At 71.1% G+C, this 108090-nt stretch carries 105 protein-coding genes and 3 pseudogenes; 52 read left to right on the top strand and 56 right to left on the bottom strand.

From position 1 onward, the window contains the following. Position 1: 1 nt before the first annotated feature. Entirely contained in the window at positions 2–1276 is a 1275-nt protein-coding gene (locus HCJ93_RS21580; RefSeq protein WP_167997430.1) for an MDR family MFS transporter, read from the bottom strand. 198 nt (positions 1277–1474) lie between these two features. On the opposite strand from HCJ93_RS21580, the gene HCJ93_RS21585 reads away from it, so the two are divergent. After that, the gene (locus tag HCJ93_RS21585) at positions 1475–2236 is read left to right on the top strand and encodes a phosphoglyceromutase (RefSeq protein WP_167997431.1); all 762 of its coding nucleotides are present in this window, start codon (positions 1475–1477) and stop codon (positions 2234–2236) included. Between the two features lie 80 nt (positions 2237–2316). Here the strand turns inward: HCJ93_RS21585 and HCJ93_RS21590 are convergent, their stop codons facing one another. The 10 genes from HCJ93_RS21590 to HCJ93_RS21635 all read right to left on the bottom strand — a co-directional run bounded on the left by HCJ93_RS21590 (position 2317) and on the right by HCJ93_RS21635 (position 9354). Then, complete coding sequence (locus HCJ93_RS21590) at positions 2317–3564, bottom strand: tyrosine-type recombinase/integrase (protein ID WP_167997432.1); 1248 nt, start codon at positions 3562–3564, stop codon at positions 2317–2319. Next, positions 3564–3803, bottom strand: coding sequence for a helix-turn-helix transcriptional regulator (locus HCJ93_RS21595; protein ID WP_093845636.1), 240 nt, complete (start codon positions 3801–3803; stop codon positions 3564–3566). The genes HCJ93_RS21590 and HCJ93_RS21595 overlap by 1 nt, the downstream gene beginning before the upstream one ends. Continuing rightward, positions 3796–5091 (bottom strand): replication initiator, encoded by a 1296-nt coding sequence (locus HCJ93_RS21600; RefSeq protein WP_167997433.1) that lies wholly within the window; start codon positions 5089–5091, stop codon positions 3796–3798. The genes HCJ93_RS21595 and HCJ93_RS21600 overlap by 8 nt, the downstream gene beginning before the upstream one ends. A 153-nt stretch (positions 5092–5244) precedes the next feature. Beyond that, the gene (locus HCJ93_RS21605; protein ID WP_129839395.1) at positions 5245–5490 is read right to left on the bottom strand and encodes a SpdD protein; all 246 of its coding nucleotides are present in this window, start codon (positions 5488–5490) and stop codon (positions 5245–5247) included. Positions 5491–5515: 25 nt separating this feature from the next. After that, entirely contained in the window at positions 5516–5710 is a 195-nt protein-coding gene (locus HCJ93_RS21610) for a hypothetical protein (RefSeq protein WP_055690856.1), read from the bottom strand. A 15-nt stretch (positions 5711–5725) separates the two neighbouring features. Further along, positions 5726–5917: a mobile element transfer protein gene (locus tag HCJ93_RS21615; protein WP_167997434.1), complete on the bottom strand. Its 192-nt coding sequence runs from the start codon at positions 5915–5917 to the stop codon at positions 5726–5728. 12 nt (positions 5918–5929) lie between these two features. Then, positions 5930–6589 (bottom strand): DUF2637 domain-containing protein, encoded by a 660-nt coding sequence (locus tag HCJ93_RS21620; protein WP_167997435.1) that lies wholly within the window; start codon positions 6587–6589, stop codon positions 5930–5932. An 88-nt stretch (positions 6590–6677) separates the two neighbouring features. After that, complete coding sequence (locus HCJ93_RS21625) at positions 6678–8057, bottom strand: FtsK/SpoIIIE domain-containing protein (RefSeq protein ID WP_167997436.1); 1380 nt, start codon at positions 8055–8057, stop codon at positions 6678–6680. Next, positions 8057–8413: an SCO3933 family regulatory protein gene (locus HCJ93_RS21630; protein WP_167997437.1), complete on the bottom strand. Its 357-nt coding sequence runs from the start codon at positions 8411–8413 to the stop codon at positions 8057–8059. Before HCJ93_RS21630 ends, HCJ93_RS21625 begins: the two co-directional genes overlap by 1 nt. 155 nt (positions 8414–8568) lie before the next feature. Continuing rightward, the gene (locus tag HCJ93_RS21635; RefSeq protein WP_093845629.1) at positions 8569–9354 is read right to left on the bottom strand and encodes a GntR family transcriptional regulator; all 786 of its coding nucleotides are present in this window, start codon (positions 9352–9354) and stop codon (positions 8569–8571) included. 107 nt (positions 9355–9461) lie between these two features. Between HCJ93_RS21635 and HCJ93_RS21640 the strand changes: the two genes are divergently transcribed. The 9 genes and pseudogenes from HCJ93_RS21640 to HCJ93_RS21670 all read left to right on the top strand — a co-directional run bounded on the left by HCJ93_RS21640 (position 9462) and on the right by HCJ93_RS21670 (position 16275). Further along, positions 9462–9869, top strand: a complete 408-nt coding sequence (locus HCJ93_RS21640; protein WP_093769033.1) for an NUDIX hydrolase — start codon at positions 9462–9464, stop codon at positions 9867–9869. Between the two features lie 46 nt (positions 9870–9915). Next, the gene (locus HCJ93_RS21645; protein WP_167997520.1) at positions 9916–10350 is read left to right on the top strand and encodes an ATP-binding protein; all 435 of its coding nucleotides are present in this window, start codon (positions 9916–9918) and stop codon (positions 10348–10350) included. Continuing rightward, positions 10344–10691 (top strand): hypothetical protein, encoded by a 348-nt coding sequence (locus tag HCJ93_RS21650; protein ID WP_167997438.1) that lies wholly within the window; start codon positions 10344–10346, stop codon positions 10689–10691. Before HCJ93_RS21645 ends, HCJ93_RS21650 begins: the two co-directional genes overlap by 7 nt. After that, positions 10688–11020, top strand: a pseudogene (locus HCJ93_RS29620) (hypothetical protein); the annotation flags it as partial. The gene HCJ93_RS21650 and the pseudogene HCJ93_RS29620, both read left to right, overlap by 4 nt. Before the next feature lie 202 nt (positions 11021–11222). Next, positions 11223–11972, top strand: coding sequence for a hypothetical protein (locus HCJ93_RS21655; protein WP_167997439.1), 750 nt, complete (start codon positions 11223–11225; stop codon positions 11970–11972). Beyond that, positions 11929–12177: pseudogene (locus HCJ93_RS30225) on the top strand (helix-turn-helix domain-containing protein); the annotation flags it as partial. The gene HCJ93_RS21655 and the pseudogene HCJ93_RS30225, both read left to right, overlap by 44 nt. A gap of 75 nt (positions 12178–12252) precedes the next feature. Next, entirely contained in the window at positions 12253–13104 is an 852-nt protein-coding gene (locus tag HCJ93_RS21660) for an ImmA/IrrE family metallo-endopeptidase (RefSeq protein WP_240967745.1), read from the top strand. Positions 13105–14470: 1366 nt separating this feature from the next. Then, a complete protein-coding gene (locus tag HCJ93_RS21665) occupies positions 14471–15451 on the top strand; it encodes a hypothetical protein (RefSeq protein WP_167997441.1) in 981 nt (326 codons plus the stop codon). Between the two features lie 311 nt (positions 15452–15762). Beyond that, positions 15763–16275 (top strand): hypothetical protein, encoded by a 513-nt coding sequence (locus HCJ93_RS21670; protein WP_167997442.1) that lies wholly within the window; start codon positions 15763–15765, stop codon positions 16273–16275. A gap of 70 nt (positions 16276–16345) precedes the next feature. Here HCJ93_RS21670 and HCJ93_RS21675 read toward each other — a convergent pair whose 3' ends face one another. Continuing rightward, positions 16346–16762 (bottom strand): DUF2000 domain-containing protein, encoded by a 417-nt coding sequence (locus HCJ93_RS21675; protein ID WP_167997443.1) that lies wholly within the window; start codon positions 16760–16762, stop codon positions 16346–16348. A gap of 50 nt (positions 16763–16812) precedes the next feature. On the opposite strand from HCJ93_RS21675, the gene HCJ93_RS21680 reads away from it, so the two are divergent. Beyond that, the gene (locus HCJ93_RS21680; RefSeq protein WP_167997444.1) at positions 16813–17715 is read left to right on the top strand and encodes a helix-turn-helix domain-containing protein; all 903 of its coding nucleotides are present in this window, start codon (positions 16813–16815) and stop codon (positions 17713–17715) included. A gap of 62 nt (positions 17716–17777) precedes the next feature. On the opposite strand, the gene HCJ93_RS21685 is transcribed toward HCJ93_RS21680, so the two are convergent. Both HCJ93_RS21685 and mshA read right to left on the bottom strand, forming a co-directional pair. Then, on the bottom strand, positions 17778–18344 hold the full coding sequence (locus HCJ93_RS21685; RefSeq protein ID WP_167997445.1) for a type III secretion system chaperone family protein: 567 nt from the start codon (positions 18342–18344) through the stop codon (positions 17778–17780). Beyond that, entirely contained in the window at positions 18337–19674 is a 1338-nt protein-coding gene (mshA, locus tag HCJ93_RS21690; RefSeq protein WP_167997446.1) for a D-inositol-3-phosphate glycosyltransferase, read from the bottom strand. The genes HCJ93_RS21685 and mshA overlap by 8 nt, the downstream gene beginning before the upstream one ends. 290 nt (positions 19675–19964) lie before the next feature. Between mshA and HCJ93_RS21695 the strand changes: the two genes are divergently transcribed. The 3 genes from HCJ93_RS21695 (at position 19965) to HCJ93_RS21705 (ending at position 24093) form a co-directional block, all read left to right on the top strand. Further along, positions 19965–20756, top strand: coding sequence for a class I SAM-dependent methyltransferase (locus HCJ93_RS21695; protein ID WP_309141471.1), 792 nt, complete (start codon positions 19965–19967; stop codon positions 20754–20756). Positions 20757–21163: 407 nt separating this feature from the next. Then, a complete protein-coding gene (locus tag HCJ93_RS21700) occupies positions 21164–22261 on the top strand; it encodes a C40 family peptidase (protein ID WP_167997447.1) in 1098 nt (365 codons plus the stop codon). A 422-nt stretch (positions 22262–22683) separates the two neighbouring features. Beyond that, entirely contained in the window at positions 22684–24093 is a 1410-nt protein-coding gene (locus HCJ93_RS21705; protein ID WP_167997448.1) for a PP2C family protein-serine/threonine phosphatase, read from the top strand. Positions 24094–24169: 76 nt separating this feature from the next. Here HCJ93_RS21705 and HCJ93_RS21710 read toward each other — a convergent pair whose 3' ends face one another. The 3 genes from HCJ93_RS21710 to HCJ93_RS21720 all read right to left on the bottom strand — a co-directional run bounded on the left by HCJ93_RS21710 (position 24170) and on the right by HCJ93_RS21720 (position 25874). Then, complete coding sequence (locus tag HCJ93_RS21710; RefSeq protein WP_206317782.1) at positions 24170–24499, bottom strand: DUF2516 family protein; 330 nt, start codon at positions 24497–24499, stop codon at positions 24170–24172. 186 nt (positions 24500–24685) lie between these two features. Beyond that, on the bottom strand, positions 24686–25303 hold the full coding sequence (locus tag HCJ93_RS21715; RefSeq protein WP_167997449.1) for a hypothetical protein: 618 nt from the start codon (positions 25301–25303) through the stop codon (positions 24686–24688). Positions 25304–25382: 79 nt separating this feature from the next. After that, entirely contained in the window at positions 25383–25874 is a 492-nt protein-coding gene (locus HCJ93_RS21720; protein ID WP_167997450.1) for a helix-turn-helix domain-containing protein, read from the bottom strand. 578 nt (positions 25875–26452) lie between these two features. On the opposite strand from HCJ93_RS21720, the gene HCJ93_RS21730 reads away from it, so the two are divergent. The 3 genes from HCJ93_RS21730 (at position 26453) to HCJ93_RS21740 (ending at position 28395) form a co-directional block, all read left to right on the top strand. Next, positions 26453–26863: a VOC family protein gene (locus tag HCJ93_RS21730; protein WP_167997451.1), complete on the top strand. Its 411-nt coding sequence runs from the start codon at positions 26453–26455 to the stop codon at positions 26861–26863. 366 nt (positions 26864–27229) lie between these two features. After that, the gene (locus HCJ93_RS21735) at positions 27230–27886 is read left to right on the top strand and encodes a VOC family protein (RefSeq protein WP_167997452.1); all 657 of its coding nucleotides are present in this window, start codon (positions 27230–27232) and stop codon (positions 27884–27886) included. Further along, positions 27883–28395, top strand: a complete 513-nt coding sequence (locus HCJ93_RS21740) for a pyridoxamine 5'-phosphate oxidase family protein (protein ID WP_167997453.1) — start codon at positions 27883–27885, stop codon at positions 28393–28395. The genes HCJ93_RS21735 and HCJ93_RS21740 overlap by 4 nt, the downstream gene beginning before the upstream one ends. Positions 28396–28431: 36 nt before the next feature. Here HCJ93_RS21740 and HCJ93_RS21745 read toward each other — a convergent pair. The 4 genes and pseudogenes from HCJ93_RS21745 to HCJ93_RS21760 all read right to left on the bottom strand — a co-directional run. After that, positions 28432–29169, bottom strand: a pseudogene (locus HCJ93_RS21745) (AAA family ATPase); the annotation flags it as partial. A gap of 82 nt (positions 29170–29251) precedes the next feature. Continuing rightward, complete coding sequence (locus HCJ93_RS21750) at positions 29252–31447, bottom strand: aminoglycoside phosphotransferase family protein (protein ID WP_167997454.1); 2196 nt, start codon at positions 31445–31447, stop codon at positions 29252–29254. 420 nt (positions 31448–31867) lie between these two features. Beyond that, positions 31868–32587: an HAD family hydrolase gene (locus HCJ93_RS21755; protein ID WP_373563598.1), complete on the bottom strand. Its 720-nt coding sequence runs from the start codon at positions 32585–32587 to the stop codon at positions 31868–31870. Between the two features lie 29 nt (positions 32588–32616). Beyond that, positions 32617–33522 (bottom strand): winged helix-turn-helix domain-containing protein, encoded by a 906-nt coding sequence (locus HCJ93_RS21760; RefSeq protein ID WP_167997456.1) that lies wholly within the window; start codon positions 33520–33522, stop codon positions 32617–32619. 194 nt (positions 33523–33716) lie between these two features. Here HCJ93_RS21760 and HCJ93_RS21765 point away from each other — a divergent pair, with 194 nt between their 5' ends. Then, positions 33717–33905 carry a hypothetical protein gene (locus HCJ93_RS21765; RefSeq protein WP_167997457.1) on the top strand — a complete coding sequence of 63 codons (189 nt, stop codon included), beginning with the start codon at positions 33717–33719 and terminating at the stop codon, positions 33903–33905. Between the two features lie 37 nt (positions 33906–33942). Here the strand turns inward: HCJ93_RS21765 and HCJ93_RS21770 are convergent, their stop codons facing one another. Continuing rightward, entirely contained in the window at positions 33943–34860 is a 918-nt protein-coding gene (locus tag HCJ93_RS21770) for a winged helix-turn-helix domain-containing protein (protein ID WP_167997458.1), read from the bottom strand. Positions 34861–35034: 174 nt separating this feature from the next. On the opposite strand from HCJ93_RS21770, the gene HCJ93_RS21775 reads away from it, so the two are divergent. Next, the gene (locus HCJ93_RS21775) at positions 35035–35220 is read left to right on the top strand and encodes a hypothetical protein (RefSeq protein WP_167997459.1); all 186 of its coding nucleotides are present in this window, start codon (positions 35035–35037) and stop codon (positions 35218–35220) included. 237 nt (positions 35221–35457) lie between these two features. Here the strand turns inward: HCJ93_RS21775 and HCJ93_RS21780 are convergent, their stop codons facing one another. The 3 genes from HCJ93_RS21780 to HCJ93_RS21790 all read right to left on the bottom strand — a co-directional run bounded on the left by HCJ93_RS21780 (position 35458) and on the right by HCJ93_RS21790 (position 38655). Further along, a complete protein-coding gene (locus tag HCJ93_RS21780; RefSeq protein ID WP_167997460.1) occupies positions 35458–36714 on the bottom strand; it encodes a GNAT family N-acetyltransferase in 1257 nt (418 codons plus the stop codon). A gap of 150 nt (positions 36715–36864) precedes the next feature. Next, positions 36865–37821, bottom strand: a complete 957-nt coding sequence (locus tag HCJ93_RS21785; protein WP_167997461.1) for an asparaginase — start codon at positions 37819–37821, stop codon at positions 36865–36867. Between the two features lie 201 nt (positions 37822–38022). Beyond that, the gene (locus tag HCJ93_RS21790) at positions 38023–38655 is read right to left on the bottom strand and encodes an RsiG family protein (RefSeq protein WP_167997462.1); all 633 of its coding nucleotides are present in this window, start codon (positions 38653–38655) and stop codon (positions 38023–38025) included. A gap of 178 nt (positions 38656–38833) precedes the next feature. On the opposite strand from HCJ93_RS21790, the gene dtd reads away from it, so the two are divergent. After that, complete coding sequence (gene dtd / locus HCJ93_RS21795) at positions 38834–39259, top strand: D-aminoacyl-tRNA deacylase (RefSeq protein ID WP_167997463.1); 426 nt, start codon at positions 38834–38836, stop codon at positions 39257–39259. 30 nt (positions 39260–39289) lie between these two features. Here dtd and ygfZ read toward each other — a convergent pair whose 3' ends face one another. The 3 genes from ygfZ to HCJ93_RS21810 form a co-directional block, all read right to left on the bottom strand. Then, positions 39290–40255, bottom strand: a complete 966-nt coding sequence (gene ygfZ / locus HCJ93_RS21800; protein WP_167997464.1) for a CAF17-like 4Fe-4S cluster assembly/insertion protein YgfZ — start codon at positions 40253–40255, stop codon at positions 39290–39292. A gap of 10 nt (positions 40256–40265) precedes the next feature. Continuing rightward, positions 40266–40703 carry a Fur family transcriptional regulator gene (locus HCJ93_RS21805; protein WP_167997465.1) on the bottom strand — a complete coding sequence of 146 codons (438 nt, stop codon included), beginning with the start codon at positions 40701–40703 and terminating at the stop codon, positions 40266–40268. 131 nt (positions 40704–40834) lie between these two features. Beyond that, complete coding sequence (locus tag HCJ93_RS21810; RefSeq protein WP_167997466.1) at positions 40835–41410, bottom strand: heme-binding beta-barrel domain-containing protein; 576 nt, start codon at positions 41408–41410, stop codon at positions 40835–40837. Between the two features lie 252 nt (positions 41411–41662). Between HCJ93_RS21810 and HCJ93_RS21815 the strand changes: the two genes are divergently transcribed. After that, positions 41663–42025: a DsrE family protein gene (locus HCJ93_RS21815; protein WP_167997467.1), complete on the top strand. Its 363-nt coding sequence runs from the start codon at positions 41663–41665 to the stop codon at positions 42023–42025. A gap of 11 nt (positions 42026–42036) precedes the next feature. On the opposite strand, the gene HCJ93_RS21820 is transcribed toward HCJ93_RS21815, so the two are convergent. From HCJ93_RS21820 to HCJ93_RS21850, 8 genes are all read right to left on the bottom strand, one after another. After that, the gene (locus tag HCJ93_RS21820; RefSeq protein ID WP_167997468.1) at positions 42037–42309 is read right to left on the bottom strand and encodes a DUF3099 domain-containing protein; all 273 of its coding nucleotides are present in this window, start codon (positions 42307–42309) and stop codon (positions 42037–42039) included. Positions 42310–42439: 130 nt separating this feature from the next. Then, entirely contained in the window at positions 42440–42727 is a 288-nt protein-coding gene (locus HCJ93_RS21825) for a DUF1416 domain-containing protein (protein ID WP_028421436.1), read from the bottom strand. 42 nt (positions 42728–42769) lie between these two features. After that, the gene (locus tag HCJ93_RS21830) at positions 42770–43615 is read right to left on the bottom strand and encodes a sulfurtransferase (RefSeq protein WP_167997469.1); all 846 of its coding nucleotides are present in this window, start codon (positions 43613–43615) and stop codon (positions 42770–42772) included. 119 nt (positions 43616–43734) lie between these two features. Next, positions 43735–43815, bottom strand: coding sequence for a putative leader peptide (locus HCJ93_RS30230; RefSeq protein ID WP_350310325.1), 81 nt, complete (start codon positions 43813–43815; stop codon positions 43735–43737). Positions 43816–44073: 258 nt separating this feature from the next. Then, positions 44074–44814 (bottom strand): LmeA family phospholipid-binding protein, encoded by a 741-nt coding sequence (locus tag HCJ93_RS21835; RefSeq protein ID WP_167997470.1) that lies wholly within the window; start codon positions 44812–44814, stop codon positions 44074–44076. Positions 44815–45218: 404 nt separating this feature from the next. Beyond that, positions 45219–46544: a hypothetical protein gene (locus tag HCJ93_RS21840; protein ID WP_167997471.1), complete on the bottom strand. Its 1326-nt coding sequence runs from the start codon at positions 46542–46544 to the stop codon at positions 45219–45221. Positions 46545–46552: 8 nt separating this feature from the next. Beyond that, positions 46553–46807, bottom strand: a complete 255-nt coding sequence (locus HCJ93_RS21845) for a MoaD/ThiS family protein (protein ID WP_167997472.1) — start codon at positions 46805–46807, stop codon at positions 46553–46555. Between the two features lie 38 nt (positions 46808–46845). Next, positions 46846–47679 carry an alpha/beta hydrolase gene (locus HCJ93_RS21850; RefSeq protein WP_206317776.1) on the bottom strand — a complete coding sequence of 278 codons (834 nt, stop codon included), beginning with the start codon at positions 47677–47679 and terminating at the stop codon, positions 46846–46848. A gap of 207 nt (positions 47680–47886) precedes the next feature. Between HCJ93_RS21850 and HCJ93_RS21855 the strand changes: the two genes are divergently transcribed. From HCJ93_RS21855 to HCJ93_RS21875, 5 genes are all read left to right on the top strand, one after another. Continuing rightward, positions 47887–48699 carry a response regulator transcription factor gene (locus HCJ93_RS21855; RefSeq protein ID WP_167997473.1) on the top strand — a complete coding sequence of 271 codons (813 nt, stop codon included), beginning with the start codon at positions 47887–47889 and terminating at the stop codon, positions 48697–48699. Positions 48700–48770: 71 nt separating this feature from the next. Beyond that, entirely contained in the window at positions 48771–49793 is a 1023-nt protein-coding gene (locus HCJ93_RS21860; RefSeq protein ID WP_167997474.1) for a LacI family DNA-binding transcriptional regulator, read from the top strand. A 213-nt stretch (positions 49794–50006) separates the two neighbouring features. After that, complete coding sequence (locus HCJ93_RS21865; protein ID WP_167997475.1) at positions 50007–51107, top strand: S1C family serine protease; 1101 nt, start codon at positions 50007–50009, stop codon at positions 51105–51107. 186 nt (positions 51108–51293) lie between these two features. Further along, on the top strand, positions 51294–52052 hold the full coding sequence (locus tag HCJ93_RS21870; protein WP_167997476.1) for a response regulator transcription factor: 759 nt from the start codon (positions 51294–51296) through the stop codon (positions 52050–52052). Next, positions 52049–53512 carry a sensor histidine kinase gene (locus HCJ93_RS21875; protein WP_167997477.1) on the top strand — a complete coding sequence of 488 codons (1464 nt, stop codon included), beginning with the start codon at positions 52049–52051 and terminating at the stop codon, positions 53510–53512. Before HCJ93_RS21870 ends, HCJ93_RS21875 begins: the two co-directional genes overlap by 4 nt. Here HCJ93_RS21875 and HCJ93_RS21880 read toward each other — a convergent pair whose 3' ends face one another. The 10 genes from HCJ93_RS21880 to HCJ93_RS21925 form a co-directional block, all read right to left on the bottom strand. Beyond that, positions 53513–54850 (bottom strand): DUF6177 family protein, encoded by a 1338-nt coding sequence (locus HCJ93_RS21880; protein ID WP_167997478.1) that lies wholly within the window; start codon positions 54848–54850, stop codon positions 53513–53515. Next, positions 54847–58824 (bottom strand): type VII secretion protein EccCb, encoded by a 3978-nt coding sequence (gene eccCb, locus HCJ93_RS21885; protein WP_167997479.1) that lies wholly within the window; start codon positions 58822–58824, stop codon positions 54847–54849. The genes HCJ93_RS21880 and eccCb overlap by 4 nt, the downstream gene beginning before the upstream one ends. Next, entirely contained in the window at positions 58821–59912 is a 1092-nt protein-coding gene (locus tag HCJ93_RS21890; RefSeq protein ID WP_167997480.1) for a CpaE/TadZ family protein, read from the bottom strand. Before HCJ93_RS21890 ends, eccCb begins: the two co-directional genes overlap by 4 nt. 22 nt (positions 59913–59934) lie before the next feature. After that, entirely contained in the window at positions 59935–61224 is a 1290-nt protein-coding gene (locus HCJ93_RS21895; protein WP_373563599.1) for an EsaB/YukD family protein, read from the bottom strand. 112 nt (positions 61225–61336) lie between these two features. Next, positions 61337–61621, bottom strand: coding sequence for a hypothetical protein (locus HCJ93_RS21900; protein ID WP_167997482.1), 285 nt, complete (start codon positions 61619–61621; stop codon positions 61337–61339). Continuing rightward, a complete protein-coding gene (locus tag HCJ93_RS21905) occupies positions 61618–62481 on the bottom strand; it encodes an immunity 49 family protein (protein ID WP_309141473.1) in 864 nt (287 codons plus the stop codon). The genes HCJ93_RS21900 and HCJ93_RS21905 overlap by 4 nt, the downstream gene beginning before the upstream one ends. Further along, positions 62478–65063 (bottom strand): hypothetical protein, encoded by a 2586-nt coding sequence (locus tag HCJ93_RS21910; RefSeq protein WP_167997483.1) that lies wholly within the window; start codon positions 65061–65063, stop codon positions 62478–62480. The genes HCJ93_RS21905 and HCJ93_RS21910 overlap by 4 nt, the downstream gene beginning before the upstream one ends. Next, a complete protein-coding gene (locus HCJ93_RS21915; protein WP_167997484.1) occupies positions 65060–65452 on the bottom strand; it encodes a DUF6507 family protein in 393 nt (130 codons plus the stop codon). The genes HCJ93_RS21910 and HCJ93_RS21915 overlap by 4 nt, the downstream gene beginning before the upstream one ends. A 58-nt stretch (positions 65453–65510) precedes the next feature. Continuing rightward, entirely contained in the window at positions 65511–65822 is a 312-nt protein-coding gene (locus HCJ93_RS21920; RefSeq protein ID WP_167997485.1) for a pore-forming ESAT-6 family protein, read from the bottom strand. 55 nt (positions 65823–65877) lie between these two features. Continuing rightward, positions 65878–66210 (bottom strand): hypothetical protein, encoded by a 333-nt coding sequence (locus tag HCJ93_RS21925; protein WP_167997486.1) that lies wholly within the window; start codon positions 66208–66210, stop codon positions 65878–65880. A gap of 273 nt (positions 66211–66483) precedes the next feature. On the opposite strand from HCJ93_RS21925, the gene HCJ93_RS21930 reads away from it, so the two are divergent. The 3 genes from HCJ93_RS21930 to HCJ93_RS21940 all read left to right on the top strand — a co-directional run bounded on the left by HCJ93_RS21930 (position 66484) and on the right by HCJ93_RS21940 (position 71307). Next, entirely contained in the window at positions 66484–67104 is a 621-nt protein-coding gene (locus HCJ93_RS21930) for a DUF7691 family protein (protein ID WP_167997487.1), read from the top strand. 153 nt (positions 67105–67257) lie between these two features. After that, positions 67258–67593, top strand: a complete 336-nt coding sequence (locus HCJ93_RS21935) for a hypothetical protein (protein WP_167997488.1) — start codon at positions 67258–67260, stop codon at positions 67591–67593. Positions 67594–68133: 540 nt separating this feature from the next. Continuing rightward, entirely contained in the window at positions 68134–71307 is a 3174-nt protein-coding gene (locus HCJ93_RS21940; RefSeq protein WP_167997489.1) for a CHAT domain-containing protein, read from the top strand. Between the two features lie 131 nt (positions 71308–71438). On the opposite strand, the gene HCJ93_RS21945 is transcribed toward HCJ93_RS21940, so the two are convergent. Continuing rightward, positions 71439–73259: a bifunctional metallophosphatase/5'-nucleotidase gene (locus tag HCJ93_RS21945; protein WP_167997490.1), complete on the bottom strand. Its 1821-nt coding sequence runs from the start codon at positions 73257–73259 to the stop codon at positions 71439–71441. A 171-nt stretch (positions 73260–73430) separates the two neighbouring features. On the opposite strand from HCJ93_RS21945, the gene mshD reads away from it, so the two are divergent. The 11 genes from mshD to pstB all read left to right on the top strand — a co-directional run bounded on the left by mshD (position 73431) and on the right by pstB (position 85747). Beyond that, entirely contained in the window at positions 73431–74357 is a 927-nt protein-coding gene (gene mshD / locus HCJ93_RS21950) for a mycothiol synthase (protein WP_167997491.1), read from the top strand. Between the two features lie 463 nt (positions 74358–74820). Then, entirely contained in the window at positions 74821–75222 is a 402-nt protein-coding gene (locus tag HCJ93_RS21955; protein WP_167997526.1) for a GntR family transcriptional regulator, read from the top strand. Further along, the gene (locus HCJ93_RS21960; protein ID WP_167997492.1) at positions 75219–76106 is read left to right on the top strand and encodes an ABC transporter ATP-binding protein; all 888 of its coding nucleotides are present in this window, start codon (positions 75219–75221) and stop codon (positions 76104–76106) included. The genes HCJ93_RS21955 and HCJ93_RS21960 overlap by 4 nt, the downstream gene beginning before the upstream one ends. Further along, a complete protein-coding gene (locus tag HCJ93_RS21965; RefSeq protein WP_167997493.1) occupies positions 76103–77092 on the top strand; it encodes an ABC-2 membrane transporter-related protein in 990 nt (329 codons plus the stop codon). Before HCJ93_RS21960 ends, HCJ93_RS21965 begins: the two co-directional genes overlap by 4 nt. A 292-nt stretch (positions 77093–77384) precedes the next feature. After that, complete coding sequence (locus HCJ93_RS21970) at positions 77385–79619, top strand: RNA degradosome polyphosphate kinase (RefSeq protein ID WP_167997494.1); 2235 nt, start codon at positions 77385–77387, stop codon at positions 79617–79619. Next, the gene (locus HCJ93_RS21975) at positions 79600–80826 is read left to right on the top strand and encodes a CHAD domain-containing protein (protein WP_167997495.1); all 1227 of its coding nucleotides are present in this window, start codon (positions 79600–79602) and stop codon (positions 80824–80826) included. Before HCJ93_RS21970 ends, HCJ93_RS21975 begins: the two co-directional genes overlap by 20 nt. A 135-nt stretch (positions 80827–80961) precedes the next feature. Further along, positions 80962–81426: an NUDIX hydrolase gene (locus HCJ93_RS21980; protein ID WP_309141475.1), complete on the top strand. Its 465-nt coding sequence runs from the start codon at positions 80962–80964 to the stop codon at positions 81424–81426. 189 nt (positions 81427–81615) lie between these two features. Next, positions 81616–82743, top strand: a complete 1128-nt coding sequence (gene pstS / locus HCJ93_RS21985) for a phosphate ABC transporter substrate-binding protein PstS (RefSeq protein WP_167997496.1) — start codon at positions 81616–81618, stop codon at positions 82741–82743. Positions 82744–82876: 133 nt separating this feature from the next. Continuing rightward, complete coding sequence (pstC, locus tag HCJ93_RS21990) at positions 82877–83881, top strand: phosphate ABC transporter permease subunit PstC (RefSeq protein WP_167997497.1); 1005 nt, start codon at positions 82877–82879, stop codon at positions 83879–83881. After that, positions 83878–84936: a phosphate ABC transporter permease PstA gene (pstA, locus tag HCJ93_RS21995; RefSeq protein WP_167997498.1), complete on the top strand. Its 1059-nt coding sequence runs from the start codon at positions 83878–83880 to the stop codon at positions 84934–84936. Before pstC ends, pstA begins: the two co-directional genes overlap by 4 nt. Positions 84937–84970: 34 nt before the next feature. Next, the gene (pstB, locus tag HCJ93_RS22000; RefSeq protein WP_167997499.1) at positions 84971–85747 is read left to right on the top strand and encodes a phosphate ABC transporter ATP-binding protein PstB; all 777 of its coding nucleotides are present in this window, start codon (positions 84971–84973) and stop codon (positions 85745–85747) included. A gap of 134 nt (positions 85748–85881) precedes the next feature. Here pstB and HCJ93_RS22005 read toward each other — a convergent pair whose 3' ends face one another. Both HCJ93_RS22005 and HCJ93_RS22010 read right to left on the bottom strand, forming a co-directional pair. Then, positions 85882–86880 (bottom strand): inorganic phosphate transporter, encoded by a 999-nt coding sequence (locus HCJ93_RS22005; RefSeq protein ID WP_167997500.1) that lies wholly within the window; start codon positions 86878–86880, stop codon positions 85882–85884. A 7-nt stretch (positions 86881–86887) separates the two neighbouring features. After that, positions 86888–87508 carry a DUF47 domain-containing protein gene (locus HCJ93_RS22010; RefSeq protein WP_167997501.1) on the bottom strand — a complete coding sequence of 207 codons (621 nt, stop codon included), beginning with the start codon at positions 87506–87508 and terminating at the stop codon, positions 86888–86890. 215 nt (positions 87509–87723) lie between these two features. Here HCJ93_RS22010 and HCJ93_RS22015 point away from each other — a divergent pair, with 215 nt between their 5' ends. Continuing rightward, entirely contained in the window at positions 87724–88095 is a 372-nt protein-coding gene (locus tag HCJ93_RS22015) for a metal-sensitive transcriptional regulator (protein WP_167997502.1), read from the top strand. Between the two features lie 136 nt (positions 88096–88231). On the opposite strand, the gene HCJ93_RS22020 is transcribed toward HCJ93_RS22015, so the two are convergent. Together HCJ93_RS22020 and HCJ93_RS22025 are read right to left on the bottom strand one after the other, a co-directional pair. Continuing rightward, positions 88232–88435, bottom strand: a complete 204-nt coding sequence (locus HCJ93_RS22020; protein WP_167997503.1) for a hypothetical protein — start codon at positions 88433–88435, stop codon at positions 88232–88234. A gap of 82 nt (positions 88436–88517) precedes the next feature. After that, positions 88518–89369, bottom strand: a complete 852-nt coding sequence (locus tag HCJ93_RS22025; protein WP_167997504.1) for an SCO4651 family lipoprotein — start codon at positions 89367–89369, stop codon at positions 88518–88520. A 294-nt stretch (positions 89370–89663) separates the two neighbouring features. On the opposite strand from HCJ93_RS22025, the gene HCJ93_RS22030 reads away from it, so the two are divergent. Further along, on the top strand, positions 89664–91223 hold the full coding sequence (locus tag HCJ93_RS22030; protein WP_167997505.1) for an FAD-binding oxidoreductase: 1560 nt from the start codon (positions 89664–89666) through the stop codon (positions 91221–91223). Positions 91224–91239: 16 nt separating this feature from the next. Here the strand turns inward: HCJ93_RS22030 and HCJ93_RS22035 are convergent, their stop codons facing one another. Both HCJ93_RS22035 and HCJ93_RS22040 read right to left on the bottom strand, forming a co-directional pair. Further along, positions 91240–91956 (bottom strand): phosphatase PAP2 family protein, encoded by a 717-nt coding sequence (locus HCJ93_RS22035; protein ID WP_167997506.1) that lies wholly within the window; start codon positions 91954–91956, stop codon positions 91240–91242. 224 nt (positions 91957–92180) lie between these two features. Next, positions 92181–93191 carry an NlpC/P60 family protein gene (locus HCJ93_RS22040; RefSeq protein ID WP_206317777.1) on the bottom strand — a complete coding sequence of 337 codons (1011 nt, stop codon included), beginning with the start codon at positions 93189–93191 and terminating at the stop codon, positions 92181–92183. Between the two features lie 317 nt (positions 93192–93508). Between HCJ93_RS22040 and HCJ93_RS22045 the strand changes: the two genes are divergently transcribed. Further along, the gene (locus tag HCJ93_RS22045; RefSeq protein ID WP_167997507.1) at positions 93509–95389 is read left to right on the top strand and encodes an ABC transporter ATP-binding protein; all 1881 of its coding nucleotides are present in this window, start codon (positions 93509–93511) and stop codon (positions 95387–95389) included. On the opposite strand, the gene HCJ93_RS22050 is transcribed toward HCJ93_RS22045, so the two are convergent. Both HCJ93_RS22050 and HCJ93_RS22055 read right to left on the bottom strand, forming a co-directional pair. Beyond that, entirely contained in the window at positions 95314–96192 is an 879-nt protein-coding gene (locus tag HCJ93_RS22050; RefSeq protein ID WP_167997508.1) for a PIG-L deacetylase family protein, read from the bottom strand. The two genes, HCJ93_RS22045 and HCJ93_RS22050, sit on opposite strands and share 76 nt — an antisense overlap. A gap of 24 nt (positions 96193–96216) precedes the next feature. Then, a complete protein-coding gene (locus tag HCJ93_RS22055) occupies positions 96217–97122 on the bottom strand; it encodes an oxidoreductase (RefSeq protein ID WP_167997509.1) in 906 nt (301 codons plus the stop codon). 98 nt (positions 97123–97220) lie between these two features. Here HCJ93_RS22055 and HCJ93_RS22060 point away from each other — a divergent pair, with 98 nt between their 5' ends. The 7 genes from HCJ93_RS22060 (at position 97221) to HCJ93_RS22090 (ending at position 105344) form a co-directional block, all read left to right on the top strand. Beyond that, the gene (locus tag HCJ93_RS22060; RefSeq protein WP_167997510.1) at positions 97221–97814 is read left to right on the top strand and encodes a TetR/AcrR family transcriptional regulator; all 594 of its coding nucleotides are present in this window, start codon (positions 97221–97223) and stop codon (positions 97812–97814) included. A 334-nt stretch (positions 97815–98148) separates the two neighbouring features. Next, complete coding sequence (locus HCJ93_RS22065) at positions 98149–98457, top strand: DUF8827 family protein (protein WP_167997511.1); 309 nt, start codon at positions 98149–98151, stop codon at positions 98455–98457. 201 nt (positions 98458–98658) lie between these two features. Next, positions 98659–99471: a DUF8175 domain-containg protein gene (locus tag HCJ93_RS22070; protein WP_167997512.1), complete on the top strand. Its 813-nt coding sequence runs from the start codon at positions 98659–98661 to the stop codon at positions 99469–99471. Beyond that, the gene (locus HCJ93_RS22075; protein WP_167997513.1) at positions 99461–100783 is read left to right on the top strand and encodes a hypothetical protein; all 1323 of its coding nucleotides are present in this window, start codon (positions 99461–99463) and stop codon (positions 100781–100783) included. Before HCJ93_RS22070 ends, HCJ93_RS22075 begins: the two co-directional genes overlap by 11 nt. Next, a complete protein-coding gene (locus HCJ93_RS22080) occupies positions 100780–102336 on the top strand; it encodes an SCO6880 family protein (protein ID WP_167997514.1) in 1557 nt (518 codons plus the stop codon). Before HCJ93_RS22075 ends, HCJ93_RS22080 begins: the two co-directional genes overlap by 4 nt. 13 nt (positions 102337–102349) lie before the next feature. After that, positions 102350–103759 carry an ATP-binding protein gene (locus HCJ93_RS22085; protein WP_167997515.1) on the top strand — a complete coding sequence of 470 codons (1410 nt, stop codon included), beginning with the start codon at positions 102350–102352 and terminating at the stop codon, positions 103757–103759. Between the two features lie 22 nt (positions 103760–103781). After that, positions 103782–105344: a type IV secretory system conjugative DNA transfer family protein gene (locus HCJ93_RS22090; RefSeq protein ID WP_167997516.1), complete on the top strand. Its 1563-nt coding sequence runs from the start codon at positions 103782–103784 to the stop codon at positions 105342–105344. Between the two features lie 28 nt (positions 105345–105372). Here HCJ93_RS22090 and HCJ93_RS22095 read toward each other — a convergent pair whose 3' ends face one another. Further along, a complete protein-coding gene (locus HCJ93_RS22095; protein ID WP_167997517.1) occupies positions 105373–105939 on the bottom strand; it encodes a GNAT family N-acetyltransferase in 567 nt (188 codons plus the stop codon). Between the two features lie 95 nt (positions 105940–106034). Here HCJ93_RS22095 and HCJ93_RS22100 point away from each other — a divergent pair, with 95 nt between their 5' ends. Further along, positions 106035–107351: a sensor histidine kinase gene (locus HCJ93_RS22100; protein ID WP_167997518.1), complete on the top strand. Its 1317-nt coding sequence runs from the start codon at positions 106035–106037 to the stop codon at positions 107349–107351. Then, the gene (locus HCJ93_RS22105; RefSeq protein WP_167997519.1) at positions 107348–108031 is read left to right on the top strand and encodes a response regulator; all 684 of its coding nucleotides are present in this window, start codon (positions 107348–107350) and stop codon (positions 108029–108031) included. The genes HCJ93_RS22100 and HCJ93_RS22105 overlap by 4 nt, the downstream gene beginning before the upstream one ends. The last annotated feature ends 59 nt before the right edge of the window (positions 108032–108090 follow it).

Below are 108090 nucleotides of genomic sequence, written 5' to 3' on the forward strand. Positions count from 1 at the left end.
ACTAGCCAGGGCGCACCGACCCGGGCCGCTCCGTCCCCCGCCTGCCCTTGGCGGCGTCGTCCGCCGGCTCCTCCTTCGGCAGCCGGCGCGCCAGCACCGCGTACCCCACGCCCGCGACGGTGCCGAGGCCCGCGCACGCGCCCCACAGCCATCCGGCACCCGCCCGGTCGATGACGAAGCCCGACATCAGCGGTGCCATCAGGGCCGCCACCGCCCAGGACATGGTGTACATCCCCTGATAGCGCCCGCGCCCGTGCACCGGGGACAACCGCACGACGAGTCCGGTCTGCGTGGGCGCGTTCACGATCTCGGCGAGCGTCCACACGCACACGGTGAGGGCGAAGACGCCGACCGACCCGGCGAAGGCGGTGAGGCCGAAGCCGTACCCGGCGAGCACCGAGGAGATCACCAGCAGCCGTGCGGGGTCGCGGTGCTGGATGAACCGGGTCACCGGGATCTGCAGCGCGACGATGAGCACGCCGTTGACCGCGATGGCGAACCCGTAGTCGGCCGGGGAGAACCCGGCCAGGCCCATCGCCACCGGCAGCCCCACGTACGCCTGCTGGAAGATCAGCGCGATGAGGAAGGACAGACCGACGACGCCCATGAACCGGTGGTCGCGCAGGACCGTGCCGAGCGAGACCGAGTCCTCCCGGGCGATGGTCTCGGCGCTGCGCACCGGCCGCGACTCGGGCAGCTTCACGAACACCACGACCGCGCACACCAGCGTCATCCCGGCCTCGATCAGGAACCCGGCGAGGTAGCTGTGCTCGGCGATGAAGCCGGCCGCCATCGAGGAGACGGCGAAGCCGAGGTTGATGGCCCAGTAGTTGAGGGAGAAGGCGCGGATGCGGTCCTCGGGCCGCACGATGTCGGCCATCATCGCCTGCACGGCCGGCCGGGAGGCGTTGGAGGCCATGCCGACGAGGAAGGCGACGGCGGCGATGGCGACCGGGTGGTGCACGAATCCCAGTGCGGCCACGGACACGGCGGTCGCCACCTGTGCCACCAGCAGCGTGGGCCGGCGCCCGAGCCGGTCCGTCATCACCCCGCCGCCGAGCGACGAGATCACGCCGCCCAGCCCGTGCAGCGCGGCGACCAGCCCCGCGTAGGTGGCCGAGTAGCCTCGGTCGAGCGTCAGGTACATCGCCAGGAAGGTGGCGACGAAGGCCCCGAGCCGGTTGACCAGCGTGCTGGTCCACAGCCACCAGAACGCCGGGGGCAGCCCCGCCACGGTCTCCCGTACCGCCCGCCTGGCACGCACGACGGCAGACATCAAACCCCCCGGCTGGACGGAAAGGCTCCCGAGGGATCCGCAACGGGGAACCCCGAAAGGGCCGTAAGTGGCATAAACAGCGGACACAACTTACAAACCCGCCCGCGGCCGGGACCACTCGATTAACGGATCCCGTCAACCGTCCGTCCAGCGGGCAGCCCGCGCGGGGGACACAGGCCGTGGATTACGCTCGGCCCCATGGCCGACGCACCGTACAAGCTGATCCTCCTCCGCCATGGCGAGAGCGAGTGGAACGAGAAGAACCTGTTCACCGGCTGGGTGGACGTCAACCTCACCCCGAAGGGCGAGAAGGAGGCGACGCGCGGCGGCGAGCTGCTCAAGGACGCCGGTCTGCTGCCCGACGTCGTGCACACCTCCCTCCAGAAGCGCGCCATCCGCACCGCGCAGCTCGCCCTGGAGGCGGCGGACCGCCACTGGATCCCGGTCCACCGCAGCTGGCGGCTGAACGAGCGCCACTACGGCGCCCTGCAGGGCAAGGACAAGGCGCAGACGCTCGCCGAGTTCGGCGAGGAGCAGTTCATGCTGTGGCGCCGCTCCTACGACACCCCGCCGCCGCCGCTCGACCGCGACGCCGAGTACTCCCAGTTCTCCGACCCGCGCTACGCGGCTCTCCCGCCGGAGCTGCGCCCGCAGACGGAGTGCCTCAAGGACGTCGTCGTCCGCATGCTCCCCTACTGGTTCGACTCGATCGTCCCCGACCTCCTCACCGGTCGCACGGTCCTGATCGCCGCCCACGGCAACAGCCTGCGCGCCCTGGTCAAGCACCTGGACGGCATCTCCGACGCCGACATCGCGGGCCTGAACATCCCCACCGGCATCCCCCTCTCCTACGAACTCGACGCCGACTTCAAGCCCCTCAACCCCGGCGGCACGTACCTCGACCCGGAGGCCGCGGCCGCGGCGATCGAGGCCGTGAAGAACCAGGGCAAGAAGAAGTAAGCCCGCACGAATAAGCCCCCTACCTGCGGGTTCTCCGCCGGGAGGGGGCTTTTCGCTGCCTCTGGGCCGTCTCTGGGCCGTCAGGTGCGGGACGACTCCGGTCGGGCCGTGTCGAAGACGGCGGCGACCGCCTTGCGGGTGCGCTCCTGGCTGGACGGCAACAGGTGCGCGTACACGCGGAGCGTCAGGCCCGGGTCCGAGTGCCCCAGGTACTCGGCAAGAGCTTTGATGTTCTCGCCCGCGTCCAGGAGCACCGAGGCGTAGAAGTGGCGGAGGGCGTGCATGCCGTTCTCGCGCGACTCCGCGTACGGTCGACCTCGCTCGGGCACAGGGATGACGCCAGCCGCAGCCAGCGCTGGCTTCCACGCCTCCTCATTGAGCGACGTACGCCAGACGTGCCCACCGCGCGGTCCGGTGAAGATGAGCCGCTTGGTCACCGGAGGACCGTCGGCGACCTTCCACGGCAAGGTGATCTCGACCGGCGGGAACCGCTTCATGTGCGCCCGCAGCGCATCCGCGACGGGACCAGGAAGCGGCACGTCCCGCAGCTTGCCGCCCTTCGGCGGCGCGAACACCGGCTTGCTGCGGCTCAACTTCAGTTGTTGGACCACGTGGAGCGTGTCCGAGGCGAAGTCGATCGCATCGACGGCCACGCCTAGGATCTCGCCCTGGCGAAGCCCGCAGCCGCCGCCCAGGTCGACCATGGCTTGATAGCGCTCGGGCATGGCGGCCCGGACGGCGAAGACCCGCTCAGGCGTCCAGGGCACGATGCGCTTGTTGTCGACGGTCGGCGGGCGGACAGACCGAGCTGCACAAGGGTTCCGGGGAAGGTGCCCGTCGTCCACGGCCGCGCTAAGCGCCGCGCGCACGTTGGAGTAGATCGTCCGGGCGTACGACCCGCGGACGCCGTTCTCCTGCAACTTCCTTACCCAGTCGCGAATGTGCGCCGGCTGGAAGGAACCGAGCGGACGTGAGCCGAGGTAGGGGAAGGCATGCAGCCGTAGCTGCGACTCCATCGAGGCTTGGGTGTTCGGATCTGCGCCCTGCGTGGCGACCCAGCGCTCGGCGTACTGCTGGAAGGTGATCCGAGCCGCGCGCGGGTCGATGTACTGCCCGCGCGCCATGTCCGCTTCGATGTGCGCCAGCCACTGATCAGCGAGCCGCTTCTGACGGTCGGGGAAGCTCTTGGACTTCTCCGTGCCGTCCGGGCCGACGTAGCGAGCGCGGTAGCGCAGGCCGGACCCGTAGCGCTCAGTCTTGACCCTGCGCGCCTTCCCATCCGGGCCGGTCTCGGTCCGGTACCACCGGTCCTGGATGTGCCCAGCCATCAGGCAACAGCCCCTTCCCGCAGGGACTCGACCCAGGCTTGGACGTCCGCAGGGTCGTAGCGGAGGTGCCGGCCAACCCGGAAGCCACGGGGTCCGGTGCGCTTGCGGCGCCACTGGTAGACCGTCTCGACGCTGGGCAGGTCGAACATCGCCACGAGGTCGTCAGGAGTCAGGTACCGCGACGGCAGGCCACGCGGCTCGGAGGCCGCTTCTGCGACAGCGAGGCGTCGGCTACCCATGGGTGGGTTCTCCTTCCGTTCCGGGGGCGGGTTCGAGGGTTTCGGCGAGCCAGGCTTCGGCGTCGGTGAGGCCGGTTCCGGCGTAGACCCAGTGCGCGAGGACGAGGGTCGTGTCCGGGTCGGTCCCGTTCGCTGCCAGGGCCTGTGCGCGGCGCCATTCGGCGCGGGCGTCGCGGAGGGCGCCGAGGGTGGTGGAGTAGCGGCGGGACTTGGTGGAGAAGTGGCCGCGGAAGCCGAGCATGTGGGCCCAGGCCCGCAGGCGGAGGTGTTCGAGGTCCTTGCGGGCGCCGAGGGTCCAGGCGGTGCGGATGAGCCGGCGGGCGTGGTCGCTGATGTCGAGCTGGGCGAGTTCGGCGAGGAACCTCAGCGGCCGGTCGAGAGCTCCCGTGGCGGTCTCGGCGCCCTTGGTGGCGTACTTGGCGATGTAGGCGGCGACGGCCCGTTCGGTCAGTTCCTGGCCGCCGTCAAATTCGGCCGAGCGGATGGTGCGGACGTCGAGCTGTCGGCCGAAGGCGAAGGCGTGGGCCCGGCCGTCGAGGACTGGGCCGTCCACGCGGGCGGCGGTGGCGGCGGCCCGGATGGCGTCGGTCAGCAACTCGGCGGTGGCCCAGGCAGGAGGCGGGGTGTCGCCGCCCTCGGGGCCGTCGATGCGGATGACGGCGTGGAAGTGGACGGCCCCGCGCTTCTGGTACTCGGCGACCTTGGCGAAGGACACCCGGGCGTACTCGCGGAAGGCCCGCTGGGTGAGGCCGGCGCGCTTGGCGACCTCCCGGCGCAGGTAGATCGAGAAGCGCCGCCACAGCAGACCGGCGTGCGCGTTCCAGAGCACGGCCGCTTCGTAGTCGTAGGTGTCCGGGTCGAGCGGGGTGCCGAGGGCGGGGTCGTCCTGGTCGTGGAGCGCGCCGCAGCGGCAACGGCGGACCGAACCGGCCGGGCCGGTGGGCCGGTTGTGGACCGGGCCGAAGCCCGGCGCAGTGAAGGTGGCGAAGACGCGCGGGTGGGTAGCGACGCGTTCGGGGACGCCCTTGCCGCCGCGCAGGCCGGAGGTGATCAGGTGAAAGGTGTCGCGGCGGTACACCTCGGCGCAGGCCGCGCACCGGGTGGTGCGGCGGTTGTTGCAGCGGACCAGGAGGTGACCGGCCGGGAGGCTGGACGAGTCGAGGTGGTGGAGGACGTTGCCGATCTCGCCGGTGCGGGTGTCGACGGCGTACTCGGTGCGGTGGCCGTCGAGGCGGATCGGGTGCGTGCAGCCGCCGAGGCCGGCGAGTTGGCGCAGGAGTGCGGGCATGGTGCCGAGGGCGGCCAGTTCGCCGAGTTCGTGGAGCGGGGGCGGAGTGGCGCGGGTGATGATGGCTTTCTCCTTCTGGTTCGGCTGGAGGGAGACGACCCCCGGGGCGGCGGATGCTTGGCGGTATCGAGGCCGCCCCGGGGGTCCGGTGCGTCAGCGGCGGTGCTGGTCGCGGAGCAGCGAGCGCAGGACCACGGCGGCGACGGCCACAGAGACGGCCGTGACGGCGACGGCGGCCAGGAGCGCGGTCAGCACGACGCCGCCGACGAGGACGGCCGCGACCGCTCCGGTGCTGACGGAGATCTGAGGGACCGGCCGCCGAGCGGGCATCTGGTCGACCACGGTGTGGGGGTGCGCGGGCGGCGGTGTCGGGCTGTCGGGGTACTTGGGCAGGAACACGGCGAAGCTCTCCTTACCTACTCGTCTAGTCATGTGAGCCGTTGACGATGTCCACGCCAGAACGCGTGCCGGACTCGATGGCGGGGGCCATGAAGGTGTCCGAGAGCCAGAAGCCGAAAAGGGCGATCAGGACGACGATCCATGTGCGGACGCCGAGGAACTTGACCGCTCCCCAGGCGAAGAAGCCGAGGAGGACGACGAGCGGCAGGCTGACGGTCACGGTGTACGGGTCCTTTCAGCTGACGGGGCAGCGGTGGGTACGGGCGGCCAGCTCGGCGGCGGCGCGGCTGTCGTAGTCGGCGGAGAAGCCGCAGCGCGGGGCCGTGCAGGCGGCGGTGTGCTTCTCCCGGCCCCGGCCGTCGTAGGACGTGCCGACCTGGACGGGGCCGATGCGGGTGACGGAGCGGAAGCGGCGGTTGGCGCTCACGCGGGTCTCCTCTCAGAGCTGGGCGGCGATGGCGTCGGCCATGGGCGGCGGGACGCCGAGGCGGGCGCGCAGGGTCGGGGTGTCGATGGCCTTTCCGGTACGGGCGTGGTGCTCGGCGGCGACTTTGCGGGCGTGCTCGACCAGGGCGGCCGGGACGGCGACCGGCAGCGGGGCCGGAACCGGGGTCGGTGCCGACTCGACTGCCGGAGGCGTCGGAGGCTCCGGTGCGGGCTCGGGCGCGTCCTCCTGGTCCTCGATGTCCTCGGGCGCCTCCTGGCTCACGGCGTCACTGGTCTCGTCGTGCGTGGTCGGCGGCGAGTGGACGAGGAGGGTTCCGCCGAGGAAGGCGACCGCGGGCCAGCCCGCGACGAGGATGCGTAGCCAGGCCGGCACGTGGCCCAGGTCGAGCAGTCCGGCGGTGGCGACGTTCGCGCCCAGGGACGCGGCGAGGGCGATCAGGAACCAGCACCACCCGGCCGCTTTCGCGTCGCCGGAGCGCAGTCGGCGCCAGGCGGCGACGAGCAGCAGGTCGACCGAGACGGGATAGGCCCACGCCTTCCACCCGTCCTGTCCGGCCGCCGAGGCGACGTCGTGCAGGTGGGCGAAGGACAGCGCGGCGGCGATGACCGCTTGGACGAGCACCGCGTCGACGCGGGCCAGGTGGGCGCGCATGCTGCGGCTCCTTCCGGGTTCGGGCATGGGAGGGGTAGGGACATGGCGTGAGGCGGTCACGCCGACCGGGGATGCGTGCGGACGCGGGTCAGTCGGTCACCGGGCGGGGCCGCACGACCGGGCCCGGTGTCTCGACGGGCGGTCGTACGGGAACGTCGGGCCGGAAGGGCTTGAGCGCGGGCAGGTCGGGGACCAGGGGGGCGAACTCGCGGCAGGTCTCGGCGGCGTCGCCGAGGGAGAGGTACGGCGTGCGGATGCGGGACCAGCCGCCGGAGGTGTCACCGGCCACGGCGAGGCCGGGCCGTTCGGGGGCGATGGCGCAGGCGGCCGAGACCGCCTCGGGGGCGATGTCGCCGAGCGCCATCTTGGCGGAGGCTTCGTCGTTGACGCGGTGGCAAACGCGGCCGGTCAACTGGGCCCGCAGCATGGTCGCGCCCTTGCCGAGTTCGGCGCCGAAGCGCTGGCCGCAGACCTCCAAGTAGATGCCGGCGGCCCGGCCGAGCTGGGCGAGCCGGATGAGCTGGGTGACCATCTCGTCCCGGCGTTCCTCGTCCTTCTTCGTGGCGACGAGGAAGAGTTCGGCCACCTCGTCGACGAACAGCACGACAGGCGCCGGGCGTTCATGCTCGGGCAGGCCCCAGATGTCGGAGGTGATCTCCTCGTCCGGCGTGCTCGGCGCGATGCCCTGCCGAGCCTTGATCAGGTCGTACCGGTCCTCCATTTCCTTGATGAGCACGGGCAGCAGCTCGGCGGCCTGCTCCGGGTCGGTGGCGAGCGCCGACAGGCGCGGGGCGAAGGGCGCCAGTTCCACGCCCCGTTTGCAGTCGATGCCGACCAGGGCGACGGGTTGGCGGGCGAGGCCGGCGACGAGGTGACGCAGGTACATGGACTTGCCGGACAGCGTGGCGCCGAGGGTGAGTTGGTGCGGCACGGTGCGGTAGTCGCGTACGAATGGAGTGGCGTCCTCGCGCAGCGCGACCGGCACCCGGAGGATGTCCGGGCGGAGCTTGCGCGGCATACGCACCCGCCGCAGCACGTCGAAGCCGACGAGCCGCAGTTCGACCACGCCCGGCTTGATCGTGGTCACGTAGACGGCGTGGACGCCCCAGGCGTGCCGCAGCCGTTCGGCGGAGGCGGCCACGTCGGCGGGTTCCTGCCCCGGGGCGAGCCTCAGGCGGACCCGCAGTCCCGTCGTGGTCGGGCGGATGATCCCCCGGCGCGGCGGTACGGGCCGGACCTCACGGCGGGTGGTGGCCTTGACTGCCAGGACCCGCAGCCGGGAGGGGGCCACGGTCAGCCCGCACGCCTCCATGACGGAGCCGTAGGAGCTGAGCAGTCGGACCGTGGACACCGGTAAGCCGACCATGGACCAGTAGACGCCGGGGTGTCGCGCCCGGGCGTAGGCGGCCCCACCGCCGAGCGCGGCGACGGGACCTCCCACCTCCAGAAGCGTTGCCAGGTCGGTCATCAGGCCGACACCCCCATGGCGGCCGGGAAGGCGGCCGGAGTGACGGCGGCGGCCCGGAAGGCGATGCCGTGCCGCTGCTGGCCGTTGAACACGCTCTCCCACGGCCGTGCGACCAGGCCCGGCAGCGAGACCGGGGCACCGAGGGCGAGCCCTTCCGACACCCCGCTCTCCGGAACGGTCACCTTGATCAGGGACGACTCCCCCTCCTCGATGTACACGACGCCGATGGTCATCAGCGCCTCACCGCTGACGGCGTCCTTCGCGATCTCGCCCGACTGCCGGTCGCGGACCTTGGGCTCGGGCGCCTCGGTCAGCAGGATCGTCGCGGCCGAGGTCTCCACACGGATGGTGCGCAAGGTTTCTCCCCATCTACTCGTCTAGACAAGATGCATCCTTCGAACCCGGCGGCGCCGGGAACGGGATCACCCTGCCACACAACTTGCCCACTCGTCTATACGAGTATGCGTGTCGGTGTGTACGAGTCCGGAGAAGTGGCCTCGCGCACCGCCGATCAGGTCGCCGGAAGCTGGTAGGAGAGGACGTAGGCGTCGGCCGCCATCACCGTGTCGCAGACCTCCACGGCCCGTCCCGAAGTGTCGAAGGCGGTACGGATCAGGTGGATCACCGGCACGCCGGAGGCCAGTTGGAGCGTCTTCACCTCGGACGGCGAGGGCATCCGGGCCCGGATCTCCTCCTCGAAGTGGTCGAGCTGGTGGCCCAGTTCCTCGAGACGGGCGTAGATGCCGCCGGGGCCGGGGTTGGGCTCGGCGATCTGCGTACCGCGGGCGATGTCGAGCGGGAGGTAGGACGTGGCGAACTCGACCGGTCGGCCGTCGAGCAGGTACCGGCGACGCCGGGCGAGCACGCGCCGCACGGAACCGAGCCGGGTGGAGATGTCCTGGCCGGCCTTCTCCTCCTTCACCTCCAGGCTGTCCACGGTGGGGTGACTGCCGGCGGCGTCGGCCTCCACGATGAACGCGGACTTGCCCTGTTCGCGGTGGCGCCGGGCGAACCGGTCGGAGGCGAGGCGGCGCACCGGAGGCCGGGGCCGGACGAAGACGCCCCGGCCGTGCTCGGCGTGCACCAGGCCCTCGCCCTGGAGGATCGAGAAGGAGTTCCGGACCGTCATCCGGGAAACCCCGTAGTGCTCGACCAGCTCAGCCTCGGAGGGCAGCTTCTCCCCTTCCTTGAATCGCCCACGGTCGATGGCCTCGCGCAACTGGTCGGCAATCTGCCGGAAGACCGCACGATCACTGGTCGGGTCAAGGCCGCCGAGAATGCTCGGTAGAGACGCCATGCGTACTCCTTTAGGTATCTAGACGAGTGGGCGAGTTTTGTTGCTACGGTGGAGAGCCTAGTCAGCCGAGAGGGCCGAGGAACGTGAGCACAGAACGCCCGCACTCCGTGAGCGTCGCCGGGGTCATCGTCGATGACCAAGGCCGGGCCCTCCTGATCAAGCGCCGCGACAACGGCCACTGGGAACCCCCGGGCGGAGTCCTCGAACGCGAGGAGACCATCCCCGAGGCCCTTCAGCGCGAAGTCCTCGAAGAGACCGGCATCAAGATCGAGCTTCCCGCGACCCTGACCGGTGTCTACAAGAACATGACGGGCCTGATCGTCTCCCTCGTCTTCCGCTGCCAGGCGGCCGACGGCACTCCCACCACGGGAGACGAGACCCGCGCCCTGCACTGGGCCACCCGCGAAGAAGTCATCGAACTCACCGACGAGGCGTACGCGATCCGCGTGCTTGACGCACTCGACGCGGCGTCCCCGCCGGCCGTCCGCGCCCACGACGGCGTGAAACTCGTCTAGCCCGAACCCGCTGCACATGGCGGCCTACCAGCATGAAGGAACTTGTATGCACGAGTATACGAGTAGCGCCCGGGTCTGGGGGCTCAGTTGCCCAGGTTTCCCGGAAGAGGTCAGCAGGGCCCGCCGCTGGACCCGCGACATCCTGCGGGGATCGCCGTTGGCCGAGGACGCCGAGCTGATCGTCAGCGAGCTGAGCGCGAACGCGATCCTCCACACGGCCAGCGGCCATCAGGCGGGCAGCTTTCACTTGGCCTTGGCGGTCTCCGCGCAAGTGATCGCGCTCTCGGTCACGGACGACGGAGGCACTGGCACTGCCCCGAAGGTCGAGCACCGGGACCAGGACGCCGAACACGGCCGAGGCTTGGATCTGGTCAGCGTTCTCGCGCACCGGGTCATCGTCCACCGCAGCCAGGCCGGCCACACCGTCACCGCGGAACTGTTCGCCGCACCGCGAGGATCGGCAGGAGGACACCCGTGCTGACGTACACGCATCCCGAGGCCCTGGACGTGGGCAGCCAGCCTCTCCCCTACCAGTGCCGGGCCGCCGCCTACCCCCTGGATCAGGTGCGCTCGATCCCGCTGGGATCACACGACGCAGCGAGCCCGCGCCTGGCCCTGCGCTGGTTACAAGAGCGCGCCCGCCACATCACCGACCAGCTCGATGCCGCGTACGCACGGCCGGGACTGCACTGGCTGACGGACGAGGCGGAGCACGAACGCGCCCTCGCCTACATGGCCACAGGCACGGGATACCAGCTCACCCTCTACGACGAGGGCACTCGCTACGTGCTCGCGGTCTACCCACCGGGGGCGGCCTCATGAGCGCACCCATCCGCGGCTACTGGTGCGAGTGCTGGACCGAGGACCTGACCTCTGCGGAAGGGCCAACGCTCCTGGCATCCTTCGACACCCGCTCGGCACCGCAGGCGGACCGCTGGATCGCTGTTGCCCTGCGCACCATCTCACCAGCGCTCGACTCCGACGCATCAGACGAGGCGTGGGCATGGCTGTACGAGGGGCGAGTCGAGACCAGGCAAGCTCTCCTGCGCTCGGAACCCTGCACAGTGATGTGGTTACGCATGCCAGCACCCGCATCACATGGACGGTTTCGCCCAACTCTCTTCCTGCCGCTCGTACACCGAGGAGGAGCCGTCGCCGACTGCGGGTCCGTTGTGGCGTGCGTGGGGAGCTCCCATCCCGTACGCCGTCGACCCAGGCAGAGCCGAGCAGACGCGGCCCCTGGCGTCCAGGTCGTTCGTACAGTGGCGCGCTCCACCTGGACGCCAGGAACCACGCCCGCTCCACGGTGTGTGGGTCGACGGCGTACGGGATGGGAGCTGGGGAGGTTGATGGGTGGAGGTCTTCGGCAGTGACAGAATCGAACTGACATGCGATGATGGCCTAGGTTTCAAAAATGGCGCCTCGGATGAGGTATGGTTTTTGAAATCAAGGTTGTCTGGAGGGGCTGTGCAGAACCTGGATCCTGAGTGGTGCGAAGAGCGGCTGACGCAGCTCGACTTCTCGGTTGATCTCTTCTACGGCGCGCTTGACCTGGCCGCCGCAGATGTCCGTACTTGCACTGATTTTGATGCGCCGGCCATGCGTGGCTTCATGTTCTGGAGCCGCACCAACCGGTACATCGCTGAAGGTCTCGACCCGGAAGGCTGGCAGCGCACCTCCAGGGATAGCATCCTCCGGATGATCCACCCCAGCATGAGTCACGCTGTGACGGCTATCAGCGCCAAGGGGGGCGTGGGGGACCTCAACGCCAAGGTTCGGTCTAAGAACCCGAAGGGTGCAGCAATGGCCCGCATGGTTGAGAAGAACGGGCAGTTCGCTCTTCTCAGCCACGACGAGGTTCTCTACGGTCGCGAACTCGACCAGATCCCGACCTGGTGCCTGCTGTACGAGTGGGACAAGGGAGTGATCTCTGCCGAGCTGTCCCTGCCGATCAAGATGAACGGGAAGTTCGTCGATGAGTGGCAGGAGCGCATCCCGCTGCGGTTGCCCGATCTGGGTGACCCCGGCGCGGACATCGCGCTTCTGGACGACCCGGGCGATGGCAGCGGCCCGGAAGTTGTCGTGGAGCTGCTGGGGGGCTAAACGGTATGTAGGAGTGCGGACGTGGGAGCTGAGGAAAGTGTTCACCCCAGAACGACTGGTCGTTGCCCGCAAACGACGGCGAATGACTCTAGCAGAGTTGGCTCAACGGTCTGGAGTATCGGCGCAGAGCATCACTGCGTTTGAGAATCACCGTAAGGTGCCCTCACCGGAGACGATTTCTTCTCTAGCGTCCGCACTCCATTATCCTGTCAGCTTCTTTGGGGCACCCGCGCCGGCACAGTTGCAGCTGGACGCCGTTAGCTTCCGTGCCCCTTCAAAGATGACTGCCGCAGAACGTGATAGCGCCCTGAGTTCGGGAACAGTAGCCGTTGCTCTGAATGAGTGGATGGAGGGCTTGTTCAAGCTTCCATCCGTTAACGTGCCAACATACCCGCACTTGACGCCCGAGGCTGCAGCAGAGCAGGTCCGTGCCGCATGGGGACTCGGAGAAGCACCGGTACCAAACGCCCTACATTTGATTGAATCAAATGGGGTCCGCGTATTCTCGCTGCCATCCGACTGCCTCGACATCGACGCCTTTTCTACCATCAAATACGGCACGCCGTACGTTTTCTTGAACACACGGAAGACAGGCGAGCGGGGGCGATTCGATGTCGCCCACGAGCTCGGCCACCTTGTGTTGCACTGTGAGCACCGCATCCCCCACGGCCGCGACTCGGAGGGCGAAGCGAATGACTTCGCGTCGGCCTTCCTTATGCCCCGTGCAGGCGTCGTTGCGCAACGGCTACACAATGCGTCTATCGACCGGATACTGAGCGCGAAGCGCAAGTGGGGAGTGTCGGCCATGGCACTCACCTACAGGTTGCGCAAATTGGGCCTACTTTCTGAATGGCGCTACAACCAAACCGTAAAGGAACTGGCGCGTCGAGGCTATCGCCGTGCAGAACCTGATTCCTCACTGGTTCGCGAGAGCAGCCAACTATTGGTGAAGGTATTTGGCGCCCTCCGGAAGCCGCTAAATATGACGTTCTCGGAGCTTGCAGAGGAGCTCAATATCTATCCTGACGAGCTGAACGAGTACGTCTTCGGGTTGGCACCTATCGGAATCCAGAGCGGTGGAGAACCATCAGCACCGGCACGACCGAAGCTGAAACTCGTTAGCGGGGGGTAGCGAATAGGGATGGGCGACACAACCGCAAACCATCCAGTAGCTATCACTGTCTGTTGAATCATGAGCTCGAGGCCGAGGGGGACATACGTGTTCGGTAGTCAACGGAGCTTGAATAGCTTCAAGGTCGGAGACAAAGTGACAGTCTCACTGCCGAGCGACAGGCCCATATACCACCAGGGCTCACACGGGACCGTTGTCTCGATAGGCACCAAGCGGGTGCACGTAAGGATGGACGTAGCCGCGTTCGAGGGGCACGACGGGGAGGTTGCGAACTTCCTCCCTGGTGACCTAGAGCCGGGACACGTCGGGACGCCCCGTAGCTCAGACCGTATGAAAGAAGCCGTCAACGCCATGCAACTTGGCGTCGCATCGGACGTCGTGTCGGTGGCGTTGGAGGCCGGCGTCATCACGGCTGACCAAGGAGACCAGATCAAGGCCGCGTGGGCTAACCACTTGCGGAGCTGAACAACGACGGCCGGATGCGCCGTTCATGAGCCTCTAGCGGGGCTCCTGGAGCTACGAATTAATCAGACTGGCCCGTGCCCTACCCGTGCCCGATCGTGCGGTGAACCGCAGGGATTCACGGGCAAGGCCGGTAGCCCGATGTGAGAACGGCCCCTGACCAGATGCCAAGGTCAGGGGCCGTTCTCTGTTGAGCCAGCGGAGGCGGTGGGGTTCGAACCCACGACGACGTTGCCACCGCAACGGCTTTCAAGACTGTTCTGATCGGATGTCCCCGCGGCTAGCCGTCCGCGTACGGGGCGATATGGTGGGAGAAGCGGAGGGGCGCCGCTCGAGCGACACCCCTCCCTGTTTGACTTCAAGAGGTCACTTCTTGCCGGAACGCCTCTTCGGAGTCTCTACCACCGTGGTACGCGGGTGAGCTTTCGCATAGCTCTTGGTCACGTACCGGCCGGTTACGGCGCTCCGGGCCTTACTCCCGGAGCTGCCACCGCTTCCCTTCTTGGCCATCATTCACCTCCTTCACATCAGGCCCATGACGGTCAACTCCGATTGTATGAGGGCCCACTGACAACAGCGGGTCGGAAACGGGCAGCACAGACAGCTAAGTTGACTCGTAGGGTCCAGGCGACCAAGCCGAGCAACAGGAGATCACCCGCCCCGGCGTGCCAGAACCGTGCCAGGTCAGGCGGGAAACCACGGGGAATAGCCGTGACCCGGCCGCCAGTCAGCCAAGATCGGTGGCCGCTTCGCCGCAGGTCAGCCCAGTAATCGGCCGTAAAAGACCCAAGCTTCCCAAGCTGAGAGCGCGGTTCGCAGAGATGAGTACAGCGCAGAGGCCCAATTGAGCTGCCCGGCCGTTGGCTTCTCGCTACCCTCGCGTCACGAGGGATAGGGGGAAGGCGTGCGAGCGACGGACCAGGAGAAGGCTCACATCAGGGCCTACGTCGAGGACCAAGCCCAGGAGAAGGTCGTGCATCTGGAGAAGGCCGCCTCTGAACTGGTGGGCCCAGTACGGCACGACATCTGGGACGTGCACTGCGAAGACAGTCGATGGTGGGTCGTAACCAACAGCACGAACCTGTACGACCAACGCGACTTCAAGAGCCGAGACGTTGTCCTGACCTTCCACGTTGGACTCATGCTTCGGATGTCGTACCTCCAGGAGCGACAGGTGCCACTCGCACCCGACGAAGCCGAGCTTCTGCCAGGCTCTTGGCGTCGGTGGGAGCAGGCGTTCGAGGCTTATGACAGTGGAGATGAGGCCGAGAACTTCCAAGCCGTGGGTGTGCGTCTTCGCGAGTGTCTGGTCTCCTTCGTTGGAGAGACGCGTTCGGATCAGCTGGTACCGGCCGGCAAGGACCGGCCGAAGGATGCCGACTTCCGGGCGTGGTCTGAGCTGTTGGCGAACTACCTGGCAGCTGGGGCTTCCGCTACAAAGCTCCGCTCGTATCTCAAGAAGAGCGCTGCAGAGACCTGGGAGTACGTCAACTGGTTGACCCACGCGAAGCGGGCAGTTCGGACGGACGCTGAGATCGGTCTGAAAGCCGTTGAGCACCTGTTGGGTGTATTCACGGCGGCTCGGGTGCGACTCGCCAACTCCGTCAAGCGCTGTGACGAGTGCGAGTCCTACAGCGTAGTGGCAGGGACTTGCAGACATTGCGGGTGGACGGACGAGAGCTACGAGCCGCCCGAGTTCGAACCGATGTCAGAGGACGAGCGGGAGAGGCGCCTGGCGACCCCATGCACGCCAAGCTCTGACATCTCGACGTTCATGAGTCCTGACGATCTTCTGCGGGCGGAGGCGACCAATGGCCGGGCCGTCTCTGGGCCGTCCGAGGTGACTCAAGACCACTCATCAACGGCCAGCGATGACAGTAGCTGAGCAAGCCCGTGGTCTCCTGACCAGCAAAAACCCAGCTCACCAAGATCCCCGGCAAGACCCAGGGCAAGAAGAAGTAGCCCGTACCACCACCGGTACTGATCAAGCCCTCTGCCCACAGGGCCCCTGCGGGCAGAGGGCTTCCGCTGCGGCACGGCGGGACGGCCGTCGTCAGAGTGGGAAGCTGCGACGGCTCCCCACGGCCCCGCCACCGTGATCCGGTGATCTAGGGTGTGCCGATGCAGCCCTCCCCGTCGCCGCGGATACCGGCGAGCGAGCTGCGGCCCGGTCGTCACTGGTACGTGACGGCGGCCGTGAGCTCTGTCGTGTCGATCGTGCTGGGCATGGTCATCGCCGTCCACCAGTTCAAGAGCGTCATCGACGCCGTGGACACGGGCAACCGGTTCGCCGAAGGGAAGACCGTCACCCTGCGGCTCGATCCCGACGACGAGAAGGCGATCTGGCTCGAGGACAGGATCGGCCCGTCCCGCCCCACGTGTGAGATCTCCGGTCCGGGCGACCCCGCGCTCACCAGCCCCGGCATCGACGTGTTCCTCACCCGCGACGAGACCTGGAACCCGCTCTACACCATCGAGGTGTCGCAGGCCGGCGACTACCGCATCACCTGCGACTCCGAGAGGCCGTCGGAGTTCGCCATCGGGGACCTCGGCGGCCTGGTCGCCCTGGGAGGCCGGCTGGTACTGGCCGTTCTCCTCCCGCTGTTCGGCGTGGGCGCCGGCATCGCCGTCGTCCTGATCACCGCGTTCCGCCGCAGGGGTCACCACAAGCGGCTGCTGGCCGAGCGCTACGGCTCCGGCGCGATGTGAGACGTCGTCACCTCCGGTCCAGACGCCCGAGAAGCCTCGGCCGGTGGCCCGGCCGCGGTCCCGGGGACGCTCACGGGTGCATCCGTGCTCCCTTGAGCACCTTGTCGACCGCGTTCCGCGGCCCGTAGACCGCGAGTCCCACCAGGTCCAGGTCCTCCGTGCGCACCCCCTTCACCGCCGCGCGGTTGTCCGTGTCGTTGCCCGTGGTGAAGAGGTCGCCGGTGAAGACCGCGCGGGGCAGGGCGCGGGAGAGGGCCTTGGCGTGGGCGGACGCGAGGGTCTCCTTGGTGCCCTCGAAGACCAGCACCGGCTGGCGGAACATCGGCAGGTAGGGGACGCCGTCCGCGTCCTCGTAGGGTTCGCCGATCACCTCGGGGAGACGGGTGCCGAGGCCGCTGACCAGGAAGGCGGTGACGTTGAGGCGCTGCCAGGTCGCCAGGTCCTCACGCAGCAGTACGGCGATCTTGGTGTCGAAGCGCGTGCTCATGCCGTCGAGCCTGCCCGGCGGCCCTTGCGGCGGTCTTGTACGTTTTTTGCATGGGCGCGCAGACAGCCTCCCGGCCCAGCGAGCAGCCGGCCCCGCGGCAGACGGTCGCGGAGCAGGCGCCATGCGGACCAGGGGCTGCCCTGCAGCGGCAGCAGCAGGTCTCCGCCTGGCGGCCCCGTGTGCCCGGTGTCGCCGAGGTGTTCCACGCCCGCTTCACCGAGTACGCCTATCCGATGCATGTGCACGACGCCTGGACGCTGCTGATCGTCGACGACGGCGCCGTGCGGTACGACCTGGACCGGCACGAGCACGGCACCCCGCACGACACGGTGACGCTGCTGCCGCCGCACGTCCCGCACAACGGCGCGCCCGCCACGGCGGACGGCTTCCGCAAGCGGGTGCTGTATCTGGACGGCGGTGACGGCGGCCGGTTGGACGACCGGCTGATCGGGGCGGCGGTGGACCGGCCCGAGGTGCGGGATCCGCTGCTGCGGCAGCGGGTGGCGCAGGTGCACGCCGCGCTGGTGCATCCGGGCGACGAGCTGGAGGCGGAGAGCCGGCTGACGCTGATCGGGGAGCGGCTGCGTGCGCATCTGCTGTCGCAGCAGGACGCGCCGGCGCCCCGGCGGGATCCGGTGCTGGCGCGCCGGCTGCGGGAGTTGCTCGACGCGCAGGTGGTGGAGGGGCTGACCCTGGAGGAGGCCGCACGGCAGCTGTCGGCCCATCCCGCCCATCTGGTGCGTGCGTTCAGCGGGGCGTACGGCATCGCCCCGCACCAGTACCTGATGTCCCGGCGGGTGGGGCTGGCCCGGCGGCTGCTGCTGGAGGGCGGTTCACCGGGCGAGGTGGCGGTGGCGGCCGGCTTCTACGACCAGGCACATCTCACCCGGCACTTCCGCAGGCTGGTGGGGGTCACTCCGGGGCGTTACCGCCGTCGCCCGCGGGGGCGCTGACGGACCGGCGTTCCGTGGCACCCGCGCCGGCGCGGTTCCCCGGAGGCCGGCCGTCGCAGAGGCTAGTCCCCGGAAGCGGGGGCGCCCTCGGCGCCGGTGTCGTCCGAGCGCCGGGTGAGGTGGGCGAAGGCCTCCAGGTTGCGGGTCGGCTCGCCGCGCGAGACCCGCCACTCGTACTCCTTGCGGATGGCGGTGGCGAAGCCCAGCTCCAGGATAGTGTTGAAGGCGCCGTCGGCCGCCTCCAGGACCTGGCCGAGCAGGCGGTCGATCTCCTCGGGGGTGACCGCGGCCAGCGGCAGCCTGGCGGTGACGTACACGTCGCCCATCGGATCCACGGCGTAACTGACGCCGTACAGCTTGAGGTTGCGCTCGAGCAGCCAGCGGTGGACGCCGGACTCGTTCTCGTCGGGGTGGCGGATGACGAAGGCGTTCAGCGACAGCGAGTGGCGTCCGACGATGAGGGAGACCGTCGTGGACAGCTTGCGGGCGCCGGGGAGGGTCACCACGAAGGAGCCGGGGGCCGTGGTCTCCCATTCGAGGCCGGCGTCCTTCAGGGCCGCCTCGATCACCTGCGCGGCTCGCTGATCGTCCTGGGCCGCTCTCCGGTCGTCCTTCTGATCGTCAGCCATGGTGCGAGCGTACGTGACGGCGGTGGGCCTGGGCCGCGGCCGTGTACACGTCGGCGGTGGCGGCGGCGGCCGTGTCCCAGCCGAAGGACTGGGCGTGCCGGGCGGCCGCGGCGCCCATGCGGGAGGACAGCTGGGGCTGGTCGGCGAACTCGCGCAGGACGCGGGCGTAGGCGGCGGGGTCGTGGCCCTGGATCAGGAAGCCGGTCTCTCCGTCCCGCACGGCGACCGGCAGGCCGCCGACGGCCGCGGCGAGCACCGGTGTTCCGGTGGCCTGGGCCTCTATGGCGACCAGGCCGAAGGACTCGCTGTAGGAGGGCATGACCAGCACGGAGGCGGCGCGGAACCAGTCCGCGAGCTGCTCCTGATCGACCGGCGGATGGAAGCGCACCACGTCGGCGATGCCCAGGCGGGCGGCCAGCTTCTGCAGCCCCTCCGGCTTGGCGAGTCCGCTGCCGCTGGGGCCGCCGACCACGGGCACGCACAGCCGGGAGCGCAGTTCGGGGCGCTCGGCGAGCAGCACGGCGACGGCGCGGAGCAGCACGTCGGGGGCCTTGAGGGGCTGGATGCGTCCTGCGAAGAGCGGGATCAGCGCGTGCTGGGGCAGGCCGAGGCGGGCGCGGGCGGCGGCGCGGCCGTCGGCGGGGCGGAAGCGGGCGAGGTTCACGCCGGGGTGGACGACGGCGACCTTGGCGGGGTCGGCGCCGTAGTGGTGGACGAGCTCGCCGGCCTCCTCGTCGGTGTTGGCGATCAGCCGGTCGGCGGCGGCGACGATCTGGGTCTCGCCGATGACGCGGGCGGCGGGCTCGGGGGTGTCGCCGTCGGCCAGGTTGGCGTTCTTGACCTTGGCCATGGTGTGCATGGCGTGCACCAGCGGCACGCCCCAGCGCTGGGCGGCGAGCCAGCCGACGTGGCCGGAGAGCCAGTAGTGGGAGTGGACCAGGTCGTAGTGGCCGGGGCGGTGGCCGGCCCAGGCCTGCATGACGCCGTGGGTGAAGGCGCACAGCTGGGCGGGCAGGTCCTCCTTGGCGAGTCCCTCGTAGGGACCGGCGTCGACGTGCCGGACGAGGACGCCGGGGGCGAGGTCCACGGTGGGCGGGAGGGCGGCGGCGGTGGCCCGGGTGAAGATCTCGACCTCGATGTTGATGGCGGCGAGGCGCTGCGCGAGTTCCACGATGTAGACGTTCATGCCGCCGGCGTCGCCGGTGCCGGGCTGGTGCAGCGGTGAGGTGTGCACCGAGAGCATCGCCACCCGGCGCGGCCTGCGGTGCAGGCGAAGCCGGTGGTGGGCGGTGGCGGAACGCCTGCCGAGCCTGGCGATGTACTGGCTCACGGGGCGTTCCTCCTCGCTGCGGGCAGGCGTGGCTGCGGAGGGGGCACGGCTCCTCCGGTGGGTGAACAGCGGAAGGGCACGCTCCCATTTCCGTGCAGCCACCACGGGACGCTTCTTTGCCGAATCATTACCGGCCATCGCTCAACCGTTCGAGATCGGGGTGCGTGGGCGCCGGGGCCGAGGGCGGGCGCTCCGCCGGGTCCGCGTACCCCCATACCCTCGTACGTATGACAGCCCGCGCCCTCCCCCTCCCCCATGCCCGGCCCCGGTCGCGCGGGAGGGCCCCCGTCGTGGGGAATGTGACGCGGGGAACCACCAACCCCAACCGGCTGCGCCGCATGGACCGCTGGATCACGGCCACGCACGGCGCCGAGCTGCGCCGCGCCGCCGATCCGATCGCCGTGGACCTCGGCTACGGCGCGGCCCCCTGGACGGCGGTCGAACTGCTGCACCGGCTGCGCGGGACGGCACCCCGCACCCGTGTGGTGGGCGTCGAGATCGAACCGGCCCGGGTCGCCGCGGCCCTGCCCTACGAGCGCGAGGGCCTGCGCTTCCGGCACGGCGGCTTCGAGATCCCCGTCTCCGGCCGGCCGGTGCTGGTCCGGGCGGCGAACGTGCTGCGCCAGTACGAGGAGTCCGAGGTGGCCGGCGTCTGGCAGCGCCTGTGCGCGCGTCTCGCGCCCGCCGACCCGGCGACGGGCTCCCGCGGCGGACTGCTCGTCGAGGGGACCTGCGACGAGATCGGACGCCGGCACGTATGGGTGGCCCTCGGCCCCGAGGGGCCGCGCACGGTCACCTTCGCGACCCGGCTCGCCTCCCTCGACCGCCCCTCCGACCTGGCGGAACGCCTGCCGAAGGCGCTCATCCACCGCAATGTCCCGGGTGAGCCGGTGCACGCCTTCCTGCGCGACTTCGACCGCGCCTGGGCCGCCGCCGCGCCCTACGCCTCCTACGGCGCCCGCCAGCGCTGGATCCGTGCGGTCCACGCCCTCTCCGCCGACTGGCCGGTCACGGACCGCCCGGTGCGGTGGCGGCAGGGGGAGGTCACGGTGCGCTGGGAGGCACTGGCGCCGCGCACCTGAGCGCGTCCGGGGGCGGGTGACCCGGCTGAACCCTCCGAGGGGCGGGTGGCCCGGCGCGCAACACCCGTCGGCGGCAAGGGCCGCACACCTGCGGGTGAAGGGCGGGAACGATCTCTGTGAGTCGTTCGTCACACTCGCGGGGCGATCAGCGCTCACGGGTGTGCGAGAGGCGAACAGAGGGGCAGATACGGACGGCGGGACCGGAGATCCCGGCGAGCGGGCCGGAGGACGGCCCGGCCGCGGGCCCGGAGTGCGGGCCCGGCCGCGGGCCTGCGTGCGGGCCCGGAGTGCGGATTTGGGGTGCGGGTCCGGACAGGATGTCCTCTGTACGCGGGGCGCATCCCGTGGCAGCATCCCCTCGGTGACCAGAAGTTACTGACGGTTAATCAGTTTGGGGGACTGAGGTCATGAGGACGGGCAAGACCAGCCTGCTCACCGCGGCGATCGGCGTGGTCTGCGCGATCACCGTACTGGCGGCACCGGGGACCGCGTTCGCGGACCCGGGCCCGTCCCCGAGCGCCACCGCGAGCCCGTCCGCGAGCGCATCATCCGACGCGCCCGTCACCAACGCCCAACTCGAGGCGGTACGCAAGCGGCTCGACCGGCTCTACCGCGCCGCGGCCCGGGCCACCGAGGAGTACAACGCGGCCGAGGAGAAGGCGAAGAAGCAGAACGCCGAGATCGTCCGGCTGGCCAAGAAGATCGTCAAGGGCGAGGAGAAGCTCGCGGAGCTGAAGAAGCGCGCCGGAGCGGCCGCGGCCGCCCAGTACCGCGGCGGCGGGCTGCCGCCGGAGGCGCATCTGATGCTGAGCGACGACCCGCAGGAGTTCCTCGAGGGCACCGACCGGGTGCGCCAGGGCCAGCACGCCGCCAAGGGCCTGCTCGGCGAGATGACCCGCACCCAGAAGGACTTGAAGCGCTACGCCGAGGACGCCCGGGATCGCTGGCGCAAGCTGGAGGCGGGCCGCAAGGCCAAGGCCAAGGCGCAGAAGAAGATCGAGAAGCAGATCGCCGCGGCGGAAAAGCTCGAGTCCACCCTGGAGAAGGAGGAGCGCGAACGCCTGGCCCGGCTCGAGAAGGAGGCCGCCCGGCGCGCCCAGAGCGCCTGGCTGAGCTCCGGCATCCTCGACGACATCAAGGGCGAGGCCAGCGCGCAGGGCAAGAAGGCCGTCGCCTACGCCACCGCCCAGATCGGCAAGCCCTACCAGTGGGGCGCCGAGGGCCCGAAGGCGTACGACTGCTCCGGACTCACCTCACAGGCCTGGCTGTCGGCGGGCCGGGGCATCCCGCGCACCTCGCAGGAGCAGTGGAAGCAGCTCGAGCGGGTGGACATCCGTCAGATGCGGCCCGGCGACCTGATCATCTACCACGACGATGCGAGCCATGTGGGGATGTATGTCGGGAAGGGCACCATTGTCCATGCCCCGCGTCCGGGGCGGACGGTGACGCTCGCGGGGGCCGGCTCGATGCCGATCCTCGGTGTGGTCCGGCCGGACGCGGACTGACCGGACCGATGCCCCGGGCACCGGCCGACCGATGTGCCGGGACGCAGACGGGCCGACCGCCCGGACGCGGCCAGCCGGCCGCCCGGACGCCGGCCGGCCGCCCGCCAACGCCCCGGTGACACGGGCCACGTGACGCAGTGCACGACGATCACACCCACGAACCGGTCGAGGACGTGACGTTCGTCATCCCCGGGACGGCTCCGGCCTGTCCAACTGCGGTAGCAAACGCGGCATATGACAGTGGCCGTTGGCCGGGCGGCGTGCCTCACACCATTCCGTTGCGGTGGCGACACCCGCTATGGTCCCCGTTCGAAGGGGCATCCCCTGGCCCGTACGAACCGCAGTCGCGGCGTACGCCCGGGGAAGGGCCGCGATCCCTCGCCCCCGCCATGCCCTCGGGGGGAGGGAAGGAACCCGGATCAATGCCCGTACCCGTACCGCGGCAGAGAGCGATCCCGGCCGCGGAAGGCGGTCAGGCGCACGCCGCATCCCACAACGGCGGCACCACCCAGGTCTCCGTGGAGACCGGGGCAGGCGCCCCGCGCACGGCAGGCCCGGCCGCGAGCGACACCGACCGGGCCGGGACCGCGCCGGGGAGGGCCGAGACGACCGCCCACACCAACCTCACACTGCTGCTGATCGAGGACGACCCGGCAGGGTCCCCGATCGTGCCCGACCTGCTCGACCAGGCCGGCAAGCCGATCCGCGTCCGCACGGCCCGCAACCTCACCGAGGCCGAGCGGCTGCTGACCGACGACGTGCACTGCATCCTGCTGGACCTCGCGCTGCCCGCACCGGGCCGCACCAGGAACACCGACACCGCCGCCGACGGCAGCGGTGAGGCGGACGACCACGACGAGCTCGCCGTCCTCAAGCACGTGCTGCAGCTCGCACCCCGGCACGCCGTGCTGGCGCTGACCGCGTCCGGCGACGCGGAGCGCGGCGCGGAGGCGGTGCGCGTCGGCGCCCAGGACTACCTCTTCCGCGACGAGCTGGACGGCCGGCTGCTCAGCCGCGCCATCCGCTACGCGGTGGAGCGCAAGCGCTCCGACTCCGCGGAGCGGCGACTGGCCGAGGGCCGGATGCGCGCACAGGAGAACCGGCGTCTGGAGCGCGGCCTGCTGCCGACTCCGCTGCTGGAGGGCTCCTCGCTGCGCTTCGCCGCCCGCTACCGCCCCGGCCGCTCCCGCGCGCTGCTCGGCGGCGACTTCTACGACGTGGTGCGCACCTCGGACGGCACCGTGCACGCCATGATCGGCGACGTCTGCGGGCACGGCCCCGACGAGGCCGCCCTCGGCGTGGAGCTGCGCATCGCCTGGCGGGCGCTGACGCTGGCGGGGCTGTGCGGCGACGAGCTGCTGGGGACGCTGCAGCAGGTGCTGGAGCACGAGCGGACCAACGACGAGATCTTCGCGACCCTGTGCACGGTGGACATCGAGCCGGACGGGCGCCGGGCCGGCCTGTGCCTGGCCGGTCACCCCTCCCCGCTGCTGGCCCGCCCCGGGCTGCCCGCGCAGCTGCTCCCCTACGACAACAACGGCCCCGCCCTCGGCCTGCTGCCGGGCGCCCGCTGGCCGCGGATGCAGGTGGAGCTGGGCTCCGAGTGGAGCCTGATGCTCTACACCGACGGCCTGATCGAGGGCCGCGTCGGGGACAGCGGTGAGCGGCTGGGCCAGGACGGGATGGTCGAGATGGTGCGCCGGCAGATCGACACCGGCCTGCGCGGCGAGCAGCTGCTCCAGGCCGCGGTCAACGAGGTCAGGGAGCTCAACGGGGGCGAGCTGACCGATGACGTGGCCGTACTGCTGCTGGACCGGGCGGACGCCCGCTGAGACCGGCCGCTCGCGAGGAGCGGCGCGTCCCTCTTTGGTGGACGACCGCGGACCGGTGGCTGACCGTGGCCGCGGGTCAGCGGCCGTTGTACGGCCCGTAGGGGCCGTCGCTGCTGGAGCCCCTGGTCCTGCGGCCGCCGCCGGGCAGGCCGCGGAGGGCCGGACGGACGTCGACCATGTAGACGATGATCGCGATCAGGCCGATGATCGGCAGGAGCGACAGGATCGGGAAGATCAGGTTCACCACGAAGGCGAGCCCGAGGATGATCAGCCAGAACGGCTTGGTCTGCTTGTCGGCCGCCCGGTAGGCGTCCTCACGCCGAGTGGCCGCGTCGATCAGCGCGAAGCCGCTGAAAACGATCAGGGCCATGCTCAGCAGCCACATCAACCCCGCGAAGCCCTGCATCAGCACAACATCCACCACCCGAGTCCGCTCGTCCTTACTCGGTCACCGTACCCGCAGACGCCGGCCGGCTACCCGAAGAACGGGCCGGGCACCGCGAGAGTGCCCGGCCCGTCGTCGTCATGAGCCCATCGTCACCATGGGCCTGTCCGTCCTCACGGGCTCGCCGTCCGCACGAACCCGTGATCGTCACTTGGCCGGCGGAGCGGTCTTCTTCGCGGCCGTGCTCTTGCGGGCCGGGGCCTTCTTGGCGGCCGGCTTCTTCGCGTCGCCGTCGGCCTCCGCCGCGGCGGGCTTGGCCTCGGCCCTGGCCGCCGGCTTCGCCTCCGCCTTGACCTCGGCCTTGGGCTCCGCCTTGGGCTCGACGGCCACGGCGATGTCCTCGATGTTCTCCGCGGCCTCGCCGCGCCAGGTCTTCACGGCCTGCTCGCCGTGCTCGGCGACCTTCTCGTAGGTCTCGCGCGCCTTCACCGCGTACTCGGCGGCCACACCCACGCCACGCAGGGCGAGGTCCTGGGCGGTCTCGCCGAGCTTCTTCAGGTCGGTGTCGAGGGTGCCCAGGATCTCCTGGAGCTTGGTCTGGAGGGTCTCCTGGGTCTCCTTCACCCGGGTGGTCGCCTTCTCCTGGACCACCTTCGGGTCGGTCTTGCGCACGGCCTCGAGCCGGGCCGGGGCCTCGGTGCGCAGCTGCTCGACCAGGGCCGGCACCTTCTTGGCCTGCTGCAGTGCCAGGTCGGCGGTGCCGGCGGCGAAGTAGAGCGGCTTGGGGTCGCTGAAGGTCTTGCGCAGGTCGTCGGTGATGGCCATGGTGATGGTCCTCCCGGATATCGTTTTCGGCTGAGGGTTCGTGGTGATCCGCGGCGGGCGGCCGGTGCCCTGGACCGGCTCAGCCGGCCGTCTGCCGCGGATCGCTGTCGCTGCCGCCGCGGTCGCGGCGGCCGGCGGACGTGCCGCCCTTGCTGGTGGAGGAATCCCCCTCCTCCTGGAGCTCCGCCGCCGTCTCCGTCACCTCACCGGCCGCAGAGTCCCCGAAGCCGTTCTCCTTGCGGAACGACTCGTAGATCTGCAGGAGCACCTGCTTCTGACGCTCGGTCAGGCTCGGGTCGGCGAGGATCACGGCGCGTGTCTCGACCTCGTCCCGGTCCCGCTCGGCGTCCAGGATCCCGGCGCGGACGTACAGCGTCTCGGCGGAGATCCGCAGCGCCTTGGCGACCTGCTGCAGCACCTCCGCGCTCGGCTTGCGCAGCCCGCGCTCGATCTGGCTCAGATACGGATTGGACACGCCGGCGGCGTCGGCGAGCTGCCGCAGCGACAACTGCGCATTGCGCCGTTGCTCGCGCAGGTACTCACCGAGATTGCCGACGTTGAGCGATGCCATGCCTCCACCTTGCCCCGCATCGCTAACTTTTGCAAGCACCCTGCTTGCAAGAGTGCACCACCCGCCCGCGCGGGACATGACACCAGGCGCCGACCGCGCTCTTCTGTCCTGTCTCTGTGCTGTCCGGGCAGTCTCGGAGATCTCCGGGCATCTGAGCTGACGTCTCGGTCATCCCCGGCGTCTGCATCCGCCACGAACTCCGGGTCGGTCAGCACGTCCTCGGCGCCCGAGGAACAGTTCGATCTGTCCCGCACCCCCCGATGTCGTTCGAGCCCAGCGCAAGTACTGGCGCCTTCGCCGACATCACGGCCCGGCCCTGATCGACCTCTGCGAGGAACTCACCCGGCAGGCCGTCCTCCGTGCTGTTCTACAACGACATGCGGCACCTGCCCGCGGAACTGCGCTGGACCGGCTTCCCATCTGCACATCTGACCGAGAAGGCCGTTCGCCCGGACTTGCATGAGACCGGACAGCCGACCGCGCTCTTCCGCGCGGTTCCCCGACGCCCGGCTGTCCGGCAGCGAGGTCGGTCAGGAATCGAGAAGCGGTGCCGGTGGGAGCTGCCTAGCCTGACCGACATGGACCTCACGATTCACACCACAGCTCTCCCGCACGACGACCCGGAGGCCTCTCTCGCCTTCTACCGGGACGTGCTCGGCTTCGAGGTGCGCAGCGACGTCGGCAAGGACAGGATGCGCTGGATCGTCGTCGGCCCACCCCAGCAGCCCGGCACCTCCATCCTGCTGTCCCCGCCGGACGCCGACCCCGGCATCGCCGAGGACGAGCGCCGCACCATCCGCGAAATGATGGCCAAGGGCACCTACGGCTGGATCATGCTGGCCACGCCGAACCTCGACGAGACGTTCGAGAAGGTGCAGTCCCACGACGTGGAAGTGGTTCAGGAGCCCATGGATCAGCCCTACGGCGTGCGCGACTGCGCGTTCCGCGACCCCGCGGGCAACATGATCCGCATCCAGGAAGTCCGCTGAGCCCTGCACATCGCACCTCCCGCCCGCCTCCCGCCCGCCTGCGCGGGCGGGCGGCGGCACCCCTCCCTCGTCCACAGGAGCATTCGCAGGAGTCACGCATGTGCCAGCCCGAGTGGCGACGCGCCCGCACCGCGGCCCTCGCCGAGAGCGGCCAGGACAGCACCACGGCCCTTGCCGAAACCGGTCAGGACACGACCACGGCCCTCGCAGAGACCGGTCAGAACACCGCCGCCGGCCAGGTCACGACCGGCCGGGACGCCCTCACCCCTCCCCGGCCCCGGCCCGGACAACGGCCCCTGACCGCTCCGGCCGGACCGGTCAGGAATCAAGAAGCCCCGCCCACCCGCCGCCCCTAGCGTGAGAGCCATGACGACCATCGAATCCCTCACCCTCGAGGTGGCCGACACCGAGGCCGCCCACCGCTTCTACACCACCGCCTTCGGCCTGGACTCGCAGCTCCGGCTCCGTACCGCCCAGGCCCCCGCCTCCGGCTTCCGCGGCTTCACGCTGTCCCTCGTCGTCTCCCAGCCGGCCGACGTCAACGCCTTCTTCGACGCCGCGATCGCCGCCGGGGCCACCGCGCTGAAGCCCGCCGCCAAGTCGCTGTGGGGCTACGGCGGCGTCGTGCAGGCACCCGACGGGACCATCTGGCAGCTGGCGTCCTCGTCGAAGAAGGACACCGGACCGGCGACGCGCACCTTCGACGAGCTGGTGCTGCTGCTGGGCGTCGAGGACGTCTCGGCGAGCAAGCGCTTCTATGGCGAGCGCGGGCTGACCGTCGCCAAGGGCTTCGGCAGCAAGTACGCGGAGTTCGCCTCCGGCTCGGCCCCGGTCAAGCTGGCGCTCTACAAGCGCCGCGGCCTCGCCAAGGTCGCCGGCGTCTCCCCCGAGGGCAGCGGCTCCCACTGCCTCGCCGTCAACGGCGGCCTCGGCTCCTTCACCGACCCGGACGGCTTCGTGTGGGAGGACTCCGCCACGGCGCCGACACTCGCAGAGATCACGGAAGGGATGGGAACGAAGTGACCACGGCCGACGCGACCACCGGGACCGCCGACCCGGCGAGCACCGGCACCTCGGCACCCGCCGCCCCGCGCGACCGCGCCCAGCGCCTGCGGGACACCCGGGCCAAGCTGGAGAGTGAGACCGACCTCTGGGTGGCGACCGCCGACCCCTCCGGCGGCGGCCCCCACCTGATCCCGCTCTCCTATCACTGGGACGGCGCCGCCTTCCTCATCTCCACCCCGCGCACCTCGGTGACCAGCCGCAACCTTCTCGCCGACCGCCGGGTCCGGCTCAGCCTCGGCCCCACCCGGGACGTCGTCGTCGTCGACGCCACCGCCGAGCCGGTGGACCTCGCCGACCTCGGCTCCCAGGCCGCCGACGCCTTCGCCGCCCGCACCGGCTTCGACCCCCGCACCCTCGGCACCCCCTACCAGTACTTCCGCCTCCGCCCGCACCGCATCCAGGCCTGGCGCGAGGCCGACGAACTCCCCGGCCGCACCCTGATGCGCGACGGCACCTGGCTCACCTGACCGCCCGGGGTCACGCCGGATCAGGCAGCGACGGCATCAGAAGGGGAGAGGACGCGCCGCCACCACCTCGAGACGCGACACCGCCCGCGTCAGCACCACGTACAGCCGGTGCAGCCCCCGCTCCTCCGCCCCGGCGATCGCCGCGGGCTCCACGACCACCACATGGTCGTACTCCAGCCCCTTGGCGGCGCTCGCCGGCACCAGGCCGACCCGGGACCGAAGCTCCTCCGGACCCGCGACCGGCAGCCCGGCCCCAACCAGCACCTCCCGGAGCCCGGCCACCTCCTCGTCCGCCGCGATCACCCCGATCGAACCCTCGCGTCCCAGCGCCTCCCGCACCGCGGTCACCACCGCGTCAGGCAGCTCGCCCGGCGCGGCGACCTGCCGGATGCTCAGTTCCCCGTCCCCGCGCAGGGAACGGGGCACCGGGACGTCGGCCCCGAGCTTCCGCAGCAGCCGGTTGGCGAGCGCCAGGACGGCGCGCGGCACCCGGAACCCGGTGGTCAGCGGGATCACGGCGGCATCCGGTTTGCCCAGGTGGTGCAGCAGCGCGGGCCGGGAGCGCGCGGCCCAGGGGGTGGTGCCCTGCGCCAGGTCGCCCAGTACGGTCAGCGAGCCGAAGACGGAGCGGCGGGCGACAGCCGGGCACTCCATGGGCGAGAGGTCCTGTGCCTCGTCCACGACGATGTGGCCGTATCCGGCGGGATGTTCGAGGAGCCCCGCCACCTCACGGCCGCGCCGCGCTGCCACGGAGGGCCAGGTCGCCGGGTCCCACAGCCCGTCGGAGTGCTCGGCCCGGGGTCGGAGAGGATGTCGGATCGCCCGCCGGGCCCGGCATCGGTCGTCTGACTTCTTCTCAGGCCGAGGTCCGGGCGACGTGAGGGTTCACCGTCGAGCGGACCGGCAGGCCGAGGAAACCGGTGGCCACCGCCAGGGTCACGGCGTAGGAGTCCACCGCGCGCTGGACGTTGGGGGCGTCCATGCCCGCACCCGTGACGATGCGGTCCAGGTCGATGTAGGCGGAGCGGACGATCTCCAGCGAGCGGTACAGCTGCCAGTCCTTGCGCCAGTCGCGGGTGTACTCGGAGGGCAACCGGCGCTCCCACCGGCGGAACATGCGGTCGCGGATCTCGGGCCGGGTGGGGGTGAGGTGCATGTGGCGGACCAGGTCGTAGAGCGGGTCGCCGACCAGGGCCATCTCCCAGTCGATGATGGTCAGCGCCAAGGCGTCGTCCCGGCGGATCAGATTCCACGGGTTGAGATCACCGTGCAGCAGGGACGGCACGCGCGGGCTGACTTCGTGGCGGGAGAGGATCTGGCGCAGGCGCCCGGCCTCCGGCAGTCCCAGGTGCCGGGCCAGTTGCTGTGATCTCTTGGGCAGCTCTGCGACCAGTGCGACCAGCTGGTCCGTCAGCCAGTGGAAGAAGTTGCCGTTCTCCGACAGCACCCCGCCCACCGGGTCGACCTGACGATGGTCCACCGCGGTCAGAGCACACAGCTGGTCGACAAGGCCGTCGGCCTCGTGCGGCAGGAGACCGTGCACCGGATGGTTCGGAGGGCGCCCGATGTCCCCCGGCCCCATGTAGGTGTGGATGGCGAAGGATTCCCTCGGATGGCTCTTGCCGAGGGCCAGAGCTCTGGGTGCCGCCACGGCCACGCGCGTCTTCTCGATGGCCCTGAGGACGGCGTGCTCACTGAGGAAGCCGGGCTCACGGCGGCAGGCCTCCGGCAGCCTGCGCCGGATGACCACCGGATCCTGGAACCCAGGGACCCGCACCACGGTGTTGAGGTGCGCGGTTCCCTTGAACACGTGTCCGGCCGGAGCCGCGCCCTCCCTCTTCAGGGCCTCGCGCACGGCCGTCTCAGGGAAGTCACCCGACAGGGGCAGGCGCCCATCGGGCACCCAGGCGGTGGCCTTGGCGACCAGATCCGTGGGGTGCCTGCGGCCGGTGCGAGAGGCGAGCCAGCGGAACAGCGCGCCCTCGATCTCCTTCTCCCCCGGTACGCGCCTCAGCCGCAGCGGATCGGCCGCCGCCTCCAGAGCCCTGCGCACCTCCGCGGTGGCCTGGTCAAGGCTCTTCTGCGTGAAGGAGTCCTCCAGTGAACGCGCCGCCCGCATCACATCGGGGAACACGGACTGCGCCCGCTCGAAGGCGAGGTAGTGCCAGAGGTCCTTGTTCAGGCCGGCGACGGCGGAGGGCCGAACCTCCTGCATCGCCTCCGCCCACGCGGCGACCACTTCGAGCTGCTGGTGGTCCGGGTACCGCATCCGCACCAGATGCGTGGCCAGCTCGTGCAGCGGATCGCCGTAGGTGGCCAGCTCCCAGTCGACGCAGATCAGCGGCTGCTCCCCCGCGCAGACGATCAAGTTGTCCCGGTGCAGGTCGGCGTGGAGAAGGCTGTACGGCCGCCTGGCCATGGCCGGGACCCGGGCGGCGAACTCGGCGAGGGCGTCCTCCGGAATGCCGAGGGCGGCGAACAGGCCGCCGAACGCGGCCCGATTGGGCTGTCTGATCTGCTGGTCCGCCAGATGGGCCAGGGTCCGCAGAAAGCCGCGGCTGTCGGTGTCGTTCCGCGGCCAGATCCGCGGCAGCGGCGGAAGGGCACCCCTGCGCACCTGAGACATCTGGGCGAGCAGCCGTGCCAGCGCCCGGATGTGCATCGTGTCGAGTGGCTTACCGTTTCCGCAGATGCTGGAGAGGGCCACGCCCTCGACGTAGCTGTTGATGCTGAAGCCGTCACCCCGGACCAGGCACCGCGGTACGTGCGGCAGGACGCCCTCGACGGCCCGGAGGATCACCGCCTCGTCCTGCCAGGTCCGGATGACGACCGGGAGGGCCTCCGGACGGCGTACCCGTACCGTCACCGACGTGCCGGGCTCACGGCCGAGCAGCCGGGCCACCCGTTCGGTCAGCGGAACGAAGTAGTTCTCGTGGTGATGCCCGTTGGCCGGCACCCCGGAGTCGGCGGCCCGCCGTGCGAAGTCCCGGTAGCAGTCGCCAGGCCTGGCGCGTTCCCCGGCGAAGGGGCGGGGAAGAGGTGGTGCGCCCACGGGCCGCTCCGGGAGGTGCGAGAGGAGTCACGATCGACGGTACGCATGCAACCGGACGTGCGCCCGGCGGAGTGGTGCACACGAGGCTGCTACGGGCGTAGTGTCACCCGATCGCCTGACGTCTCGTATGCCCGTTCCGAGTGCGCCGGCGGGCCCTTTGTGAGGAGTGCCGGAGCAACTGTTCATACGGACGAGAGCGGGCATGCGCTCATTGGTGCGCAGATGCTACAGCACCCCCAGCCGCCTCAGCCGACTCGTCCGGCAGCCGCATCCGAATCGACCCGAACGCTCCGGCGAACGGGTGTCCTTCAGGTCGTCCTTGGCCCGGAGGGCAGGGCCGCGGCACCTGGGTGGGCTACGCCGTCGGCGCCGCCTTGCTGTTCCTCTGGCTGATGGTCCAGGCGTAGCGGCCGCCGCCGGTCAGTCCGGCGCCCGCACCACCTCCAGCACCGCCTCCAGTGACCCGACCACCGCCTCCGCCCCCGCCTCCCGCAGCGGCTTGTCCTTGCGTTCGTTGCGGGCGTAGCCGAGGAAGCTGACGCCGGCCGAGCGGGCCGCGTGGAGGTCGGAGGGGCTGTCGCCGATCATCAGGGCGGAGGCGGGGGCGGCGCCGAGCGCGTTGAGGGCGCGGTTGATGCAGTGCGGGTGGGGTTTGAGGTGGTGGAGTTCCTGGGTGCGGCCGTAGATGTGCGGGGCGAAGCAGGCGAGGAGGCCGCGGCCCTCGAGGTAGGTGCGGCTGACGCGCGGGGAGTTGTTGGTGGTGATGGCCAGGCGGACCCCGCGTGCGGCCCAGGTGCGGATGAGCGGGTCGGCCCAGGCGGTGGGCATCGCCGACGCCGCCGCGAGCAGCTCCTCCTTGGTGAGCCGCTCCTCCAGTTCGGCGACCAGGTCGCTGCCGGGGTGGCGCCGGTCGACGGCGCGCAGGACGACGTGCGGGTCCAGGGACTCGCGTTCCTTCTCGGTGAGCAGGCCGTGCAGCCCGTTGCCCTCCAGCCACTCGACGAGCTCTCTCGCCACCCGTTCCGCCGAGTGGCGGGCGAACAGGCGGCAGATCGGCCCGTCGAAGTCCCACAGCACGACGCGCGCACGCGTGATCAGATCCCGCAGCGCGTTCGGCTCCATTTCGGTCTCGGCCGTCACCGGATCAGTCTGCGTCGTCTCAGAAGTCACTAGGAGAGTGTCAGGTCCGACGTGATGGTTTCCCAGAGGGCATCGAACCACTTCTGGGATTCCTCCACGAACGCCGCGTCCCGGGGCCCGGCCTGCCTGACGAAGGAGAACAGCAGGGACTTGGAGCCGAGCACGTCGTACATGTCCAGGGTCCGGCTTCCCCACTCCTCCTCGCGGCGCACCAGCATGTAGTAGCCGAGCAGCGCCTCTTCCTGGTTGAGCAGGTAGAGCTTGTTGGGCGGGGTGAAGGGCAGGGCTCGGAAGCGGACCTGGACGTCGATGCCGTGGGTGGAGCGGAAGGCGCGCAGGTTGTGGTCCAGGACCTGGGCCTGGGCGTTGCGCATCTGCAGCCAGCGCTCGTGCACGGGGTCGGGTACGGGGTCCGGCCCCGCCTCGGCCTCGCCGGCGTCCTGCTCGGCCAGGACGGGGAAGGCGAGATTGATCTTGCGGGAGGGCAGGAGGACCCGGAAATCGATCGACTCCGGTCGGATGCGGCCCTCGTGGATCAGGCGGAGGGGCTCGCCCAGGGCCAGCATCAGGGTCTCGGAGGTGTGGCAGACGACGTCGACCCGGACGTGGGGCGCGGAGAAGGCCTCCGTCAGCCGGGGGGCCAGCGCGACCATGGTGGGCCGGGGTTCCTCGCGGGCCGGCGGTGGTTCGGCGATGCGCGGGGGGCTTCCCTTGCTCACGTTGCTGAGCAGGCCGTCCTGCTGGAGGGCGCGCAGTGCCTGGCGCACGGTGCCGCGCTCCACGCCGAACTCCTCGGCGAGTTCGGCCTGGGTGGGCAGGCGGTCGCCCGCCTTCAGCTCGCCGGTGCGGATGCGTTCGCGCAGGATGTCGGCGATCTCCTGGGGCGAGAGCCTCCTGCTGCCGTTCACTGCGACGTTGTCCTGGGCCACGACCAAACGCTACAACTTAGATCCATCTATGGGGAGTTGTTTGCGAGTTGTTTATGAGTAGTCGCCAAGTGGGCACAACTTAGAGCAAGTTGGCTACCAACTTGATGAAGTTGGCGGAGGGTTTGCTTCCGAAAGCCGGCAGACGCTTCCGAAGACCGCCAAGGGTCGTGAAGGCCTCCGCAGGCCCCGAAGGAGGAACCGTGCCCGTCCTCGCCCTCGTCTCCGCCGTCCTGGTCATCACCGTCGAGCAGCTCGTCGCCTGGCAGTACGGCGTCACCGGCATCGTCGGCCTGCTGCTGCTCACCATAGGCCTCAAGGCCAACAGCCCCGGCGTCAGCTCGACAGGAGCGGTCCTGCTGGCTCTGCTCCTGTCGAGGCCGGCCCTATGAGCCGAGGCAGTCGCAGGTCAGCAAGGTGTGGGAGACGTCAGGCCTGGAGCACCAGCTCCGAACTGATCGTCTCCCACAGCGCGTTGAACCACAGGTGCGACTGCTCCACGAACGTGGTGTCGCGCAGGGAGGCGCCCTGCTCGAAGGCGAAGAGCAGGGACTGGACGCCCTCGGCGTCGTACATCTCCAGCCGCTCCTGGCCGATCTCCGCCTCCCGGCGGGAGAGCGTGTAGTACGCGAACAGCGCCTCGGCGCCATTGAGCAGGTACAGCTTCACCGGCGGGGTGAAGGGCAGGGCACGGAAGCTGACCCGGACGTCGATGCCGTGAGTGGCGCGCAGCGCGAGGAGGTTGTGCTTCAGCACCTGGCCCTGCGCGTTGCGCTGGACCAGCCAGCGCTGGTGGACGGTGTCGGTCTCGTCCCGGTGGCGGCCGTCCACCGGAACGGGGAAGGCGAGGTCGATGGTGCGGCTGGGCAGCAGGATCCGGACGTCGATCTTGGCCGGTTTCAGTCGCCCGGCGTGGATCTGGCGCAGCGGCTCGCCGAGGGCCAGGTTGAGCGAGATGGCGGTGAGGCAGACGGCGTCCACCTCCACCTGCTCGGCCGCGAAGGCGGCGGCGACGCGCGGGGCGAGGCCCACCATCGTGGGCACCGGGGAGGCGGCGGGGCCGGTCAGCGCGCGGCCGAGGTCGGCGGCGACCTTCGCGGGCGCCCCCTTGGAGACCTGGGTGAGCAGGTGCTCGGAATGCAGGATGCCCAGCGCACGGCGCACCACACCCCGTTCCACGCCGAACTCCTCGGCCAGCTGGGCCTGTGTGGGCATGCGCTCGCCGGCTCGCAGCACTCCGGACCTGATCCGGGCGCGCAGCTCCTCGGCCACCTCACGGTGTGTCCGCCGTGGCCGCTGTGGCCTCTTCCGTCCATTGACGGAGGCGTGTTCCGGCTCCACAACCAAACACTACAACTTCCCGCCATCTTTGGGCAGTTCAGTGAGAGGTGGTTATGAGTCGCTTCCAAGTGGAGATAACCATCACAGAGTTGGTCACCAACTTCAGCAACATGGTCAAACTTTCGAGCGGTTGGCCATCAGGGTGACGGTTGGGGACCACCGAGTCCAAGGGGGACCGCCATGCCGCTTGTCGCCATCGTCCTCGCCGCCCTGGCCATCGGATTCGAGCAGTTCATCGAGTGGAAGTACGGCCCGATGGGCATCATCGCGTTCGTCGCCCTCGCGGTGGGCCTCAAAGCCCGCAACACCCTGATCAGCGGCATCGGCGCGGTCATCCTCGTGATGCTGCTCGCCCAGCCCGGCTGAGGCATCGGCCCGGCCGGAGGCGCCGGGCCGGCGCCCGAGGGCACCCACAGACGTCTGGCCGGACTCCCTTCCGGAGGGGAGCCGGGAGACCGGCCAGTCGGCACCACCGCACAACAACCACAACCACAACCGACAGACACAACTGAACAGCTCGCTACGGATGAGCGCCCATTCGCCGTCGTCGGAAGGAGGTCGGCCGGAAGCAGGCAGTACCCGTCCAGCGCGCGTACCGCGCGCTCAGAACACGTCCGGGCACCACGGTCGCCTGGAGGTACGCAGCAGGGCGTCGGCCTGACGGGCGGCGCCCGCTCGTTCTTCCCGCACCCGCCCCGCGGCCGCCAGCCGCACCGCCGACTCGTCCCCGAGCCACAGCGACGCCAACTCGCCGATCTCCAGGCTGAGCTCGGCGCTCGCATCGGTGGGCGTGCACGAACCGGTGCCGTCCTCGGACGCCTCCAGCCGGTAGCGGCCGCCGGTCAGCCCGCCGCGGTCGGTCACCTCCAGCACCAGCGACCCGGCCGCCTCGTAGGTGCGCGCCTCCAGCGCCCGTACGACGTCCAGGATCCGCACCCACAGCCAGTCCGCCTGGGTGGTGATGGCGGCGGCCCGGGCGTCCGGCAGGAAGAGGGGAAGCAGGTCGTCGGGGGCGCGGCCGCCGCTCTTCACCGTCACCACCCAGTCGATCGAGCACAGGTAGCGCCACAGCGCGCGCTCGGCGGCCGGGGTCACCGCGACCAGCCAGCGCACCCGCACGGTGTTCTGCGGCTGCTTGGCGTCGCCCCAGTGGTCCTCGATCTTGTAGGAGACCATGCCCTCGACCTCGCCGGAGGCCGAGCGGTACACCGCGTAGAACGGCTCCTGCCAGGCTCCGTGGATGCGCAGCACACCGGTGTCCTGCTGCCACCACAGCTCGTCCCGGTCGACGACGCCGGGCCGGATGCGGCGCAGCCGGTCGTGCAGCTCGGGGCCCAGCTTGCGCACCTCCTCCGGGTCGAGGAAGTCGACCCGGCCGCCGTCCTGAGGTCCTGCCCAGCGGGCGTCGAGCCCGGAGCGGGGCACGTCGATCGTCCACTCGGTCGTGGTGGTGGCCGGGCCGAAGCCGTAGCGGCCGTAGATCGGGTACTCGGCGGAGATCAGCGTCGCCACCACGTCACCGCGTTCCTTCGCCGCGGCCAGGTCCTGCCGCATCATGCGGCTGAGCAGGCCGCGGCGGCGGTGGGTGGCGGAGACGGTGACGCTGGAGACCGCGTCGGCGGGCACGGCCCGGCCGCCGACCGCGGTCAGCTCCTGCGCGAAGGAACGGAACGTCGCCACACACCGGCCGGAGTCGAAGGCGCCGACCAGCCGGCAGGCGGCGAACGCCTTGCGCCGCGCCTCGAGAACCTCGTCGGAGCTGTGCGGCTCCCGCAGGAACCCGGTGTTCAGGGCGCGGTTCCAGTCCGCGAACTCGGTCTCGCCGACGGGACGTACGTCGATGTCTGCGCGGGGGGTCATGGGCTCACGGTAGGTCGCACACCGGTGCGGTGTCGCGCGGATTTGCCGCGGCTCCCGCAGCGGGGGCCACCGCTGCCCCCGCTGCCGCGACTCCCGTGACGGCGCCTCTCCGGGCGGCGGCCCCGTGGCGCGTGCGTCCCCGGCCGCGGCTCAGAAGACCGCCCGGATCTCACCCACCTCACGCCCGCCGCCCAGCAGCGGCGCCCGGCCGATCCGGTCCAGCACGGGCGCGTCCGCGCCCAGCAGCCGCAGCGCCCGGGCCAGCACCGGACCCAGGGTCCGTACCGCCCCGTCCTCCACCTTGAACGCCAGCGCGCGGCCGTCCGGCAGGGCGACCGCCTGGACCGCCTCGGCGCCCACCTTGGACAGGGCGCCCGGGATCTCCCGCATCAGCCAGGTGTCGGCACGGCGGGTGCCGGCGACGTACTCGGGGTGGGCGCGCATCGCGTCGGCGACCCGGCGTTCCGGCGTGCCGGGTGCGGCGAGAACGAAGGAGCGGTAGGCGCGGGCGAGGCCGGTGAGGCTGATGGCCAGGAGCGGGGCGCCGCAGCCGTCGACGCCGGTGGCTGCCACCTGCTCACCCGCGGCCTCCTCCACAGAGCTGTGGATGATCCGCTGCAGCGGGTGTCCGGGGTCGAGGTAGCTCTCCAGCGGCCAGTCGCGCCGCACACAGGTGGCCAGCATCGCGGTGTGCTTGCCGGAGCAGTCCATGGTCACCCGGCTGCGGCTGCCGCCGGCCGCGAGGCAGGTCTCCCGCTCCTCGGCGTCCAGCGGCAGATCCGGCGGGCAGCCCAGCTGCTCCTCGGTCAGCCCGTGCTCGGCGAGCATCGTGCGGACCAGGTCGCGGTGGAAGCTCTCGCCGGAGTGGCTGGCCGCGGCCAGCGCCAGCCGCTCCCCCGACAGACCGAGCCCCGCCCGGAGCATTCCGGCCGCCTGCATCGGCTTGTTGCAGGAGCGCGGGAACACCGGTGCCGTCACCTCGCCGAGCGCCAGCCGCACCGAACCGTCCGCGTCCAGCAGCACCAGGCTGCCCCGGTGCCGGCCCTCCACGAACCCCGAGCGGACCACCTCGGTGAGCACCGGCGGTGCCGCGGCGGAGCCGGACATCGGCAGCGGGGAGCCGGCGGATGCCGGAGACGCGGGGGACGCTGAGGATGCTGAGGATGCTGACGGGAAGGCTGCGGACATCGGCGGTGGCCTCCGGACGGAAGGACGACGGACGGCGAAGCCCGCCCCTACGGGGAGCCCGGGATCGCCGGGTCGGCTCCCGCCGCGGACGACGTCAGACGAGCAGGTCGTCGACCCACGTCAGACGAGCAGGTCGTCGACCTGGGCTTCTCCCTCACGGTACCGTCGGGCGATCTCCGCGCTGCAGTCGTCGGCGGTGCGCTGCAGCCGCTGCCGGCGCCGCGACACCTGCTGCTCGTACCGCACCAGCCGGCCCATCGCCGCGTGCAGCTCCCCGTCGGTGCGGGCGCTCAGGTCGGACAGCTCGACCTCGCCGAGCATGTCGGCGGCCAGCCGCCGGTACTCCTCGCTCTGCGGGGTGCCGAGCGTGACGTGGCGGGCGGAGGAGCGCTGCCGGGCCGGGGTGTCCCGCAGGATCTCCGGCAGCCGCTCGACCACGGACGCCTCGGCCGGTGCGGCCACCGACGCCGAGCCCACCGGCGCCCGCCGGGTCAGTTCGGCGCGGAGGATGTCGATACGGCCCTGCAGCAGCCGCCGTACATAGCTCAGGTCCGCCTCGTCGCGCTGGGCGTCCCGGCGCAGCGTGCGCAGCTCGCTCAGGCTGAGCACGCTCAGATCGTGCTCGGGCGGCTCCTGCGGCAGCTCGGGGCTGTCCGTGCGCTGGGTGGGCGGACGGTGGAACTCCCGTTCGCCCGCGCTCCCCTGGGTCAACGAGACAGCCCCAGGCGGCTGCCCGGTACCTGGTGTGCTCATGTGCCTCTACCGTCCCCTCGACCGGCGTGTGCCAAGCATCGTGCCACCCCACGTGGGCGCCATGTGACCGAGTGGTCCCGATCAGCCCCAGATGGGGGTTAAGGAGTAAAAATAGCCCGACCGGGGCGATGCCCCGACCCGGCTCGGGAGCCTGTTCGCCGAACGGCATGATGGTCGTATGCGAGCAGTGGTGCAGAGGGTGGACGGCGCGAGTGTCGTCGTGGACGGAGAGACGGTCGGGGCGATCGAGGGCGAGGGCCTGTGCGTCCTCGTCGGTGTGACCCACGAGGACACCAAGGAGAAGGCGGCGCAGCTCGCTCGCAAGCTCTGGACCATCCGGATGCTCAAGGACGAGCGGTCGTGCAGCGACATCGACGCCCCGCTGCTGGTCATCAGCCAGTTCACTCTTTACGGCGACGCCCGCAAGGGGCGCCGTCCCACCTGGAACGCCGCCGCCCCCGGCGATGTGGCCGAGCCACTGGTCGACGAGGTGGTGGCCCAGCTGCGCTCCCTGGGCGCGACGGTGGCCACGGGCCGGTTCGGCGCGCAGATGCGGGTGTCGCTGACCAACGACGGCCCGTTCACCGTGCTGCTCGAGATCTAGGACCGCCGAAGTCCCGCACGAGGACGGTTCTTACGGCTCGACGACCGTCTCCTGCGCCGCGGCCGTCTCCCCGGCGAGCAGCCGGGCGTCCACCGGGACGTTCCGCTTGACCAGGGCGAGGGCGACGGGCCCCAGCTCGTGGTGGCGTACGGACGTGGTGACGAAGCCGATCCTGCGGCCGTCGGGGCCGTCGTCGGCGAGCCGGATGTCCGTGCCCGGCGCCGGCAGATGGACCTCGCTGCCGTCCAGGTGCAGGAAGACCAGCCGGCGCGGCGGCTTGCCCAGGTTCTGCACCCGGGCGACGGTCTCCTGCCCGCGGTAGCAGCCCTTCTGCAGATGCACCGCGGTGCCGATCCAGCCCAGCTCGTGCGGGATGGTGCGGTGGTCGGTCTCGAAGCCGAGCCGCGGCCGGTGCGCCTCGACCCGCAGCGCCTCATGGGCGAGGATCCCGGCGGGCGGGCCCGCCTGCCGGGCGAAGGACTCCAGGTCCTCGCGGGGCAGGAACAGATCACGCCCGTACGGGGTCTCCCGCACGACCACGCCCTCGGGCACCTCGGTGATGGAGCCGGCCGGCAGATGGACCACCGCGATGTCGGCGGTGCGGTCGGCGATCTCCACCCGGTAGAAGAACTTCATCGACTCCAGGTACGCGATCAGCGCGTCCTGGGTGCCGGGCTCCACATGCGCCCAGACCGTCTCCCCGTCGTCGACCAGATACAGCGCGTGCTCGATGTGGCCGTGCGCGGACAGGATCAGCGCCTCGGTGGCCTGGTGGGGAGGGAGCTCGCTGACGTGCTGGGTGAGCAGCAGGTGCAGCCAGCCGAGCCGCTCAGGACCGGAGACGGTGACGACCCCGCGGTGGGACAGGTCGACGAAGCCGGTGCCGTCGGCCAGGGCGCGCTGCTCACGGAACAGGTCGCCGTAGTGGGCGGCCACGCCTTCGTCCACGCCCTCGGCGGGGACGGCGCCGGGCAGGGTCAGCAGAGGGCTCTTCATATCCGTAAGCCTACGACTCGGTAGGTGAATGCTTGAGCGAACAGTCCTGGCAGCGGCCGAAGATCGCGAAGTGCTTCATGTCGGTGTCGAAGCCGAACTCCTGCCGGAGCTTGGCGGTGAACTCGTCGGCCACGGACAGGTCCGCCTCGATCACGCTGGTGCAGTCCCGGCAGACCAGGTGGATGTGGTGGTGCCGGTCGGCCAGGTGGTAGGTCGGCGCACCGTGCCCCAGGTGCGCATGGCTGACCAGCCCCAGCTCCTCCAGGAGCTCCAGGGTCCGGTAGACGGTGGAGATGTTGACCCCCGACGCGGTCTTCCTCACTTCCGCGAGGATGTCGTCGGGGGTCGCGTGCTCCAGGGTGTCCACTGCTTCGAGGACAAGCTGGCGCTGCGGCGTCAGCCGGTAGCCGCGCTGCCTGAGGTCGCTCTTCCAGTCGGTGCTCACCACACCGGAAAGTCTAGGCGTTGCGGCGGCGGAACCTACGGGGCCGGAACGAGCCGGAACGGGACCTGACCGCTGTGGGAACGAGCCGGAGCGAGCCGGACCGGCTCGAAGCCGTGCCGGATCCGCTTGCGGGACTACTTGAAGAAGGCGATCCCGTCGTCCGGCATGTCGTCGGGCAGGGCCTTGGCCCAGCGCTCGACCTCCTCCGGGGTGACGGCCTTCTTCAGGTGGGCCGACATGTAGGGGCGCAGCGAGACCTCGGGGGTCTGCTTCTCACCGACCCACATCAGGTCGCTCTTGACGTAGCCGTACAGCCGCTTGCCGCCGCTGTAGGGGCGGGAGCCCGCGGTGCGCGCCACCGCGTCGGTGACCAGGTCGATCTGCGGCTTCTTGTCGGCGAGCTCGCCGTACCAGATCTCGATGACGCCGTCGTCGCGGGTCATCGTCACCTCGACCTTGCGGTCGGAGTCGATCCGCCAGAAGCCGTGCTCCGACTCCAGCGGTCTGACCTTGTTGCCGTCGCTGTCGAGCACCCAGGTGTGCGAGCGGTACTCCAGGAAGTCCCGCCCGTCGTGGGTGAAGGCGACCTCCTGCCCGAAGTTGCACTTCTCGGAGCCGGGGAAGTCGTGCACGCCCGCGCCGGCCCAGTGGCCCAGCAGGAAGGCGAGCGGCACAAGGTCCTTGTGCAGGTCGGACGGGATCTCGATCATGAGCAGTAGTTCCTAGCGTCGGGTCAGCGCTGGCCCTGGTACAGCTTCTTCACGGTCAGCCCGGCGAAGGCGAGCACGCCGACGGCAACCAGGACCAACAGAAGTTCGAAGAAGAGTTCCACGGGGTGCTCCTTGGGCGGGGGTGCGAAGACGTGCACAGGGCCGGCCCCCAGCTTACGCGCCCGGGATCCGGTCCTCGGTGTGAGGTGGCTCCGCCCCCGTCGCACCGCCACGCCCGCATACGATGCGGGCATGGCGAAGAAGCTCGTGATCAAGGTGACCGCCGGGGCCGATGCCCCCGAACGGTGCTCGCAGGCGTTCACGGTGGCGGCGGTGGCCGCGGCCAGCGGAGTGGACGTCTCGCTGTGGCTCACCGGGGAGTCCGCGTGGTTCGCCCTGCCGGGCCGGGCCGCCGAGTTCGAGCTGCCGCACGCCGCGCCGCTGCCGGAGCTGCTGGAGTCGGTGCTCGCGGCCGGGCGGGTCACCCTGTGCACCCAGTGCGCCGCCCGCCGGGAGATCACGGAGAAGGACGTGATCGAGGGCGTGCGGATCGCGGGCGCCCAGGTCTTCGTGCAGGAGATCATGGGGGAGGACACGCAGGCGCTCGTCTACTGACCGGCCGCCCGCTACGGGGGCGGGCCGCCCGGGCGCTTCTTCCCGTCCAGCTCGTCCCACCACTCGTCGGACTGCGGATCGCCGGAGGGGTCGTCCCACCAGCGGTCGTCGGGGCCGCGCCGGTTGGCGATCATGGCGGCGAGCGGCGGGATGACCATGGCCACCACGCACATGCCGACGGCCACGGGCACGGACCACAGCCGCACGACGCCCCAGGCCAGGACGAACAGCGCGATGCACGTGCCCATCATGGCGAAGTAGATGCGGCGCCGGCGCGCGTACATACGACCAGCGTATGCCTGCCGGCGCCGAGAACGCGGTGCGCACGCGGAAGGGCCGCACCCCGGGCGGCGTCCAGCCCACGGGGTGCGGCCCTTGCGCCGTCACCAGCCCTGACCAGGGGCTGCGTCTGTGTCAGACCGCGATCGCGACCTCGGCAAGACCGCCCTTCTGGGCGACGACCGTGCGGTCGGCGGTGGCACCGGGCACCAGCGCGCGGACGGTCCACGTGCCCTCGGCCGCGTAGAAGCGGAACTGTCCGGTGGCGGAGGTCGGGACCTCCGCGGTGAACTCACCGGTCGAGTCCAGCAGACGGACGTAGCCCGTCACCGGCTCGCCGTCGCGGGTCACCTGACCCTGGATGGTGGTCTCACCGGGCTTGATCGTCGAGGCGTCCGGGCCGCCGGCCTTCGCACCGCACATGTCTTTCTCCTGAAGGGTTCTGAAAAGGTCGGTCGGGTCGGGTCACTTGCCGGAGCCGAGCTCGATCGGCACGCCCACGAGGGAGCCGTACTCGGTCCAGGAGCCGTCGTAGTTCTTGACGTTCTCAACACCGAGCAGCTCGTGCAGCACGAACCAGGTCAGCGCGGAACGCTCACCGATGCGGCAGTAGGCGATGGTGTCCTTGGACAGGTCGACGTTCTCCTCGGCGTAGAGCTTCTTCAGCTCCTCGTCCGACTTGAAGGTGCCGTCGTCGTTGGCGTTCTTGGACCACGGGATGTTCTTCGCGCTCGGCACGTGGCCCGGACGCTGGGACTGCTCCTGCGGCAGGTGGGCCGGGGCGAGCAGCTTACCGGAGAACTCGTCGGGCGAGCGCACGTCGACCAGGTTGTGCGAGCCGATGGCGGCCACCACGTCGTCCCGGAAGGCGCGGATGGAGGTGTCCTGCGGCTTGGCCTTGTAGTCGGTCTTCGGCCGCTCCGGCACCTCGTCGCCGGGCACCAGCTCGCGGGCGTCCAGCTCCCACTTCTTGCGGCCGCCGTCGAGGAGCTTGACGTTCTCGTGGCCGTACAGCTTGAAGTACCAGTAGGCGTACGCCGCGAACCAGTTGTTGTTGCCGCCGTACAGGATCACCGTGTGGTCGTTGGCGATGCCCTTCTCCGACAGCAGCTTCTCGAAGCCGGCCTGGTCGATGAAGTCGCGGCGGACCGGGTCCTGCAGGTCCTTGGTCCAGTCGATCCGGATGGCGTTGCGGATGTGGTTCTTCTCGTAGGCGGTGGTGTCCTCGTCCACCTCGACGATGGCGATGTTCGGGTCGTCCAGGTGGTCCTGCAGCCAATCGGCGTCGACCAGTACGTCGCTGCGGCTCATGCTCTCTCCTCCGGGGCAGTTGCGGCGGGGCGTGCGTGCGAAAGGCGTGCACGGCCGTACGGGACCGGCACACGGGTGCCCTCATCCGGGCAGGGGGGAATGCGAACGTCGGCGTCCGCTCAGAAGGTGCGACAGAGCATGGCGGCGACACGGCACAGGTCTACTGCCCGCCGCTTCGTGAGATCCGCCTGTCGCTTCATGAGCCCGATCGTAGGGAGCGCGAGGCGGGCGTGTCACCGGCGTGTCGCATGTTGAGATGCGATCGTCCGGATTGCGGGACGTGGAGCGGGTCGGGCCCGGCGTCCCCGGGTCGGAGCCACCGGTGCGAGTGTCCTCACATCTGCTCAGCGGACACCGTCGTCTCATTTCCCGGACGCCGCACGTCAGCGGGGACGCTTTCGGCCGGTTCCGTTGCGTGTCGGGGCCGCGTGCGTGTCGCAGCCGCGCCGCGACGGAACCTACCCGGCCAGCCGGACCTCGGAACCCTTCACCGTGATATGCACGCCGTCCTCGCCGGCCTCGACCTTGTCGAGCTTGATGCCGCCGGGCAGGCCGTCGATCCTCTGCTGGAAGTCGGTGATCTTCCGCACCCGCGACTCGGGCAGCGAGACCGAGCCGAACTTCGGCAGCGCGTCCGCCTTCACCCGCACCGTGTCGCCGTCCACCACCTTCACCGAGCTGAGCACGAACACCGGCTCGCGCAGCTTGACACCGAACACGGTGGCCTCGACCTGGACCTTGATCTTTCCGTTGCCCCCGTCGGAGAGACCGACGACGTTGGCGGTGACGCCGGGGGCGACCTGGGTGGGCTCGGACTTGGCGGTCTTCAGCAGTTCGCCGTAGGAGATCGTGGCGCTGCCGGTGGCGCTCCGCGCGGTGGCGGAGCTGTAGTCGCCGGAGAACTCCACGCCCCTCATGTCGGCGCGCAGATCGGCGATACGGATCTTCTGGGCACCGTCACCGGTGTCCGCCTCGTAGTCCTGGATGCCGACCTCGACCTCGTCGAGGCTGCCGCTCGCCACCTGGGTGAGGAAGGGGAAGCCCTTGATGGACACATCGGGCGTGGAGGCGAGGTTCTCGCTGGACTTCAGCCGGTCTGCGGCCTCGCCCTCGGCGAAGTTGACCGCGACCCGGTCCACGATCACGAAGAGACCGCCCAGGATCACAACGACGACGAGCAGTATTCGCAGTGCGCGCATGCGGTGCTTCCCCCACCAGGCTGACCCCGACGACCGGCCGGCCGCCCAGCGTGAGGGTAACTCCGCGGGGAAGGGGCGCCGCGGAATTGTCGATCATCTGTGACAACGAACGCGCCTCACGAGCCGCCCGGAGCATCATCCGGGCGGCGATCCGATCAAAGCTCACGAGCCTCGCAAGGCACCTCTCCGCAAACCGGCGTCCCCGCCTGCAACGCCTGCAACGCCGGTCGGGAGGCGCCGCGGAGTCGCGGGCACGCTCCGGGTGGCCGGACGGGGCACCGCGAGTCGCGGACACGCCCGGGCCGCCGGCCCGGGACCGAGGGGCGATGGCACACACGTGACACGACGCAAAGGACGCGAGAGCCACGAACCCGCCCGTCCCGTCCGCCGCGCCCTCCGACCGCTCAGCCGGCGAGCCGGCCCAGCAGGTACACCGCCGGGGCCGCAGCCGTCAGCGGCAGGGCCACACCAGCGGTGAAGTGCACGAAGCGGGAGGGGTAGTCGTAGCTGGCCACCCGGTGACCGACCAGTGCGCAGACCGCCGCACCGGCACCGAGCAGCGCGCCCGGCGCCCCGCCCAGGTCCGTCACCGCACCCGCCAGCGCCCCCACGGCCGCCGCCGAGGCCGGCGCGGCCAGTACGCGGCCCGCCGCCGGCAGGGGCAGGGCCCGTGCCACGACGGCCGCCGCCACCGCGACCGCACCGGCCGTGACCGCGGCCGGGTCCGCCGCGAGATACCCGGACACGACGATCGCCAGCGCCGCCGCCGCGACCGTTGCCGTCAGCCCGTACATCCGCTCGTCCGGCTCCGCATGGGACCTCAGCTGGAGCACCAGCGAAAGGAGCACCCAGATCCCGAGCGTGCCCAGGATCGCGGCGGGCGACCGGTCCGTGGCCAGCAGCGCCACGTCTGCCACCAGCGCGCCGAGGAACCCGAGGGCGATGCCCTGCCGGGCCGGCCACATGCCGTTCAGCCGGAACCAGCCCGCGGCCGTGACGCCCTGCAGGATGACCAGGGGCACCAGCAGCGCGTACGTGCCGAGCGCCGCACCCCCGGCCAGCAGCAGGCTCAGGCCGGCGGTCAGCAGCGCGGGCTGCATCCCGGGCTCGATGATCGGCGAGCGCCCCTCGGCACGGGCCCGCTGGGCGTCGGTGATCCGGGGGTTCCCGGCGAGCGTCGCGGGACCGTACTCGGGCACGTCACCGACGACGGCAGCGGGAGCCGGAGCAGCAGCGGCCGGAGCCACCGCAGCCGCCGGGGCGGGAGCGCCGCCGGGCGGCGGGAACGCCGCCTCGCCGGGCGCGGGCATCGGTCCCGGCCGTGCGGGGTCCTGCGGCGGCAGATACGCGGTCTCCTCCGCGGCGGCCGGCGCAACCGGCGGCTGGACGGACGTCTCCCAGGTCTGCCCCTGCCACTGCTGGGTGTGCCCCTGCTCGGCGCCGGGGTCGTCGAACCCCGGCCAGGCGCCCTGCCCGTGGCCCTGACTCTGCCCTTGTCCCTGCCACGAACCGTCGCTGTGACCCTGCCCCTGCCAGGAGCCGTCACCGTGACCCTGCCCCTGCCACGAACCGTCGCTGTGACCCTGCCCCTGCCAGGAGCCGTCACCGTGACCCTGCCCCTGCCACGAGCCGTGGCTGTGGCCCTGTCCCTGCCAGGAGCCGTCGCTGTGGCCCTGGCCCTGGTAGGGCTGACCGTCGTAGCGCTGTCCCTCGTACGGCTGGTTCGTCATCGCTCCGCTCACCCTCCCGCGAACGGCGGGAGCACCTCGACCGTGCCGCCCTCGGCCAGCCGTACCGTCTCGTGCGGGCGCTGCCCCGCGGGGTCACCGTCGATGAGGAAGGAGCACCGCTGCAGCACACGCGTCAGCTCGCCCGGGTGCCGTTCACGCACCGCGTCGAGCGCCTCGGCGAGCGTAGCCGCCTCGTACGCCTCCTCGGCCACCCCGGCCGCGGCCTTGGCTGCGGCCCAGTACCGCACCGTGACCTTTGCCATCTGCTGGTCCCAATCCCTTGACGGTGAACACCGTCAGGCTAGCCCGCCCGGCCGGCCGCCCAGTGCCCGATCCGGTGCAGCAGCTCCTCGGGCGCCGCGTTCTCCGCGTGTCCCATCTCCGGCTCCAGCCACAGTTCGCCGTGGTCACCGGCGGCCTCCGCCAGCATCCGGGGGTGGTCCAGCGGGAAGTAGCCGTCGCGCTCGCCGTGCACGATCAGCAGCGGCGTGGGCGCGATCCCGGGTACGGCCTCGACCGGGGACACCGGCACCGGGTCCCACCGGCGGCGGTGGATGCGGGTGCGCAGCCCGTACCGGCCCACCAGCCGCCCGGCCGGACGGGTCACCAGCCAGTGCAGCCGCCGCATCGGGGCGGTCCCCCGGTAGAACCAGCGCGCGGGCGCGCTCACCGAGACCACGGCGTCCGTGCCGCCGTCCAGCCCTGCGTGCCGCAGCACCACCGAGCCGCCCATGGAGAACCCGACCGTGGCCACCCGGCCGTGCCCCAGCTCCCGCACCCAGGCGACCACCGCCGCCAGGTCCAGCACCTCCCGGTCCCCGACGGTGGACAGCCCGCCCGAGGCCCCGTGCCCGCGGAAGGAGAACGTCGCCACCGCCCCGTGCCGTGCCAGGGCCGCCGCCACCCGGCGCACATGCGGCCGGTCCGCGTCCCCGGTGAACCCGTGGGCGACGACGAACACCAGATCACCGGCGTCACCGGCGCCCGCTCCGGGCTCGTAGCGTGCGTCGATCGACACACCGTCCGCCGTCCGCAGAAACGTACGGACGGGGGCCCCGGCCGGGGATCCGTCCGCCGTCTCGGCATGCGGACGATGGGTGGAACGTGCCACATGACCTGCCCGACCGGTACTCATGTCGGCTATTCTCGTGCGAAGAGGACTCGGGCAGCGAAGCCCCCGGGTCCTTTTGTGCTTTCGGAGCGTTGTATACGACGTGTACGACTCGGGTTTCGATCGCACGCAGCAGTGCCGCAAACGTCCTGGAAGGGACCGAGGAGGACCAGACGTTATGGGCGAGCGAACCGTGCACCACCATAGGACGACCCGAGCGGGTGAGACGCGATGAGCTCTCTTCTGCTCCTGACCAACGCCCTCCAGCCGTCGACGGAGGTGCTCCCCGCCCTCGGCCTGCTGCTGCACAACGTGCGCGTGGCCCCCGCGGAGGGACCGGCCCTCGTCGACACCCCCGGCGCGGACGTCATCCTCATCGACGGCCGCCGCGACCTCCCCCAGGTGCGCAGCCTGTGCCAGCTGCTGCGCTCCACCGGACCCGGCTGCCCCCTCATCCTCGTCGTGACCGAGGGCGGCCTGGCCGCCGTCACCGCGGACTGGGGCATCGACGACGTCCTCCTCGACACCGCCGGCCCCGCCGAGGTGGAGGCACGCCTGCGGCTGGCCATGGGCCGCCAGCAGATCGGCGCCGACGACTCCCCCATGGAGATCCGCAACGGCGATCTCTCGGTGGACGAGGCGACCTACTCCGCCAAGCTCAAGGGCAGGGTCCTCGACCTGACCTTCAAGGAGTTCGAGCTGTTGAAGTACCTGGCGCAGCACCCCGGCCGGGTCTTCACCCGCGCCCAGCTGCTGCAGGAGGTGTGGGGCTACGACTACTTCGGCGGCACCCGCACCGTCGACGTGCACGTGCGGCGGCTGCGCGCCAAGCTCGGCCCCGAGCACGAGTCGCTGATCGGCACCGTGCGCAACGTCGGGTACCGGTTCGTCGCCCCGGAGAAGGTCGAGCGCGCCGCCGAGGAGGCCAAGGCCGCGGCCGGGCGCGAGCAGGCCGGCACGTCCCAGAACCGCGGCAGCGGCGGCGACGCCGGCTCCGGCGATGCGTCCGCCGCGGGCGCCGCCCCGGTGCGCAGCAAGGCGTGAGCGGCAGGCGTGCCGCACATAACCCCCCGTACGCCCTGCCCAGAACGGGTATATCCGCGTAGACTCCGCGCGTGGCCAAGGTGACTAGGGATGACGTGGCGCGGCTGGCGGGTACTTCGACCGCCGTCGTCAGCTACGTCATCAACAACGGACCCCGGCCGGTCGCCCCGGCCACGCGGGAGCGCGTGCTCGCCGCGATCAAGGAGCTGGGGTACCGGCCCGACCGCGTCGCGCAGGCGATGGCGTCGCGCCGGACGGACCTCATAGGCCTGATCGTGCCGGACGCCCGCCAGCCCTTCTTCGGGGAGATGGCGCACGCGGTCGAGCAGGCGGCGTCCGAGCGCGGAAAGATGGTGCTCGTCGGCAACTCCGACTACATCGGCGAGCGCGAGGTCCACTATCTGCGCGCCTTTCTCGGCATGCGCGTCTCCGGCCTGATCCTGGTCAGCCACGCGCTCAACGACCTGGCCGCCGCGGAGATCGACGCCTGGGACGCCCGGGTCGTCCTGCTGCACGAGCGCCCCGAGGCCATCGACGACGTCGCCGTCGTCACCGACGACCTGGGCGGCGCCCAGCTCGCCGTGCGCCACCTGCTGGAGCACGGCTACGAGTACGTCGCCTGTGTCGGCGGAACCGCGGAGACCCCGGCCGTCGGCGACCCGGTCTCCGACCACGTCGAGGGCTGGCGGCGCGCCATGGAGGAGGCCGGCGTCTCCACCGAGGGCCGGCTCTTCGAGGCCCCCTACAACCGCTACGACGCCTACGAGGTCGGGCTGGAGATCCTCTCCGGCCCGAACCGGCCGCCCGCGATCTTCTGCTCCACCGACGACCAGGCGATCGGCCTGCTGCGCGCGGCGCGCGAGCTGCGCATCGACGTGCCCGGCGAGCTGGCCGTGGCCGGCTTCGACGACATCAAGGAGGCGGCGCTCACCGACCCGCCGCTGACCACGGTGGCCTCCGACCGGTCGGCGATGGCCCGGGCGGCGGTGGACCTGGTGCTCGACGACGGGCTGCGGGTCGCCGGGGCGCGGCGGGAGCGGCTGAAGGTGTTCCCGTCCCGGCTGGTGGTGCGCCGGTCCTGCGGCTGCGGCTGAGCACGGTCCGCCACCGGGGCTGCGGCCGGACAGGGCAGCGGGCAGGACATCGACCGGGCATCGGCACTGCATCGGCAGGGCATCGGCACTGCATCGGCCGAGTCGGCGCCCTTGGAATCCAAGACCCGCCTTTACATCGGACATACGCCCTTCTGCCGGACTTCTCAGGTCGTCCTCAGACTGCTCTCATCGTCGGGCGCGACGCTCAGTGACATGACGGACTACTCCTCTCCTGTGCATCCGGTGCATCCCGTGCATCCCGGCAGTCCCGTGCATCCCGAGTGGCCGCCGCCTCCGGCGTTCCCGCCCGGCCAGGCAGGTCGGTTCGATCATCCAGGTGAGCCCGGACCGTCAGGGCCCTCCGGTGGCACCGGTCCGTCCGGCCCGCCCGGACCGCCCGGACCGCCCGGTGAGCCGGGTCAGGCGGCCGGGGCGCCGCGCCGGAAGCGCGCCCGCGGCCCCGTCTCGCTGCTCGCCGCCGTGGCGATCGTCGCGGCGGCCGTCGGCGGCGGCACCGCCTACGGCATCCAGGAGCTCACCGGCACCGACACCGTCGCCTCCAGCTCCACCAGCACCGATGTGGTGCCGTCCAGCCAGAAGGGCACCGTGGCCGGTGTGGCCAAGGCGGTCGGTCCGAGCATCGTCGAGATCAAGGCCGCGACGAACGCGGGCACCTCCACCGGCTCCGGCGTGATCATCACCGATGACGGCGAGATCGTCACCAACAACCACGTGATCGCCGGTGCCTCCTCGATCCAGGTGCGCACCAGCGACGGCAAGACCCACGAGGCGGAGACCGTCGGCACCGACAGCGCCAAGGACCTCGCGCTGATCAAGCTGAAGGACGCCTCGGGTCTGCAGGCGGCGACCCTCGGCAACTCCGACGGCGTGCAGGTCGGCGACCAGGTCGTGGCGATCGGCTCGCCGGAGGGCCTGACCGGCACCGTGACCAGCGGCATCGTCTCCGCCCTCGACCGGGACGTCACCGTCGCCAAGGACGACGGCCAGGGGCAGCGGCAGTGGCAGCAGGGCGAGGGCTGGCCGTTCGAGTTCGGCGGCCGGGAGTTCAACGGCGACACCGGCAGGTCCACGACGACCTACAAGGCCATCCAGACCGACGCGTCCCTCAACCCCGGCAACTCCGGCGGCGCGCTGATCGACATGAACGGCAACATCATCGGGATCAACTCGGCGATGTACTCGCCCAAGGGCGTGGACTCCTCCGCCGCGGGCAGCGTGGGCCTGGGCTTCGCCATCCCGGTCAACACGGTGAAGGCGGACCTGGCGAAGCTGCGCGCGGGCGCGACGGACTGAGGACCGGGGGCCGAGGACTGAGCACCGAGGACCGGACGGGGCCGCGGGCCGCGGAGGGCACCGCCGGCAGCCCGCCGGGCGGGTCCCGCACCTGCCCCGCACCCCCGCCCGGCGGCCTCGTGCGAGGCTGAAAGCCTCGAGTCTGGCACCTTTGGAACGTCGTCCCACGAGCGAGGAACCCGAGCCATGAGCCCCCTGTCGTCCGCTCCGTCCACCGCCACGGAAGGCGACCGTGCCCCCCAGCGCATCCTGATCGTCGACGACGAGCCGGCGGTCCGCGAGGCGCTCCAGCGCAGCCTGGCCTTCGAGGGATACGACACGGAGGTCGCCGTGGACGGCGCGGACGCGCTGGAGAAGGCGGCGGCGTACCGGCCCGACCTGGTGGTCCTCGACATCCAGATGCCACGCATGGACGGCCTGACCGCCGCCCGCCGCATCCGGGGCTCCGGCGACACCACGCCCATCCTGATGCTGACCGCCCGGGACACGGTCGGGGACCGGGTGACCGGGCTGGACGCGGGCGCCGACGACTACCTGGTCAAGCCGTTCGAGCTGGACGAGCTGTTCGCCCGGATCCGGGCGCTGCTGCGCCGCAGCTCGTACGCCGCCGCGGTGGCCGCCTCGGCCGACACCGGCGACGTCCTGACCTTCGCCGACCTGCGCATGAACCTGGCGACGCGTGAGGTCACCCGGGGCGAGCGGCAGGTGGAGCTGACCCGCACCGAGTTCAGCCTCCTCGAGATGTTCATGGCGCACCCGCGCCAGGTGCTCACCCGGGAGCAGATCCTCAAGGCGGTCTGGGGCTTCGACTTCGAGCCGTCCTCCAACTCCCTCGACGTGTACGTGATGTACCTGCGCCGCAAGACCGAGGCGGGCGGCGAGCCGCGCCTGGTGCACACCGTCCGGGGCGTGGGCTACGTCCTGCGGCAGGGCGGGTCGGAATGAGCCGGCTGGTACGCCGGTTCCGCACGCTGCCGATCCGCGCGCGGCTGGCGCTGCTGGTGGCGGCGGCGGTGGCGTTCGCGGTGGCGGCGGTCTCGGTGACCTGCTGGTTCATCGTGCAGGGCAAGCTGTACGGGGAGCTGGACGAGGACCTTCAGGCGTCGGTGCCGCGCGCCCTGCCGGTCAGCCAGGTGCGCACCACCCTCGACGCCTGCCCGCAGTCGCCGTCGGAGAGCCTCCCCTTCGGCGCCCGCGTCAGCGGCTACGCCCAGATCGTGCACGCCGACGGCAGGGCCTGCCTGATCGGCAACTCGGCGGCCCTGGTGAAGGTGACCGGCGGCGACCGGGCCGTGGCCCGCGACCCGGTCATCGGCGAGGGCGCCATCCGCAACGGCACCGACAGCGAGGGCAACCGGGTGCGGGTCCTCACCACGGCGCTGTCCGTCGAGGACCCGGACACCGGCCGCTACACCGCCGACGATCTCGCCCTGCTCATCGCCGTCCCGCTGGACAGCACCCGCTCCACCCTCAACGAGCTGGCCCTGCTGCTGCTCCTGGTCTCCGGCGTCGGCGTGCTCGGCGCGTCCGCCGCCGGCCTCGCCGTGGCCCGCGCCGGGCTCCGCCCCGTCGACAAGCTCACCGAGGCGGTGGAGCACGTGGCCCGCACCGAGGACCTCGACATCCGCATCCCGGTCGAGGACGAGTCGGAGGACGAGATCGCCCGCCTCTCCCGCTCCTTCAACTCCATGACCTCCGCGCTGGCCAGCTCCCGCGACCTGCAGCAGCAGCTGATCGCCGACGCCGGCCACGAGCTGCGCACCCCGCTGACCTCGCTGCGCACCAACATCGAACTCCTCACCCGCAGCGAGGAGACCGGCCGCCCCCTCCCCGCGGCCGACCGCAAGGCGCTGCTCGCCTCCGTCAAGGCGCAGATGACCGAACTCGCCGCCCTCATCGGCGACCTGCAGGAACTCTCCCGCCCCGACGTCGGCCAGCACTCGCCCCGCACCCAGATCGTCGCCTGGCAGGACATCGTCGAATCGGCCATCGGCCGCGCCCGGCTGCGCGGCCCCGAGCTGACCATCACCGCCGACCTGCACCCCTGGTACGTCCGCGCCGAGCCCGCCGCGCTGGAGCGGGCGGTGGTCAACATCCTCGACAACGCGGTGAAGTTCAGCCCCGAGGGCGGCACCATCGACGTCCGCCTCACCGACGGCGCCCTCACGGTCCGCGACCACGGCCCCGGCATTCCCGCCGACGAACTTCCCCACGTCTTCGACCGCTTCTGGCGCTCCCCCAGCGCCCGCGCCCTCCCCGGCTCAGGCCTCGGCCTCTCCATCGTCGCCCGCACCGTCCGCCAGGCCGGCGGCGAGGTCACCCTCACCCCGGCCCCCGGCGGCGGCACCATCGCCACCATCCGCCTCCCGGGCGCCCCGACCCCGCCTCCGGCGGAGACACCGTAGTCAGCTGCTGTGCCGCTGTTCGCCCAGCGCACTCATCAGCTCCCGCAAACGGGTCCACGCACCGGGGTCCGAACCATCGCCCAGCCGGTGGTGCCGTACCGCCTCGCCTGCCCCGGAGACGCTGAACGTGACAGGGACCGGTGGTGGTTCGAGGCGGGCGGGGACCGTGAGGTCGCGGCGGGCGGACCGCAGACAGGTCAGCAGGCTGACCAGCCCGTGCTCGGCGTGCAGCTCGGCCGCCAGCTGCTCGATCCGCTCGAGCGGCACGCTCTCGTCGGCGTCGTAGCCGAAGGTGACGGTGATGTCCTCCTCGACGCCCGCGGTCGTCCGCAGCACCCTCACAGTGGCCAGGGCCGGACGGTCGGGCCGCCCCACGGCGATCAGCCATGTCGGGCGAGGCGCGCGGGCCCGGACCAGGTCGGTCAGCTCACGGGTCGACCAGGGGAGGTTGACGGGTTCTGCCGTGCTCCACCCGGCGGGCTCCGCACCGGTCAGCCGGCGGAACACCGCTTCGAGCGCGCGGCCGAGCACGAGATCCGCATCGGGCGCGTGGCAGGTCCGCAGGGTGAGGACGAACTGCCGGTCACCGGTGTCGGGAGCAGGGGTGAACGCCTGCGCGACCGTGGTCCTGCCGCGTTCGTCCCGTACGGGCGAGAAGGATCCGTCCTTCCAGTGAAGCACGGCGCCGGACAGGCCGTCGTAGTAGCCGTGCTCCGGGTCCTGGACCACCCAGCGGTTCGGTACGCCTTGCAGGGCCGTGCGCGTGGCCAGGGTGAGGCGGGCGGTGGGCGGGGTGACGATCTGCAGGGCACGGTCGCTCTCGGTCGCCAGGCGCAGGGCGTCGGAGAGCCAGGTGGTCATGGGGACCAGGGGCCGCTCCTGGATGACCACGGCCGCGGCGGAGGTGAGGACGTCGACGGCGGGCGTCCCCGTGGCGGGCACGGGAACCGCCGAGATGCCGGTCGTGAGGGGCACGACCTCGGTGGTGGCGGCCTCCGGCGGCCAGACCGCGCCGTCGAGCACGGCGGCCAGACGCCCGGCGAAGGAACCCGCGAGCCGTCCCGCTTCGGCGACGGCGGTGGAGGCGCGGGCCTCGGTCCACCACACGGGCCCGTCGTGCCCGGTGGCGCCGAGCAGACGCTCGGTCTCGCCGGGGACCTGGACCAGGACGGGTGTCTCGACGGACACCAGCGGACGGCCGTCGGGGGCGCAGAGCTGCACGACCGCGCCGTCGGCCAGGGTGCTGATCCCGAGATCGGGTCCGCCCGCGTAGAGCCCGGCCAGCAGAGTGGGCAGGTCCGGCATCTTCGGTGTGAGCGCGATGACGTCCTTGGTCACGGGGCCTCCTCCGTGGCCAGCGCGGTCTGGATGAGCTGGTGGGGGCGGCCGCGGCGGACCAGCGTGCCGCGTCCCGGAGGCTGCTGGGTGGCGTACAGGCCGGGAAACAGCTGCCCCTCGGTGCGGTCGCCGGTCATGACGAGCGCCGCCGTCCCCGTCTCGCGCAGCGTGGTCAGCAGCGGCTCGTACAGCGCGCGGGACGCGCCGGCGGCACGGCGGGCGACGACGAAGTGCAAGCCGATGTCCTGGGCGGAGGAGACGTACGGCAGGAAGGGCGACAGCGGCTGCCGGCCCGCAGTGCTGAGGATGTCGTAGTCGTCGACCAGGATGACGATGCGGGGCCCCTCGAAGGAGGGTTCCGCGCTCGGTGGGGCGTCCGGGTCGGCGGTCTCCGGGATGCGCTTCTCCAGTTCGGCGGCGATGCCGGTGGACAGGGCGGCGGCGAGCTTGGCGTTGTGGGCGTAGCCGCCGCGGTAGGGCTCGGGGACCGCGCCGCGCAGACCGCGCCGGGGGTCGAACACGCCGAAGACGAGTTCCTTGTCGGAGTACCTCCGGACGAGCTGTGCGGCGATCAGCTGGAGCAGGTTGGTCTTGCCGCATTCGTTGTCGCCGAGGATCAGCAGATGCTGGTCGGTGCCGAACAGGTCGAGCAGCACGGGTGCGAGATGGTCCTGGTCCACGCCGATCGGTACGGCCCCGGGCACGGCTGCAGGTGTCGGCAGCTTGGTGAGGGGCAGCCGGGTGGGCAGCACCCGTACGGGCGCGGCGACCTCACCGTGCCAGGCGGCGCGCACAGTGCGGGCGGCGCGTTCCAGGGCCGGGCCGGCATCGTCCGTCCTGGCCCGGGAGTCGATGCGGGGGAGCGCGACCTGCGCGAACAGCTTGCCGTCCGTCAGAGCCCGGCCCGGTGTGCCGGCGTCCAGAGTCTCGGACAGTTTGCGGTCGACGGTGGAGTCGGCGGGGTCGTTGAGGCGGAGCTCGATGCGGGTGCCGAACATCGACTGGGTGGCGATGCGGACGTCGTTCCAGCGCAGCATGCCCGCCACGACGTGGATGCCGTAGCCGCCGCCGCGCTTGAGGAGATCGGCGATCGGGTCGTCGAGATCGGCGAACTCGTCGCGCAGGGCACCGAATCCGTCGACGAGCAGGACGACGTCGGTCGAGCCCGCCTCGGGCAGCTCTCCTTGGGCGCGCAGCCGGCGGAACCGGTCCACGGAGTCGATGCCGTGCTCGCGGAACAGTTCCTCGCGCCGGGCCAGCAGGGCGCGCACCTCGGCGACCGTACGGGCGGCGCGCTCATGGTCCGCGCGTCCCGCGATCCCGCCGACGTGCGGCAGTTCGGCCAGCGCGGCCAGGCCGCCACCAGCCAGATCGAGGCCGTAGACGGCGATGTCGTGCGGCGTGTGGGTGAGCGCCAGGGAGAGCGTGAGGGTGCGCAGCAGGGTCGTCTTGCCGGACTGCGGGCCGCCGATGACGGCGATGTGACCGCCGGCCACGGTCAGGTCGAGCAGCCAGGGCTCCTGCCACTGGCGAGCCGGATCGTCGAGGGTGCCGAGCGGAACTCGCAGACCGCCCTCCGCGCGGTCGAGACGCAGCCCCCGGGGTCCTGCCCGCAGGGGACCGGCCACCTGATCGAGAGTCGTGGCGTCGGGCAGCGGGGGAAGCCAGATGCGGCGCGCCGGCGGAGCCGCGACGGCCAGCTGGTCGACCATGACGGACAGCACCGTGGGCCCCGTCTCACGTACGGCGACCACGGGTTCCTCTTCGGAAGCCGCCGGATCCTCGGGGGCGCTGTACGCCGGATACGGCAGGACGGACGGCTCGTCGGCCGAGTCGTCGCGCAGACTCGGGCCACGGTACGCGCCGGAGACATAGCCGGCCTTGAAGCGCTCGTACGTCGAGGTGTCGACCTTCAGATAGCCGAAGCCCGGAAGCGGCGGCAGATGGAAGGCGTCGGTGGTGTCGAGGACCGTGCGGGACTCGTCGGCGGAGAAGGTGCGCAGGCCCAGCCGGTACGACAGATACGTGTCCAGGCCCTTGAGTTTGCCGCCCTCGATGCGCTGGCTGGACAGCAGCAGGTGGACGCCGATCGACCGGCCGATGCGGCCGATGGACAGGAACAGGTCGATGAAGTCCGGTTTGGCGGTGATGAGCTCGCCGAACTCGTCGATGACCACGAACAGGTGCGGCAGGGGCTCCAGATCGGGGCGGTCCGTGGCCCGCAGGGTGGCGTAGTGGCCGATGTCGGCGACGTTCCCCGCGTCCTTGAGGACCTGCTGGCGGCGCTTGACCTCACCGGCGAGGCTGGAGTGGACGCGTTCGACGAGACCGGCCTGATTCTCCAGGTTGGTGATCACGCCTGCCACGTGCGGGAGTCCGGCGAACGGCGCGAAGGTGGCGCCGCCCTTGTAGTCGACCAGAACCAGCGCCAGGTCCTCCGGCGAGTGGGTGGCGGCGAGGGCGAGGACCAGGGTGCGCAGCAGTTCGCTCTTGCCGGATCCGGTGGCACCGACGCACAGCCCGTGCGGGCCCATGCCGAGCTGGGCCGACTCCTTCAGGTCGAGCAGCACCGGCTCGTGCCGGTCGGTGAGTCCGATGGGGACGCGCAGGAAGTCGCGCTCGCCGCGCGGCGCCCACAGGCGGGTGAGGTCGAGCGCGGCAGGGTCCTCGATGCCGAGGAGCGCGGGAAAGTCGACCGGTCCGGACACGGGGGCACCGTCGGCCGCGGACTCGGCGGACAGGCGCAGCGGGGCGAGCAGGCGGGCGATGCCCTCGGCTCCGGCGGCGGTGACGGCGTCGGCCGTTCCGTGCGCCGGCGGGGTGTCCGCAGCCCGCAGATCGTCGACGGTGATCCGGTCGCCGTCGACGGTGATCCGCACCGAGACCTGGTCGGGCTCGTGCACCTGCTGCTCGAGCAGATGCAGCACGGTGACGCCCATCGCCGCGGGCCCGATCGCCGCGTCCGGGAGCGGCAGCTCCGATGCGTTCTCGCCGAAGCGGTCACTGACGACCAGGAGCCGGCCGGTGAGCCGTGACGCCTCCGGCCCCGCCAGGCCGCGGCGGACCTCCGCGGCGTACGCCGCGCGCTGCCGCAGGTCCTGCTCACACAGACGGGCCAGTTGCGGAAGGCCGGGAACGATACGGCGGGCCGGAACGGGACCGTCGTAGGCGTGCGCGTCGAGAACATGGGGCAGCCACTTCGCCCAGGACCACTCGGCCTCGTCGGCGGTGGCCACAGCGATGGCCACGTCGTCCGGGGCGTGCGTCACGGCGGTCTGCGTCAGCAGAGCTCGCGCTACGCGAAGCACACCGGCACGGTCCCCGACGACGCTGACGTTGCCGGCGCGGTCCAGCGGCACGGTGAGGGGAAAGTCCGTGACGGTGGCGAAGCGGCGCTGCAGAGCCCGGGCTTCGTTCAGCATGAACGGGTCCGGCGGGGTGAGCACTCCCCCGGAGCTGTTCTGTCCGATCAGCAGTTCCTGGGCGGGCACGTCCCCGGTGCCGGCCCGTACGCACAGGAAGTCGGGGTCCGGCCGCCGCCGCTCCCACAGCCGGGCCGGGTCCCGGAGGAGGTCGTACAGGGCCTCGGGCGGCGGGTTCAGCTCGCGGGCCCGGCGGCGCCGGTCCCGCTCGGCGCCGGTGAGTTCCTCGCGCAGTTCCTCCAGGTACTCCAGATACCGCTCCCGCTGCACCCGCCGGGTGCGTTGCGCCTTGCCGCGCTGGGACAGGAACAGCGTCAGGGCACCGAAGAGCGCGGCGACCAGCACCACGGCGCCGATGATCGCGAACCGGCTGTTGCGGATCACCGTCATGAGGACCACGGAGCTGACGACGCCGGCCATCGGCAGAAGCGCGGTGACCGCGCTGCCGACCTTGCCCTCGGGCAGGTTGGGCGGAGGCTCTATCGTGCGCGTCTCCGTGGCGGTGAGCGGCCGGGTGGAGCGTGCCGGCCGATGGATCACCTGCTGGGTCATCGCACTCTCACCGCCCGCCGCATCGCCTCGGCCGCGAGGCGTACGGCCGCGTCCCGCGTGCTCCGGGCCAGCAAGTCGGTGTGGATGGGGCCTCCCTGGGCGAGATGACGGTCGTAGGGCAGGGCGACGACGGGTACACCGGGTTCGCGCAGATGGGCTGCCGCGGCCTTGGCGTCGAGCGTGGCGTCGGGCGTGTTGGCGCTGAGGGCGACAACGGTCGTGGCCAGCGCGGAGTGCGGCAACTGAGCCAGCCAGTCGAGCACTTGCCGCGTACCGTGCACACCTTCCGCGGTCCTGGGGGCGACGACGACCCGGGCGTGGGCGGTGTCCATCGCCGTACGCGCCACTTCGCCGGGCAGGGTCTCGCAGTCCACGACGGTGACCGCGAAGTACCGCCGCAGTGCGAGGGTCACGGTCCGGTAGGTGGGCACGTCCAGGGGTGCGCCCACTCGTCCCTGGCTCGCGGGCAGCAGCCAGCCGCCGTCGGCGACGGGCACCAGATATCCGGTGACGTCGGTGAGTTGCATGCTCGGCGTGAGGATCCGGGCGAGGTCGGCGCAGGACCAGCGCACCGTCTCGGCCCCCATCCGCACCGGAAGGGTGCCCAGGGCCGCATCGGCCTCCAGGGTGAGAACGGGATCGTGCCGGTAGTGGTTGAGCGTGCGTCCGAGCAGCGCGGACACGGTGGACTTGCCGGCCCCTCCGCGAATCGAGGTGACGGCCACGACGCGACCGGTCGTCACCGGCTGCTGCAACTCCTGTGCCAGCCGGGTCTGTTCGGCGACCTCCTGTCCGGCAGAGGCGGTGAGCCGGCGCAGCCCGGCACCGGCACGGCGCGCGACGGTGTCGCCGTGCTGGGGGCGGCCGAGGGCGATGGCGAGGCGGGGGTCGATGATGGGGAGGCTCTCCGGCGGCGCCACGGGTTTGCGGGGCTCGCCCGGTTGACGGAGCACCGGCGCGGCGGGGACCCGCGGCTGCTCCACGGGGGCAGGCGCGGGCTCGGCATCGGATCGGGGCGCATCAGCCGCCTGCTGGTCCCCGACCAGTTCACGCAGCAGGTCCTGCTGCCAGTCACCGGCCCCGGTCATCCCATCCCCCTCGCACTCGCACCTACGCGAAGGTGCCGAGCAGCCGCCCGTACACCCCGAAGACGCCGATCACCAGCGGGAACAGGGAGATCACGGCCGCCGACTCCAGCACGTCCCCCACCTTGCGCAGCCGTACCCGCACATGTTCGGCGGGTTCGACGGCGAGGACGACGAGCGGCAGCACGGCAAGCGCGGCGAGCAGCGCCACGGGGGCGGCGGCCGTCGCGGCATGCTCGAGCCAGACGACGACGAGCCGCAGCAGGACGACGGCGGAGGCTCCGAGGAGGACGACGACCTCGGCGGTGAGCGGGAAGGCCCGGGCGCGCAGCGCGAGCACGAGCAGCAGGACGACACCCAGCGGCACCGTCCAGGCGGTGGCCGTGCGCAGAGCGAGCACTCCGGCGGCGGCGGCGGAGACGCCTAGCGTGACAGTGGCCAGGACCAGGCCCCGATGGGTGGCGGCGAGTGCGGTGCCCACCGCGTAGCGGCTCACCGACGCACCGCCCGTGCGCCGGTCGTCCAGGCCGGTCAGCCCCGACACGGTCATCGCCAGCCGTGGCAGCACGCCGAGGAGCACGACGGAGATACCGGCGAGCAGCGCCCCGACGCGGGTCTGCTGCACCTCGGTGGTGGCCCCGCCCTGGACTCCGATCACCACCTCCCACACGATCAGACACCCGGCGAGAGTTCCCGCACCGATCAGCCCGGCACGACCCAACGGCGTGCACCAGGCGGCGAGCAGCAACGGGACGACCACGGCGGCACCGACGGCGGCGAGACGCACGGCAGCGGAGAAGTCGTGGGCGTCGGCCGCGGTCCACGCGCCGAGCACACCGAGCGCGCCGGAGGTGAAGAGGCCGGTGGCCGCGAGCCCGGTCTTCCCCAGCCGCCCGCACAGCACACCCGCCAGCGCACACGCGACGGCGGCCACGGCCAGCGCACCCGCCACGGCCGCCATCTCGAAGTGGTCCCGGGCGAGCATCCCGGCAGCCAGCGCCCAGAACACGGTCGCGCCGGCCGCGACCACCCGCCTGGTGGCAGGCCCCCAGCGCCAGTTGCGCACGGCGAGATCGTCGGCCGTCTCCTCACTGACGTCATGGACGACGGGCGCGGAAGGTGCCTCTTCGACGCGCACCAGTCGCAGCACGGCGCCGTCGGAGACACCGGCCGACTCGAGCGTGCTGTCGTGCGCGAGGGCGGAACCGTCCGGGGCGACGAGGTGCCGGGACCGGGGACGGTCCCCCACCCGGTCGTCCAGCAACCGCATGATCTCGGGCAGCAGGACCCCGATCGGCTCTCGCGAGGGAAGCACGAGATCGACGCGACGCCGCTCACCGACCAGAGTGACGCGACTGAGCGCCGTACGGCCACCACCGGTCACAGAACGGCTCAGGGACCCCGCGGCTATCACGTATTCGAACCTATCATCGGGAAGTTGGGCTGCTGGACGGCGAGGCGGACGGCACGGACTGCGGTCCCGTGGGGGATGCGTAGGGCCCTTCCTTCATCACCCGATGCGAGATGAAGGACCACCCGACGCACCCGGCACACGCCACCGCGGCGATCACGATGCCGGCGAACAGCTTCCCCAACCGCTCGTCGAACGTCCTTCGCTGCCGCAGCGGCCCGAAGAGCAGCGCATCCCGCAACCTCCGCCGCCGCACGGCCACGGATTCGAGAAGCTGGTTGTCGTAGTCCTGCGCGGTCATGTGGGGAACTCGCCGTACCAGTCACGCTGGAGAAGGTGCTGCGGGAGGTACTCCGACTCGACATTGATGGGAAGGCCGCCGTCGTGCGCCCAGCAGGCGATGGCGAGAGGGCCGAGGGCGATGGCGCCGTCAATGTGCCCTGCCCTCTCCTCCGTCAGCGTCCAGTACTGACGGTGCCGTTTCAGCGCCTCTTCCAAGGCGGGGCTGAAGCCGGCCTCGTCCCTGCGCACGAAGTGATAAAAGAGGTTGATCGGCGGGTAGAGAATCCCTTCCAGAAGATCGGGCGGCGCAATGCGGGCCACAGCAGGATTTGATGCCTCAAGCGTCGCCGTGAGCTTCTCGACAATCCCCGGCCGACGCAACCAATAGGTCTGCAGTGTGTCGACCCAGTGATAGATGTACTCGTCGTACTGACCTTCCGGCGCCCGCAGGCGCTCCAAGGGCACCTCACACAGTTGCGCCATTCGCTGCGCGTCGCGGCAGATGACAGCCAGCCAGAACGCAGTCAGCCAGGCCCCCGCCTTCGCGGTCGAGAGCGGTCCGTTGTACGGCAGCCTGCGTACCTTGTGGTGAATTCGGCACTCGAAATGACCGTTCTCACTCCCCGTCGCGGTGAAGAGCGCCGCGCCTACCTGCATGGCCGTGACGGCAGCTTCCCACGTCTCAACCATGTCGGCTGTCGGGTCAAGGAGACAGCGCGCGCGCAGGTGCATCACGGCGGTATTGAAAGTGGAATCGATGACCGCCGTCGACTCTTCGAGATCGTCGATCGATTCGATCAGATACGTTCCCAACTGCTCCGCGAGCCGCTCGGCACCGATGTCCAGAAGCAGCTCATGCCGAGCAATGTGTACGGTCACGAGAGAGTCCCCTTGCTGATGTCGAACCGACGATACGCATACCCAGTGTACGTCCCGGAGTTGATCTGGCCCTTGACAACGACGTACTCCAGCTTGCCCTGTCTCAGCGCCTTCTCGATATCCCGGACCAGCTTGACCTCACCACGCATTTTCATGTACTCGAGAATGTCCTGGAAGTATTCTCGACTCCCCTGGGAAACAGCACGACCGTCAGGCAGTTTACGTGACCCTAGATCGGTCCGGACGCCACCCTTTGCCTCGATGACGACTATTCGACCATCGGCATGCTTCCACACCTGGTCAAACTGATCATTCCCGTTCTTGGGACCCAGAAGTGGCTGCTCTTCGAAGTCCGGGTACCGCTCCGCCATGTAGTGGTGCCTGGCGATTTGTTCGCCGAACTCCTCCGAGGCGTCGCGCATTGCGGTGTGGGACTCCTTGAAGGTTCCTCGCGCTTCGCCCCACTCAGCGGCTGTTTCAGGCGTCCCATGAACCTCGTGAGCGCGTTCGGTTCTTCCCTTGAGCTCCTTGACGATGTTGTCCCACTGAACCGCGAAATGGCGCTCCCGGGTCGCATCTTCCAGGAGCTGACGTCGGCCGGCACTGCTGACGGTGTCCGCCCCCACTGACACATAGTCGTCGTCCAGGAAATGGGGCTCTGGAGCGGCTGGCGTGTCCTTGGCCAGAAGCCAAGGCCCGTCGGGAGTGATCTGGGCAAGCTGCGGAGGCGTGAATCCGCTCTCGTCGCGTACTTCCAGCCTCTTACGCCACCCCTTTTTGTTGTAGTACTTCTCGAAATACCCAGGTTCATGATTCGCTCGGTACACCTGGATCGCTTCTATCTGCTCCCGGGTCAGCGAACCAGGGGGCCCATAAGGATTTGGCCCCTCACGCATGAAGCTGGGCCGCTTGATGTCTTGCCGACTGGCCGGAAGGCCGGCACCCACGCGACCGCCATCGTCCCCGCCGGCGGCGATGGCACCGTCGCCGGCCGCACCCGACCCATGGGAACCGGTGCCTCCACGGCCACCCACGCCGGCAGCTTCACCGCCGCCGCCACCGCCTGACTGTGAGGCACTGGCGCGAGCAGCACCCTCGCCCACGGGCGCCGCCGCCGCTGCGTGACCCGGACGCTCACTTCGGCTGCCGCCCGCCGCGGTGGAGTCCCCCTCGCCAGAGGGCCCGCCATCAACTCCTGCACGAGCCGTGGCCTCCGTGGTCCGCGAAGCTGCCCCGACCGGCACGAGCTCCTCGTCACGGACAGGCGTGCGCCCGAGCGGCTCCTCCTGCAGGGTGACGGAACGTTCCCTCACAGGCGCGTCCGTGACGACCTTGCCGTCCTTCATGACGACGAACTCGCCGTTCTCGATGACGAGAACGGAACGTCCCGTGTCGTCGGTGAATTGCAGGACGCTGGTCGGGGTGCGGACCTCCGGGATCGTGTTCATGCCGCGCAGGCTCTGCGTGACCTGTGCTATCCGCGGCACCGCGGCGCCGGTCACCTTGAACGCGGCACCGATCGGGTCGATCACCTCGCCCACCTTGGCGGCTGCCGCTGCTGCTCGGGCGGCTGTTCCCGCCCGGCTGGCGGAGGCGGCCTTGAGCGGTCCCACACCCAGGGTGAGCAGATTGAAGACAACCGTGCCGGTGGCGCGAGCAGGGTTCTCCTCCCACATGTCCCACGCCACCAGGCTCTTGCCGAACTCCTTGGCGTAGAGCTTGCTTTCCTGCGCGTACTTGGTCCCCAGGACCCCGCTGGGCTTCTGGCCGCCGGCCTCCATGAGGTAGACCTCCGTGCCGATGAGGGCCCGGAAGATCCCCTCCCATGCCTGCTTCGCCTGATGGGAACCGTCGAAACCGACGAGCGTGCCGATCCCCTCGACCGTCCCCCACACTCCGTCGACGATGAACCCGTCCCAGACAAAACTCTTGGCGTAGTAGCCCAAGTCCTCGGGATCCCACCAGTCGTGGCGTTCGGTGACGGGCGTGCCCCAGGGCAGTTCTTCGGCTTGGTCCAGCACTTCGGCGCTGTAGCCGTAGAACTTCTCATGGAACCATTTGATCTGCCTGTCGCCGGTGATCATCCGGTACTGCGTGCCACCGACCAGCGCACTGATCTTGTTGGCACAGGCGATCTCCGCTGCCGTGAACTCGGCCTGGGCGGCATTCACCTCGTGCAGCAGGGCCTGATGCTCTTCGACCTTCGCCTCGTCCTTGTTCCAGTTCTCGTCGAACTCACCGTTCTCGCTCTTCAGGCCCGCGACGAACGTCGCAGCATCGACCTGCAGCTGCTTCAGCTTCTTGATGATCGGAGCGACCTCGGTGGCGTACGTCCGCAGCGCGTCCGCCACCTTGTCGACCTTGTCGGCGAAGGCGTCGGCCGCATCGCTGGCCGGCTTGGTCGAGGCGAAGAGCTGTTCCGCCTCCGGTGCCTTGTAGAAGGCCGCCAGTCCCTGGAACTGCCGATGCGCCTCTCCGCCCGCCTGCCGGATGCCGTCCGCCTCCGTCATCAGCGCGTCCGTGTGCTGATCGAGCTGACTGAGATCACCCGTGAACTGCGGTATCGCTTCGGGCTTGATCACAGCCTGCCCGCCTTCCAGCCACCGGGCATGTCGGGCCTCTCGACACCGGCCGCCCGGTGCTGCAGCTCGGCCGCCATCTCCAGATCGCCCCGCTGGTACGCGGCGGTGGCCTCCACCGCACCGTTGACGGACCGGCTCACCCGCGTTCCGATGAACTGGAGTTCGTCTGCGGTGCCCACCATGAACTCGGCGAGCGCGGCGGCCACGATCCCGCCCTGCCCCTTGTGCTCCCCCTGGGCACCACCCGGTGCAAGGGTCCCCGCCGCGGTGGCCGCGCCCTGCAGGTCTTTCCCGTACGCCTGAACAATTTCGTCCAGGACCTTCATCACGTCCCCCACATGAGAGACCACGATTCCGACCCCGGACGGGGATACGTCCCATCCCGGCATGCGTCAGTCCTCGAATTCCCCGTTGTTCTGGCTGTGCTGCGCCCCCGGCGGGCACGCCTCAGCCGATGTTGTCCACCGCCGCGCGCGCCCTGGCCAGCGTCGTCTGCGCGGTCCCGTCGTTCTGCTCCATCGTGGTGCGGACGAGCCGGATGATCTCCCGCACCTCGCCGGCCGCACGGTGCCAGCGCTTCTCCTTGCCGTGGTACTCGTCGGCGACACCGTCGGCGGTGAAGTCGGCCATCGCCGCCTTCACGGCGCGGTCGCGATCGGTCAGGACGCGCTCGAGCTGGCCGATGACTCCCTGCAGGCTGATCTGCACCTCACCCGAGGCGGCGGTGTCGTATGAGCGGCGGTCCAGGTTCTGACCCATACCGGATTCCCCCTTGAAAACATTTACGTTGAACGCAGAAGCGTTATGGCCGGTGTCAGCGCGCGCCGAAGCGGGCCGCGTCGAAGTTCGCCGCGCCCATGTTCTGGTGGGCGTTGGTCTCCAGCTCCTGATCACCGGTGCCGAATGCGGTGTCCATGCCCACCTGGCCGCCCAGGATCGCGTGGAGAGAGCTGTTCAGGTCGCTGGTGATCTCGTCCGCATGCAGCTTGAACCGGTCGAACGCCGCCTTGCCCGCCCCGTTGAACTTCCCTTCGAGCGGCTCTGCCGCCTGGATCAGCCATCGGATCAGCGTGCCCAGATCGTCGACCGAACCGACCGTGCTCTTCCCGAGATTCGACAGGGTCGTCGCCCCCATGTCGAACTTCATGCTTCACCCCCGTGCGTCACCTGCGCCTCATGATCTCGAACATCCTGGCGCACGCTCGGTTGCAAACGCAATGTGGGACAGGCGAGTTGGCGCGATCGGAGCCCTATACGCGGGAGATCACACTGTTGTTCACGAACGCACCGTGGCAGACGACACTTCGTCCACCCGGCGGTCCGGCGTGTCGACGTCCACGAGCCGCCACAACTGGCGTGCACGTCACGCCTCTTGGGAAGGCGACGGGCGCTGTCAGTCCCCACCCCTACGGTGGGCCGTATGAGTTCTTCGCTGAGCGTCTACCTGCTGGATGTCGCCGCCACCCGGGCACTCGTCGGTTCCCGTGACGAGCAGTTGCTGGAGGTCATACGCAGCAACTTCGGAGACGACCTGGAGCGGGACGACGACTACTTCAAGCATCTGATCGCCGAGGGCGCTCCGACGGCGTACGAGGCGCTGTGCGCGGTCGTGCACGGGGGGCCGTTCAGCGAGAAGAGGGAGCACGCCTTCCAGTACGGCTACGCCTACCGGCGGTTGTGCTCGCTCACCGGGTCCTTCCTGGACAACTCCTGTTTCACTCCGCACCGGGGCAGCTGGCTCTCGGTGGTGGACGACGGGCTCGCGGCACTGGGCGTGACGGCGGTGTCCGTGGAGAAGTTCAGTGATGCGGATCTGCCGGCGCCGCTGCCGTACACCGACATGCCGGGGTGCGGTGAGTGGACACCGCAGGCCGTCGCGCGGGCGCTGGAGCAGTTCGAGGAGACCAAGCGGGCCGTCGACGCCTCGGGGGAGGCGCCGCCGCTCGAGCCGGAGGTGGTGGAGGCCGTGATGCAGTGCCTCGGGTGGATGCGGCTTGCGGCGGCCCGGCCGGGGTTCGGGGTGATCGGGTTCCGGTCATGAGGGCGGGCGCACGCGAGAGCGAACAAGTCCGGCTTTCAACGGATGAAATGGCGCAATCGGGGCTGGTATGCGGGCCCTGGGGCTCCATAGCTTTGCCCCCGACCACGCTCAAGCTGAACGCAACGAGCAAGGGGGAAACGAGTGAAACCGGCAGTGAGAAATCTGCTGAGAACCGCGACCGTTCTCGGCGGTGCCGCACTCCTGGCCATCACCACCGCCACGTCGGCGTCGGCCGTCACCACCGTCAGCCACGGGTCGGACCGTGCACAGGCCACGCAGTACTCGATGCGGGCCTTCGACGGTGAGCGCGACGGCAACGGGGTCTACGCCGACGCGTATCTGGCCAACGGTGCGCATGTCTCTCAGTGGGACGGCAACGGGGCCAAGGGCGACTGGGGTCCCTGGGCCACGTACAGCTCCCCGATCAAGCAGTTCCGGGTCTGCGAGGACCACGTGGGCTGCTCCGGCTGGGTCTACTGGCCGAAGTGAGCCGGGGAGCCGGGGGACGGACACGCTGAGAAGCGATGAGCAGCCGTAGGAACCCCGCACAGCGCGGACATGGCAGCGGCGGCGCCGGAAGGGATTCCGGCGCCGCCGTTCGTGTCGCGGGGCCCCTCGGGCAGAGGCCCCGCCGTGCTGCAGCAGCTGTGCCGGGACGAGGCCGGCCGGCGGTGCGGACGTTCCGCCGATCTCCGTGGTGATCAGCGCCTGTGCCCGCACCGTCGCCGGCCGCCGGGTGGCGTGGGCCCGTACGTGCGCATCAGGCCGTGGGCCCCCCGGATCGGGACCGAGGCCCGGCCCGGCCAGGATGCCCGGGCCGCCTCGCCCCGGTACCGGCCCGGGCGCGCGTCGCGCGCCACCGCTCCTGGCGGGCAACGGCATTGCCACCGCGCCGGAGGGGAAAGATGCCCCCATGATCGGACTCGACGTGGCCCTGCGCGAGCCCGCGCCCGTCTGGTCGGCGGCCGGAGCGGCCGCGCTCGCAACGCCGGCGTGCGCGAGGGCGGGCACCTGCGGAAGGCGACGCCGATGACCGACGAGCCGGACTCCCGCACAGCGGCGCAGCATCTGCTCCGGGAACGTCTCGACGACTACACAGGACAGCCCCGGGCCGACGCTCCTCTGCTCGCCGACGACACACTCACCCTCGTCTCCCGGGTCGCCACGGGCATCGTGCTGTCCCGACCCGAGGAGCCGGGCCGCGCCCTCGACCTGCCGTCCGTGCATCTGATCGCCTGCACCCGCTGGTTCCGTGGCGAGTGGCTCGACCAGGAGGACGCCTCCGCCGAACTCGGCACGGCCGTGGCCTACTTCCTGCTCCTGGCGGACGACTACCCCGATGCCGTGCCCGAGGAGCTCCTCTCCTGCCTGCCTCCGCGGGATAACGGCGAACGGTCACGCACCGGGCTCCTCGAGGGCGGTCCCGAGGCCTGGGCCCGCCACGCCATGAGCCTTCTGGCCGGAGCACGCAAGGCCCTGGGGGCCGACGCCGACGAGGGCCGGTCCGGACCTGCCCCGTCCTCCGACGACGCCGGCGCGGGCCTGGCGGGCCTCGGTGCTCCCATGATGCTGGTGCACTGTGCCGTGGCCCTGCTGCGGCTCGCGGTCGAGGCGACCAGTCCGCCCTCCGATCCGCGCCACACCTTGTACCGGGTCAGCCTGGCCCAGGCACTGCGTCTGTTCGAGGACTGGCCCGCTCGGCCCGACCTCGTCGCGGAAGCCGAGCGGTGCCTCCGCCAGGCCGCTCTGGACCCTCCCCCCGCGGAACCCCACCGCATCGCCTACCTCGCCACCCTCGTCGACTTCCTCACCGACCTGGCGGACGGCACGGCCGACCTGAGGCACCTCGACGAAGCAGTGCGCCTGGGGAGCCCCGGGCTGACGGAGGACACCGAGCCGTTCCAGTCGATCGCTCTGCTCATCGCCGTGGCCCGGGCGCTGCACGGCCGGTTCTCCGCCCTCGACACGCTCGCGGACCTGCGCATGTCGGTCGACCTGTACCGAAGAGCCGTGGCCCTGGCCCGGGACCATCAGCCGGACATGTACGAGTCCGCGCTGAGCTGTCTGGCGGTCTCGCTCAACGACCTGTACGTACGCACCAAGGACGAGCGCTTCGGCACCGAGGCCGCCGACACCCTGCGCACCGCGATCGCGGCGGCCGGCCCCGGCCGGGCGACGGCGGTCATGGAGTCGAGGTTCCTGCTGGCCGCCACGCTGGCCACGCTGGCCCGGCTCACCGGACGCTCCGACCGTCTCGACGCGGCCTTCGCGGCGCTGCGTTCCGTGCGGCCCGGACGGCACGACCGGTCCACCCTGCGGGCCCGGACGTACGGCCTGGCCGGGGAACTGCACCGGCTCCGCTACGAGGCGACGGGGGCGCAGCGGGAACTGCGGCGCAGTGAACGGGCCTACCGCCGCGCCGTCGCACACCTGCCGCGCGGCAACGCCGACCTCGGCGCCTACCTGGCGGCGCAGGCGGTGACCTGCTTCACCCGGTGGCAGGCGACGGGAAACGCCCGGTTCCTGAGGAGGGCTGCGGCGCTGTACGAGCAGGGCATGCACAGCACGGTCCTGCCGGCGGGGCACCGGCTGCCCGCAGCGTACGGATACGCGCGCAGCCACGCGCTGCTGGGCGATGCCCGGCAGGCGCTGTCCGGCTACCGCGCGGCGATGGGGTTGCTGCCGCTCGCCGCCTGGCACGGCCTGCCGCACGACGACCGCGCGCATGTGCTGGCGACGTCGGTCTTCCAGCTGGCCGGCGAGGCCGCCGCGACGGCCCTCGACCTCGGCGAGAAGTTCCTCGCGGTCGAACTCCTGGAGGAGGGCCGGGGCGTACTGATGCGGCAGGCGCACAACGAACGGGCGGGTACGGCGTTGCTCGCCCGCGAGGTTCCCGAGCCGCTCCGCGAGAAGGTGCATGAACTCAACAGCATCCGCGCCCGGCTGGACACCGGTGCGGCCGTTCCCGGCACCGTCCCGGACGGGAGACCGGCCGCTCCCGCGGGTGTGGCGGCAGCGGCTCTCGACGCGGACGAACGGCAGCGTCTGAACCGGCGCTGGGATGCGCTGGTGGACGAGATCCGGCGGGCCGAGGGGTTCGCCGACTTCCTCCGTCCGCCCTCCTGGCAGCGACTCGCGCGGGCCGGCGCACACGGTCCGGTGGTCGTCGTGAACATCGCGGAGTCGCGCGGCGACGCGCTGATCATCACCTCTGAGCGCGGTCTCGAGCACGTCCGGCTTCCGGACGTGGACCGCGCGGCCGTGACCCGGCAGACGAGGCTGCTGAGCAGGGCGCAGAAGCTGCTGGAGGAGGATCCGCCCGAGGCACACCCGCTGTTCCTCGACGTCCTCGGCTGGCTGGGGCGCCACATCGCCTCACCCGTGCTGGAGCGGCTGCACCGGGTGGAGCCCCTCTTCCGGGACGGCTCGGGCGACCAGGGCGCTGCCTCCCGCCTCTGGTGGTGCCTCACCGGGCAGCTCTCCTTCCTCCCCCTGCACGCGGCGATGCTGCCGGACGGCACCTGTGTCGCCGATCACTGCCTCTCCTCGTACACCCCCACGGTCCGGGCACTGCTCGCGGCCCGTTCCCGGCCCGCCCAGCAGTGGCCGCCCCGGCTCCTGCTCGCCTCCGTCCCCCATGTCGCGAGCGGTGACCGGCCGTTGCCCCATGTGCACGACGAAGTGGCGAGACTGACGCGGCATCTTGCTCCGGCGGTGCCCCTCACCGGTCCGCAGGCCACCCGCCGGCAGATCCTCGCCGAGCTGCCCCGCTGCTCGTGGTTCCACTTCGCGGGCCACGCCGAGCAGCGCCCGCCGGGCCGGGGCGGGGCCGCGCTGTACTGCTGGGACGCGGAGGAAGCGGACAGTGCCCCGCTGACGGCCGCCGACATCGCCGCCCTGCGCTGCGAGAGAGCGGAGCTGGCGGTCCTCTCGGCCTGTGAGACCGCCCTCGGTGATCCCGATCTCGCGGACGAGGCGGCCCATGTCGCCGGCGCGCTGCAGACCGCCGGGTTCCGCCACGTCATCGCGACGCTCTGGCCGGTGAGCGACACCCGCGCCCCGCAGGCGACGGACCGCATCTACGAAGCCCTGGCCTCGGGGGCCCCGCCCGCGGCCGCCGCCCACGAGGTGCTGCTGCGGCTGCGCGCCGCCCGGCCGGACGCCCCCGTGCTGTGGGCTCCGTATGTGCACGTGGGCCCCTGACACGGCACGGCGCCCCCGACGGGTCCGGCAGGAGGGGACGAGCGCCGGGAGGGAAGTCCTCCGGCCTCGGTCTCTCGGCGGGCCCGTCGAGGGCGCCAGGGTTGTCGCGCGGTCGTCCCGTGCGTGGCGGGCTAGTTCACGACCGTGATCCGGTCCGCCTTCGGCGGGGCGATCGGGCTGGTGGGCGAGGAGTTGGCCGTCAGGTACTGCTCCAGGGCCTTCAGGTCGTCGTCCCCGACCAGCGGGTTGGTGCCCTCGGCCAGGGTCGGGAAGTTGTCGCCGCCGCCCGCGAGGAAGCTGTTCATCGCGACGCGGTAGGTGGCGGACTCGTCGATCGGCTGGCCGTTGAGCCTGATGGAGTCGGTGACGACGCGGTCGGCGCCCGACTTCGTCAGGTCGAGGGTGTAGGTGAAGCCGTCGGAGACCTGCAGGATCTTCGGCGCCGCCTCGTTGGCGCCGCTCACCTGCTCCTTGAGCACCTGGATGAGCTGGGCACCGGTGAGGTCCTGGAGGTTGACGGTGTTGGCGAACGGCTGGACCGTGAACGCCTCGGCGTAGGTCACCACTCCGTCGCCCTCACCGGACTGCGCCGCGTAGGTCAGCGGGGCCCGGATGCCGCCGGGGTTCATCAGCGCCAGGTCGGCCTCGGCGTCCAGCGTCTTGGCGTAGGTCAGCTGGGCGTCGGCGATCAGGTCGCCGAGCGGGGACTCGGTGCCGGTGTTGCCGATGTCGGCGGAGATGTAGCCGACGGGGCGGTTGCCGATCGGGGCGGCCAGGGTGTTCCACTTGTCGATCAGCCTGGTCATGTCCGGCGCCTTGGGCACGTCCCGGGTGACCACGTGGTTGGCGGACTTCACGGCCGTGCGCACGATGTCACCGGTCGCGCGGTCGTAGGTCAGCGTGGTGTCGGTGTAGAGACGGCCGAAGGACGCGGCCGAGGTCACCATGCGCGGCTTGCCCGCCGGGTCGGGGACGGTGCACACGTAGGCCGCGTGGGTGTGGCCGGTGACCAGCGCGTCCACCTCGGAGGTGACGTTCTTGGCGATGTCGGTGATCGGGCCGGAGATGCCGTCGCCCGCACCCGGGGAGTCGCAGTCGTAGTTGTACGACTCCGACGCCGGGAAGCCGCCCTCGTGGATGAGCGCCACGATGGACTTCACGCCCTTGCGGCGCAGCTCCTTGGCGTACTTGTTGATCGTCTCGACCTCGTCCTTGAAGGACAGGCCCTTGACGCCCTCCGCCGAGACGATGTCCGGGGTGCCCTCGAGGGTCACGCCGATGAAGCCGACCTTGACGCCCTGCTTCTTCCACACCCAGTAGGGCTTGAGGATGGGCTTCTTGGTCTTCTCGTCCAGGACGTTGGCGGCCAGGTACGGGAAGTCGGCGCCCTTGAACTTCTTGTCGGTGTAGCAGCCGTCGGTGGGGTGGCAGCCGCCCTTCTGCAGCCGGCTCAGTTCCTTGGCACCCTCGTCGAACTCGTGGTTGCCGACGGAGGTGACGTCCAGGTCGAGCTTGTTGAGCGCCTCGATGGTGGGCTCGTCGTGGAAGAGGCCGCTGATGAGCGGGGAGGCACCGACCATGTCGCCGCCGGCCGCGGTGATGGAGTAGCGGTGGCCCTTGCGGGCCTCGCGCAGGTGGGTGGCGAGGTACTCGGCACCGCCCGCGTCGATGGTCGTCGTGCTGCCGTCCGGCTGGAGTTCGGTGACCCGGCCCGAGGAGCCGGTCGGAGGCTCCAGGTTGCCGTGCAGGTCGTTGAAGGACAGAAGCTGGATGTCCTGGTAGCGGCCGGGGTGGCCGTGCTTGCCCTTGTTCGCGTGCTGTTCGCCCGCGTTGGCCGACCCGGGCAGGGCCGCCGCGGCCAGCGCACCGGCGGTGAGGACTCCGGCGGCGGTCGCGAGAAGACGGGTGGTACGGCGTCTGCGGCGCGGGTGCGCCGGGGATGTGGCTGGCATACGCCCCCCTGTGGGTCTGAGTGGGTCGGGGCGCAGCCTAGAGTCAACGCGCGTAGCGCGACAGGGGTTTCGGGGTTACATCCCGGTTTATCTTTCACGGAGCGCGGCCGGCCGATTTCCCGGCGGGCGATACCGGCCGTTCTGCGCGGGCCTGGCTTTACCCTCGTACGCATGACCAGCGACGACATCGCACGGCCCGGCCGCCCCCGCTCGCTCCAGACCTGCACCGCGCTCTCCCCGGAGCAGGTCGAGGCGGTGCTCGCCCTGCTCGAACAGGCCGCCGCCGTCGACGGACAGCAGGCGGTGTCCGAGCAGGGACGGCTTCAGCTGCGCGGCGGCGAGCGGGAGGGCGTCTCCCATCTGCTGCTCACCGTCGACGACGAACTCGTCGGATACGCCCAGCTGGAGGACACCGACCCGGTGGAGCCGCCGGCCGCGGAGCTCGTCGTGCATCCCTCGCACCGCGGGCACGGGCACGGTCGGGCACTGGGGGCCGCGCTGCTCGCCGCCTCCGGCAAGCGGCTGCGGGTGTGGGCGCACGGCGGCCACGCCGCCGCCCGGCACCTGGCGCAGGTCCTCGGTCTCACCCTCTTCCGCGAACTGCGTCAGATGCGGCGCCCGTTGGCCGGTCTCGACCTGCCGGACCCGGTGCTGCCGGAGGGCGTGACCATCCGCACCTTCGTGCCCGGCCAGGACGACGCGGCCTGGCTTGCGGTGAACGCGGCCGCCTTCGCCCACCATCCCGAGCAGGGCTCCCTCACCCAGCGCGACCTCGACGACCGCAAGGCCGAGCCCTGGTTCGACCCGCAGGGCTTCTTCCTCGCCGAACGGGAGGGCCGGATCGTCGGCTTCCACTGGACCAAGGTGCACGCCGAGGAGCGGCTGGGCGAGGTGTACGTGCTCGGGGTGAGCCCGGAGGCCCAGGGCAGCGGCCTCGGCAAGGCGCTCACCACGATCGGGCTGCGCCATCTGGCGGGGCTGGGCCTGCCGACGGCGATGCTGTACGTGGACGCCGACAACAAGGCGGCGGTGTCGGTGTACGAGCGGCTGGGCTTCGTGACGCACGAGGTGGACCTGATGTACCGGACGGAGACGTGAGGGTGCGTTGGGCCGCGAGGCGAGGCCGGAGGCTCCGGTAGGCCGGAAGCTCCGGCAGGCCGGAGGCTCCGGCCTACCGAGGATCCGGTCAGCGGAGGCTTCGGTCGGCCGAGGCTTCGGTGAGCCGGTACTTCGGTGAGCCGAGCCCCCGGGGACGACAGACTTCGGTGAGCTGCGGCTTCGTTCGCACGACCGTGCCCGGCGTCCGCCAGGACACCGTCCGCCGGACCAGTCGCACCAGCACTGCCGCGGTCCGCGGCCCCGTCGCCCTCGCCGGCACGACGGCCGCCGCCGTCGTGGTCACTCGCACCCGAGCCACGGCCGTGGAGAACCCGGGATCCGGTGGCCGCCCCAGCGGGTGCTCACGGTCACCTCGCCGTGACCGGAACACGATCACAGTTGACTTTCCGGCAGGCTTCCACCACCCTTTCACTACTTAATTAGTGAAAGGGTGGTGCAGGGAGTGGTCGACTACCGGATCGACCGGCGCAGCGGCGTGGCCACCTACGTCCAGATCGTGCAGCAGACCAAACAGGCCCTGCGCCTGGGCCTGCTGATGCCGGGGGACAAGCTGCCCACGGCCCGCGAGGTCGTCGAGGCCACCGCCGTCAATCCCAACACCGTGCTGAAGGCCTACCGCGAACTGGAGCGCGAGGGCCTGGTCGAGGCCCGGCGCGGACTCGGCACCTTCGTCCGGCGCTCGCTGGGCGCCGCCCCCGCCGACTCCCCACTGCGCGCGGAGCTCGAGGACTGGGCGGCCCGGGCCCGCGAGGCCGGCCTGGAGCGCGAGGACGTGGCCGCGCTGTTCACCGCCGTACTCGACACCCAGTTCCCCCACCGGACCGCTGAGGGAGACCCGTCATGACCGAACCCGCGATCGAGGCAGCCGCGCTCGCCAAGCGCTTCGGCAGACGACGGGACGCGTGGGCGCTGCGCGACTGCTCGTTCCGGGTGCCCGCAGGACGCGTCTGCGCCGTCGTCGGCCCCAACGGCGCGGGCAAGTCCACCCTGCTCGCCCTCGCCGCCGGGCTGCTCGTCCCCACCGAGGGCACGGTCACCGTGCTCGGTACCGACCCGGCCGCCGCCCGCCCCCGCATCGGCTTCGTCGACCAGGACAAACCGCTGTATCCGCAGCTCACCGTCGCCGAGACGCTGCGCATGGGTGCCGACCTCAACCCCGGCCGCTGGGACGCGGGCACCGCGCACGACGTGGTGGCCGCGGGCAGTCTCGACCCGGGCAAACGCATCCGGGCCCTCTCCGGCGGGCAGCGCACCCGGGTCGCGCTCGCCCTCGCCCTCGGCAAGCGGCCCGAACTGCTGCTCCTGGACGAGCCCATGGCCGACCTCGACCCGCTGGCCCGGCACGACTTGATGGGCGTGCTGATGGGGCAGGCCGCCGCGCACGGCACGACCATCGTGATGTCCTCCCACGTCGTCGCCGAGCTGGAGGACTCCTGCGACCATCTGCTGCTGCTCGGCGGCGGCCGGGTCCGCCTGGCCGGCGAGATCGACGAGGTGCTCGCCGCCCACACCCGCCTGTCCGCCCCGGCCGGAACGACGCTCGCCCCGCACCGGGTCGTCGAGACCCGCACCACCGGCCGCCAGCTCAGCGCCCTGATCCGCCCCGCAGGCCCGCTGCCCGGCGACTGGCGCACCTGCGCCCCCTCGCTGGAGGAGCTGCTCCTGTCCTACCTGCGCAACCCCGAGGCCCCCTCCTCGGCCGACACCACCACGGAGGCCGCCGCGTGACCGCCACCCTGACCACCCCGGCGGTGCTCGCCGAAGGGCACCGCACCCCGCGCCAGCTGCGCTGGCTGCTGCGGCTGCACCGCCCTGCCGCGCTCGCCTGGACGGCGTTCGTGCTGCTCACCGGCGCCGCCCTGCTCTGGCTCGGCGGCCCGCTCACCGACGCGGCCGCCCAGGCCTGGAAGGCCTACAACGCCTGCGCCTTCGGCTCGCGCTGCTCCTACGACCAGGACGCGATCCTCACCTACAAGGACACCTACACGTACACCACGTTCGCCGTGCTGGGGGCGCCCTTCCTGGTCGCCGCCTGGGCGGGCGCCGCACTGACCGGCCGCGAGCTGGAGTCCGGCACCGTCCGCCTGGCCTGGACCCAGGCCGTCTCCCCGGTCCGCTGGCTGGCCGCCCGGCTCGCCTTCCCGGCCCTGCTGATCACCGTCTCCACCGGGCTGCTGGCCTGGCTGCACCGCCGGGCCTGGACGGCGGGCGACGGCCGCATCGACACCGCCAAGCCCTGGCACGACGTCGCCACCTTCTACGCGGGCGGCGTCGTCCCGGTCGCCCTGGCCCTGGCCGGGCTCGCGCTCGGCGCCCTGGCCGGGCTGCTGCTGCGCCGCTCGCTGCCCGCGCTGGCCGCCACCGTGCTCGGGGTGGGCGCGCTGTGGGCCGCCGTGCACACCGCGATGCCGTACCTGTGGCCCACGGTCACCAAGGTCAGCGGCCTCGGCGAGGGCCCGCAGGGCGACGGCTTCATCGCCGGGGAGGGCGTCATCACCGCCGGCGGCGACCGCGTGGCGGCACCCTGCACCAGCATCTTCAACCAGGGCTGCAAGGCGGAGCTGACCGAGCTGAAGGCGGTCTCCTTCTACCGGGACTACCACCCGGTGAGCCACACCTGGCCGCTGAACCTGGTGGCCTCGGGCATCCTTCTGCTGCTCACCGCCCTGCTGGTCGTCACGGCCCTGCGCCTGGTGCGCCGCCGCACCGCCTGAGGCGTGCCGCCGGGCGGCGTACGCCCCGTACATCGAGGACGGGGCGTACGGGCCGTCCCCGTGACGTCCCCGTGGAGGACGTACGGGCCACCGCCGTGCAGGCCGTACGTCATGTCGCCGTAACCGCCGGTTCAGACGGGCTTGCGACGCTCGGCCAATGCATCGCACCGTGCCAGAGCCTTTGCCGCCCCGCGGGGGCGGCGGGCGGAACGGGGACGCCCCAGGGGCACCACCGCTCCCGCCCGCGCTTTCCGACGCGCCCGTGACGGGGTCGGCGCGGAAGAATGGGTACATGAGCCAGCCGAATGCCCAGGCACAGGTACAGCACGCCCAGCCCTCCGTGGGCTCCATAGCCGCGCACCGCCCGCACACCGTCGCGGCCGTGGTCTCCGATCTCGAACCCGACATCGACGCGGACCTGGACGGCTACGAGGAAGCTCCGCACGACGGCGCCGCCCCGCTGCCGCAGGGACGTTTCCTGGACCGTGAGCGCAGCTGGCTGGCTTTCAACGAGCGCGTCCTCGAGCTCGCCGAGGACCCGGCCACGCCGCTGCTCGAGCGCGCCAACTTCCTGGCGATCTTCGCCAGCAACCTGGACGAGTTCTTCATGGTCCGGGTGGCCGGTCTGAAGCGGCGCATCGCCACCGGCGTCGCCACCCGCTCCGCCTCCGGGCTGCAGCCGCGCGAGGTGCTGGAGATGATCTGGGCCCGCTCCCGCGAGCTGATGGCCCGGCACGCCGCCTGCTACCACGAGGACGTCGCCCCGGCCCTGGCCGAGGAGGGCATCCACCTGGTCCGCTGGAACGAGCTGACGGAGAAGGAGCAGGCGCGGCTCTTCACGCTCTTCCGGCACCAGATCTTCCCGGTGCTCACCCCCCTCGCGGTCGACCCGGCGCACCCCTTCCCGTACATCTCGGGCCTGTCGCTGAACCTGGCCGTGGTGGTGCGCAACCCGGTCACCGGCCACAAGCACTTCGCCCGGGTGAAGGTGCCGCCGCTGCTGTCCCGCTTCCTGGAGAGCTCCCCCGGCCGCTATGTGCCCATCGAGGACGTCATCGCGGCGCACCTGGAGGAGCTGTTCCCCGGCATGGAGGTGCTGGAGCACCACGCCTTCCGGCTCACCCGCAACGAGGACCTCGAGGTGGAGGAGGACGACGCCGAGAACCTCCTGCAGGCGCTGGAGAAGGAGCTCATGCGGCGCCGCTTCGGCCCGCCCGTCCGGCTGGAGGTCGAGGAGTCCATCGACCGCGAGGTCCTCGACCTGCTGGTGCGCGAGCTGAAGATCAGCGAGGCCGAGGTGTACCCGCTGCCGGGCCCGCTCGACCTCACCGGTCTGTTCCGCATCCACAGCCTGGACCGGCCCGAGCTGAAGTACCCGAAGTTCGTCGCAGGCACCCACCGGGACCTGGCGGAGGTGGAGTCCGCCTCGGCGCCCGACATCTTCGCCGCCCTGCGCAACCGGGACGTGCTGCTGCACCACCCCTACGACTCCTTCTCCACCTCCGTGCAGGCCTTCCTGGAGCAGGCGGCGGCCGACCCGGACGTGCTGGCCATCAAGCAGACCCTGTACCGCACCTCCGGCGACTCCCCGATAGTGGACGCCCTCATCGACGCCGCCGAGTCCGGCAAGCAGGTCCTGGTCCTGGTCGAGATCAAGGCCCGCTTCGACGAGCACGCCAACATCAAGTGGGCGCGCAAGCTGGAGGAGGCCGGCTGCCATGTGGTCTACGGCCTGGTCGGTCTGAAGACCCACTGCAAGCTGTCGCTGGTGGTCCGTCAGGAGGGCGACATCCTGCGGCGCTACAGCCACGTCGGCACCGGCAACTACCACCCGAAGACCGCCCGCCTCTACGAGGACCTCGGGCTGCTCACGGCCGACCCGCAGGTCGGCGCCGACCTCTCCGACCTGTTCAACCGCCTCTCCGGCTACTCCCGCCGGGAGACCTACCGGCGGCTGCTGGTGGCGCCCAAGTCACTGCGCGACGGCCTGATCTCCCGCATCGAGAAGGAGGCCCAGCACCACCGCGCCGGACGCCCCGCCTACGTGCGGATCAAGGTCAACTCGATCGTGGACGAGGCGGTCATCGACGCCTGCTACCGGGCATCGCAGGCGGGCGTGCCGGTCGACATCTGGGTGCGCGGCATCTGCGCGCTGCGGCCGGGCGTCGAGGGGCTGTCGGAGAACATCCGGGTGCGGTCCATCCTCGGCCGCTTCCTGGAGCACTCGCGGGTGTTCGTCTTCGGCAACGGCGGCGAGCCCGAGGTGTGGATCGGCAGCGCCGACATGATGCACCGCAACCTCGACCGGCGCATCGAGGCGCTGGTCCGCGTCACCGACCCGGCCCACCGGGCGGCCCTCAACCGCCTGCTGGAGACCGGGATGTCCGACACCACCGCCTCCTGGCACCTCGGCCCGGACGGCAACTGGACCCGGCACGCCACCGACGCGGACGGCAACCCCCTGCGCAACATCCAGGAGATGCTCATCGAGGCCCGGAGGCGCCGGCGTGGCTCAGCAGCACCCTGACCCGACCGCCCCGTGGGACCGCCCCGTCCCCGCGGACGCCCTGACCGGCTATCTGCGGGCCCGGGCCACCGAGTTCCTGCGCGCGCTGCGCAGGCACCGGGAGACCGGCGCGGGCGCGGCAGGACCGGGCGGTTGCCTCGAGGCGGCCAGGGCGCTGCGCCGCTCGGCCCGCCGCATCAGCGGCACCCTGCACACCTTCCAGCCTCTGCTGGCCCCGGAGTGGTCCGAGTCCCTGCGCCCGGAACTGGCCTGGATCGCCGGCACCCTGGCCCACGAGGACGCCTGCGCGGCCCGCCTGGACCGCCTGCTGCACGCGCTGCAGCGCCTGTCCGGTGCACCGGTGGTGCCGTCCCAGGCGGGCGGCGGGACGAGCGGGCGGACGGCCCCGGTCCGGCCCGCGCAGGCCCCTGCGGGACGGCCGGGCTCCAACGCCACGATCACCGGTGGGACGGTGGCCGCCGCATCCGCGAGCGACGCGGCGCCGGCGCCAGGCACCAGCGCCGGCACGGTCGGCCCCCTCCGCCCCGGCGCCCGCAGCGCCACCGCCCCCGACGGCCATCTCACCGTCGGTGCCGCCAAGGCCGGCGCCCTGCTCGACCGGCAGCTCACCCTCGCCCGCACCCGGGCGCACTCCACCGCGCTGCGGGCCCTGGACTCGTCCCGCTTCCACGCGCTCGCCGACAAGGTGGCCGTCCTGGCCAGCGAGGTGCCGCTGGCCCCGGCGGCGGGCGAGGCGGACCTGCGGCCGCTGGCCCGGGCGGCCGAGGAGCGGCTCACCGACGCGGTGGCCGCGCTGCCGCTGGTCACGGCAGGCAGCCCGGACAACGCCGAGGCCCTGATCCACGACCTCTCCCCGGCCCCGGCACCCCCTCCACAGGACACCCCCTGGCACCAGACCCGGCTGCTGCTGCGGCTGCACCGCTACGCCCGCGAGGTGCTGCTCGCCGCCCACCCCGGCGGCGAACCGCCCGCCGAGGCCCGGCTGCGCGCCGCGAGCGAGGCCCTGGACCGGCACCGGGACGCCGCCGAGGCGGCCGCGGCGGCGGCGCAGGCGGCCCGCACCCCGCGCATCGCCCCGGCCACGGCGTACGCGCTCGGCGTGCTGCACGCCGACCAGCGGCACGAGGTGGAGGCGGCCCGGTACGTGTTCCAGCGCTGCTGGCAGCAGGAGGAGCGGGAACGGTGGGAAGCCATCGGCACGGCGTGACGCGGGAAGCCGAAGGGCGTGCCGGGCATACGCGCCGGACACACCGGGCACGCCGTACCCCCCGTGCGGCACCGGCACCCACCCGGCACTCCCACCGCACCCGCACCCGCACCGCATCAAGGAGGCACACGCATCGTGGGCACCCCCGGCAGCTCCCCCCGTCCCGGCTCCCTGGTCGTCCGTGCCGCCGGGTGCGTGCTGTGGCGCCGCTCCCCGGTGACCGGCGTGCTCGAGCTCTGCCTGGTCCACCGCCCCCGGTACGACGACTGGTCCTGGCCCAAGGGCAAGCTGAAGCGCGGCGAGGACCCGCTGGCGGGCGCGCTGCGCGAGGTCGCCGAGGAGACCGGCTTCACCGCCGTGCCCACCGCCGAGCTGCCCACCGTCCGCTATCTGGCGAAGGGCCGCCCCAAGGAAGTGCGCTACTGGGCGGCCGAGGCGGTCGCCGGTTCGTTCTCCCCCAACGCCGAGGTCGACCGCATCCTCTGGCTGCCCCCGTACGTGGCCCACGCCCACCTCACCGCGCCGCAGGACGCGGATCTGATCCCCGCGCTGCTGGCGTCCCTGCGGGAGAGAAGTGACGCCCTCGCCCTGCTGGTGTGAGCGTTCCGCGGCCTCACCGCCCCGTCCACAGGGGTTCACCCCTCGTTCATTCACGCCCATCGGCGCCGTCACCTGTTCTGCCTAATTTCGGCCGTACGCGATGCGGATCGCCCGAAGAAGGAAGCATCCGCATCACTGACACCTCGCACGCCGCCGAATGCAGGACGGCGGCTCCTGGAAGGAACTCAAGTGAAGCTTCAGCGCAAGAACCGGCGGGCCCTCGCTCTCGGTGCTCTCGCCGTCTCCGGCGCCCTGGCCCTCACGGCGTGCGGCTCCGACGACACCGGCAACGCGAACGGCGGTGACGCCTCCGCCACCGCCGCGGCCGGCAACATCACGTGCGACGACGCCAAGGGCCAGCTGCAGGCATCCGGCTCCTCCGCGCAGAAGAACGCCATCGACGCCTGGGTGAAGCAGTACACCGCGGTCTGCAAGAACGTGCAGATCAACTACCGCCCGGACGGCTCCGGTGCGGGCATCACGGCATTCACCCAGGGCCAGACCGCCTTCGCGGGTTCCGACTCGGCGCTGAAGCCCGAGGAGGTGGAGGCGTCGAAGAAGGTCTGCTCCGGCGGCCAGGGCATCGACCTGCCCATGGTCGGCGGCCCGATCGCCGTCGGCTACAACGTCCCCGGCGTGGACTCCCTGGTCCTCGACGCGCCGACCCTCGCCAAGATCTTCGACAGCAGGATCACCAACTGGAACGACGAGGCGATCAAGAAGCTCAACCCGGACGCCGACCTCCCCGACCTGAAGATCCAGGCCTTCCACCGCTCCGACGAGTCCGGCACCACGGACAACTTCACCAAGTACCTCAAGGCCGCCGCGCCCGAGGACTGGAAGTACGAGCCGGGCAAGGCCTGGGAGGCCAAGGGCGGCCAGTCCGCGCAGGGCTCCTCCGGGGTCGCCCAGCAGGTCAAGCAGACCAGCGGCGCCATCTCCTACTTCGAGCTCTCCTACGCCAAGGACGGCATCAGGACCGTCGACCTGAAGACCGAGGCCGCCGAGCCGGTCAAGGCGAGCGTGGAGAACGCCACCGCGGCCATCGGCGCCGCCAAGATCGTCGGCACCGGCAAGGACCTCGCGCTGCAGCTGGACTACACCCCGTCCACCGAGGGCGCCTACCCGATCGTCCTGGTGACGTACGAGATCGTCTGCGACAAGGGCAACAAGGCGGAGACCCTGCCGGCCACCAAGTCCTTCCTGAACTACATCGCCTCCGAGGAGGGGCAGGGCCTGCTGGCCGGGGCCGGCTACGCCCCGATGCCCGAGGAGATCATCTCCAAGGTCCGCGAGACCGTTTCGGGTCTGAGCTGACCCGCGCGTGCGGCCCGGCTCCGGTGACGGGGCCGGCCCGCACCGTCCGGTGCACCGCCTCGAGGAGCCCCCGGCCGCCGGGCGGCTCCGACCGAGCCGCCCGCCCCGGCGGCTCCGCAGACCGGAGACCCCGATGGACATGACGACTCAGCAGACAGCTCCTCCGCCCCTTCCACGACCAGCACCACGGGCGCAGCGGCCCGCCGCGCGCGGCGCCACCCGCCCCGGCGACCGGATATTCCTCGGGCTCTCCCGCGGCTCCGGCGTCCTCGTCCTGGTGATCATGGCCGCCATCGCGGCCTTCCTCACCTACCGGGCGGTCCTCGCGATCAGCAAGGACGAGGCCAACTTCCTCACCGCCTTCGAGTGGAACCCCAGCGGCGTCCCGCCGCGGTTCGGCATCGCGGTGCTGGCGTTCGGCACCGTGGTGTCCTCGGTCATCGCCATGATCATCGCGGTGCCGGTGGCCGTCGGCATCGCCCTGTTCATCACCCACTACGCCCCCCGCCGCCTGGCCGGGCCCATCGCATACGTGATCGACCTGCTGGCCGCCGTGCCGTCCATCATCTACGGCCTGTGGGGCGCCCTGGTCCTGGTGCCCAGCCTGGACGGCCTCTACGGCTGGCTCGACCAGTACCTGGGCTGGACCGGGATCCTCGAATGGAACCAGGGCGCCCCGCGCTCCCTGTTCACCGTCGGCATCCTGCTGGCCATCATGATCCTGCCGATCATCACCAGCGTGAGCCGCGAGGTGTTCGGGCAGGTCCCGCGGATGCACCAGGAGGCGGCCCTGGCCCTCGGCGCCACCCGCTGGGAGGTGATCCGCATGGCGGTGCTGCCGTTCGGCCGCTCCGGCGTGATCTCCGCCTCCATGCTCGGCCTCGGCCGGGCGCTCGGCGAGACCATGGCCGTCGCCATGGTGCTCTCCCCGAGCTTCGACATCGAGGCCAGCCTGCTCGACCCCGGCGGCGGCACCTTCGCCCAGAACATCGCCGGCAAGTTCAACGAGGCGACCGAGATGGGCCGGGACGCGCTGATCGCCTCCGGACTGGTCCTGTTCGTCATCACCCTGCTGGTCAACGGCGCGGCCAGGCTGATCATCGCCCGCCGCAAGGAGTACTCGGGGGCCGGCGCATGAGCCACGCACGCGACGCACAGCCCGCCGCCGGCAGCCTGCGCGGTGCGCGCCTGCCCCGGTGGTTCCCGTGGGCGGCGGCAGCCGGATCCGTCGCCGCAGGACTGGCCGTCAGCGCCGCCGCGGGACTGCACAGCGACATCCAGTGGGCGCTGATCGCCGCCGCGCTGTTCGTCCTCGGCTCCTACGCCGTCTCCGCCAAGGTGGAGGGCCCCCGGCAGGCCAGGGACCGCACCGCGACCAGCCTGGTCTGGGTGGCCTTCCTGCTGGCCGTGGTCCCGCTCGCCTCGCTGGCCTGGGAGACGGTCGAGCAGGGCGTGAAGGTCCTGGACGGCTACTTCCTCAGCCACTCGATGGGCGTGGTCGCCGACAGCGAACCGGGCGGCGGCATCTACCACGCGATCCTCGGCACCCTGGAGCAGGTCGGCCTCGCCACCCTGATGTCCGTGCCGGTCGGCGTCCTGACCGCCGTCTACCTGGTCGAGTACGGCCGGGGCAGGCTGGCCAGGGCCGTCACCTTCTTCGTCGACGTGATGACGGGCATCCCCTCCATCGTGGCGGGCCTGTTCATCCTCAGCCTGTGGATCCTCATCCTCGGCATGGGCTACTCCGGCTTCGCCGGCTCGATGGCCCTGTCGATCCTGATGATCCCGGTGGTGGTGCGCTCCACCGAGGAGATGCTCAAGCTCGTCCCGAACGAGCTGCGCGAGGCCTCCCTCGCCCTGGGCGTGCCGAAGTGGCGCACCGTCCTGAAGGTGGTCCTGCCGACCTCCATCGGCGGCATCACCACCGGCGTGATGCTGGCCGTCGCCCGCATCACCGGTGAGACGGCCCCCGTGCTGCTGCTGGTCTGGGGGACGAACTTCATCAACGCCAATCCGTTCCAGGACCCGCAGGCGTCCCTGCCGATGTACATCTACCTGCAGTACACCAACGGCTCGGACGCGGCCTACGACCGCGCCTGGGCGGCGGCACTGACGCTCATCGCCTTCATCATGATCCTCAATCTGCTGGCCCGCGGCATCGCCCGCTGGAAGGCCCCCGAGACGGGTCGCTGACCCGGACACCGACCCGAAAGAAGCAGTGATCGCCATGGCCAAGCGCATCGACGTCAGCGGCCTGAACGCCTACTACAACTCCTTCCTGGCCATCGAGGACATCTCGATGACCATCGAACCCCGCTCGGTGACGGCCTTCATCGGCCCCTCCGGCTGCGGCAAGTCCACCTTCCTGCGCACCCTCAACCGCATGCACGAGGTCACCCCCGGCGGCCGGGTCGAGGGCAAGGTCATGCTGGATTCCGAGGACCTCTACGGCAGCGGCGTCGACCCGGTGGCCGTGCGCCGCGAGGTCGGCATGGTCTTCCAGCGCCCGAACCCGTTCCCCACCATGTCGGTCTACGACAACGTGGCCGCCGGGCTGCGGCTGAACGGCAAGTACAAGAAGTCCGACCTGGACGACATCGTCGAGAAGTCCCTCCGCGGCGCCAACCTCTGGAACGAGGTCAAGGACCGGCTGCACAAGCCGGGCGCCGGCCTGTCCGGCGGCCAGCAGCAGCGGCTGTGCATAGCGCGGGCGATCGCCGTGGAGCCGAACGTGCTGCTCATGGACGAGCCCTGCTCCGCCCTGGACCCGATCTCCACCCTCGCCGTCGAGGACCTGATCGGGGAGCTGAAGGAGCGCTTCACCATCGTGATCGTCACCCACAACATGCAGCAGGCGGCCCGGGTCTCCGACCGCACCGCGTTCTTCAACCTGGCGGCGGTCGGCAAGCCCGGCAGGCTCGTCGAGATCGACGACACCGAGCGGATCTTCTCCAACCCGTCCGTGCAGGCCACCGAGGACTACATCTCAGGCCGCTTCGGCTGAGCGGTTGCCCGGTGACCTGCCCCTGGCCCTCGCGGTGCTGCATGGCGGTGCCACCGCGAGGCCGCAGAAAGAGCCCGCCCCCGGGATCCGGGGGCGGGCTCAGGCGTCGTGCGCCGGGCAGGGCCGGAGGCGTCCTACAGGGCCACCAGTTTCACGATCCAGAAGGAGGCGGCGGCGACCGCGGCGGCGGCCGGCATGGTGATGAACCAGCCGAGGATGATGTTCTTGGCCACGCCCCACCGCACGGCGTTGATCCGCTTGGTGGCGCCCACACCCATGATCGCCGAGGTGATCACATGGGTGGTGGAGATCGGGGCGTGGAAGACGAACGCCGAACCGAACATGATCGTCGCGCCGGTGCTCTCCGCCGCGAAGCCCTGCGGCGGATCCAGCTCGATGATCTTGCGGCCCAGGGTCCGCATGATCCGCCAGCCGCCGGCGTAGGTGCCCGCGGACAGCATCACCGCACAGGCGATCTTCACCCAGACCGGGATCGGGTCGCCGTAGTCCTCGACGTCGGCGATGACCAGCGCCATCACCACGATGCCCATGGTCTTCTGCGCGTCCTGCAGGCCGTGGCCGAGGGCCATGCCCGCCGCGGACACCGTCTGCGCGATGCGGAAACCCCGCTTGGCCTTGTGCGGGTTGGACCGCCGGAAGATCCACATGATCGCGGCCATCACCAGATAACCGGCGATCAGGCCGACCACGGGCGAGACGAACATGGGGATGACGATCTTCTCCAGCACCCCGCTCCAGTAGACGGCGGTGCCGCCGGCCAGAGCCGCGCCCACCATGCCGCCGAACAGGGCGTGCGAGGAGGAGGACGGCAGACCGAAGTACCAGGTGATCAGGTTCCAGGCGATCGCACCGACCAGCGCGGCGAACAGGATCCCCATGCCCGTCGAGCCCTCGGGCGTCTCGATCAGCCCCTCGCTGACCGTCTTGGCGACGCCCGAGCCGAGGAAGGCACCGGCGAGGTTCATCACGGCCGCCATCGCCAGCGCCACCCGTGGGGTGAGGGCACGCGTCGACACGGAGGTCGCGATCGCGTTCGCCGAGTCGTGGAAGCCGTTGGTGTACGTGAAGAAGAGCGCGACCCCGATGGTCACGACCAGAGCGAAGGTGTCCATGGAGGGGTCAGGACTCCTTGACCGCGATGGTCTCCACCGTGTTCGCCACGTGCTCGAAGGCGTCGGCCGCCTCTTCGAGTACGTCCACGATCTGCTTCAGCTTCAGGACCTCGATGGCGTCGTACTTGCCGTTGAAGAGGTGGGCGAGCAGCTTGCGGTGGATCTGGTCGGCCTGGTTTTCCAGGCGGTTGACCTCGATCCAGTACTCGGTGAGGTTCTCCATGGTCCGCAGATGCGGCATGGCCTCGGCGGTCAGCTCGGCGGCCCGCGCCAGCACCTCGATCTGCTGCTCGACGCCCTTGGGCAGTTCCTCGATGTTGTAGAGGACGACCAGGTCGACGGCCTCCTCCATGAAGTCCATGATGTCGTCGAGGGACGACGCGAGGGAGTAGATGTCCTCGCGGTCGAACGGCGTGATGAACGAGGAGTTCAGCTGGTGGAAGATCGCGTGCGTGGCATCGTCGCCCGCGTGTTCCGCGGCCCGCATACGCTCTGCGATCTCGGCCCGGGCGGAGGAGTCCGCCCCGAGCAGTTCCATCAGGAGCTTGGAGCCCGTGACGATGTTGTCCGCGGAAGCGGCGAACATGTCGTAGAAGCTCGTCTCCCTGGGGGTCAGACGAAAGCGCACGTGGGGTCCTCGGGGTGCATCGGTTTCGGTCAGGCTGATGCTAGGCGCATCAACCGGCCGCGACTAACGGGCCGCCCCCCAGTGTCGCCCATCAGAAACATTGATGAGCACGGGGGCGGTCGGGCAAGGGGCCCTTGCCCGGGAAGGTTCGGTACCATATACCCACCAGGGGTATATATCACCCATGGCAGCAGCCACAGCAGCAGGAGGACGCCATGACGACCACCGAGGCCGGCGCCGGTGCGCCCTCCGCCCCGGACGTGACCGAGGAGACGCAGGACATCGTCACCGACCACGACCGCGGCGTCCACGGCTATCACCAGCAGAAGCAGGAGCACCTGAAGCGACTGCGCCGCATCGAGGGCCAGATCCGCGGCCTGCAGCGGATGGTCGACGAGGACGTCTACTGCATCGACATACTCACGCAGGTGTCCGCCTCCACCAAGGCGCTGCAGTCCTTCGCGCTGCAGCTGCTGGAGGAGCACCTGCGGCACTGCGTCGCCGACGCGGCCCTCAAGGGCGGCGACGAGATCGACGCCAAGGTGAAGGAGGCCACACAGGCCATCGCCCGCATGATGCGTACCTGACGCATCCGACCGGGCACGTGCCACGCCCGACGGCACCGCGGCGGGGCCTGGCACCGGCGACGGGGCGGTGCCGCCGCCGACCGGGACGTGGCCCTGCCCGGCCGGGGCGATGCCGCACCCCGGTGTGTGAGCGCGTTCAGCGCCCGCCGCGCAGGGACGACGGCGTGCGGTCCCGGCCCGCGCGCTCCTCGGCCACCCGCAGCACCCTGTCGATGCTCTCCAGGCTGAGCCGGTCCTCCGCGGCGGAGGCGGCGATCATCAGCTCGCCGGTCAGCTCGATCTCGGCGAGGGCAACGTGGTCCTGAACCGTCCCACCCCCGAGCGGAGCCACGCGCGTCACCTCATCCCTGCCGTCATCGGCTTCCTAGAGTAGGGAGCGCGATACGGGGCGCGCATGGCACGTAAGGGCTAGTTCACGCCGGTCACTCCTCGGCGATCCGGCCCGCGTAGATGTCCCGCGCCGCTGGAAGCCGTACGTCCGCCGGGGCCCCGAAGTCGTAGAGCAGTGTGGTGGACGCCACAGCGACCGGGGTCTCCTGCTGTCCGTTCACAAAGCTGAAGCGGTGCCGGATCTTGCGGATCCGTCCCTGATCGTCCAGATACACGTCGAACGGCACCTCGGCGGTGGCGAACCCTTTCGCTGCCGCCCGCAGCGGCCCCCGGCTGGCCTCGCCCGCCCTGCGCGCCGCCACGGCGAGATCCGCGGTCCCCCGGTAGTGCCGCACCGCCGTCCCGGCCACCTCGGTCCGCTTCACGAAGGTCGCCGTCCGCGTCCCGCGCAGCACCTCGGCCGCGGCGAGCGGATCGGTCACCCCGCCGGTGACGAGATTGCCGTCGGACAGCGTCGCGGTGTCCACCCGCACCCACTTGTCGGGGGGCACCCCGGCCCCCCGGTTCTTCATGTACAGCGCGCCGGGCGCGAGCAGCTCCGTGATCGGCTGCCGGGCGCTGTCCCCCGCCGGATCCTCCGGCAGCACCACCTTCAGCCGCCCGAGCCGCTTCCCGAAGTCGTAGACGCCCTCGCCCCGGATGGTCACCCGGGTCCCCCCGGTGGCCATCTCCATCGACGTACGCGCCTTGCTGCTCCCCGCCTCGACCAGCGCATCGGCGGCCTTCTCCACCACCTCGACCGCGTCCTCGGGTGGCGGCCCCCCGGTCACCGCCCCGCTCGGCGCGCACCCGGAGCCCGTGCCCCAGAGGCACCCCACCACCCCGACCGCAACGACCCCCACACCGGCCCGCCTGCCCAGCAGCTGCCGCCGCGATCCAGCCATCGCCTGCCTACCCCCGCTACGTCCGACACGGGCCGCCTGTCGTTCCGGTTAACGACGAGTAGGGTCCCCCGTCACGCGCCGTCCCCGCCCACCCCGGAACCCCCACCCCGCCGAGTGACCCTCCGGGTCCGCGCGGCTGCCGGCCGACGCCCGCTCAGCTCCGGCAGGGCGGGCCCGGCGGCATCCCGTCGGCACCGGGTCGCGCAACTCCCCCCGCACAGCCCGGCCCGCCCGCACCATGGAACCCCCGCAGCCGCGACCCCGTCTCGCCCAGGAGACACCGGGAGGCGTTACATGCAACGGCGGACCTTCATCGCAGCCGGCACGGCGACCCTGCTGACCGCCTGCACCACCCAGGGCGACGGCGGCACGGGCCCGGCCGGCCCGACCACCACCCCGCAGACATCCGCCCGGAACCGGACGCCCACCCCCGGGCGCACCCCCCGCCCCGCCGACTGGACCGCCCTCGCCCGAAACCTCGACGGCCCGCTCGCCCGCCCCGGCGACGCCGCCTGGCCCACGGCCCACCGCCTCTACAACACCCGCTTCGACTCCCTCAGACCGTCCGCCGTCGCCTACGTCCGCCACCCCGACGACATCCGCACCGCCCTCGCCTTCGCCCGCCGCCACACCACCCCCCTCACCATCCGCAACGGCGGCCACTCCTACACCGGCGCCTCCTCCGCCGACAACGCGCTGATCCTCGACGTCTCCGAGCTCAGCACCATCCGCACCACCCCCACCACCGCCGCCATCGGCGCCGGCGCCAAGCTGATCGACGTCTACCGCACCCTCGCCGCCAAGGGCACCACCATCCCCGCCGGCTCCTGCCCCACCGTCGGCATCTCCGGCCTCACCCTCGGCGGCGGCCACGGCGTCACCTCCCGCGCCTACGGCCTGACCTGCGACAGCCTCACCGCCGCCACTCTCGTCACCGCCGACGGCGAACAGCTCACCGCCACCCCCACCGACCACCAGGACCTCTTCTGGGCCCTCCGCGGCGCCGGCCTCGGCACCTTCGGCGTCGTCACCGAGCTGCACTTCACCACCCACCCGGCCCCCGAGAGCGTCACCGCCCACCTCGCCTGGCCCTGGCAGCAGGCCCCCGCCGTCCTCGACGCCTGGCAGCACTGGGCCCCCGCCCAGCCCGACGAGATCTGGTCCTCGCTGCACCTCGGCGCGACCCCCGGCCGCACCCCGGCCATCTCCCTCACGGCCTTCTCCCTCGGCAGCCAGGGAGACCTGCGGAACGCCGTCGACCGCCTGGCCGACCGCATCGGCACCCCCGCCACCACCGCCTCGGTGCGCCGCCGCCCCTACCTGGACGCCATGGAGCTGTACGCCGGCTGCTCCTCTTGGTCCGAGGACGCCCAGTGCCACCTCCCCGGCACCACCGCAGGCCGCAACCCGCGAGGCGTCCTGCGCCGCGAGACCTACGCCGCCCGCTCCGACTTCTTCGACCGCGTACTCGGCCGGGACGCCGTCCGCACCCTGCTCGGGCTGCTGCCCACCGTCCGGGGCGGCTCCGCCGCGATCCAGCTCACCGCCCTCGGCGGCGCCGTCAACCGGGTCTCCCCCACGGCCACGGCCTTCGTGCACCGCCGCTCCCGCCTGCTGGCGCAGTACCTGGTCTCCTGGAGCGAAGGCGCACCCGGCACCGCCGCCCGGTCATGGCTGGCCTCCGCACACGGGGCGATGCGCCCCTACGCCTCCGGCGCCGCCTACCAGAACTACGCGGACGCCTCCCTCAGGAACTGGCGCCAGGCGTACTACGGCAGCGCCGTCCCCCGCCTGACACAAGTGAAGAGGCGGTACGACCCGCACCGCCTCTTCACCCACGCCCAGGCCCTTTAGCAGCAGGGCACCGACGTCACGCCGCCAGATCCCGCTCCCCGGCGGGCGCCGCCCCCGACATCTCGCTCCGGTCACCCGGCCGCGCACCCCGCCCGGCGGGATCCCGCGCGTCCTTCGCCGCGATCAGCCACCCCAGCCGCGGCGACCGCTCGATCGCCCGCATGACCGGCGTCAGCAGCGCCATGGCCACCGGCGAGAGCAGCAGCGCCACGGCCGTGCCGAGGGCGAGCCCGCCCACCACGTCGGTCGGGTAGTGCACGCCCATGTAGACCCGGCAGAAGCCCTCGAGCAGCGCGATGCCGATGCCGATGACGCCGTACTTGCGGTTGGCGAGGAACAGCCCCACCGCCAGCGCCATGGTGATCGTCGCGTGGTCGCTGACGAAGGAGTAGTCGGTCTTGCCGGTGACCAGGACCTCGAGCCCCTGATGGTCGTTGAACGGCCGGGGCCGCTCCACGAAGCCCCGTATGGGCACATTGACGAGCACCGCGACCGCCGCGGCGAGCGGCGCCCAGACCAGCGCGGCCACCGACGGCGCCGCGTCCTCGCCGCCCCGCCGACGCACGCCCCACCAGCACCACATCACCAGCAGCACCATGGCGAGGAGCAGCCCGTACTCCCCGACGTACTCCATGATCCGGTCGAACCACGGCGGCGCGTCCTTGGCGAGGCCATTGATGTCGTAGAGCAGGTCGACGTCGGGGTTCGACCCGGATTCGGCGAGTCCAGCCATGGTGCTGCGGCCCCTTCGTCCTCTCTTCCGGCGCACCGTGCGTGCGCCGTCACTGCCACCCCCGTGGTGTGTAGAACCGCTCGTCAGAACTCTCGTCTGCCCGGGCTACGCCAACAGGAACGCACGGCCCCTGCGGATCCGTTCCACACTCCACTGAATGATCACGCAGACGTTATCGAAGAGAGACTCATCACCGCAGCTCAGGGGGCTGCCTCACGCTCCGCTCACACCGTCGTGGGGAGCGCTTTCGCGCCATCTTCGGTCACCCGGGTGGCGCCGAAGTAGTCGGGGGTGTCGATCGGGTCGAACCGGATCACCGCCCCCGGACGCGGTGCGTCGATCATGTATCCGCCCCCGACATAGATGCCTACGTGCCGGATGGCCCGGGAGTCGGCCGGATCGTCCGAGAAGAACACCAGATCTCCCGGCAGCAGTTCGTCCCGCTTCGGGTGCGGCCCCGCGTTGTACTGGTCGTTGGCGACGCGCGGCAGCTTGATGCCCACGCTCTCGTAGGCCGCCTTGGTCAGCCCCGAGCAGTCGAAGCGTCCGCCCTGCTCAGGCGTGCCGTCGCCGCCCCAGAGGTAGGGCGTGCCCAGCTTCTTCTGCGCATAGGCGATCGCCCCGGCCGCCTGCCGCGAGGGATCGACCCGCCCGACCGGCGCGGCGAAGCTCTCCTCCAGCGCCCGGATCCGCTTCACATAGTTCTGCGTCTCCCTGTACGGCGGCACGCCCCCGTACTTGATCACCGCATAGGCCCCCGCGTTGTAGGAGGCCAGCATGTTTTCGGTCAGATCTCCGGGCACGTCCTTCACATAGGACGCCAGGGTGCAGTCGTACTTGGCCGCCGAGGGAATCGCGTCCTTGGGATCCCAGACGTCCCGGTCCCCGTCCCCGTCCCCGTCGATCCCGTGCGTGGCCCAGGTCCCCGGGATGAACTGCGCGATGCCCTGCGCGGCGGCCGGGCTCTGCGCCCGCGGATTGAACCCGCTCTCCTGATACAGCTGGGCGGCGAGCAGCGCGGGGTTGATGGCCGGACACAGCCTCCCCCACCGGTCCACCAGATCCCGGTAGGCCGCCGGCACGGCCTCCTTCGCCAACGCCTTGGCCGCCCCGCCCCCCACCCCGTTGACCAGATTCCCGGCGACCACGTACACGCCGATGACCAGCAGCATCACAAAGGCCAGTCCGGAGCTGACAGCCAGGGACACCACGATCCAGGCCCTACGCACCGTCAACCACCCTTCACCCACCCGGATTCCGCCCGCGCCAGTCTAGGAGCTTCCCCCGGCCGGCCCGGCCGCAACCGGAACCCCCGCCCGACCACCCCGAAGACCGACAAGAAGAGGCCATTCGACGAGCACCGGCGTGAGCCTTCGTCCCGCCGCGCGCACCCGGGGCACCGATGCCCCGGTCCGCCCGATGCACCTCGTCGGCGACCTGAACGTCCTTCATACCGGCAGCGGCGTACGTGTCTTCGCGTCCCCGCACGCACCGGCCGCTTCCGCGGCCCGCATCTGACCGACCCCCTGTGACAGGAAGGACGGACCTCGACGTGACGGCACGGCCGGAGGGCAGCCCGGCGACGGAGAAGCGGCAGACACCGGCGGCCGGCGGGGGTGGCGAGGGGCAGGAGGACGTGGTCGCGGTGCCGCTGCGCCGGCTGCTTGCGTATGCCCGGCCGCACGCGCCGGTGCTGGCCCTCGCCGCGCTGCTGAGCTGCATGGCCGCCGTGGTGGAACTGGCGCAGCCGCTCGTGGTGAAGCAGGTGTTCTCACAGCTGTCGGACTCCCGCCCGGTGACCGCCACCGTGCTGCTGATCGTCGGGCTGTTCCTCGCGGAGGCGCTGCTCGGTTCGGTGCAGAGCTATCTGCTGGGCCGGATCGGCGAGGGCGTCGTCCTCGACCTGCGCACCAGCCTGGTGCGGCGGCTGCTGAAGTGGCCCATGGCCACCTATGCGCGGCACCGTTCGGGTGACCTGATCTCCCGCGTGAGCGCGGACACCACGGCCGTGCACGGCGCCCTGGCGTCCAGCCTGACCGAGACTCTCGCCGGTGTCCTGACCTTCGCCGGGTCCCTGGTCCTGATGCTGATGCTGGACCCGCTGCTGCTCGGCCTGACGCTGGGCTGTCTGCTGATCGCCTCCGTCTCCGTCTTCACCGTGTCCGTCCGGGTCATGAAGGCCACCGTCGAGGCGCAGCGCGCCGTCGGACGGCTCGGCGCCGGGCTCGAACGCGTCCTGCGGGCGATCCGCACCGTGAAGCTGAGCAATGCGGAGGAGCGCGAGGAGAGCGCCCTGATCTCGGAGAGCCGGGACTCCTACCTGGCCGGCATCCGCCAGGCGAAGCTCCAGGCGCTGATCCACCCGGTGACCGCGCTCTCGGTCCAGGGCTCCCTGGTCCTCGTCCTCGGCATCGGCGGCGCCCGGGTCGCGAACGGCACGATGGAACTGGGCGAGCTCATCGCCTTCCTGCTCTACCTGATGTACCTCGCCGTGCCGGCGACCACGCTGTTCTCCTCCTTCACCGACCTCCAGGCCGGCCGCGCCGCCCTGGCCCGCGTCCAGGAACTCCTCGACGAGCCCCTGGAGACCGAGCCCCCCGCCGGGCCCGCCGCCGCACCGGACCCGGAGCCGGCACCGCCCTCCCCGGCCCGGCGCCGCCCCTCCGGCATCTCCCTGCACGGCGTGACCTTCGCCTACCCGGGCCGGGACGACCGCCCCACCCTGCGCGACCTCGGCTTCGAGGTTCCCGAGCTCTCCCGCACCGCCCTGGTCGGCCCCTCGGGCGCGGGCAAGTCCACGGTGCTGTCCCTCATCGGCCGCATGTACGACGCGGACCGCGGTGCGGTCCGCCTCCTCGGCCGGGACGTCACCCGCATGCCCCTGAAGGAGGTGCGCGACCTGATCGGGCACGTGGAGCAGGAGTCCCCCGTCATGGCGGGCACCCTCCGCTCCAACCTCACCTACGCCCACCCCGACGCCACCGACGCCGAGATCGCCGAGGTGCTGGCCCGCACGAACCTGACCGAGTTCGCCGACTCCCTCCCCCAGGGTCTGGAGACCGAGGTCGGCGACGGCGGCATCCTGGTCTCCGGCGGCCAGCGGCAGCGCATCGCCATCGCCCGCATGCTGCTGAAGCGCCCGCGCATCCTGCTGCTGGACGAGGTGACGTCGCAGATGGACGCGGAGAACGAACGCCTGCTGAACGAGACCCTGAAGGAGGCGGCGGCCAGCTGCACGGTCCTCGTGGTGGCCCACCGGCTCTCCACGATCCAGGACGCCGACCAGATCCTCGTCATGGACGCCGGCCGCATCATCCAGACCGGCACCCACGACCACCTGATCCGCGAACCGGGCCTCTACGCCCACCTGGCCCGCACCCAACTCCTCCCCACGGCCCCACCACAGCCGGATCCCTCGGCGGCGGCCCGGTGAGCTCCCGGTCCGGGGCCCGCCCGCACCGGCCGCCTCCCGCCCGTCAGCGGCCGGCCCTCACCGCCGTCACCCGCGTGCACCAGGTCCTGACGGATGTACCACTCCGTGCCGAGCAGCTGTTCGCGGACGTCCGCGGGCAGACCGGCCAGGAGTCCGGGGGCCGCCCCAAGCCGGGCCTCGCAGCGATGTGCGCGGATCGCCGCCCATTTGCGGCTCAGCCACGGACGCACGTCGACGGTGGTGGTGATGCGGTCGTCGTCCGGGACCGTCCACAGCCGGTCGGCCGCCGTGCCCCCGAGACCGCTCATCGCCCGGCCCGCCGAGTGCGGGTGTGCGGCCAGGCAGAGCACGCGGGGCTGCCACGGGGCGCCTGCCTCCGGGTAGAGGCGCCCGAATCCGGCCGCCTGTACCGCCAGCACCGTCAGGCGGTGAGTGCGCACATGGTCCTCGTGGCCGGTCACGCCCCCGTATGCGTCATGGGTGACGACGATCTCGGGGCGGACGTCGCGGATGTGCCCGGCCAGTCGGCCCACCGCCTCGTCCAGCGGCGCGTCGCACAGCCGCGGGCTGCCGGGCGCTGAGTCCGGCACCCGGGAATCGGCGTAGCCGAGCAGGCGGGGCTCTTCGGAGATGCCCAGAAGGCGCAGCGCCTCGGCCAGTTCGGCGGCGCGGTGGGTGCCCTCGGCCCAGGTGGCGGTCACGACGGCCGTGCGTCCGCCCTCGGCGGCGTTGCGCGCCAGGACACCGCCCGAGAACAGCGATTCGTCGTCCGGGTGCGCGTACACGGCCAGCAGGCTCGGCATCGGATCGGCCACCTCCGCGGGAACTCAGGCCACCTGCGCCTCCAACGGCCAGCGCACTCCCGTCAGTTCCTCGGAGACCGTCCACAGGCGGCGCGCCAGCCCGGGGTCGCTCGCCGCGCGGGAGCGGCTCACCAGGGTGGGCCGGCCGCGGAGCTCGGCGAGGCCGTCGGGGCCGACGTAGGCGGCGCCCGGCAGGTCCTGGGTGGCGGCGTAGAGCGTCGGCAGGGCGCCCGCGCGGTCGGACTGGGCCACCAGGCGGTTGGCGAGCCGCATGCCCAGGCGGAGCACCGGGCTGGCCGCGTGGCTCTGCAGGTTGGTGGCGGAGTAGCCGGGGTGCGCGGCCAGGGCCCGGACCCTGGAGCCCGCCTCGGTCAGCCGGCGCTGCAGTTCCAGCGTGAACAGCAGGTTCGCGAGCTTGGACTGGCCGTAGGCGCGACGCGGGTCGTAGTCCGCGTCCATGTTGAGGTCGTCGAAGCGGATGGTGCCGTAGCCCCAGCGGTGGGCGGTCGAGGAGACGGTGACGACGCGGTCGGTGATGTGCGGCAGGAGCAGGTTGGTCAGGGCGAAGTGCCCGAGATGGTTGGTGCCGAACTGCATCTCGAAGCCGTCCTTGGTCCGCTGCCGCGGGAGCATCATCACGCCCGCGTTGTTGATCAGCAGGTCCAGCGGTCCCTGCCAGCCGGCGGCGAACTCCCGCACGGAGGCCAGATCGGCCAGGTCGAGACGGCGCACCTCGGTGCTGCCGGGCACGGTCGCGGCCGCGGCCCGGCCGCGTCCGGAGTCCCGCACCGCGAAGACGACGTGCGCGCCGGCGCGGGCCAGCGCGCCGGCGGCGGCGAGCCCGATGCCGCTGTTCGCACCTGTGATCACGACGGTGCGCCCGCTCAGGTCGGGCAGCTGGGTCTCGTTCCACTTCTGCGTCTCGGTCATGCCCTCGAATGTAGACGCCGCCAACAATGCAGTCAATGACAACATTGTTGGCGACGTCTACAAACTTGACGACGTCAACATCCCGCTACGATGACCACATGCCCGCAAGCCGCCCGTACCACCACGGAGACCTGCGCTCCGCCCTGCTCGCCAGCGCCGAGCGCACCCTGCGGACAAAGGGCATCACCGCACTCTCACTGCGCGAACTGGCCCGCGAGGCCGGCGTCAGCCACGCCGCCCCCGGCCGCCACTTCAAGGACAAGCAGGCCCTGCTCAACGCCCTGGCCCTGGTCGGCTACGACCGCCTGGAGCAGGCCCTGAACGCCGCCGACGACCCCGAGCTGCCCCTGGAACCGCGGCTCACCGCCCTGGCCCGCGCCTACCTCCGCTTCGCCCTCGACAACGCCGAGCTGCTGGAGCTGATGTACGCGCGCAAGCACGACCCCGACGCCCACGAGCAGATGGCCGCCGCCGTCGACCGCACGGTCGGCGCGCTGGAGCGAGTCGTGGCCGACGCCATGAGCCGGGGCGAGATCCTCGCGGGCGACCCCGCCCGCGTCACCCTCGTCACGGGCGCCGGCCTGCACGGCCTCGCCTCTCTCGCCGCCGCCGGCATGCTCGCCCCCGAGGAGGCGCTGGACAGCATCGGGGAACTGGTCCACCACATGCTGTACGGCATCAAGCCCCGCTGACCGGCCATACCCTGACGCCCGCTCAGCGCCGCGCGCACGGCATGCCCTCGAAGGCGCAAGAGAAGTCAACGACAGAACCACACCACAGGTTCCGCACCGGCTTCGTTGCCCGGTGTAACCTGCCGTGATACACAGAGTGACGATACGACTCCTTGCCCACTGCCCCCGCTCCACGAGAGGACCCCGCGCGGGACGGTGGCAAGCTATTCGTACGAAACCCGCCAACGGATGACGCCAAGTCGACATACGACAGCGGCAACGTCGGCGACAATGAGGCCTGACCTCTGCACGTCCGCAGAGGATGCGGAACTACCCAACAGGGGCGGTGACTTACATGCTCTTTGCGGCCGATAAGGGAGACATCGACACCATCATCGGCGGGATCGCTCCGGACTGGGGCCCCTTCGGCAGCCTGGGCAACGAGGCGCGGGTCATGATCGAGGTGGTGATGGCCGTCGCCATTCTGATCTGCCTCGGCATCGCCATCTGGGGTGCGGCCAAACAGCGCATCGGAGCGACCGCCCTGCGGGACACGTTCAGCGCCGAACAGGGCAAGGGCCTGATCATCGCCGGGCTGACCGGAGTCTTCATCATCGGCTCCCTCGGCACCCTGTTCACGATCGTCTACGGCATGGCCGTATAGCCCCCGCAGCATCACTCCCGACCGGGCACGCCCGGCACTCCCCACACCCCACCCGCCCGTCGCGCCCACCGGCTGAGGTTGCGTTTCTCTGATGTCGAGTCACCACACCGCGCCCGCGCGGGAACCAGCACGGCTACCGTCGTACGAGGAGTACACGGAGCACGAGGTGTTTCCGCACGACGTCGAGGGGGCGTACGCGGCATGAGTCTCGGTGACGGCGAGTCGGGCCAGACGCGCACTCGCATGCCGGAAGGCAGCGGTGACCTGTACGGGGGTGCACGCAGAGGCGGGCGCCGGTCGTCCTCGCGCAGCCTCGTGACGGTGGTCGGCGTCGTCGTCCTCCTCATTGCCGCGATCGCCTTCGCGAACCGTGGAGGAGAGGATTCCGGTACGGGCGGGGAGAGCGCGGACTCCCCCAAGTCCGCGGCGACGGCGCCGACGGGCGAGAAGCCGGTGAGCACGAAGGCAGCGGGCATCCCCTCGGGCTTCGCCCACACCCGCCAGGGGGCGGAGAGCGCGGCGGCGAACTATGCGGTGGCCCTGGGCTCCGCCGAGATGTTCGACAAGGAACGGCGGCGTGAGATCGTCTCCGCTGTCTACGCTCCCGATGTCGCCTCCGACCGGCAGGCTGACCTGGACAAGGCGTACTCGGACGCGGAGTTCCTGGGCAAGATCGGTCTCGACAAGGACGGCAAGCCACCGGCCGGGCAGTCCTTCGTCTCCCGGGTAGTCCCCGTGGGCACCAAGACGACCGCGTCCAGCACCGACAGCGCCACGGTGGAAGTCTGGTTCACCTCCCTCTTCGGGCTCTCTGGCGAGCGCTCGACCAACCCCGTCACCGAGAGCTGGTACACCACCACCTTCCAGCTGAAGTGGGCCAACAACGACTGGAAAGTCACCGATTTCCAGCAGAAAGACGGTCCCGTTCCCGTCGGGCGCGACCAGAAAGCCTCCACCGCCGACGACATGACGAAGGCTGTCGAGGAGTTCGGAGGATTCACGTATGCGCGCTAACCGCCGCTTCCTCAAGCTCACGGCAGCCGTCGCCGGTGTGCAGACCGCGGCAGTCCTACTCTCCGAACGGGCAGTCGCCGCTCCCACCCCGACACCCACTCCCACGGAGAGCGACGACCCCTGTGACCTCATCCGCGGCCCAGCCAAGGAGTACTGCGAACGAGGTCAGTCCGGCGGCTCCGGCGCCTCCAACGGCACCGAGGACAGCCTCTCCGACCCCACCACCACCCTCGACCCCCTCGCCTCCCTGGCAAGGGGCTGTGCCGAGGCCGCCTCCTGGACCGTCAAGAAGCTCAGCGCAGCCGTCGAGGAGACCGCCGAGGTCGACTTCACCAACAGCACGTTCCTTCAGCAGTACGCTGTCGTCTTCGCCGCCTCCACCATCCTCACCCTCCTCCTCTGGCTGCTCGCCGTCGCCAAGCGGGCGGTGCGCGGCGTGCCGTTCACCACCGCCCTGTCCGAAGCCATCGGCTTCCTCTGGCTCACGGTGCTGGCCTCCGCCTTCACCCCGCTGATCCTCTACACCGTCGTCTCCGCCACCGACTCCGTCACGGACGTCCTCGCCAAGGCGACGGGCGATCAGACCGACACGTTCTTCGGGACGTTCGCCGCCGCCCTGGAGAAGGGCGACGACATCGGCGGCGGACCGATCATGCTGATCGTCGTCTCCTTCGTGTCGATCATCGCCGCCGGCGTGCTCTGGCTGGAGCTGGTCATCCGCGCCGCCCTGCTCTACGTCGGCGCCCTTCTCGGCACCGTCGTCTACGCGGGCCTGGTCGACAAGAACCTGTGGGGCCACGTCCGCCGCTGGGCGGGCATCATGATCGCCGTCATTCTGGTCAAGCCGGTCATCGTGATCGTCCTCGGCCTGGCCGGCGCGCTCTCCGCGGACGACGGCCCCGACGCCTTCTCCGCCGTGGTCTCCGGCCTGGCGATCATCCTGCTCGCCATCTTCGCCTCGGCGATGATCTACCGCTTCGTGCCCGGCTTCGGCGACGAGATCGCCGGCTCCCGCAGCAACCGCATCATGCAGAGCGCCGAGAGCAAGGCCGCGGCCGTCATCAGCTCCCCGGCGACCCTGGTCGCCCAGGGCATCAAGACCCACAGCTCCCGCGCCCACCACTCCGAGCCTCCCCGCCCGTCCAACCCCGCCTCCGGCGGCGTGGCCGCGCACAGCTCGCGCACCCCCGACGGCGGCGGACCTGTCCCCTCCGCCGCACCCGCACCCCGCTCGAGCAGCCCGGTCAACACCCCGCACGCCAGCAACACCCGCACCAGCAGTACGAACCGCACGGGAGGTGAAGGGCGTTGACGACCGAGTCCCACCTGTCCCCTCCGGTCACGCCCCGCCGTACGTATCTGATCGGCCGCGCCCGGCCGAACGCGATCATCGGCCGCAACCGCGAGACCGGAGAGATCGCGCTCATCGTCGTCGGCGCGTTCCTCGGCATGATGTGCGGGCTGCTCGTGCCCATCCTGTCGCTGCGGATCGTGCTGCTCGCCGGCCTGCCCATGCTGGCGCTCGCCGCCGTGTACGTGCCGTACAAGCACCGCACGTTCTACAAGTGGTTCGAGATCAACCGCAGCTACAAGCGCACCCTGCGCAAGGGCGCCGTCTACCGCTCCGGCGTGATCGAGGCCGGTACCCGGCTCGACGGGCGCGAGGTGGAGGTCGGACCGCCGCCCGGCATCGGCCGCATCACCTGGCTCTCCGCCCCGTTCGGCCCGGACGAGATCGCCGTGCTGCTGCACGCCGACCGCAAGACCGTCACCGCCGCCATCGAGATCGAGGGCCCCGGCGTCGGCCTGCGCGACTCCGAGGACCAGGAGGCCCTCGTCGACCGCTTCGGCACTCTGCTCAAGCACGTGGCCAACGGCGACGGCTTCGTCACCCGCCTGCAGATGCTCGCCCGCACCCTGCCCGCCGACCCCGACGCCCACGCCAAGGACGTCGCCGTCCGCGGCGACGACCGGGCACCGGCCTGGCTGCAGGAGTCCTACGACCAGCTGCAGTCCATGGTGTCCACCAGCAGCGAGCAGCACCGCGCGTATCTCGTCGCCTGCATGCACTACAACCGCGAGCTGGCCGCCGAGGCCAACGCCGTCGCCCGCGCCATGCGCACCCAGCACGGCAAGGTCGACAAGGACGCCGGGCTGGCCGTCGTCATGGCCCGCGAGCTGACCGACATCTGCTCCCGGCTGCAGGAGGCCGACATCCGGGTGCGGCAGCCGCTCGGCCAGAGCCGGCTGTCCTCGCTGATCCACTCCATGTACGACCCGGACCACCCCATCGACCACATCCAGGCGATGACCAAGCGCAACGCCTGGCCGGCCGAACTGGACGCCACCGAGCCGACCTACCTGCAGGCCAAGACCCGCGAGTCCGCCACCCGCGCCCCCTGGTGCCACGCCACCGCCTGGGTGAAGGAGTGGCCGATGACCCCGGTCGGCGTCAACTTCCTCGCCCCGCTGCTCGTCCACACCCCCGACGTCATCCGAACGGTCGCCGTGACGATGGACCTCGAGCCCACCGAGGTGGCCATCGAACGCATGCTGACCGAGAAGACCAACGACATGGCCGAGCAGTCCCGCGCCGCCAAGATGAACCGCACGGTCGACCCGCGCGACGTCGCCGCCCACTCCCGCCTCGACCAGCGCGGCGAGGACCTGGCCAGCGGCGCCGCCGGCGTCAACCTCGTCGGCTACATCACCGTCTCCTCCCGCTCGCCCGAGGCCCTCGCCCGCGACAAGCGGACGATAAGAGCCTCGGCCGGAAAGTCGTACCTGAAGCTGGAGTGGTGCGACCGTGAGCACCACCGCGCCTTCGTGAACACACTCCCGTTCGCCACCGGCATTCGAAGGTAGGGGCTGATTCCAGATGCGGGATCCGCTGTCCGTCGTCACCGACGCCTTCACCTCCTTCCTGTTCGGGAAGGTGGAGACGACCAGGCTGCCGGTGCGCACCTCCACCGGCCAGGCACAGGCGGTCTATCTGCCGACCGCCGCCCCCGGCCTCGGCGACTCCGGCGTCATCATCGGCCGCGAGGTCTACTCAGGAAAGGGCTACATCTACGACCCCTTCCAGCTCTACGGCCAGCAACTGCCCGCCCCGCACTGGCTGGTCCTCGGCGAGTCCGGCAACGGCAAGTCGGCGCTGGAGAAGACGTACGTGCTGCGCCAGCTCCGCTTCCGCGACCGGCAGGTCGTCGTCCTGGACGCGCAGGGCGAGGACGGCGTCGGCGAGTGGAACCTCATCGCCCAGGAACTGGGGATAACGCCCATCCGCCTGGACCCGATGGCGGCGCTCGACCACGGCATCCGGCTCAACCCCCTCGACCCGGCGATCACCACCACCGGTCAGCTGGCGCTGCTCCGCACGATCATCGAGGTCGCGATGGGCCACGCCCTCGACGAGCGCTCCGGCTTCGCGCTGAAGGTCGCCCACTCCTACGTCAACGAGACCATCACCGACCGCCAGCCGGTCCTGTCCGACATCGTCGAGCAGCTCCGGCACCCCGAGCCGGAGTCGGCCGAGTCGATGAACGTCGCCATAGACGACGTACGGGCCTGGGGCCTGGACGTGGCGCTGGTCCTGGACCGGCTCGTCGACGGCGATCTGCGCGGCATGTTCGACGGCCCGACCACGGTCGGCATCGACCTTGACGCGCCGCTCATCGTCTTCGACCTGTCCCACATCGACCGCAACTCCATCGCCATGCCGATCCTCATGGCGATCGTCGGCGTGTGGCTGGAGCACACCTGGATCCGCCCCGACCGCAAGAAGCGCATCTTCCTCGTCGAAGAGGCCTGGCACATCATCAACAGCCCGTTCGTGGCCCAGCTGTTCCAGCGGCTGCTGAAGTTCGGCCGCCGGCTCGGCCTGTCCTTCGTCGCCGTCGTCCACCACCTGTCCGACGTCGTGGACGGCGCGGCGGCCAAGGAGGCCGCGGCCATTCTGAAGATGGCCTCCACCCGGACCATCTACGCCCAGAAGGCGGACGAGGCGAGGGCCACCGGCCGGGTCCTTGGTTTGCCCAGGTGGGCCGTGGAAATCATCCCCACGCTGACACCGGGCATCGCGGTGTGGGACGTCAACGGCAACGTCCAGGTGGTCAAACACCTGGTCACCGAGACCGAACGGCCCCTGGTCTTCACCGACCGCGCCATGACCGAGTCCTCCACCGACCTGTCCGACGACGCCCTGCGCGCCGCCGAACGGGAGGCGGAGGAGCGTGCAGCGGCCTTCGTGGAACAGCACGTCGGCGACTCCGAATCGACGGTGGCGTAGGCACAAGGGGGAGGGCGGACACGTGAGACCCGAGGACCACCGCGGGCGCAGCGGCCAGGGCGGCATCCCCGACGGACTGCTGGTCGGCGTCCTCGCCTTCCTCCTCGGCATGACCGTCCTGATCTGGACGGGCACGGGCCTGGCCGCCCTCTTCGCCCACGGCTCCTGGCCGTCCGGCGTCACCTTCTCCCGCACCCCGCACGCCATGCGCCGGCTCATCGCCGAGCCCCACGACATCTCCGGCGCCTGGCCCGACACCCCGTCCGGCGATCTGCCGGGTTACGGCCTCTTCTGGGGGCTCTTCATCGGCCAGCTGATGGTCCTGTTCGTGCTCACGGTGTTCGTGATGGGCACGGTGGCCCGCTGGAGAGCCGGCCGGGCCCGCCGCCGGGCCGAGCGCGCCGCGGCGGCGAAGCACCACCTCACACCGCCGGAGACGGCCACCCCCGCTCCCCGGACGGCCCCGGTCCACGAGGTCCCCACGCCCAGACCCGTACCGGAGCCCGAGCAGCAGCCGGCCCCGAAGGAGCCACGGGCGCAGGAGACGGCACCGAGCGAGCCGGCACCTCCGGGGACGCACCAGCAGGAGACGCCACAGCAGGAAGCGGTCCCCGCCCTCGACAGCGCCCCTCTCCTGGCCGGATGGGACCCCGACCGCGCCGAGGGCACCGTCCACTACGGCCCACCGGCCACCCGCCACTCCACCGCCACCCAGGCCGTGCAGGACGCCACCGGCCCCGTCCTGGTCGTCACCTCGAACCCGGCCATCTGGGAGGCCACCAAGGACGCCCGCGCCAAGCTGGGCCCCACCCTCCTCTACGACCCGACCCACCTCTGCGACACCCCGTCCCGCCTCCACTGGTCCCCGACGACCGGCTGCGAGACCAAGGACACCGCCGTGGCCAGAGCGGCAGCCCTCCTCACCCCCGTACGCCCCACCTCCCGGCTGGACCAGGCGGTCAGCGACACCGCGGAGACCCTGCTGCGCAGCTATCTGCACGCCGCCGCCGTCGACGGCCGCACCATCCGCCATGTCCACCGCTGGTCCCAGGGCACCCAGCTGCAGGACGCGGTACGCATCCTGCGCACCAGCCCGAAGGCCGCCGCCGGGTCGGCCGGCGAACTCGAGGCGGCCCTGACCGCGCACCCCGAACGCCGGGACATGGCCCAGCAGCTGATCACCCGCGCCCTGTCCGCGCTCTCCACGGTCAACGTCCGCGAGGCCTGCACTCCCAACCGAAATGATGCCCTCGCCTTGGATTCCTTCATCCATGAAGGGGGCACGCTTTATGTGGTGGGGGAATCCATCGAGTCCCCCCGCACCACCCCGGGCGCTATGCCCCTGCTGACGGCTCTCGCCGCAAGCGTGGTCGAGCACGGCCGGCGCATGGCCGCACGGTCATCCTCCGGTCGGCTCGACCCACCACTCACCCTCGTCCTGGACGACGTGGCGGCCGTCGCGCCACTCCCCCAGCTCCCGGAGCTCCTCGCGCACGGCACCGATCAGGGCATGCCCACCCTCGCCCTGCTCCGCTCCCGCGAACAGGGCCGCGCCCGCTGGCCACACCACGAACTCCCCGTCTGAGCCTCCAGAAGAAGCCCGCGGGGGTGCCTCACCCGCGCTCCAGCACCAGCTCCAGCTCGCGCTTGTCCGAATCCTTCAGCGGGACGGTCAACCCGCTGGGCTCGAACCCCACCTTGCGGTAGAAGCGGTACGCCCGCGCGTTCTCCTCGTGCACGAACAGCCGCACCCGCTCAACCCCGTGCGCCCACGACCAGTCCAGCGCCGCGTCGAACAGCACCTCGGTCAGCCCGCTCCCGCGGTCCTCGGGCCGCACATACACCCCCACCAGGTGCCCCTGCTTGTGCTCCACGACGGTCCCCGTCCAGTCCGTCGTGCCCGGCTCCTCCACCAGCACCGTCACCGAGCCGGTCCACCGCCCGTCCGAGGCCTCGGCGATGAACTGCTGCGCTCCTTCCGAGCCCTCGGCGGTCCGGGCCGTCCGGTCCCGCCAGAAGTCGTCGGCCTGCGCGGCCGCATCCGCGTACGTCTCCACGAAGGCCAGGTGCGCCACCGGGTCCCGCAGGGCCGTCAGCCGCAGCTCCTTGACCGCGGGCCACTCCTCGGCCCGCACGGCCCGGATCACACGGTCCCCGAGGGGCTCACCATTACCGCTCATGACCGCCACCGTAGTACCGGGGTACGACGCCCTCCCAACGAATTACCTCCGCGAGGCCGACGCATGCCCCTCCGTTCCCGGGAGAGGATCGGCCCATGACCCGGCTCCCCACGGCGGACCGACCCGCCACCCCGGCCCCCGTCACGCCCGAGCGCGACACACCGACGGCGCAGCCGAGGACCTCACCGGAGCCCCTCACCGCCCACATCCAGCGCACCCGCGCCAGGATCCGCGCCTTCGACCGGCGCCACCCGCTGCTGTGGGACCTCACCTTCACCGGCTTCTGGGTGACCGCCGCGCTCATCGACTACGCCGGCGGCGGCTGGCGCAACGTCACCCACAACCCGGACACCCCCCGCGCCCTCCTGCTCGCCCTGAGCCTCGGCCTCACCGTGCCGCTGCTGTGGCGCCGCAGCCGCCCCACCACGGTCCTGCTCGCCATGACCCCGTTCGCCGTGGCCAACGCCTGGTCCGGCGCCGCCCTCCAGGCCGCGCTGCTCAGCCTCGTCGTGATCTACCACATCACCCTGCGCCTGCCGCTGCGCCACCTGTGGTGGGCGACGGCCCTCACCATCGGCCCGGTCGCCCTCACCGCGGCCCGCCACGGCGAGGGCCAGTGGAGCCAGCAGATCGGCTCCTCCTTCACCTCGGTCGTCGTCGCCGTGCTCATCGGGCTGACCGTGCGCACCCGGCACGACTACACCGAGGCCCTGGAGGACCGCGCCCGCCGCCTGGAGATCGAACGCGACCAGCAGGCCCGCATCGCGGCCGCCGCCGAACGCACCCGCATCGCCCGTGAGATGCACGACATCATCGGCCACAACCTCTCCGTCATCACCGGCCTGGCCGACGGCGGCAAGTACGCGGCCGGCAAGTCGCCCGAGCGCGCCGCCCAGGCTCTGGACGCCATCGGCGCCACCAGCCGCCAGGCCCTCGGCGAACTCCGCCGTCTGCTCGACGTCCTCCGCGACGACGACGAGACCGCGCCGCTCCCCGCCGACCGCACACCCCAGCCCGGCCTCGCCGACCTGGACCACCTGCTCGACGGCGTCCGCGCCACGGGCCTCCCCGTCCGCCTCACGGTCGAGGGCGACCCCACCCTGTCCCCCGGCCGCCAGCTCACCGTCTACCGGGTCGTCCAGGAGGCCCTCACCAACGCCCTCAAGCACGCCGGACCCGGCGCGGAGGCAGACATCAGGATCGTCCACGGCACGGCCGGCGCGGTCACCGTCACCATCACCGACACGGGCAGCCCCGCCAGTCCGCCAGCCATGCCGTCCGACGGGCGGGGCCTCCCCGGCATGCGGGAGCGAACGGCCCTGTACGGCGGCACTCTCGAGGCCGGCCCGCGCCCGCATCCCGAGCGCGGCTGGCGCGTCCATCTGCACCTACCGGAGGAACCCTCGCAGTGACCACCGTCCTCATCGCCGACGACCAGTCCCTCCAGCGTCTGGGCTTCCGCATGCTGCTCGAGAGCCAGGACGACATCACCGTCGTCGGGGAGGCCGCGGGCGGCACCGAGGCCGTCCGCATGACGGCCCAATTGCAGCCCGATGTGGTTCTGATGGACGTCCGTATGCCCGGCCTTGACGGCATCGAGGCCACCCGCCGCATCGTCGCCACGGGCGACCGGACCCGCGTTCTCATCCTCACCACCTTCGACCTCGACGAGTACGCCTACTCAGGTCTCCGCGCGGGCGCCTCCGGCTTCCTCGTGAAGGACGCCCAGCCCGAGGAACTGCTCTCCGGCATCCGCGCCGTGGCCACAGGGGACGCGGTCGTCGCCCCCAGCCTCACCCGCCGCCTCCTGGACGCCTACGCCCACCATCTGCCCCCCGCCCCCGACGACCGCCCGGACAGCTCCACTTCCGCTTCCGAGGACCCTCGCCTGTCCTCCCTCACGGAGCGCGAACGCGAGATCCTCACCGTGATCGGCAAGGGCTGGACCAACACGGAGATCGCCGCCCGGCTCCACCTGGCGGAGTCCACCGTGAAGACGCACGTGGGCCGCATCCTCGCCAAGACGGGCTCACGGGACAGAATCCAGGCGGTCATCCTGGCGTACGACACCAGGCTGGTGAAGCCGGCCTGAGTCACCGCCATTCGGTGTCAATCACTGTCACGCCGAACGGGGTTGAAACAACAGGCGCA

It is taken from the genome of Streptomyces composti (genome assembly GCF_012034205.1).
Lineage (GTDB): Bacteria > Actinomycetota > Actinomycetes > Streptomycetales > Streptomycetaceae > Streptomyces > Streptomyces composti.

Excerpts from the sequence above, each read along its gene's own strand:
- HCJ93_RS21735 (WP_167997452.1), top strand. The coding sequence starts at position 27,230 with ATGACGACCATCGAATCCCTCACCCTCGAGGTGGCCGACACCGAGGCC.
- HCJ93_RS21730 (WP_167997451.1), top strand. The coding sequence starts at position 26,453 with ATGGACCTCACGATTCACACCACAGCTCTCCCGCACGACGACCCGGAG.
- HCJ93_RS22015 (WP_167997502.1), top strand. The coding sequence starts at position 87,724 with ATGACGACCACCGAGGCCGGCGCCGGTGCGCCCTCCGCCCCGGACGTG.
- HCJ93_RS21700 (WP_167997447.1), top strand. The coding sequence starts at position 21,164 with ATGAGGACGGGCAAGACCAGCCTGCTCACCGCGGCGATCGGCGTGGTC.
- HCJ93_RS21720 (WP_167997450.1), bottom strand. The coding sequence starts at position 25,874 with ATGGCATCGCTCAACGTCGGCAATCTCGGTGAGTACCTGCGCGAGCAA.
- HCJ93_RS22070 (WP_167997512.1), top strand. The coding sequence starts at position 98,659 with ATGAGTCTCGGTGACGGCGAGTCGGGCCAGACGCGCACTCGCATGCCG.
- HCJ93_RS21635 (WP_093845629.1), bottom strand. The coding sequence starts at position 9,354 with ATGGCGTCTCTACCGAGCATTCTCGGCGGCCTTGACCCGACCAGTGAT.
- HCJ93_RS21820 (WP_167997468.1), bottom strand. The coding sequence starts at position 42,309 with ATGTACGCGCGCCGGCGCCGCATCTACTTCGCCATGATGGGCACGTGC.
- HCJ93_RS21875 (WP_167997477.1), top strand. The coding sequence starts at position 52,049 with ATGAGCCGGCTGGTACGCCGGTTCCGCACGCTGCCGATCCGCGCGCGG.
- HCJ93_RS21785 (WP_167997461.1), bottom strand. The coding sequence starts at position 37,821 with ATGTCCGGCTCCGCCGCGGCACCGCCGGTGCTCACCGAGGTGGTCCGC.
- HCJ93_RS21870 (WP_167997476.1), top strand. The coding sequence starts at position 51,294 with ATGAGCCCCCTGTCGTCCGCTCCGTCCACCGCCACGGAAGGCGACCGT.
- HCJ93_RS21900 (WP_167997482.1), bottom strand. The coding sequence starts at position 61,621 with ATGACCGCGCAGGACTACGACAACCAGCTTCTCGAATCCGTGGCCGTG.
- HCJ93_RS22065 (WP_167997511.1), top strand. The coding sequence starts at position 98,149 with ATGCTCTTTGCGGCCGATAAGGGAGACATCGACACCATCATCGGCGGG.
- HCJ93_RS22060 (WP_167997510.1), top strand. The coding sequence starts at position 97,221 with ATGCCCGCAAGCCGCCCGTACCACCACGGAGACCTGCGCTCCGCCCTG.
- HCJ93_RS21830 (WP_167997469.1), bottom strand. The coding sequence starts at position 43,615 with ATGAGCCGCAGCGACGTACTGGTCGACGCCGATTGGCTGCAGGACCAC.
- HCJ93_RS21845 (WP_167997472.1), bottom strand. The coding sequence starts at position 46,807 with ATGGCAAAGGTCACGGTGCGGTACTGGGCCGCAGCCAAGGCCGCGGCC.
- HCJ93_RS22025 (WP_167997504.1), bottom strand. The coding sequence starts at position 89,369 with ATGGCTGGATCGCGGCGGCAGCTGCTGGGCAGGCGGGCCGGTGTGGGG.
- mshD (WP_167997491.1), top strand. The coding sequence starts at position 73,431 with ATGACCAGCGACGACATCGCACGGCCCGGCCGCCCCCGCTCGCTCCAG.
- HCJ93_RS21840 (WP_167997471.1), bottom strand. The coding sequence starts at position 46,544 with ATGACGAACCAGCCGTACGAGGGACAGCGCTACGACGGTCAGCCCTAC.
- HCJ93_RS21595 (WP_093845636.1), bottom strand. The coding sequence starts at position 3,803 with ATGGGTAGCCGACGCCTCGCTGTCGCAGAAGCGGCCTCCGAGCCGCGT.
- HCJ93_RS21685 (WP_167997445.1), bottom strand. The coding sequence starts at position 18,344 with ATGGCTGACGATCAGAAGGACGACCGGAGAGCGGCCCAGGACGATCAG.
- HCJ93_RS22035 (WP_167997506.1), bottom strand. The coding sequence starts at position 91,956 with ATGGCTGGACTCGCCGAATCCGGGTCGAACCCCGACGTCGACCTGCTC.
- HCJ93_RS21815 (WP_167997467.1), top strand. The coding sequence starts at position 41,663 with ATGGCGAAGAAGCTCGTGATCAAGGTGACCGCCGGGGCCGATGCCCCC.
- HCJ93_RS21600 (WP_167997433.1), bottom strand. The coding sequence starts at position 5,091 with ATGCCCGCACTCCTGCGCCAACTCGCCGGCCTCGGCGGCTGCACGCAC.
- HCJ93_RS22075 (WP_167997513.1), top strand. The coding sequence starts at position 99,461 with ATGCGCGCTAACCGCCGCTTCCTCAAGCTCACGGCAGCCGTCGCCGGT.
- HCJ93_RS21675 (WP_167997443.1), bottom strand. The coding sequence starts at position 16,762 with ATGAGCACGCGCTTCGACACCAAGATCGCCGTACTGCTGCGTGAGGAC.
- HCJ93_RS21645 (WP_167997520.1), top strand. The coding sequence starts at position 9,916 with ATGCACGAGTATACGAGTAGCGCCCGGGTCTGGGGGCTCAGTTGCCCA.
- HCJ93_RS21940 (WP_167997489.1), top strand. The coding sequence starts at position 68,134 with ATGACCGACGAGCCGGACTCCCGCACAGCGGCGCAGCATCTGCTCCGG.
- pstA (WP_167997498.1), top strand. The coding sequence starts at position 83,878 with ATGAGCCACGCACGCGACGCACAGCCCGCCGCCGGCAGCCTGCGCGGT.
- HCJ93_RS21890 (WP_167997480.1), bottom strand. The coding sequence starts at position 59,912 with ATGACCGGGGCCGGTGACTGGCAGCAGGACCTGCTGCGTGAACTGGTC.
- HCJ93_RS30230 (WP_350310325.1), bottom strand. The coding sequence starts at position 43,815 with ATGAAGCGACAGGCGGATCTCACGAAGCGGCGGGCAGTAGACCTGTGC.
- HCJ93_RS21580 (WP_167997430.1), bottom strand. The coding sequence starts at position 1,276 with ATGTCTGCCGTCGTGCGTGCCAGGCGGGCGGTACGGGAGACCGTGGCG.
- HCJ93_RS22100 (WP_167997518.1), top strand. The coding sequence starts at position 106,035 with ATGACCCGGCTCCCCACGGCGGACCGACCCGCCACCCCGGCCCCCGTC.
- HCJ93_RS22030 (WP_167997505.1), top strand. The coding sequence starts at position 89,664 with ATGCAACGGCGGACCTTCATCGCAGCCGGCACGGCGACCCTGCTGACC.
- HCJ93_RS21835 (WP_167997470.1), bottom strand. The coding sequence starts at position 44,814 with ATGCGCGCACTGCGAATACTGCTCGTCGTCGTTGTGATCCTGGGCGGT.
- HCJ93_RS21920 (WP_167997485.1), bottom strand. The coding sequence starts at position 65,822 with ATGGGTCAGAACCTGGACCGCCGCTCATACGACACCGCCGCCTCGGGT.
- HCJ93_RS22050 (WP_167997508.1), bottom strand. The coding sequence starts at position 96,192 with ATGCCGAGCCTGCTGGCCGTGTACGCGCACCCGGACGACGAATCGCTG.
- HCJ93_RS21715 (WP_167997449.1), bottom strand. The coding sequence starts at position 25,303 with ATGGCCATCACCGACGACCTGCGCAAGACCTTCAGCGACCCCAAGCCG.
- HCJ93_RS21790 (WP_167997462.1), bottom strand. The coding sequence starts at position 38,655 with ATGAGCACACCAGGTACCGGGCAGCCGCCTGGGGCTGTCTCGTTGACC.
- HCJ93_RS21960 (WP_167997492.1), top strand. The coding sequence starts at position 75,219 with ATGACCGAACCCGCGATCGAGGCAGCCGCGCTCGCCAAGCGCTTCGGC.
- HCJ93_RS21970 (WP_167997494.1), top strand. The coding sequence starts at position 77,385 with ATGAGCCAGCCGAATGCCCAGGCACAGGTACAGCACGCCCAGCCCTCC.
- HCJ93_RS21780 (WP_167997460.1), bottom strand. The coding sequence starts at position 36,714 with ATGACCCCCCGCGCAGACATCGACGTACGTCCCGTCGGCGAGACCGAG.
- pstB (WP_167997499.1), top strand. The coding sequence starts at position 84,971 with ATGGCCAAGCGCATCGACGTCAGCGGCCTGAACGCCTACTACAACTCC.
- HCJ93_RS21585 (WP_167997431.1), top strand. The coding sequence starts at position 1,475 with ATGGCCGACGCACCGTACAAGCTGATCCTCCTCCGCCATGGCGAGAGC.
- HCJ93_RS21680 (WP_167997444.1), top strand. The coding sequence starts at position 16,813 with ATGGGCGCGCAGACAGCCTCCCGGCCCAGCGAGCAGCCGGCCCCGCGG.
- eccCb (WP_167997479.1), bottom strand. The coding sequence starts at position 58,824 with ATGACCCAGCAGGTGATCCATCGGCCGGCACGCTCCACCCGGCCGCTC.
- HCJ93_RS21775 (WP_167997459.1), top strand. The coding sequence starts at position 35,035 with ATGCCGCTTGTCGCCATCGTCCTCGCCGCCCTGGCCATCGGATTCGAG.
- HCJ93_RS21710 (WP_206317782.1), bottom strand. The coding sequence starts at position 24,499 with ATGCAGGGCTTCGCGGGGTTGATGTGGCTGCTGAGCATGGCCCTGATC.
- HCJ93_RS22055 (WP_167997509.1), bottom strand. The coding sequence starts at position 97,122 with ATGACCGAGACGCAGAAGTGGAACGAGACCCAGCTGCCCGACCTGAGC.
- HCJ93_RS22095 (WP_167997517.1), bottom strand. The coding sequence starts at position 105,939 with ATGAGCGGTAATGGTGAGCCCCTCGGGGACCGTGTGATCCGGGCCGTG.
- HCJ93_RS21620 (WP_167997435.1), bottom strand. The coding sequence starts at position 6,589 with ATGCGCGCCCACCTGGCCCGCGTCGACGCGGTGCTCGTCCAAGCGGTC.
- HCJ93_RS21660 (WP_240967745.1), top strand. The coding sequence starts at position 12,253 with ATGACTGCCGCAGAACGTGATAGCGCCCTGAGTTCGGGAACAGTAGCC.
- HCJ93_RS21930 (WP_167997487.1), top strand. The coding sequence starts at position 66,484 with ATGAGTTCTTCGCTGAGCGTCTACCTGCTGGATGTCGCCGCCACCCGG.
- HCJ93_RS21825 (WP_028421436.1), bottom strand. The coding sequence starts at position 42,727 with ATGTGCGGTGCGAAGGCCGGCGGCCCGGACGCCTCGACGATCAAGCCC.
- HCJ93_RS21810 (WP_167997466.1), bottom strand. The coding sequence starts at position 41,410 with ATGATCGAGATCCCGTCCGACCTGCACAAGGACCTTGTGCCGCTCGCC.
- HCJ93_RS21705 (WP_167997448.1), top strand. The coding sequence starts at position 22,684 with ATGCCCGTACCCGTACCGCGGCAGAGAGCGATCCCGGCCGCGGAAGGC.
- HCJ93_RS22005 (WP_167997500.1), bottom strand. The coding sequence starts at position 86,880 with ATGGACACCTTCGCTCTGGTCGTGACCATCGGGGTCGCGCTCTTCTTC.
- HCJ93_RS21625 (WP_167997436.1), bottom strand. The coding sequence starts at position 8,057 with ATGACCGACCTGGCAACGCTTCTGGAGGTGGGAGGTCCCGTCGCCGCG.
- HCJ93_RS21855 (WP_167997473.1), top strand. The coding sequence starts at position 47,887 with ATGAGCTCTCTTCTGCTCCTGACCAACGCCCTCCAGCCGTCGACGGAG.
- HCJ93_RS21915 (WP_167997484.1), bottom strand. The coding sequence starts at position 65,452 with ATGCCGGGATGGGACGTATCCCCGTCCGGGGTCGGAATCGTGGTCTCT.
- HCJ93_RS21590 (WP_167997432.1), bottom strand. The coding sequence starts at position 3,564 with ATGGCTGGGCACATCCAGGACCGGTGGTACCGGACCGAGACCGGCCCG.
- HCJ93_RS21925 (WP_167997486.1), bottom strand. The coding sequence starts at position 66,210 with ATGAAGTTCGACATGGGGGCGACGACCCTGTCGAATCTCGGGAAGAGC.
- pstC (WP_167997497.1), top strand. The coding sequence starts at position 82,877 with ATGGACATGACGACTCAGCAGACAGCTCCTCCGCCCCTTCCACGACCA.
- dtd (WP_167997463.1), top strand. The coding sequence starts at position 38,834 with ATGCGAGCAGTGGTGCAGAGGGTGGACGGCGCGAGTGTCGTCGTGGAC.
- HCJ93_RS22085 (WP_167997515.1), top strand. The coding sequence starts at position 102,350 with ATGCGGGATCCGCTGTCCGTCGTCACCGACGCCTTCACCTCCTTCCTG.
- HCJ93_RS21865 (WP_167997475.1), top strand. The coding sequence starts at position 50,007 with ATGACGGACTACTCCTCTCCTGTGCATCCGGTGCATCCCGTGCATCCC.
- ygfZ (WP_167997464.1), bottom strand. The coding sequence starts at position 40,255 with ATGAAGAGCCCTCTGCTGACCCTGCCCGGCGCCGTCCCCGCCGAGGGC.
- HCJ93_RS21945 (WP_167997490.1), bottom strand. The coding sequence starts at position 73,259 with ATGCCAGCCACATCCCCGGCGCACCCGCGCCGCAGACGCCGTACCACC.
- HCJ93_RS21850 (WP_206317776.1), bottom strand. The coding sequence starts at position 47,679 with ATGAGTACCGGTCGGGCAGGTCATGTGGCACGTTCCACCCATCGTCCG.